Consider the following 113,134-nt stretch of genomic DNA (forward strand, 5'->3'; position numbering starts at 1 on the left):
AATGGTCGTCCCGCGCTCGCGGTGGGCCTGAATGACCTTTTCGGCAAGCGCGACGAGATCGGAGGGGAGAATATCGTCCATGAGTGTCCGTTTGACTGCTAAATGCGGGAGTAGTCCGACAGGTTCCTAAATCCGGCGCAAGAGAACCTGGGCCTGGGCCGCGATACCTTCACCGCGACCGGTGAACCCCAGCCGTTCGGTCGTGGTCGCCTTCACCGATATGGCCGCGATGTCAACCGCCAGCAGTTCGGCGATCCGTGCTCGCATGGCGTTACGATGGGGGCCGACCTTCGGCGCTTCGCAGATGATTGTAACGTCCGCATTGCCAAGGACGAAACCCGCCTCTCGCGCGAGTTTCGCTGCATGGGTGAGGAAGAGATGCGAGGGCGCGCCTTTCCATTGCGGGTCCGAAGGCGGGAAATGCTGGCCGATATCGCCCAGCGCCGCCGCGCCCAGGAGCGCGTCGGTCAGCGCGTGAAGCGCCACATCCGCATCGCTGTGCCCTGACAGCGATCTGGAGTGCGGAACATGGATGCCGCAAAGCCAGACGCCGTCACCGGGGACGAGCCGGTGGACATCGTAACCGCTACCGGTGCGGAACACCGGAATGCCGTGGATGGCCTCTGCCCGCTCGAAGTCGGCGGGGTGCGTCAGTTTTTCGAGCATCGCATCTCCTTCGACAATCGCGATGGTGCCGCCATTGGCGCGGACCATTTGGGCGTCGTCGGTGGCTTCTCGCCCGTCAGGCCATGTCCTGTGCGCCGAAACCAGCGCATCGAAGCGAAACGCCTGCGGTGTCTGGATCCGCCATAATCCCGCGCGCGGAACCGTGGGACCGAGCAGAGCGCCTTCGCCAGTCGCCAGCGTATCGACAACGGGCAACGCGGGAACGGCCCCGTCGTGGTTTGCAAGCGCAGAGAGCAGGCCGTCGATTACCCTCGCGGGACAGAACGGGCGTGCAGCGTCGTGGATCAGGACACGCTTCGCACCACCCTCGGACGCCAGCATCGCCAGCGCGTTGGCCACCGAATCGTGCCGTTCCAAGCCGCCATGCACGAAGCGGGGCCAGGCACAGCCTGCCGTGGCCTGCGCCAGCAGGCCTTCCTGCCCCTGAGCGATGACCACCAGCACATCGTCGATCGCGGGATGGCCGGTGAAGGCGGCGATGCAGTGGGCGACGAGGCTTTGGCCAGCGACTACCCTGAACTGCTTGGGAAGCCCGCCACCGGCCCGCTCGCCCTTTCCGGCTGCAACGATGACCGCAACGGTCCTGTCGGTGTTGCCGGGGTGAGGGCGGGCACTATCCATGGCGCGGCGCTTAGCCCGACGGGGCGGCATAATCCAGTGTCGCCAGCGGGTCTTGCCGCATGACACCGTTTCGATTAAACGCCTGCCTAAATTTTAGGCACATTCGCATATGCAACATCCCGTTCCGCCCAAACTCGATCCAATCGCGATCGGTCCGGTTTCCGTGACGACGCCAGTGATTCTGGCGCCGATGACCGGTGTCACCGATCGCCCGTTCCGGACGCTGGTGCGCAAGTTCGGTTCCGGCCTGAACGTGACCGAGATGATCGCCAGCCCCGCGATGATCCGCGAGACCCGCCAGTCGCTGCAGAAAGCGGACTGGGACCCGTGCGAGGAACCGGTGTCGCTGCAGCTTGCCGGATGCAGCCCGACAGAGATGGCCGAGGCCGCCAAGCTGAACGAGGACCGCGGCGCGGCGATCATCGACATCAACATGGGTTGCCCGGTGAAGAAGGTCGTCAATGGCGATGCGGGAAGCGCGTTGATGCGCGATCTGCCGCTGGCAGCCAGCCTGATCGAGGCAACGGTAAAGGCCGTGTCCGTGCCGGTTACGGTGAAGATGCGCATGGGCTGGGATCACGCCAGCCTCAACGCGCCCGAACTGGCGCGCATTGCCGAAGATCTCGGTGCGAAGATGATCACCGTCCACGGGCGGACTCGCAACCAGATGTACAAGGGCAGCGCCGACTGGGCCTTTGTCCGCAATGTGAAGGAAGCGGTCTCGCTGCCGGTCATCGTGAACGGAGACATCTGCAGCATCGCCGATTCGGCCAAGGCGCTGGACCAGAGCGGTGCCGACGGCGTGATGATCGGGCGCGGAGCCTATGGCAAGCCATGGCTGCTGGGGCAGGTCATGGACTGGCTGGAGGGGCGCGACGTGCGCCGCGATCCGACTCTGGCCGAACAGTTCGCGCTTATCGTCGAACACTACGATGCGATGCTGGAGCATTATGGCCGCTTCACCGGCGTGCGCATGGCGCGCAAGCACCTTGGCTGGTACACCAAGGGCCTGCCCGGATCGGCCGAATTCCGTAACAAGGTCAATTTCGTGGACGATGCCGATGCGGCGCTGGCCATGATCCGCGATTTCTATGCCCCCCTGCTGGATGGCGATCCAGAGCGGAGGGCTGCGTGAACCTCCTCAGGCCGTCGGGCGACACGCCCGATGCCGGCAAGCTTCTTGCCAGCCTGCCGCAAGCGATCGTCGTCCTGCGGCCGGGCCTGAAAATTGCAGAGGTCAATGCGGCCGCGGAACAGCTTCTGGGGCAGGGCGCCCGCCGGCTTGCGGGCAAATCGCTCGATTCCGTGATCGAGTTCGGCGATGGCCGGCTGATCGGGATGATGGCGGACAGCGAGGTCCAGATAACCGCGCGCGATATCGCGGCAAAGATCGGCAAGGCCGATGCGGCCCGCCTGAACGTCATGATTGCCCCCGTTATCGGCAACCCGGGCTGGCAGATCCTTACCCTGAACGTGCCGACCGAGCTCGATTCACTGGACGGGACGGGAGATGCGGAGCGCGAGAATTCGGTTTTGCGCGCACCCGAAATCCTTGCCCACGAAATCAAGAACCCGCTCGCCGGTATTCGCGGCGCGGCCCAGCTAATCGCGCGCAAGCTGCGGGCCAAGGACAGGCCGCTGGCCCAACTGATCGCCGACGAGGTCGACCGGATCGCCCACCTGATTGACCAGATGCAGTCGCTCAGCCGGCGAACCCGCGAACCGGCCGTCGCGCTCAACCTCCATGTCGCCGTGCGTCGCGCGCTTGCCGTGGTGGAGGCCAAGGGGCTGGGCGATGTCCGGCTGGTCGAGGAATTCGACCCGTCGCTGCCCGATGTGATGGCCAATAGCGAAGCGCTGATGCAGGTGCTGATCAACCTTCTCACCAATGCCGTGGAAGCCTGCGGAACCAGCGCAAGGCCGACCGTGAACGTCCGCACCCGTTTCGCCAGCGGCATCGCGCTGCGTACGCAGGCCGGACGCTCCCCGCTTCGCCTGCCGATCGAGATCACGGTTTCGGACAACGGGCCGGGCATCGATCCGGCAGTGCGCGACCACTTGTTCGAACCCTTCGTCACATCGAAAAAGGCGGGACAGGGGCTGGGCCTGGCGCTAGTGAGCAAGCTGCTGCGTGACATGGACGGGCGCATCAGCCACGACCGCGACGAGAATACCGGACGCACGAATTTTCGCATCCACCTGCCGGTTGCCGCCACGTTCAAGCGCACAGCAAACCATGTTGACGAGGCTGCAGCGTGAGTTCTCCCATCCTCCTTGTCGAAGACGACATTTCAATCGCCATCGTGATCACCACCGCCCTCGAAGACGAAGGTCTGGAGGTGGTCCGCTGCGACACGATTGCCGAACGCGACAGACTGATCGCGCGGCGCCCCTTTTCTCTGATGCTGACCGACGTATTGCTGAAAGACGGTGACGGCATAGAGACCATCGGCGCGGTGCGCAGTGCCTGTCCGGACATGCCGATCATCATCCTGTCCGCGCAAAATACGCTGGATACCGCGGTTCGCGCGACGGATGCCGGCGCATTCGAATACTTCCCGAAACCCTTCGATCTCGACGAACTGGTGCAGGCGGTAAAGCAGGCCATCGGCTCGTCCGGATCGCCGAAACTGCCTGATCCTGCGGACGAGGGCGTAGGACTGCCGCTGGTGGGGCGCTCGCCCGCGATGCAGGCGGTTTACCGGATGATCACGCGCGTGCTGCGCAACGACCTGACGGTGCTGATCCTTGGCGAATCAGGTACGGGCAAGGAGCTTGTTGCCGAAGCGATCCATCAGCTTGGCGGGCGCAGCACCGGTCCGTTCGTGGCTGTGAACACGGCCGCCATTCCGGCGGAACTGATCGAATCGGAACTGTTCGGTCATGAGAAGGGCGCATTCACCGGTGCGCTCAACCGGCATATCGGGAAATTCGAGCAGGCCCGCGGCGGCACGCTGTTCCTTGACGAAATCGGCGACATGCCGATGCATGCCCAGACGCGGCTGCTGCGGGCGCTGCAGTCCGGCACGATCCTGCGCGTCGGCGGGCGGGAGGAGATACCCGTCAACGCCCGCATCGTGGCCGCCACGAACAAGGATCTGCTACCCAAGATCGCTGACGGGTCCTTCCGCGAAGACCTTTATTACCGACTCAACGTCGTGCCGATCCAGCTTCCAGCCTTGCGGGAGCGGGGCGACGATATCGCCTCGCTAAGCCGCCATTTCCTCTCACAGGCTGCGCGCGAAGGTCTGCCGGCCCACGTGCTCAGCGATGGCGCGGCCGATCTGCTTTGCCGCCAGCCATGGCGGGGCAATGTCCGCGAACTCAAGAACTTCATCTACCGCATCGCCCTGCTGGCGCGGGAAGACGTGATCGACGAACAATCGGTCCGTGCCGCACTTGCCGAGGATTTCGTCGGATCCGTCGCGATTGGCGCGCAGGCGGAATATGTCGCGCCGCCCGGCAGCGAAAAGGGGGATGAACTGGCCGGCGCACTGGGCCGCTGGCTTACCGCCAATGCGCCCGAATCGGGGGAGATCTACGCCCGCGCGATCGCCGCTTTCGAACGCCCGCTGTTCTCTCACATGCTGGACGCGACCGGCGGCAACCAGCTTCGCGCCGCGCAGATGCTGGGGATCAATCGCAACACCCTGCGCAAACGATTGGTTGAACTGGAAATCGACCCCGACGCATTTTCCGCGCGGCACTGAGCGTCGGCCCGCTGAAGGAAGCGGTTGATCGGGCCTCACTCAGCACTTGCATTACGGCAACAGGGCTGTTGTAACTGCGCAACGATGTCTGGCGAAGCCCAAGAGAAGAGCATTCCGGCAGAGCGCCGGCCGATCTTCGGGTCGGAAGGGCTGGACTGGTCGCGCCTTTCGCGGCGGTTCGGGGTTCTCTGGTACCGTGCCAACGGATTTGTCGTACTGGAAATCGTGCTTGCCGCCGTGCTGTTGCTGGTGCTTTTCGGCGGCTGGCTCACGCTCGGTGCGGACAAGGATAGCGGGCAACTGCTGCCGCTGACGACCACGACATCGCTGCTGGTTGCAACGCTGGTTCCCGCAATGGGCCTGCTGATGCTGATGGGGCGGCGACTGGCGCTGAGGCGTGCGCGGAAGCTGACCGGAAGCACAGGTCGCCTGCATGTCCGCCTTGTATTCTTCTTTTCTTTGCTTGCTGCCGTCCCGACCCTGCTGGTCGTGGCTTTCGCCTCGTACCTGTTCCAGTCCGGCGTCGAATTCTGGTTTTCCGAACGTTCGCGCGGGCTGCTGGAAGATGCGAACCAGCTGGCGCGCGGCTATTACGAACAGAACCTGCGCGATATCGGCGATGAAACCGTCGCCATGGCCGGCGACGTGCGTTTCTATCTCAGCCAGGCGAACATCGCCTCACCCGAATTTGCCGAGGCCTATACCCGCCAGGTCATCATCCGCGAGCTGAACGAATCCGCGATTATCGAGCGTGGCGAGGACGGCATCGTGCGCACGGCGGCGATCGTCGATCCGGATCAGGAGGAAGGGCCGCACCGCATCGAACCGGGCGTGTTCGACAGGCTGGCCAGCGGCGAGACCGTGGTCGTGAGCGCAACGGCAAAGCGGATCGAGGCGGTGACTCCGCTCGAACCGGAACGCGGTATCTATCTCTACACGGCGCGCAAGTCCGACGAACAGGCCCAGAGCCAGTGGCAGCGTGCGCAAAGCGTGCTTGCGAATTACGACAGCCTGATCGGCAACGCCCGCAGCCTGCAATTACAGTTCAACATCGCCCTGTTGGGTGTGTCGCTGGCACTGGTCGCGCTTGCCGTTTGGTTCGCGTTGCGCTTTGCCGACCGGCAGGTCGAACCGCTGGCCGAATTGCTGGCGGCGGCACGCGATGTCGGTTCCGGCGATTTTTCAAAGCGGGTCGAAGGCCGCACCGGCAACGACGAGATCGGCCTGCTCAACCGCGCATTCAACCGGATGACCGAGCAGATCGCCGGGCAGACGCAGGCACTGATCGAGGCGAACGAACTGCTGGTCGAGCGTCGGGCCTTTACCGAAGCTGTGCTCGATTCGGCGACGTCAGGCATCATCTCCGTCGACGACGATGGCCGCATCCTGCTCATAAACGGTTCGGCGCAGGCGATGCTTTTTGAGGGCGGGGAAGGGCGCGCGATTGGTCGCCCGCTGGCTGAAATCGCCCCCGCGCTGGGTGAACAACTGAAAGACGGGCGCTCCAGCGGCATCGTCCAGCAGGCCCGCGGCGCGGATACCCGCACCCTGGCGGTGAAGATCGCGCGGACGCGGCACGGCAGCGTGCTCACGTTCGAGGATATCACCCGCCAATTGCTCGACCAGCGCAGGGCCGCATGGTCGGACGTTGCCCGCCGCATCGCGCACGAGATCAAGAACCCGCTGACGCCAATCCAGCTTGCGACGGAGCGTCTGGGCCGCCGTTATCGCCGGCAGATCGCAACCGATGGCGAACTGTTCGACGAACTGACCCAGACAATCATCAGGCAGGTCGGCGATCTGCGGAAAATGGTGGACGAATTTTCCAGCTTCGCGCGAATGCCCAAGCCCAGCTTCCGCGACGAGGATCTGTCAGACCTCGTCCGGCAAGCCATGTTCCTGCAGGAAGTCGGCAACGCGCAAATCGCCTATCGCTTCGATAGCGACGAGGGCAACACGACCATCGCCTGCGACCGTCACCAGGTCGGCCAGGCGATGACGAACGTGTTGAAGAACGCAGCCGAAGCGATCGAGACACGATCGGCCGAGGGCAACGACAATTACAAGGGCCGGATCTTCGTCCACATGTCGCCCGACCGCGATGGCGTGACTGTGACCGTCACGGACAACGGCATCGGTCTGCCGCGCGAAGGGCAGAGCATCGTCGAGCCCTATATGACCACGCGCGAGAAGGGCACCGGTCTTGGCCTTGCCATCGTCCAGAAGATACTTGGCGAACATGGCGGCAACATCGCGTTCGAGGCAGCGCCCGAAGGCGGTACGCGGGTCAGGATGCGTTTCTCGCGCGATCCGCTGGCCGAACTTTCGCCTGATGACGGGAAGGAAGCCGCAGAATGACCCATTCGCCACGCACCATGATAATTCCCGGAAAGTACTGATGGCACTCGATATCCTTATCGTCGACGACGAACGCGACATCCGCGAACTGGTTGCCGGGGTCCTGTCAGACGAAGGCTATGACTGCCGGACGGCGGGCGACAGCGTTTCGGCGCTGGCCGCGATCGACGAACGCCGCCCGAGCCTCGTGCTGCTTGACGTATGGCTGCATGGCTCGCCGATGGACGGGCTGGAGGTGCTGGAGGCGGTGAAGCAACGCGAGCCGGATCTTCCAGTCATCATATTCTCCGGCCACGGTAACATCGATACGGCGGTTGCCGCAGTCAGCCGCGGGGCGGTCGATTTCATCGAGAAGCCGTTCGAGTCCGAACGCCTGATCCACATGGTCGAACGCGCGACCGAGACCGAACGGCTACGCCGCGAAAACGCGCAGTTGCGTCAGGGCGGCGACGGATCGCTGGACGAATTCAACGGTTCGTCCAGCGCGATCAACGCCGTGCGTGCCACCCTTAAGCGGGTGGCCGGTACGGGAAGCCGCGTCCTCATCACCGGCCCCGCCGGAGCGGGCAAGGAAGTTGCAGCCCGCCTGCTTCACACGTGGAGCACGCGGTCCGACAAGCCCTTCGTAACCGTGAATTCGGCGCGGATCACGCCCGAACGGTTCGAGCAGGAACTGTTCGGCGAGGAACAGGACGGCAAGCTGATCCGCGCGGGCCTTTTGGAAATGGCCGATGGCGGAACGTTGTTTTTCGACGAAGTGGCCGACATGCCGGAATCGACACAGGCACGCATCCTGCGCGTTCTTACCGACCAGGCATTTGTGCGGGTGGGGGGCAACCGGCAGATTCGGGTCGACGTTCGCGTGGCATCCGCCACTTCGCGCGATCTGGAGCAGGAAATCACCGAACGGCGCTTTCGCGAGGACCTGTACTATCGCCTCAACGTCGTGCCGGTGGCGATCCCTTCGCTTGCGGAACGGCGCGGCGACATTCCGATGCTGGTCAATCACTTCTTCGCCCGCTTTGCAGCGGCGCAGGGCGTGACGCCGCCTTCGATCAGTGATGACGCGATGGCGGTTCTGCAAAGTTACGATTGGCCGGGGAACGTGCGCCAGCTACGTAACGTGATCGAACGGACGATGATCCTTGCCCCACGCGACCGCCTTGAACTGATCGAGGTCGATATGCTGCCCGGCGAAATCACGCAGGAGGAGAACGGGGAGGGGGCCGGTATCACCGCGATGATGGGCATTCCCCTGCGCGAGGCGCGCGAACAGTTCGAGCGTGAGTACCTGCGGATCCAGATACGCAGATTTTCGGGAAACATATCGCGCACGGCGAATTTCATCGGGATGGAACGGTCCGCCTTGCACCGCAAACTCAAGTCGCTGGGCATATCGGATCGCCGCGACGACGAATAAAATGCTGCACCTGCGATATTTTCGAGTTTTTATCCGGTGTGAGCAGTGATACCTTGCTTACGATTTTCGGCTGGAAGCGGTTGCGCGTTCGGCCAGATCGCGGACGGGAAAGAACCCGCCGCCAACAACAAGGAGGCCAAAATTGGCTGGTAAGACTCTCTCGATCCGCACCCCCGCTCCCTCTGAAAAGGCGGAGGTTGCACCTGAAAAACCGGTGGCAAAGACCACGGCTGCAAAGACCTCACCTGCAAAGTCCGCGGCGAAGGCTACGCCAACGCTCAAGGGCAAGAACCTGCAGGACCTGTTCCTCAATCATGTGCGCCGCAACAAGACCCCCGTCACGATGTTCCTTGTGAAGGGTGTGAAGCTGCAAGGCATCGTCACATGGTTCGACAATTTCTCGATCCTGCTGCGCCGTGACGGCCAGTCGCAGCTTGTTTACAAGCATGCGATCAGCACGATCATGCCGACGCAGCCGGTCGATGCCGACCAGTTCGAAATTGCCGAGGACGGCAAGGGCAAGCGCCAGTTGCAGGACGTGTTCCTGTCGTCCGTGCGCGATGCCGGCGTTCAGGTCACGATGTTCCTGATCAACGGTGTCATGCTTCAGGGCCGCATCGCCGCTTACGACCTGTTCTGCATGCTGCTGGAACGCGAAGGTTACGTCCAGCTCGCCTACAAGCACGCCGTTTCGACCGTACAGCCGGTCACGCATGTCGACCTGTCGGGCGACTGGGACGACGAAGACTAAGAACGAGAAGACACTCTGAACGACGACGTTACCGGAGAGGTCAGCCGCGGTGCCCGCGCCGTGGTTGTCATGCCAGACATCCGTTCTGCCCATCTGGCGGACCCGGAATCGCGTCTGGAGGAAGGCTGCGGCCTTGCTCTCGCCATCGGTATCGTCGTCGTCGACAATTTCATCATCCCCGTCCGTGAAGTGAAAGCCGGTACCTTGTTCGGTTCCGGTCAGATCGATCGCATCAAGACGGCGTGCGACATGGAAGAAGCGGACCTTGTCATCGTCGACGGGGCCTTGTCAGCGATCCAACAGCGCAATCTTGAGGAAAAGATCGGTCGCAAGGTGATCGACCGGACGGGACTGATCCTCGAAATCTTTGGCGAACGGGCGGCGACGGCCGAAGGGCGGCTACAGGTAGAGCTCGCCCACCTCGATTATCAGGCCGGGCGGCTCGTGCGCAGCTGGACGCACCTTGAGCGTCAGCGCGGCGGCTTCGGTTTCCTCGGCGGCCCCGGCGAAACGCAGATCGAGGCTGACCGCCGCATGATCCGCGACCGGATGGCGCGATTGCGTCGCGAACTTGAACAGGTGCGCCGCACGCGCGCCCTGCACAGAGCGCGACGGGGAAGGGCGCCCTGGCCCGTCATCGCGCTTGTCGGCTATACCAACGCCGGAAAGTCTACTCTTTTCAACCGCATGACCGGTGCCGACGTCATGGCGGAGGACTTGCTGTTCGCCACGCTCGATCCCACGATGCGGGCCATAGAACTGCCCGGCGTGGAAAAGGCGATCCTGTCCGATACCGTCGGTTTCATCTCGGACCTGCCGACCCAGCTTGTCGCCGCGTTTCGCGCCACGCTTGAGGAAGTGACCGGCGCCGATGTCATCGTGCACGTTCGCGATATCTCCAGCCCCATGGCCGACATGCAGAAAAGCGAGGTCGAGCAGGTTCTGACCGATCTCGACATCAATACGGGCGAGGAGGGCGGGCTGACCATCCCCGTGATCGAGGCGTGGAACAAATGGGACAATCTGGACCCCGCCCGTCAGGAAGAACTGCTCGAACAGTCCGCGCACGAAAGCCTTCCGGTGATCCCGATGTCCGCCTTGACCGGTTTCGGCACCGACGCGTTATTGCGTCAGGCTTCGGACATGCTGACTGCTTCCGCGCGGGTTCACACGTTCACCTTGCCCGCTACCGACGGCCAACGCATTGCGTGGCTGCATGCCCATGGCGAGGTGCTGAGAGAAGATCCGGGTGAAGACGGATCAGGGCTGCCGCAGCTTGAGATCGATGTCCGGCTGGACCCGCGCGAATATGGAAAATTTCTCAGTCTAACGGAAGGTTGATGGTCACTCTTCGGATTTCACTCGAGACCAGAGTGCATCTTGCGCATCAAGTTTCAACTGTGCGAAATCGTCTCCGTCACGCGCGGCCATTGCTTCCATAGCCGCAAAACGCCGTTCGAACTTGCGGTTTGCGGCACGTAGCGCCTCTTCCGGGGCAATGTCCTGTTTGCGCAGCCAGTTCACCATTGCGAAGAGCATATCGCCAGCTTCTTCCAGCTTGTGCCCTGGCTCGGTTGCTTCCTCGAACTCGTTGATCTCCTCTCGCAGCTTGTCGGCAGCGCCTCCAGAATCCGGCCAATCGAACCCGACACGTGCCGCGCGTTTCTGCAGCTTCTCGGCCCGTGTCAGGGCAGGCAGTGCCAGTGCGACTCCGGCCAATGCTCCCGATTGGGCCTTCGATTGGCGTTCTGCGGCCTTGATCGTTTCCCAATTCCTGCGGATCGAGACGGCTTCGTTGTCAGCCGTTTCACCGAAGATATGTGGATGGCGCCGCTCCATCTTGTCGGCGATGCCTTCTGCCACATCCGCGAACGTGAAATGACCGAGCTCTTCCGCCATGCGCGAGTGGAACACTACCTGAAGCAGGAGATCGCCCAGTTCATCGCGCAATTCTTCCATGTCGTCACGGGCGATAGCGTCGGCAACCTCGAACGCTTCCTCGAGCGTGTACGGCGCGATCGAGGCAAAGTCCTGCGCAAGATCCCATTCGCAACCGGTGTCCGGATCGCGCAAACGCGCCATTACACCAAGCAGTCGCGCAATCGGGCTATCGTTTTCCATGTCGGCCATTCCCAATGCGGTATTCATTGAATGGCAGGGGGGCAAGTGAAGCCCGCCACAAGCGCGAATTGTGCGATGCCCTGCGCCGCCCCGCAAACCTCATGATTAGATAATATATATTATGTTAAATTATAAAGTGCACTTCAACGCCTTCAAGCCAGTCCCAGCGCCTTGAAGCCCAGCGCCACCAAGGCAAATAACCCCACCCAGATCGCTATCATCCGCAGCGTCTTGCCGTGCGGAACATCATACGAGCGATAGTTCGCGATCATCAGCGCTAACCAACCGAGCATGCTGATCAGTGACACGATGCCGAGCGTCGTCACAGCGCGATCTCCATGCCGTCATATGCAGCTTCAACGCCTACGGGTGTTTCGTCGTTTAGCGCCTGATAATCCAAGCTCTTGTCCAGATGAGTCAGTACCGTGCGTCGCGCACCAGATCGTTCGGCGAGTTCAAGCGCCATGCCGAGATGCGCATGCGTCGGGTGCGGTTCGCGGCGCAGACAATCGACCACCAGAATGTCGACGCCATCCATCAGCGATACGAGCTCATCGGGAATTTCGCTGATGTCCGTCGCGTAACCGATTGAATGCGTGCCGTTATCAAAGCGAAAAGCGGTACTTTGCGCCGGTCCGTGTCGTACCTGGCACCATTCCACGCGCATGCCGGCAACGATGCGCAACCTGTCCAGAGTGTCGAGGTTTACGATAGTGGGATAGCCGTGCTGTCCTGCAAACACGTACCCGAACCTTTGCCGCAGACGCCTGACCGTCTCATTGGCGGCATAGCCCGGAATGGGGCCATCCCGCCCGTATCGCATCACGCGAAGGTCGTCGATACCATGACAGTGATCGGCGTGATCGTGCGTCCAGAACACCGCATCGATGCTGGCGATATCATTGGCAAGCAGCTGCTGCCGAAGGTCCGTGGAGGTATCCACGAGCACCCGCTGACCGTCATCGGCCTCGACAATGATGGAAACCCGCGTCCGCCGGTTCTTCGGATTGTCGGGGTCACATGCACCCCAGTCATTGCCTAGTCGCGGTACGCCGGTCGATGTGCCGGAGCCAAGGATCAGCAGTTTCACGCCGCCGCCTTGGTGAACAGGGTATGGAAGTTGTGGCCGGTCTGTTCGGCCAGCGTTTCGGGACTTACACCCCGCAGGTTAGCAACGAATGCGAGAGTGTCCGAAACGAAAGCAGGTTCGCATGTTTTCCCGCGATGCGGGATAGGTGCAAGGAATGGCGAGTCCGTTTCGACCAGCAGGCGATTTTCAGGAATGGCCTTAGCCGTGTCCTGCAAATCCTTGGCATTCTTGAATGTTACGATACCAGACAGTGATATCGAAAGGCCCAGTTCAAGGACGGCCTCTCCGAACGGCTGCGATGCGGTGAAACAATGGATCAGGGCGGGAAATGCGTCCTTGCCCGCCTCCTCGCGCAGGATTGCCAGCGTGTCATCCTCTGCATCGCGGGTGTGGATGATCAGAGGCAGCTGCGTTTCTCGACAGACATCGATGTGCATGCGAAACAGTGCCTGCTGCACCTGACGGTCGGAATGATCGTAATAGTAATCCAGCCCGGTTTCACCGATGCCGATCACGCGCGGGTGCTTGGTCGCCTTTAAAAGAGCTTCACGGCCAAGATCCGCGTGCTTGTCCGCTTCATGCGGATGAATGCCGACACTGGCCCAGACATCCGGTTCCCGTTCCGCGACGGCGACAACGGCATCCCACTCGGATTGACGGGTCGAGATGTTGAGGAAACCCCTCACCCCCCGTTCCCGCGCCCGGCGTAGCACTTCGTCCTGCTGCTCAACGAGCCCGGCGTAATTCAGATGGCAGTGGGAATCGACGAGCATCAGGCCGGCGTTTCCTCTGGCATTTCAAGGCGGGGGAAGACGCCGACCGGCTTGTCGACGCGGAAGCCGTCGGCGACGAGCGTATCGAACCAATCCGAACTGCCAAGCGCGCCGTATCCGCGAGCATCTGCTTCTATGCCCATCTGGTCCAGCAACCGGTCGATAGACCCCGGCACGACCGGACGCACTGCAATCGCCAGATCGTGAACGCAGCGGAACAAGGTCATGAGGACGGCAGCCATCCGGTCGGGATCGGTCTTGCGCAAGGCCCACGGCGCCATTTCGTCGACATACTGGTTGCAGGCGAAGACAGCGCGCATCCACGCTTCGAGCCCCTCGCTGAATGCAAGCCGTTCGAAGCGGTCCTGCAGTTCCGTGATTGCATCGGCGACACTGGTTTCCAGCGCGACATCGGCATCATCCTTGGATGCAACCGAAAGAACGCCATCCACGTTTTTGAAAATCATGGATAAAGTGCGCTGGGCCAGATTGCCGAAACTGTTCGCAAGTTCGGCATTGGCACGGGTCACGATTGCTTCGGGCGAATACGAGCCGTCCTGCCCGAAGGCAATTTCCCGCAGCAGGAAGTAACGGAGCGGATCGACACCGAACTTTTCGGCCAGTTCGACCGGATCGGTCACATTGCCCAGCGACTTCGATTCTTTCTGGCCGCGGTTGAGCAGGAAGCCGTGCCCGTACACCTGCCTGGGCAAGGGCAAGCCGGCACTCATCAGGAAGGCCGGCCAGTACACGGCGTGGAAACGAACGATATCCTTGCCGATCAGGTGAAGGTCGGCGGGCCAGAACTTTTCGAAGTCCGGCGTTTTTTCAGGATAGCCGAGGCCGGTGAGATAGTTCGTCAGGGCATCGACCCATACATACATGACATGTTCGTCCGCGCCCGGCACCTTCACGCCCCAGTCGAAGCTGGTGCGGGATACCGACAGGTCGCGCAGGCCGCCCTCGACAAAGCGCTGCACTTCGTTGCGGCGGCTTGCCGGTCGGATGAAATCGGGGTTGTCGCGATAAAGCGCCAGCAATGGTTCCTGATACTTCGACAAGCGGAAGAACCAGCTCTCCTCCACCGTCCATTCGACCGGCGTGCCTTGAGGCGAGAGCTTTTCGCCCCCTTCCCCGTCTGTGAGTTCGCTCTCGTCGTAATAGGCTTCATCGCGGATCGAGTACCAGCCCTCGTAACGGTCGAGGTAGAGGTCGCCGCTGGCCTCCATCGCCTGCCAGATCGCCTGGCTCGCGGCGTGATGGCGGTCTTCCGTGGTACGGATGAAATTATCGTAGCTGATATCAAGTATGTCGAACAAGATACGGAAATAACCGGACATTTCATCGCAAAGCTGGCGCGGTGTCACGCCCAGATCGCGCGCCTTTTGCGCCATCTTCAAGCCATGCTCGTCAGTGCCGGTCTGGAACCGCACCTCCCGCCCCTTCGCGCGCTGGAAACGTGCCATGACGTCCGCGGCAATGGTTTCGTAGGCATGGCCGATATGCGGCTTGCCATTGGGATAGTGGATCGCGGTGGTGATATAATAAGGGTCGGCCATCGGCCCGATGCTTTCGTCAATTCGCGGGAGGTTGCAAGGACTTTGACCCTTGCAGGCGCATTCGGCGGGCATTTGCCCGTCAGACGCTTCCCTTAGGTGCGGCAGCCGACGCCAGCAACCCGCCAATTTCGACAACGGCAAGGCCGGGATCGAAATTCGCATAAGGTATCTCCGCCCCGAAGCGGGTGAGCTTGGCGTGCACCTCGATCAGTCGGGCCTGTACCGGTCGGGAGGCAAGGCCCGCATTCTCCGCACAGATCGTGCGGGCCAGTTCCACGCTGGCCAGAAGACGCTCCCGATCAGGCCGTGCGCCGATCGCCGCGGCAAGTGCCCCGCGTCGGGAAAAATCGGCATCGCCGTTCTCTACGATCCCCAGCAGTTCCTTTCGGATCGTGGCAAGATCGTTGTCGATGAAACGCAAGGCTGCACCGGGCGAACCATGCGCCGCTTCCACCGCCGATTTACGCGCCTGCTCGCTAGCATCCGGCCGCAAGGCCCGCGTGACCGCCTCTACGTCCGCCATATCAAGGGGCCGGAACCGCAGGGTGCGGCATCGTGACCTGACGGTTGGCAACAGGCCGCCCGGTCGATGGGAAACAAGCAGGAAAATGCTGCCGACCGGCGGTTCCTCCAGGCTTTTGAGCAGTGCGTTGACTGCCGATTTTTCCAGATCGTCGGCGCTGTCGAACACGATCGCACGTTTGGAACCGAGCGTAGGGCGCGTGTTCAAGCGCCGCTGCATCGCGCGCACCTGGTCGACCGTGATGCTCCGCTTGGTAGCGAAGGGCTTGCCTTCCTCGCGCTTCTTCTCGTCATCGGAAGTTGCAGGCAGGCGTTCCAGCCACAGAATGTCCGGATGATGCTCAACCGGCGGTTGCGCGACGTCAGGCTCTGCCACCAGCTCAGCCGCTGCCGCCTTGGCAAATCCCGATTTTCCGAGCCCCGCAGGTCCGGTCAGCAACCATGCGTGGTGCATCCGCCCGCCTCCGATCGCGGCATGCCACTCACGCCAAGGCTCTTCGTGACCGAGCAGAACGCCCATACTCGCGCTCATGCTAAGGCCAGCAAGGGTTCGAGCGCGTGCATGACGCGGGCATGGACATCGCCTTCGCTGCCATCTCCCGAAATGCGCACGAAGCGGCGCGGCTCCTTGTCGGCCAGTTCGCGGAAGCGGTCGCGGACCATGGCGTGATAGTCTGCGCCCTTTGCCCCGATCCGGTCGGACGCACCGGCATCGCGAACAGCTGCCCGCTGCGCCGCAGTTCCGGGATCCAGCTCAAGGAGAAGAGTGCAATCCGGCAACAGGCCGTCACTACCGATGTCGTGCAGCGTCATGACCTGTTCGTCACCCAGCCCCCCTGCTCCGCCCTGATAGGCGCGACTCGAATCGAGGAAACGGTCACACAGCACCCACTTCCCATCGGCCAGTGCCGGACGGATCAGGTTTGCGACGTGATCGGCGCGGGCAGCCGCGAACAGCAGTGCCTCTGCCCGCGCATCCCAGTTGAGGTTGCTGTCCAGCAGTAGCGCCCGCAACGCCTCGGCTCCCGCCGTACCGCCCGGCTCTCGCGTAATCAGGTGCGGTATGCCGCGACGCTGCAGCGCATCTGCCAGGAGGCGGATCTGGGTGGACTTTCCGGCCCCCTCCCCGCCTTCGAACGTGATGAAACGCCCGCGTGTCACGTGACGATCGCCAGCAGCCCGTTGCGCAGCCGCTGCCACCAGTTGGCAGTGTCGACATCCTCTGCCGCGACAAGCGGGACGCTGCCCCGCGATCCGTCGGCCGTGGTGATTTCCAGCGTGGCGATCTTGTCACCCTTGCGCACCGGCGCGACGGCAGGACCGCGATAGCGTACGGAAACCCTGGCATCGGCTTGTTGGCCTTGCGGCACGGTGACGAACACCGGCCGTTCGGCATTCAGCATCACCGTCCGGTCCGCGCCGCCCTGCAAGGCAACCGAGGCAACGGCCTGCCCGGCACCATAAAGCCGGCGCGCGCTCCAGTCGTCGAAGCCCCAGTTGATGAAATCGCGGGCAATTGCCTTGCGCGCGCGGCCGCTTTCCGTGCCGCCGATCACCATCACGATCCGCCGTCCGTTACGCTCTGCCGATCCTACAAAGCCGTAGCCAGCCTCGTTCGTGAAGCCCGTTTTCAGGCCGTCTGCACCCTGAACCGCGCCAAGAATTGGGTTGCGGTTGTTCTGCGTGATGCCGTTGTAAGCGAAGCTGGGCTGGCTGAAATAGCGGCGATAGAGTCCGGGGTGGCGCGTGATGATCGCCTGGGCCAGCGTCGCAAGGTCCCTTGCGCTGGTGTAGGTTCGCCCCTCGTCCATCCAGCCGTTAGGCGTGTTCCAGTGGCTGTCGTGCATGCCAAGCTGCCGAGCCTTGGCATTCATCAGCGCGGTGAAGGCCGGAACGCTTCCTGCCGCTCCTTCGGCAAGGACGACGCAGCCGTCGTTGGCCGAGACCGTGTCGATGGCGTGGAGCAGGGTATCGACCGTGATCGCGGCGCCGCGCGGCACGAACATCGTCGAACCCTTGCCGCTCCACGCGCGGAAGGTTTCGTCCCTGACCGGAAGGCGCTGATCCAGCGACAGCGAGCCTTCCTCGATCATTTCGAACGCGGTGTAGAGCGTCATCAGCTTGGTAAGCGAAGCCGGCATGAAGCGCCGGTCCGCTTCACGGCTGTAAAGAACGCGGCCCGAACCGAGGTCGACCATCAACGCGATCGGCGCACCTTCCAGCGAAGGGGGCAAATCGGCACCATCCGATATCGCAACAGCCCCATCGCCCGATCCCCCGCCGCCCTGCGCACCGGTGGCGGGGGAGACGAGCAGCGCCGCGGCAGCCAGAGCCACGGCCGTTGTTCGGGCAAGTTGGCGGATCGCGGTCATATCGCCGGTAGGAACCTTCACTAAGCCGCCGGGGCGATGCCCGCCCGTCAGCGCCTGATTTCGTCTGCCAGAAGGCCTACCGAAAGCGCGTAGTAGTTGGAACAGTTGTAATCGAGAATCACCCGATAATTACCGGTCAGCAAATAGGCTGTCTTGCCCGGCCCGTCCGGTTCGAACAGCGATGCCATTGTATCGTCCGACACCAACCGCTGCGGGCGCACGCCAAGTGCCTTCCACTCGGCAATGGTTCGCCACTGGCTGTGGCGAGCGAACACCCGCGGACAACGGGGCGAAACAAGCTGCGTCTTCAGCGAATCCCGATCGAAACCGGCAGGAACGTATGCGGGAAGGCCCCAAGGCTCGCCCTTGCGCCATCCTGCCGACTGGAAATAGGCGGCGATCGAGGCCAGCGTGTCGGCGCGGCTGTTCCAGATATCGCGCGTGCCGTTGCCGTCACCGTCTTGCGCGACGCGGAGCCAGACGGATGGCAGGAACTGCGGGTTCCCGATGGCGCCGGCCCAGCTGCCGGTCAGCTGCGAGCGGCTTACCCCGCGATCCAGCATCTTCAGCGAAGCGACGAGTTCATCCTCGAACAGTTCGCGCCTGCGCCCTTCATAGGCAAGCGTGGCAAGCGAGCGGATAGTGTCGAAACCGCCCATGAAAGAGCCGTAGTTCGTTTCATGCCCCCAAATCGCGACAAGGATCTCGCCCGGCACGCCATACTTCGCCTCCACCGCGGGAATCAGCGATGCGCTGGATGCATAAGTACGCTGGCCACCGGCAATCCGTGCGGCATCGACATGTTCGCGCCGATAGGGTTCGAATGGCGGGGGTACAGAATTGGGATCGTACGCCTGCGGGCGATCAAGTGCGACCACCCGCTCGTTGATAGTAAGCCCCGAAAGCCCCGAAGCGATGGCACGTTCGGACACGCCCTCCGCCCTCGCCCTTGCGGCGACTTTCTGCAAATACGCTTCGAAGCCGGCTTGCGTAAATGGCTGTGCAATGGCGGGGGAGGAGAATGCAATGATGCCGACGGCAAGCGCAAGCATCTGAACAAAATGGCGGAATCGGTCAGAAAAGATCATGCGGCAAGCATGACACAGCATGTCGCCCGTGTGAATCCCGACTTGCGATGCATGCACCAGATTGCGTGACAAACCGAAACGAACGCGCTAGCGGCCTGCGGACGGACAGGTGGCCGAGTGGTTTAAGGCAGCGGTCTTGAAAACCGCCGTGCGGGCAACCGTACCGTGGGTTCGAATCCCACCCTGTCCGCCAATTGGCTCTTTCCAGCCGAACCTCCCAGCCCCAAAACAGCCACTAAAATAGAGAGAAATAGGGACTTTCCTGTTTCCAGCCGCCCCTTGCCGTTTCCCACTAACCGCGATACGGTGTGGTAAATTGTGTGGGAGCAATGGCAATGGGCAAGCTGACGGCGACAGCCGTGAAGGCGATGAGCGAGCCGGGGCGCTATGGTGATGGCGACGGGCTTTTCCTTTTGGTCGGCAAGCGCGGCGGCAAAAGCTGGATGGTGCGCGTCCAGAAAGCCGGGCGGCGGCGCGATATCGGTCTTGGCAGCGCGAGCAAGGTTTCACTGGCGTTGGCGCGGGAACGTGCCCGCCTGACACGCTCTCAAGTGGAAGCGGGAATCGATCCGGTGGCCGAGCGGCGCAAGGCGGCTGGCGTTCCCACGTTTCGCGAGGCGGCGGCGCTGGTCCATGCCGAGCACAAGGCAAGCTGGAAGAACGGCAAGCACAAGGATCAATGGCTATCGAGCCTAGAGGCCCATGCCTTCCCTGACATTGGCGACAGGTCGGTGGCCGAACTGGACGCGGCGGCGGTGCGCGATGTGCTTGCTGCCATCTGGTTGAAAAAACCTGAAACGGCGCGGCGTGTTCGCCAACGCATCCGCACAGTGATCGATTGGGCCGTGGCCAAGGGATACCGCGATGGGCCGTTGGCAATGGCGGTGATCGACAAGGCGCTCCCCAGGCAACGCGAGCGGGTGAAACATCACAAGGCCGTGCCCTACGCTGAAATGCCCGCCTTTATGGCAGCACTACGCGCGCGCGAGACAATTGGGCGGCTGGCGCTGGAAGCAGTTATCCTGACCGCTGCCCGTTCCGGCGAAGTGCGGCTGGCCGAATGGTCGGAAATTGATCTGGACGCGGCGACGTGGACTATTCCAGCCGAGCGCATGAAGGCGGGACGCGAACATGTTGTTCCACTATCCGATGCGGCGGTGCGGCTGTTCGAGCGCATGAAGGCATACAAGCGCGGTGGGTCCGATCTGGTCTTTCCGGGACAGGCCAAGGGTAAGCCCCTATCCGACATGACGCTAACCAAGGCGCTTCGCGACATGGGCCGGGATGAAACCGCGCACGGCTTTCGCAGCACGTTCCGCGACTGGGTGGCCGAGCAGACGAACTGGCCGGCAGAACTGGCCGAGGCCGCACTGGCGCACGTTATCAATGATAAAACGATTGCGGCCTATCAACGCGGCACGATGCTGGAAAAGCGTCGGCAAATGATGGCGGCTTGGGCTAGCGTTACTATCAGTGGTTGTGCTCGCAACGTGGTGGCTATGCGATGATGGATTGGGAAAATTGGCTTACTCCCCTCGCTGCCGTTGAGCTTTTAGAACCGCGTTATGGGAAGGATGCCAAAAGGGTAATCGTGACTCGTTGCGAACGCGGCCTTCTTGACGGGCTTGCGACGATATTGGTGAACACGTTTCATAATCGCACCGAAGCTCAATGGGACGGCGAATACGAGCGCTACTTCGAAGTGCCATGCGATGACACCCGTCATGAATTGAGAATCCTGCCCTCGACCTTCTGGTCGAAGGCAATGGCTGATGCTCCCGCTGAAGGTTGCGACGATCAGGATGGTTTCGGACGCACAGTTTATGCAGACTGGGAAATTGGCGACTTCGGGTTCAAGCAAGTCTACTGCCCTAGCGATGCACCCGAGCAATGGGACCGCTCTGAAGCTGCGGGTGTCCATTTCAATCGCAAACAAATCCAACTTGTCGCAGGTCCAGCAAGGACCGGCTTCCAGACCGCTCGCGAATTGCCGCCTTCACGAAATAAGTATGACTGGGAGGCCGCGATAGCCGCATTTGGAGGGGCGCAAAATAAACTAGACGTTGTGCCCGACCTATACGCGCATGGTGCTCAAGCTGAAATTGAACGATGGTTGAGCGCTTGGTTTGAAGCACGAGGTGAAAACCCTGCTGAACCGACGATCCGACCCAAAGCGGCGTTAATTTTGCGAGAATATCAAAAGGCTGATGGAGCAAATCTTCGGTGAGATTAGCCTCAATCAGCCTTATCATCCGACAGCCTGCGTATCCCTAGGTAACCTCTGCCTGCCCTGCACATCGCAGGTGCCGCCCCGGCGCTCCCGGTGGATCAGAGGCTGAGACTGATGAATGACTTTCCTGAAATGATGCCGATGGCCGAGTTTTGCTCGCGCTATCGGATTGGCCGCACCACGGCTTACCGCGAGGTGGCCGCTGGCCGCTTGAGAATCCGCAAGCTGGGTACCGCCACGCGCATCGCCCGCGCTGATGCCGAGGCATGGGCTGAAAGTCTCCCGTTGCGAGAAGGCGGTGCGCTATGAGTGCGGCGGAAACGGCGCTGGGCGCTGGAAGCGAAAACCCCCCGGTCGGTGGTGCGACCGAGGGGCAGTGCAATAGTGTGAGAGCCATTGCCCGTTCGCTATACGTCGCAAGCTACATGGACGGCAAGGCCGAACCTGTGGTGAGGCTTCCCCGTCGCGCCATCGACGGCGCTGTGGCAGTGCTCATCGCCGCGCTCGATTGGGCAGATGGTGATGATGACCGCGAACCGAACGGCGACGACGAACCAGACAGCGATGCCGAACCGGAGGATGGGCTGTGAGCGCGGTGGAAGGCCGTAGGCAGGCCGATAGCCTCGTTGTCGTGTTCGGTGCCCCTGATGGCCGCAAATGGCCGTACAAGGGCAAGCGCGGGCGTGTGGTCGATATGCTCGCGCAGAACGCTGCGGGAATCACCCAGCACGATACCTTGCCGTGGCATACGCGGCTGGGTGGCACGATCCACGCGCTGCGACAGGATGGGCTGGAAATCAGCACTGAACTGGAAGGCCCCTATCGCCACGCGCGGTATCGCCTGCACACTCCAGGCCGGATTGTGACGCGCAAGAGCGACCCAGCCGCCTGAACCGGACAGGGGCGGCGGATGGCCCGTCGCCCCGTCCCTCCCCGTTCCATTGAAACTTGGACGCGCTGGCGTTTCGCTCCCTGATAAAACAGGGAGAAAACAGGGACGTGCCCGTTTGGCACGCGGCTTGCTATATATGAGTTACGGGCTTGCTTTCCGACCATTACGAAAGGGCGGCGCGAACAACCGCGCTAATCGCGTATCGCACTATCTGACGCGGCGACAGGTCGAGGACATTATCGCGGCGGCTGATTATGCAGAAGCGATGGGCTGGGGATTCTCCCGGCACTGGTCGGTGCATCTGGAACGGGCGGGCATTCCGGACAGCATGGGCGCGCCGTTCGTGACGCGGTTGCTCGATAGGGCGCGGCGACACCTGAAACGGCGTGGGGTGGAACTGGTCGCAATCTGGGTGCGCGAGAACAGCCCGGAAAGCGGCTCGTACGTGCATATCCTGTTGCACCTGTCCAAGTCGGTGAACCTGCGGAACCTGACGCGCAAATGGATTGTGGCGGCTGGCGGCAGCTATCGCCGCAGGGTCAGCAAGATGCGGACAATTGGCGGGCGGCTGGGCGTGGAAGGGGCAGACCCGGCGCATTACTGGGCCAATGCCGATGCGGTGCTGTCCTATGTGCTAAAGGGATGCAGTGAAGAGACTGGTAAAACTTTGGGACTGCGGCTCATGGGGCGAGGTGGCGAGGTTGTCGGCAAGCGGGCGGGGTGCTCGCAGGTGATTGGACCGGATGCACGGCGAATGGCTGATTTTGCGCACGGCATCGAAGGTTGCTAATGACTGAAATGGGGTCGTTAGCTGAAATTCCGCTTTGCGAGCACGTATCGTAAGAGGCGGACACTGCTCGACTTGAGCGCCGGGGGGCGATCAAGACTTCTCGGGCCAGACCCAGTGGGACCGCAACCGATCAATAATTCCCGCATTCACAGTTCAAAAATGGGGGGGGTGGGCAAAGCTCTAGGCCCAAACTGGCTGGGAGCGGTGCCAGTCCTCCAAGATAACGCAAATACAGTTTCTCGCCCGCGCGAGAGTTTCAGCGCCGCCTTCGATAGGTTTCGGGCGCTATGCGGCTATCGACCGCCGATTCCGATTGGGCGTCCGAGGAAGGCTGCTCAGTTTTCGGCATCGCGGGCGTGAATATCTACCCGATCAATGGGAGGAGTCGATCCGCATCACGATTCAGTAACTTTGGGTTAACCTTATAATGGTGTTATGCAGCCTTAATTAATGCAGTGGGGGTTGCATGTTCTACAATCCGATTAAAAATCATCCCGAGGCTATTTTCGTCCAGCTTACGACAGGCTGCAACGCGAAGTGCACAAGTTGCCCGCATCCCTTCACCTACGGTAACGAAGGGCACCACAAGGCGGGCAATATGTCTCAGCAGACTTGGGACGAGTTCGTGCGGCAGGTGGCTGATGCGGGCTATCGCGGACAGGTGGGGCTTTATCTTCACCACGAACCACTTTTGGTGAAAAGCCTCGGGCGTAAGATCAAGGACATCAACGAGCGGACGAAAGCATATGTCGTCCTTTCAACCAACGGCGCATTGCTGACCGAAGATCGGCGCCAGGAGTTGATAGAGGCGAAGCCCCGTCAGGTTCATGTCAACATGAGTTCTGCCGACCCCGAGCAATACAGCGACATCATGAAGCTTGATTGGGAAGTGACCCGCATCAACACGCACGCCTTCATCAAGGAGGCTGGCAATGCGATCAATATCGAAATTAACTGCCCGGTGCTGCCTGGCGTGGATACGACTTTGCTCGAAAAGGAGTTCCCGACCGTCAAGGTGAACGCGGAATACTACGCGAACAGCCGTGGCGGGTTGCTGGACGACGTATCGGCAGAAGGCATGGGAAGCCGCTTCAAGATTGCCACGGCCTGCGACCAGCCTAGCCAGAATTTCAACGTGCTGTTCGACGGTTCGGTGATTGTCTGCTGCATGGACTGGGAGCATGAAAGCAAGTCGGATTTCCCGACTATTTTCGAGCAGGATATGTTCGCCACTTATGGCGGCGCGACGATGAAGGGCATCCGCCGAGAATTTAACGACGGCGACTATTCGCGTTACAAGATGTGCACCAACTGCGCGCAGGAAATGGGCTTTAATGTCGGGGTGCCGATAAGGCGAGCAGACCAATTGAAAAACGCCTGCCGAAAATTAGTGCGCTCGCTCTAGCACAGACCCCGCTTCGGCGGGGTTTTTCGCGTCAGTAGCGATTGAGCGGGCGACCGGGGACCGTGACGACGCAGAAGTTCGACGCCTACCGCGCCAGTGCCGGGCAATAGCTCATTCAAATCAGCTCAATCCCGGTATCCGCCTCAGCAGTCCTTGATGGATCGGCAAGTCGCCCATCCGCGTCACTGACTTTCCGGTCTCAACATTGAAGGGGCATCGCATCCGGCGCTTGCCTTCACCCGACTGGAGCGGTGTCCAGTAGCGGCATCCGCGAAAGTAGTAGTGCGTCACCTGGCTGTGCCGGGTGCGGGCGGGATCTAAGATTGGATTGCCGCCGTGGAGGAGGTTGGCAGACCAGATCAGGGCTTGCCCTTTCGCAAGGTGCGCCTCTGCGCGTTCCATGCCTTCGGTTCGGCGCTGAATTTCCGGCTCGTAATGGCTTCGGTAGAGGTCATAGCCTTTCACTCGCCAGCCAGACACGCCCAGTTCGTCCATCGTCACATGAGGCAGGCGGTGGGAGCCAGGATAATAGTGCAGGGGGCCGTTTTCGGCGTCGATATCTTCAAGCGCAACCCACACGCCCGCCATGAAGTCGGCGGGAAGGCTGCTGAAATGAATCGTGTCGGAGTGCGTATGCTGCTGGGTTCCCACGGGGAAATTCAGCGTCTGAAAAGCGAACGGTTCGCGCCCGTATAGCAAGTGCAACACGCGCGCGACCTCGGCATTGAGGGCAAGCCTTTTGACCGCTTCGACGCTGCGCCACGCATCCTGAACACGGCCATCGTCGTCAGGATAGGAGACACCCTCGATGATTTGATCGGGGAGGGAGTCGATATCGAGGTCCAGGACGAGATATCCGGTTTCCCTGAATTTAATTACCGCTGCCTTGTCGTCAGCATCGAGACCGGCAGTAAGGCCGTCAAGGTCGTCGCGAAGGTAGAAAGGTGTTTGTCCGCTCATAGTCGGACCTTCTGACCAGTCGGCCTAAACATCAAGTAAAAGGGTTCGCCATGCACAAGCTAATCATCCTCGCTTCTGCGGGGCTTGTGCGTCCGTAGCGGCAGCGTTCCTCACCGGCGCCGACGATGCACGGGCATTTCACGCAAACCTTCCGATAGTCGATTTGGCTGACGGCATCCGCGCCCGCTCCTATTCCTCTCCCTACATCCCTAAGCGGCGTTGACGCTGGGCCTGTGTGGTAGAAAATGTGGGAGCAATTTGAAACGTTTGATTTAAAATTGATATATTTCAAATATATTGGAGGTTTTATAGGCAGACACCCTGTCCGCCACCATTGCGCCTACCCCCTGCATAAGGCATCCTGTTTGTCAGGAACCGGCACCTTTGATTGGTAGAGCACACAGGCATGTCAAAACTTTCCATGCTGGCCGTCGGCACTCTCGTTATCGCCATTGGCGTGACAGGTCCCGGCCACGCTCAGGATGCAGCCGAGACTGCGGCCATTCTTTCGGGGAGCGGACAGACAGGCGGCGCCCAGCGTTCGCTTGGTTCCAACATCGCGCGCAGTATCAACTCCGCCAGCAACGCCATTGGCGCCCAGCAACAAGATCGGCAGCGATCGGTTCGTCGCGCGCAGGGCGGTTCGATCCGGGTTGGCGGGGCACTTCCTGCCGGCATCGATCCGCTGGCAGGAACGGACGCCACGACTTACGAACTGGCCAACGGTTCCGCCATCACCACCACCGGTCGGTTGAATACGGACGCAGGCACCGCTTGCACCCGCAATTGCAAGGACGCGCCCGGCCAGTAGCGAACAGGGTGCGGCGTAAGTCACGTCAGGCAAGAATCCCGCCCGCCACTCCTGCCCCAGGGGAGTGACGGACGGTGCGCATCAGCAGACGGAGCGCAGGTTTCCCTGTTCCAACACGATCTGCTGACGCGGTGCGATTCCGCGAATGGATGCCCGCAACGCCTGACGCGTGATGTCGTCCACGACGGTGGGGCGCAGCGGAGTGGAAAAACGCAGTCCGACTGCCTCTCCATGACGTGCCCAGCGCACTTCGGCGACGATGCTGTGTTCATCGCCGAATGTCAGTTCCACCTTGTCAGCACGGCGCAAGGCCAGACGCGGCGATTGCAAGCCGCAACCTTCGGACGAGAGATCGACAACAGTCGCGCGCTGCGGCAATCCCGGGCCGGTGCGGACCCGGCAGTTCGAATGGATCGTCTGGCGCTGTTCCTGGCGGCATTGCATGGCTTTTCCCTCCGTCGTCGAGACCTTCGACATGGCATTTGAAGCTAAGACACAAACTTCATCGCCTATCGGGACTGCGGTTACAAAGTTGGTAACCAAAACCTTTCCGCCCTGTCCCGCGATCGAACACCCTGGCCGGAAGAACGGGAACGCACGCAGCGACTGTCCGTTGAGCCTGCGACGGCAGGGAACTGAAATTTCGAGGAGATCTGCCGTGGAAGGCGTAAATCCGTTAGTGTGGGTGCTTGTCGCGGTATTCGCGATTGCAGCCCTTTTGGTATGGTATCTGGCCGCGCGGCGGCGCACGGCGAACCTGCGCAACAAGTTCGGCGACGAATACGATCGCACTGTCGATCACGTCGGCAACACCGGAAAGGCCGAAGCCGCGCTGGAAGAGCGCCAGCGCCGTGTGAACGCGCTGGAAATCCGTCCTCTTACCTCTCGCGAGCATGACGAGTATGCGCGCGAATGGCATGATGTGAAGGCCGTTTTCGTCGAGAGTCCGGCCGAAGCGGTTCTCCACGCAGATCGCCTCCTTGCGAAAATCATGAAGACCAAGGGCTTCCCGATGGCTGATTTTTCGCGTCGTTATGAAGATCTGACTGTCGATCACGGCGATGTCGCCCGCCATTACATGGCCGGACACGATATTGCGGATCGGCAGAACCGCGGCGAGGTATCGACCGAAGACCTGCGTCAGGCGATGATCCATTACGAAGCGCTGTTCGACGAGCTGGTTGCCGACGTCGCGCATCCCGATGCGGCGCCGGTTTCCACGCGCCAACCCGTCTCCACCCGACCGGCGGTATCGCGCCGCGCCGAAGAAGTTCATTGATGGCGCACGGCGGTCAGTAGCCGGTGTAACGCCCCGGCTTGTGATAGGCGATAAGGATGCCGCTGACCGCCGCCACGCTCAACACTGAATAGATCGCCTTGTCGGACGGAACGACGAGGATCGCCGCCACGATGATGGCGGCGTCGAGCACGAAGCTCATCCACCCGACGCTCCAGCCCTTTTTCCGCTGCAGCCAGATCGACAGGATGGTCACCCCGCCCACCCCCGCCTTGTGACGAAGCATCGCGAGAATCCCCGCGCCGCAACTTGTCCCGCCGGCGATGGCTGCAAATGCGGGGTGAACGCTGTCGATTTGCACAGAAAGGCGTGTCACGGCCACCCAGATCGAAACCATGGCCACCGCCGCAACCGACTTGAAAAAGAAACTCCGCCCCAACGCACTCCATGCCAGCAGGAAGAACGGCATGTTGAGAAGCCAGAAAGCGACATCGACGGTAATGGGCGAGATATAGGAAAGCAGCAGAGCAACCCCGCCCATGCCGGCTGTCACGATCCCGCCCGCCTTCATCAGCGTCAGGCCGATGGCCATCATTACCGAGCCCGTCGCGAGCCCGTAGATATCTTCGGCAAGGGAATGCGATCGGGGTTCGGGAAACGCTTCGGCGACTGCCGTGGATCTGGAACTGTTCGCCATGCGCGGCGCGCTACCCCAGCGTGCCCTCGCTTACAAGCTTGGCTCGCCTAGCTAAGCTGTTGCGTCAACTGGTGAAGAGGCTCGCTAAGGCCCTTGGTCGGTTCGGGTGCAGCCTCGTCTGCCTGCTGGTTCATCGACATGCCACGGTCGAGTTGCCGGGTTGCCCGCCCGGTAGCGATCGCCGGCATCGTTTCGAGATCCTGAATTTCGAATTCCATCGGACTGCTCCAAAGCCAAGTGCCTTGATTACAGTGATGAAAATCAGAAAGGGCTCGCCCGTTCCGAACCGTTGCGCCAGACGGTTGGCTGGACGCGCCCATCGGTACGCAGTCTTCGGTAGTGGCGGTCGGTTGGCTGAAAGATGATCGCGGAGCCGTGATGCGCGTCGCGCAGCCAGCGGCCCCACTCTCATCCGTGGTTCAAACGAAATCCTCGGTATCGATCGTGGCGCGCATGGTTTCGGGATAGCGATGGCCGGAAACGGTCGTCTGGTTGATCAGATCGCCTGCACGCTGCAACACGTCTGCGCCAACCTTCGTTTCCGTGGCAGCCAGGTTTTCGGTCATATGCGAAGGGTTCGTCGTGCCGGGAATGGCATGCACTTGGTCACCACGCGAAAGCAGCCATGTAAGCGCGAGCTGAGCCGGAGTGACCCCAGCCTCGCTTGCAAGCTTTTCGAACTGGCGGGCAAGGCCAGCGTTGTGCGGCCAATGCTGTTCAGTGAAGCGCGGCTGCGCCTTCCTGATGTCTTTGTCGCCCAGCACCAGCGGCATGCCGAGAGCACCGGCGAGTACGCCGCGCGCCACCGGAGAAAACGCGACGAGCGCGATGCCCAGTTCGCGTGTCGTTTCCAGCACGCCGAGTTCGACATTGCGCGTCCACAGCGAATATTCCGTCTGCACGGCCGCCATGGGGTGGATTGCATGGGCTTCACGAATGTGGGCACTGGCCCACTCGGAAACGCCATAAGCACCGATCTTGCCCGCCTCTATCGCGCGCGACAGCGCACCGACGCTGTCGGCAATCGGCACCTTCGGGTCGAACCGGTGCATGTAGAACAGGTCGATATGATCGGTCTTCAACCGCTTCAGACTGCTCTCTAGAGAGGCGGTCATCGCATCCGGGCTGCAATCGATCCCGCGACGAGGGCCGTCGACGATGATCCCCGTCTTCGATGCAAGCAGGAAATCGTCTCGGCGATCCATGATCGCCTCGCCCAGCAGTTCCTCGCTCAGGCCGAAGCCATAGATGTTCGCCGTGTCGAAATGGTCGTAGCCGGCATCCAGTGCCTGCCGGAATAGCCTGACGGCATCCTCGCGGGAGGGGGGATTCCCGTAGGCCCAGGCCACATTCATGCAGCCCAGGCCGATGGGATTTACTTCACGGCCCGCGAGAGTGCGTGTCATCAAGACCATCCATCCTGTTGTTCGAGACTGGCAGCGAGTTCGCCGATCACGCGGTAGCAGTCAAGCACACCGCCGACCGAGCTGTTCGGTTCGCGCCCTTCGCGGATCGCGGCGACGAATTCGCGGTCCTGCAGCTCGATGCCGTTCATGCTGACGTCGACTTGCGACACGTCGATCGGCTCTTCCTTGCCGGTGACAAGATCGTCATAGCGCGCGATATAAGTGCCGGTATCGCCGATGTAGCGGAAGAAAGTGCCGAGCGGTCCGTCGTTGTTGAAAGACAGCGCCAGCGTCAGGATCTGGCCGGCTTCGGTCTTCATCTGGATCGACATGTCCATCGCGATGCCCAGTTCGGAATGCTTGGGCCCCTGCAGGACATTGGCCTTCACGACTTTCGCGCCGGTCATATACTGGAAGATGTCGATGGTGTGGGCCGAATGGTGCCACAGCAGGTGATCGGTCCACGAACGCGGCTGCCCCTTGGCGTTCATGTTCTTGCGGCGGAAGAAGAACGTTTCCACGTCCATCGCCTGGATGTTGAGCTCGCCCGCCTCGATCCGCTTCTTCACCCATTGATGCGACGGGTTGAATCGGCGGGTGTGTCCGACCATGCAGACAAGCCCCGTTTCCTTCTGCTTGGCGGCAACCGCCTCGGCATCGGCCCAGCTGTCGGCCAGCGGGATTTCGACCTGCACATGCTTGCCCGCGTTCATGCAGGCGATGGCCTGCTGCGCATGCATCTGCGTCGGCGTGCACAGGATCACCGCGTCCACGTCGTCACGGGCAAGCGCGTCTTCCAGTTCGGTCGAGCTGTGCTTCGCGCCGTACTTTTCGGCGACGGCAGCCGCCTGTTCGCCCGTGCGGCTGATGATCGAGGTGATTTCCACCCCGTCGATGTTCTTGAGACCGTCGAGGTGCTTTTCACCGAAAGCACCGGCGCCGGCGAGTGCGATACGCATGGGTTCTTCTCCTGAAAATTCGTGTGGCGTGCTCAGGCGATCAGGGCCTGTGCCGCGGCATTGTTGCCTTCGAAGGTGGGACTGGGCGGCACGGTGCCGTCCACGGGTTCGAGAACGAGGTGGCCGAGCGCGGTGTTGCTGACCGGCACATGATAGTGGCGGTGCAGCGCCTTCGTGCTCTTGCCCAGCGCGCCGCGCATGATCAGCCACATCACCATCTCGATCCCCTCGCTTCCCGTTTCTCGAAGGTATTCGATGTGGGGAATGTGGCGTAGTTTCTGGCTGTCGCCGATCAACCCGTCGAGGAATGCGTTGTCCCATTTCTGGTTGATGAGGCCTGCACGTGGCCCCTGAAGCTGGTGGCTCATGCCGCCGGTGCCCCAGATCTGCACGTTGAGATCTTCGTCGAAACTGTTGACCGCACGGGCAATCGCCTCGCCCAGCGCCCAGCAGCGGTTGCCCGACGGCGGAGGATAAGTGACGACGTTCACCGCGATCGGAATGACTTTGACCGGCCATTTATCGACATGGCCATACATCATCGATAACGGCACGGTCAGGCCGTGGTCGACTTCCATCTCGTTGATGATGGTCATGTCGAATTCGTCGAGGATCAGGCTCTGCGCGATATGCCACGCAAGGTCCGCGTGCCCCTGCACCGGCGGAACCGGGCGCGGGCCATAGCCTTCGTCGCAAATGCCGTACTCGTCGGCACAGCCGATCGCGAAGGTCGGGATCACCTTCATGTCGAACGCAGAGGCATGGTCATTATAGACGAGTACGACGACGTCGGGCTTTTCCTGCATGATCCATTCGCGCGTCCAGTCGAAGCCGTCAAACGCGGGCTTGAAAATCGGCTCCTGATCTTTGCCATTGTCGAACGCGAAACCCAGCACGGGGATGTGGCTGCAAGCAATGCCGTGGGTGATGCGAGCCATTAGTTTTTGTCCTTTATCGATCGAACGCCTTCTGGCGAGCGGCCTCCGGCGAGCATCATGGCCTGGTATTCTTCCACGCTCATACCGGTCATCGTCGACACCGCTTGAAGGAACGACAGGCCGTCTGACGAAAAGACCTTTGCAAGGAAGTAGATATTGCCACCAAGGTCGAGCAGGCGGTTGTAATCCCGGTCCAGCACGGCCTGACGCTGTTCCTCGGTCATCGGCCATTCGGCAAGGTAGGCTGCCTCATCCCCGTGAAACCGATCGCGGTTCTGTGCCTTCATCAGGCTCATCGCGAACTGGTTGAGGTGATAGCCCTTGCGTGCCCGTTCGGCGGTATAGACCCGCGTGCCGGGAATGTCGTCGAACTCGGCAAGGTAGGAGTGGATGTCGGTAGAGCCGCTCATTTCGCTGCCTCCGCCTGATTTGCCTTGATCTTGCGCGAAATGATCTGACGAGCGCGAGTGCCACCCTCATCGATATTGTAAGCCATCAGCTTCATATGCGGATTGCTCTCAATCGCTTTCTGCTGCGCTTCGAGCACTTCCTTGTCTTGCAGGAAGACACCGCCCTGTTGCGTCTTGAAGCGCGCAGTGAAGCCATCGTCATCAATGTCGAAATTGCGCGCCATACCCCAGAAGTAATGGTGGGTATCTTCGGTTTCCGGCGTCATTACGTCGATCACGAAGCCGCGCACGCCTTGATCGTGTTTTTCGACCGTGGCCCCTGCGCCCAGCGGAGCGATGCCGACGTCGATGATCACCGCACTCGGCAGCAGGAATTCGCAGATCTGCCAGCGGTCGACTTTTCCGCCCTGTCGCATCGCGCCGGCCCAGAACGGCGGGGCATCGACACCCGGCATCCAGCGGGTGACGAATACCTTGTCGCCATCCACCCACGTTTCGATCGGCGCTTCCATCAACTCTGGCTGACCGATCGAACCGGTGTGAACGTAAGTCTCGTGCGTCAGGTCCATCAGGTTATCGATGGCCAAGCGATAGTCCGACGCGATGGGGTAATAACCGCCGTCGAAGCGCCAGCCATCGCTTGAGCACGGCCAGAGATCGGGGATCAGCGCCGGATCTGCCTTGTCCTTTTCGCCGATCCAGACCCAGACGAAGCGATGGCGTTCGTGCACCGCGAAAGTCTCTGCGCAAATTCGCGTGTTCACAGGATCGGTCTTGATCGGCATTTCCTCAGCCACGCCATCAGGACCAAGCTTCAGACCGTGATAGCGGCAGCGGATCGAATCCCCCTCACGCAGGCCCATCGAAAGCGGCAGCAACCGGTGCGGGCAGGCATCCCGCATAGCGACGACAGAGCGATCCATCTTTCGATAGAACATCATCGGTACGCCGCAAATCGTGCGTGCCAGCGGCTGGCTGTCCACTTCCGAATCCCATCCAGCTACATACCAGGCATTTTCGAGCCAAGTGGTCATTGTCCGCGCTCCTTCAGCTGCGCATCAAGGCGCGGGAACACCTTTCGCACGTTCCCTTCGAAGATCGCGTGGCGTTCCTCGTCGGTAATGTCGAGCGCGTCGACATAGCGCTTGGTGTCATCGAAATAGTGGCCGGTCTGCGGATCGATGCCGCGCACCGCGCCCACCATCTCGCTGCCGAACAGAATGTTCTTGTTGTCGATCACGTCGGCCAGCAGGTCGATGCCCGGCTGGTGATAGACGCAAGTGTCGAAGAACACGTTCTTCATGATGTATTCGTCGAGCGACGGCTTCTTCAGCATGTCGGCCAGCCCGCGATAACGCCCCCAGTGATAGGGCACCGCACCGCCGCCGTGCGGAATGATGAAGCGCAGGTTCGGAAAGCGGCTGAACAGGTCGCCCTGCATCAGCTGCATGAAAGCGACGGTGTCAGCCGCGAGGTAGAAGCCACCGGTTGCGTGCATCGCCGGATTGCAGCTGCCCGAAACGTGGATCATCGCCGGTACATCCAGCTCGCACATCGCTTCGTAGATGGGGAACCAGTACTCGTCGGTCAGCGGCGGATGTTCGAAGTGTCCGCCGCCCGGATCGGGGTTCAGGTTGCAGCCGATGAAGCCCATTTCCTCGACACAGCGGCGCAGTTCTTTCACGCTAGCGGCAAGGTCGGCCTTGGGGCTCTGCGGCAGCATGCAGACGCCGACGAAGGTTTCGGGAAACAGCTTCGTGACGCGGTAGATCAGGTTGTTGCAGTGCTGCGCCCATTCCTCGGAAACCTGCTGGTCGCCGACATGGTGGGCCATGGCCGATGCGCGCGGGCTGAAGATCGTCAGGTCCGCACCGCGCTCCTTGATCAGGCGCAGCTGGTTGTCCTCGATCGTCTGGCGGATCTCGTCATCAGAGATTTCGGGGTACGGCGGAGGCGTCTTCCCTTCCTTGAAAGCGGCTTTCTGCGCCTCGCGCCATTCGTCGTGCGCCTTGGGAAGGACAGTGTAGTGGCCGTGGCAGTCGATGATCATGGTCATCAGATCTCGTTCCTGAATTCGGGAGTTTCGGTAATTGCGGTGATTTTCGCGTCGTAGCCGGATGGCGGGGCGGAGATGCCGAGACGGCCCAGCCCTTCCTGCCACTGAACGGTTCCGTCAGTCATCATCGGGCTGATACCCAGATCGCGCAGCATGACGCTTGCCTCGTACATTTCGGCAGAGCGCCGCCCGCCGTGCACCATCATACGGTCGAGGTTGTAGTCGGCCCGTTCGGCCCAGGTCATCTTCCGCTCGCTGGCATCGAGTGAGGCAAGCACCTCTTCGGTAACGCCGGCGACGTGGGCGGCGATCATCATTTCGGCGGTCAATGCCTCGATGCCCTTCACCATGATCGAGCGGACGAGCTTGATCGAGGACGCACGCCCGATCTCCTCACCCACTACTCGGACATTGGTGAAACCGGCACCGGTCAACGCTTCGGCTGCCTCTGCCGCGGCAGGCCCGGACACGAGCAGCGGCACCGCAGTGCGCGCAGGCTCCACCGGAGCAAGCACGGCCACATCGACATAGCGACCCGCGCCGCCGTCTATCGCGGCAGCAGCCTTCCGCTTCGTTTCGGGGGCGACGGAATTGCAGTCGCAGAACAGGGCGTCCGTTTTCAGCAAAGGAGCCGCCGTTTGCGCAGCAGCAAGCGCGCTGTCCGCAGTTACGAGCGAAAGAACAAGGAAAGCGCCTTCGATAGCCTCGGCAGCGCTTGAAGCAGCATTGACGCCGATGGAATCCATCGCACCGCGCCGCGCATCGTCGATATCAAACGCACAGGCCTTCGCCCCCCACCCAGCGGCGCGAGCGAACGTGTATCCGGCTTCCCCGAAACCGATCAGGCAAATCCCGTTTCCCATGGCGCCGGAACGTGTCGCCCCATACGCTGCTTGGCCAATGAATAGCGCGACCAACCGATAATATTTTACGAATCGTAATCCGACGCAGCTTCCCTCAACAGTTGCATCAGCACCTCTTGCGGGCGGGTCGGTCGCCAATCGGTTCGGGTCGTGATGCCGATGGTGCGGCGCACCTCTACCGGCGGTTCGAACGTTTCCAGCAATCCGCCCTCCAGCTCGACCCGCAGCTGGTCCGCCGATGCCATGGTCAGCATGTCGGATTTCAACAGCAATTGCCGCACTGTCAGGATCGATCCGCACGTGATGTGCACGGCTGGCGGCTCGGTTCCGCCACGGCGCATCATGTCTTCCCAGAAATGCCGCAGCGGCGTGTCCCTGCCGGGCAGTGCCCAATGATAGCGGGCAAGATCGTCGGTGCTGGCACCGGCCACGAATGCCGGGTGGCGGGCACGACCGATGATCCGGGGCCGGTCCAGAAATACTGGTTCCTGCTGAAGATCCTCCGAATCCTCGCGCAGCGCGCCAAGCATCATGTCCACCACGCCGTCGCGCAACGGACCGGACAATTCGGCATGACTCCCTTCGAGCACGACTACCTCGACATCGGGAAACCGCGTGGCGAAGGCGAGCAACACTTCCGGCAGCCAACGTGCGCGCGACAGCGGCATGGCACCCACCGTCACGCGACCTGCCGCCTTGCCCTGCCAGCGCGCGACTTCGTCCAGCCCGTTGACGAGTTCGGCTCGCGCCAGGCTGAAGGCGCGGGCGCGGCGCGCCCCGCCAGCGGTCAGCGTCACGTGCCGCCCGCGCTTTTCCACCAGCCTTTGCCCCAACGCGACGGAAAGATCCGAAACCGCCCGATGCAGTGAAGCAGACGACAAACCCGTCGCCTGCGCCGCACCGGCGTAACTGCCTGCCTCCGCCAGTGCCAGAAAGGCACGGACCTGCGTCGCCGTAACACGGCGCGAGCCGATGAGGTCCAGCGCGACTTCCGCCCTCGGGACGAGCAATCGGGCTGGCTCCGTCGCTGTCATGCCGCCTGCCCCCCGCTCGAACAGCACGCAGCCGAGGGTCTGCTCAAGCCGGGCAATCGCCTGTGTCAAGGCGGGCTGCGTCAAGTTTACCTGACGGGCCGCACGGGTCACCGTGCCGGTTTGCGCCGTGGCGACAAGCGCGGCCATGTGCCGGATATTGGGAAAACTGGCATCCATGCCGGAACGATTAGCATTATCTTATGCCATGCGACAACTTCGCATTGGCAGGGGCGGCGGCTTGCGCCCATGCCGCGATGGCACACGAACGCAACTTAAGGAGAGCAGGCTGTGGGTGGCATTGTCGTCCAGAACATCGAACGCGCTGACAGTGAGGTGATCGACGGGCTCGCCAAGTGCGGCGTCGCAACCGTTCACGAAGCGCAGGGCCGCACGGGCCTTCTCGCCAGCTATATGCGCCCGATCTATAGCGGCGCGCGCATTGCCGGTTCCGCCGTCACGATCAGTTCCCCTCCGGGTGACAACTGGATGGTCCACGTCGCCATCGAACAGATTCAGGCAGGCGACATCCTGCTGCTCGCCCCCACCTCCCCTTGCGAAGACGGATATTTCGGCGACCTTCTGGCCACCAGTGCGCAGGCACGCGGTTGCCGTGGCCTGATCATCGACGCCGGTGTTCGCGACGTGCGCGACCTGACGGAAATGGACTTTCCGGTCTGGTCCAAGGCGGTCTTCGCGCAGGGCACGGTCAAGAACACGCTGGGCAGCGTGAATGTGCCTGTCGTCTGCGCCGGAGCCGCGGTGAACCCCGGCGACGTGATCGTGGCCGATGACGACGGCGTTGTCTGCGTACCGCGCGATAAAGCCGCCGAAGTTCTGAAGGCCGCACAGGCCCGCGAAGCGAACGAGGGCGAGAAGCGAGACAAGCTCGCCTCAGGCGTGCTCGGCCTCGACATGTACAAGATGCGCGAGCGTCTGGCCGAAATGGGGCTGAAGTACGTATAATGCCCCGCCCCTTCAGCAAAAGTGGGAACCGGTTTTGCGCCCGGAAGGGGCGGTAAGATGATGGTCTCAGCACCAGTCGTGTGGATGCGCGGGGGAACGTCGAAAGGCGGCTATTTCCTGGCCAAGGACCTGCCGACTGACGTCGCCGAGCGTGATGCCTTCCTGCTCGGCGTCATGGGTAGCCCCGATCCCCGCCAGATCGATGGCATGGGCGGCGCGGACCCGCTGACCAGCAAGGTCGCTGTCGTGAAGAAATCGGAACGGGACGGCATCGATGTCGACTACCTGTTCCTGCAGGTCTTCGTCGACAAGCCGCTGGTTTCGGACCAACAGAACTGCGGCAACATCCTTGCCGGCGTCGGCCCCTTCGCGATCGAGCGCGGGCTGCTCGCGGCCACCGGCGATGAAACCCGCGTCTCGATCTACATGGAAAACACGGGTCAGGTCGCGGTTGCCACGGTGGAGACCCCGGGCGGGGCCGTCAACTACAGGGGCGATGCCCGTATCGATGGCGTGCCGGGCAGCCATGCTCCGATCCCGATCGAATTCCGCGATACGGCCGGTTCGTCCTGCGGCGCGCTGCTCCCCACCGGCAATGCAGTAGATGTGATCGAAGGTGTTGCCTGCACCCTGATCGACAACGGCATGCCCTGCATCGTCTTCAAGGCAGAGGACGTTGGCGCAACCGGCTATGAGACGCGTGAAGAACTGGAAAGCGACGCGCTTGCGCCGGTCCGCGCCAAGATCGAGGCTATCCGGCTTGCCGCTGGCCCGATGATGAACCTTGGCGACGTTACAGATAAAAGCGTGCCGAAGATGACACTGGTCGCCCCGCCCAAAAACGGCGGCGCGGTCACCACCCGTGTGTTCATTCCGCACCGCGCCCACGCCTCCATCGGCGTTCTTGGCGCAGTGACCGCCGCCACCGCCTGTCTCGTCAAGGGTTCGCCCGCTGCAGAAGTGGCGAACATTCCCGAAGGCCCGCGCAAGACGCTGGCCATCGAACATCCCAGCGGCGAGATGAGCTGCGTCCTCGAAGTGAACGAGGATGGCGAAGTCGTCTCGAGCGCGCTTTTACGCACCGCGCGCAAGCTCATGGAAGGCACTGTTTATGTCTGATCGCATTCTCTCGTGGCACAGCTCGCCTTCGAAGCCTGCCTATACCCCGCCGCCGGGCGCGGTTGACGCACATTGCCACGTATTCGGCCCGATGGCGCAGTTCCCGTTCAGCGCAAAGGCCAAGTACCTGCCGCAGGACGCGGGGCCGGACATGCTGTTCGCGCTACGCGATCACCTCGGTTTTGCGCGCAACGTGATCGTGCAGGCCAGCTGCCACGGCACGGACAATGCCGCGACGCTGGATGCCATCGCGAAGTCGGGCGGAAAGGCGCGCGGCGTTGCCGTGGTCGATCCGGATATCAGCGATACGGAGCTTGCCGCCCTGCATGATGGCGGGATGCGGGGCATCCGTTTCAACTTCCTCAAACGCCTTGTCGACAACGCGCCCAAGGACAAGTTCCTCGAAGTTGCTGCGCGGTTGCCCGAAGGATGGCACGTGGTCATCTATTTCGAGGCCGACATCCTTGAGGAAATGCGCCCGTTCATCGCGGCCATTCCCGTGCCCGTGGTCATCGATCACATGGGCCGCCCCGACGTGACGCAAGGTCCCGACGGACCGGACATGAAAGCGTTCCGCGACCTTCTCGACAGCCGCAAGGACATCTGGTTCAAGGCCACATGCCCCGAACGCCTCGACGCGAAGAAGGAAGGCGGTATGGGCGATCCCTGGGACAATTTCGCCGCTGCCGTCGCACCGCTGGTGGCAGACTATCCCGATCGCGTGATCTGGGGGACCGACTGGCCGCACCCCAACATGCAGGACGAGATCGCCGACGATGGCCACATCGTCGACATGATCCCGCGCATCGCACCCAGCGCGGAGCTGCAGCAAAAGCTGCTCGTGACCAATCCGATGCGGCTCTACTGGCCGGAAGAAATCTGATCTTCGGGCACTCTCTCTTCAGCCCGAAGTGAAAGGGCCCCGCCTGCCGATGCAGACGGGGCCCTTTCTTTGGAGAGACCGTGATATTCAGGGTGTCCGGATCAGGCAGGTATAATCAGACAGGCAGGCCCACGTAGTTCTCGGCAATCGAGATCTGCGCCGCACGGCTGTTGGCGATGTAATCGAGCTCGGCGACCTGCATCGCACGTTCGAACGCGCCATCTTCAGGGAAGCGGTGCATCAGCTTGGTCAGCGACCAGCTGAACCGTTCCGACTTCCACACGCGGGCAAGCGCACGATCCGAATAACCGACGATGGCATTGTTGTCCTGCTTGCGAAAAAACGCGATCAGCGCATCGGCTGCGTAATATACGTCGCTTGCTGCAAGGTTCAGGCCCTTTGCGCCGGTCGGCGGAACGATGTGTGCGGAATCTCCGCAAAGCATCAGCCGCCCATGCCGCATCGGTGCAAAGATGTAGGAACGAAGCGGCGCGATCGACTTCTCGATGCTGGGGCCGCGCGTGATGTGCGCTGCTGCTTCGGGGCCAAGGCGGATCGCCAGTTCATCCCAGACCTGATCATCCGACCAGTTCTCTACCTTGTCGGTCAGCGGAACGTCGATGTAATAACGGCTGCGCGTTGCGCTGCGCATGCTGGCAAGCGCGAAGCCGCGTTCGTGGTTGGCATAGATCAGCTCGTGATTGCACGGCGGAACATCGGCCAGAATGCCAAGCCAGCCGAACGGATAGACCCGCTCGAAATGCTTGCCGACGGTATCGGGGATCGCCTTGCGCGAAGGGCCGTGGAAACCGTCGCAGCCGATGATCATGTCGGCGTCGATCCGGTGATCGCTGCCGTCTTTGCTATAGGTGACATAGGGGGCGTCACTCTCGATATCGTGAAGCGCGACATCGCCAGCCTCGTAGATGACGGCAAGATCGCGCTCATCGCAGGCTTCCATCAGGTCGCGGGTCAGTTCGGTCTGTCCGTAGACCATGACCTGCTCTCCAACCAGGTCTCCCATGTCGATGCGGATCAGACGGTCGCCATCAGCCAGGTTGAACCCGTCATGCGGCAGGCCTTCTTCCTTCATCCGTCCGTCAAGGCCGAGGCGGTTCATAAGGTCGACCGTGATCTTCTCAAGGACACCGGCGCGAATCCGACCCAGCACGTAATCGCCGGTCTTGCGTTCGAGCACGACGCATTCGATCCCTTCGGCACGGAGCAGATGGCCAAGCAAGAGCCCGGCGGGACCGGCTCCAATAATGCAGGCTTGCGTTTTCACGGCATTTCCTTCCCCGTTTTTTCCTGCTTCCAAAATGGCTAGATCACGAAACGAAGCACAGGGACGGATTGGAAAATCTATGGTACTATCCGGACATGAAACCGGATGTCGCCTCGATTCCCCGTTTTGCCCTTTATGGCGAAGATCTGGGCGAACATTTCGAGGAACTGGTGCATTGTGAAACGATCGCCAGTCGCAGTCGCAGGTACGATTGGGAAATCGCACCGCATCGCCACCCAGCGCTTTGCCAAATGCTCTTGCTGGGTAGCGGGAGCGTCGATCTGCTTTTGGCGGGGCATGGCTCGCAGCGGATCGGGCCAGTCCTCATCGTCGCCCCAGAGGGCGTAATCCACGGCTTCCACTTCAGCCGCGATGCGCAAGGGTATGTCGTTACGCTATCGGAAAAGTTCGTGCGCGAATTCGCCGATGACAACGTCCTTGCCGAATTGCTTTCGCACGCGGACGTTCTTTCCTTCGATGTGGAAACGGCATCGCGCCTGTCGGCGGTTGCGCAGCAGATCCTGTTTGCCGCTACCGGAGGCGCGCGACCGGAACTGCTGCGGCGCGCGCTTGCCGAAGCCTTCATTCGCATCGCAGCCGAAGTCAGCGGCGACGATGTCGGCACGCATTGCGACACACTCGTCCAGCAGTTCCAGAAACTGGTGCAACAGCATCTGCGGCGGCAGCGCAAACTGGGATTTTATGCGCAAGCGCTCAACTGCACGGAACGGACACTTTCGCGCCGCGTGCACGGTGCGCTGGGGGTTAGCCCCGGCCAGTACCTCAACGACAGGATCGCCGCCGAAGCTACACGGCTGCTTCGCTTTACCAACGCGAGCTGCAACGACGTGGCTGACGAACTTGGCTTTGTCGATCCGTCCTATTTCTCGCGGTTTTACACCAGAATGACGGGCCGCCGTCCCAGTGCGGTCAGGGGGAGCGAGGGCTGACTATCAAGCAGCGTCTCGAAATGGTTTCACCTCACCGTTCCGGAAGCAGAAGACTACCATCGCCGTAACTGTAGAAGCGGTATTGCATCGCGATGGCATGGGCATAAGCAGCCTGCATCCGTTCCAGCCCCATCAACGCGCTGACCAGCATGAACAGAGTCGATTTCGGCAGGTGGAAATTGGTCATCAACCCATCGATCGCGCGAAAGCGATAGCCGGGCGTGATGAAGATCGCGGTGTCGCCCTCGAACGGACGGATCACACCGTCTTCGCCTGTCGCGCTTTCCAGCAGGCGCAGGCTGGTAGTGCCGACGGAGATGATGCGGCCCCCTTCGGCCCGCACTGAATTCAGCCGGTCAGCCGTTGCGGCATCGATGCGGCCCCACTCGGCATGCATCGCGTGATTGTCGGTATCGTCGGCCTTTACCGGTAGAAACGTCCCTGCGCCGACATGTAACGTCAGCGTCTCTCGCTTGATGCCTGCCGCGTCCAGCGATGCGATAAGCGCCGGCGTGAAATGCAGCGCCGCTGTGGGGGCGGCCACGGCCCCGTCCTTTTCGGCGAACATCGTCTGGTAATCCTCGCGGTCCGCTTCGTCCGTGGCGCGTTTGCCTGCGATATAGGGCGGCAGCGGCATGCGTCCTGCCCGTTCCAGCAGGATTTCGACCGGCTCGTCACCCTCGAAAAACAGCGTGAAACTGCCGTCGGCATGGCGCTCCTGCGCTGTGGCGGTGACATCGGCGGGAAATTCGATCCGGTCCCCTTCGCGCAGTCGCTTGGCGTTGCGAATGAAGGCCTGCCAGCGGCGCAGATCGATCCGCTTGTGCAGCGTCGCGCCGATGCGGGCCTCCCCGCGCATACCCTCCAGCTGGGCCGGAATGACGCGGGTATCGTTGAAGACCAGCACGTCGCCCGCGCGCAGCGCCTGCGGAAGATCACGCATCGTGCGGTCCGCAAACGGCTTGTTCCCGTCCACGACAAGGAGCCGTGCCGCATCGCGCGGGCGCGCCGGGCGCAGCGCGATCCGTTCTGGCGGAAGTTCGAAATCGAAAAGGTCAACACGCATCGGCCAGCCGCCTAGCTGGCCCGATGCGCGTTGGGAAGGTGGTTACTGCGCCACTTCGCCGTCGGCCGCATCGCTGGCGACGTCGCCACTGATAGGCGCCGAAAGCATGTCGGCCGTGATCTTGCCCGTCATCGGCGTGGTAACGGGCGGGGCAAGGTGCTGGCTGCCCAGCGATGCCTGCAGGATGCGCGTCGGATTTACAGGCGGCTGACCGCGCTGGATCTGGTCGACATATTGCATGCCGGCAATGACGCGGCCGAAGTTGGTGTATTTCCGGTCCAGCTGCATGGTGGGATAAAACACGATGAAGAACTGGCTGTTGGCCGAATCGTCGTTCCCGCCTTCTCGTGCAGCGGAAACCGTGCCGCGCAGGTGCGGTACGCGGTTGAATTCGGCCGTGAGATCGGGAAGCTGCGATCCGCCCTGCCCCGTGCCGGTCGGGTCGCCGGTCTGCGCCATGAACCCTTCGATCACGCGGTGGAAGATCACCCCGTTGTAGAAACCCTGCCGCGTCAGCGTCTTGATCCGCTCGACATGATTGGGCGCCCAATCGGGCTTGAGCCGGATGGCAACACGACCACCGTTTGACAGGTCCAGGAACAGGACGTTGTCAGGATCGCTCTGCAGCGAGGTATCGATCACCCAATAGGTCGCGGGATCGATCGCCGGAGTGGTTGCGGTTGCCACGGCGTCCTCGCTCGTCGCAGCATCGTCCTGCGCATGAGCGGCACCGGCTGTGAGCGTTGCGAAGCCAAGCGCGATGCCGGCCACCAGTGACTTGGCCATTACGGCACGGGTCTTGAAACGCGAATTCATCTGTTGAAACAATCCCGAAAATTAGCTTGCCGGGCCGATTAGCCCGAAGAGCCTGACATGACAATGAATGGGATGGCGGTACATCACACGACGATCAGTAGTCGCCCTTGCGTCCCTGCGCCTCAACCCGTTCTATCACTTCGCTACACACCGACGGACTAACAAAGCGGGTAATGTCGCCGCCGAACTGGGCGATTTCCTTCACCAGCTTGGACGCGATCGGTTGTAGCGACACGTCCGCCATCAGGAACACGGTTTCGATGCCGGGATCGAGTTGCTGGTTCATGCCCGCCATCTGGTATTCGTATTCGAAGTCCGCCACCGCGCGCAGGCCGCGAACGATGACTTTTGCGTCCATCTTCTGCGCGAACTTGATCAGCAGTGCGTTGAAACCGACAACACGCACATTGTCGAGGCCGAGCTCGGCAACTTCCCGCTCCACCATCGCTATGCGTTCTTCGGGCGTGAACATCGGGTTTTTGGAAGGATTGGTGGTCACCCCGATAATCAGTTCGTCGACCAGCTTCGACCCGCGGCGAATGATGTCGCGATGCCCCAGCGTGATCGGATCGAACGTCCCCGGATAGATCCCGATATGCTTGCCCAATCCCTTGCCCCTTGATCTATTGTTGCCGAGCGAAACGCCGCGTTTCCTAGCGATCCCGCTCTACGATATATCGCGCGATGGCGCGCAGCACTTCGGCCTCGTCGCCGTGATTGGCAAGATGGCCAATCGCCTGATTTACCAGCATTTCCGCCTGTTCCCGTGCACGATCGGCACCAAGCAGCGAAACGAAAGTCGCCTTGCCTGCATCCGCGTCCTTGCGCAGCGCCTTGCCGGCCAGTGCCTCGTCACCTTCGTGATCCAGCAGGTCGTCCGCGATCTGGAAGGCCAGCCCGATGTCGCGGGCATAGCTTCTGAGATGCGTGCGACCCTCTGGCGGCACGCGGCCAAGTATCGCGCCCATTTCAACCGAAGCGCCAAGCAGCGCGCCGGTCTTCAACTGCTGCAGCCGTGTCACGGTGTGAAGATCGAAACCTTCCTCTCCCGACCCCGCCTGTTCGGCCATCATGTCCATCATCTGGCCGCCGGCCATACCGTCCATCCCGCTGGCGCGGGCCAACGTCGCTACCAGTTCCGCCCGCACGAACGGATCGGTCGATACTTGCGCGCTGACGAGGATGTCGAAAGCCAGGGCATGAAGCGCGTCTCCCGCAAGAACAGCGGTCGCTTCGTCGAATTCGAGGTGAACGGTGGGCCTTCCATGACGCAAGTCGTCATCATCCATGCAAGGCAGGTCGTCGTGGATCAGCGAATAGACGTGGATCGCCTCCACCGCGCAGCCGGCGCGCACGGCGGCATCGCGCTTCACGCCGAACATCTGCGCCACTGCCGTCAGCAGCAGAGGCCGCAGCCGCTTGCCACCGCCGATCGCGGCGTGTCGCATGGCGAGGAACAGCTGCTTGCGGGCATCTTCCGGCACCGGAAGAAGCAGGTCGAAATGCTTGTCGACATCCTCTCGCATCGCGGCAAGCGCGTTGGCGAGCACATCGGTAGATACGACCCCTTCGACTCCCATCGGTTCAGGCGCCTTCATCGAACGGGCGCGTACCTGTGGGAGAACCGTCCGGTCCAGCAACGATCTTTTCGATCCGTGCCTGCGCCGCATCGAGCCGCGCCTGACAGTGGGCGCGCAGCTTTTCACCGCGTTCATACAGCGTGATCGATTCGTCGAGCGCAACCTCGCCGCTTTCCAGCTTGCGAACCACGTCTTCCAGCGCCTTCAGCGCCTGTTCGTAGCTCATTTCGGCGATGTTATTTCCGGCTTCGTCCATGGCGGATAGCAATGGCCGCGCACTTCGGTGTGGTCAAGCACCCCGAAAGGGCTGGCACACAGACGCGGGGGTGGTTATGGGCGCGGATCATGAGCGAGATCACTCCTGACGTCGTCGAGGCGCACGGCCTCTCCCCCGAGGAATACGAGCGTGTGCTGCATGCGCTGGGTCGCGAGCCGAACCTTGTCGAACTGGGCATCTTCTCGGTCATGTGGTCCGAGCACTGTTCGTACAAGTCGTCGCGCTTCCACCTGAAGAAGCTGCCGACCGAGGCGCCGTGGGTGATCTGCGGTCCGGGCGAGAACGCGGGCGTCATCGACATCGGCGACGGTCAGGCCGCGATCTTCAAGATGGAGAGCCACAACCACCCGTCCTACATCGAACCCTATCAGGGTGCGGCGACGGGCGTTGGCGGCATCCTGCGCGATGTGTTCACCATGGGCGCGCGTCCTGTGGCGAACATGAACGCGCTGCGTTTCGGGCGCCCCGATCACCCGAAGATGAAGCACCTCGTGAAGGGCGTTGTCGAAGGCATCGGCGGGTACGGCAATTGCGTCGGCGTGCCGACCGTCGGTGGCGAGACGAACTTCCACAAGGCATACGACGGCAACATCCTCGTCAACGCGATGACCGTCGGTGTCGCGGACGCGAACAAGATCTTCTATTCCGCCGCGACGGGCGTGGGTAACCCCATCGTCTATGTCGGGTCGAAAACGGGCCGCGACGGCATTCACGGTGCCACGATGGCCAGCGCCGATTTCGGCGACGACATCGAGGAAAAGCGCCCGACCGTACAGGTCGGCGACCCCTTCGTCGAAAAGCTGCTGATCGAGGCGTGCCTTGAGCTGATGGCGACCGATGCCATCGTGGCGATCCAGGACATGGGCGCGGCGGGTCTCACCTCGTCCTCGGTCGAAATGGCGACCAACGGCAAGGCGGGCATCCGGCTCGACATGAACAAGGTGCCCTGCCGCGAAGAGGCGATGACGCCTTACGAGATGATGCTGAGCGAAAGCCAGGAGCGTATGCTCATGGTGCTGAAGCCCGGCAAGGAAGCCATGGCCGAGGCGATCTTCAAGAAGTGGGAGCTGGACTTCGCGGTCATCGGCGAAGTTACCGACACCCGCCACATGGTGCTGGAATTCGATGGCGAAGTCGTTTGCGACATTCCGCTCGGCCCGCTCGCTGCCGACGCGCCGGAATACGAGCGTCCCTACATCAGCCGCGAGGAGTACGCTGCGTGGAGTGGCGTGGCACCGCTGGGCGACGTGCCGGAAAGCAATGACGTTGCAGCAGACCTGTTGAAGCTCGTCGCGACGCCGGACCTCGCCTCGCGCAAGTGGATCTGGGAGCAGTACGATTCGCAGGTCGGCGCGGACACGCTGCAGAAATCGGGCGGCGATGCTGCGGTGGTGCGCGTGCATGGAACCAAGAAGGCGCTGGCGATCAGCACCGATTGCACCCCGCGCTACTGCTATGCCGATCCCTACGAAGGCGGCAAGCAGGCCATTGCCGAGGCCTATCGCAACATTTCTGCCGTTGGCGCAACGCCGCTGGCAGTCACCAACTGCCTCAACTTCGGCAACCCGCAGCGCCCGGAAATCATGGCCCAGTTCGTCGGCTGCCTTCAGGGCATGGGCGATGCCTGCCGCACGCTCGACTTCCCCATCGTGTCGGGCAACGTCAGCCTCTATAACGAGAGCAAGGCGACAGGCGGCGGTTCTGCCATCCTGCCTACGCCCGCCATCGGCGGCGTCGGTCTGATGCAGGACCACGAGGCGATGGCCACCATCCGCTTCAAGGCCTCGGGCGATCAGATCGTCGTCATCGGCGGTGAAAGCGGCCATCTTGGCCAGTCGCTCTACCTGCGCGAACTGCATGGCCGCGAGGAAGGCCCGCCCCCGCCGGTCGGTCTCGACCTTGCCAAGCGTGCAGGCGAGACGGTGCGAAAGCTGATCGCGGATGGCGCGGTGACTGCGGTGCATGACTGTTCCGACGGCGGCCTTGCCGTGGCACTGGCCGAAATGGCGATGGCCAGCGGTATGGGCTGCGCCGTAGCGATGCCGGAAGACCGCACCAGCGCAGCCGGCTTCTGGTTCGGCGAGGACCAGTCGCGCTATGTCGTGACTGCAACCGACGCCGAACCGATCCTCGAAGCCGCCGAAGCCGCTGGTCTGGCGGCGATCGCGCTGGGCGATGTCGAGGGTGACGCGCTCGTGTTCCGCTCCGTTGCCGGCGAAAGCCGCGTTTCGGTTGCCGATCTGAAAGCCGCCAACCTCTCTTTCTTCAAAGAGTGGATGGAAGCCTGAGAACTACCTTGCGTCCGTAAGCCCCAAACGTGGCTTACGGCGCGGGGTTGGCACCCACGGGTACCGTGCCACTCGGGGTGGTCACAGTGGTCTTGGTAGTCACTGTGCCTTGAGACAGGAATATCCCCGAAAGATGGGGCGCGGCCATCGAAGTGCCCTGCTTCACCGTCGTTCCGCCGCTAGTGTCGAGCGAAACGATGTTCTCGCCCGGCTCTGCATAGTCGACCGACGACCCATAGTTGGAGAACGAGGAGTACGTCCCGTTCTGTCCGATGGAACCGACAGTATAGATGTTCGCACCGTCGATATCGGCTGGCGGAGAATACCGGAACGAACCATCGAGGCTGGTGCCGTAGTTTCCGGCCGCGATCACGATACGTACCCCGCCGGGGTTCTTTGCAGGATCGGAAAACGCGAGTACGGAATCGTCCATGAGCGCCGACTGCGGATCGGCATTGACCGACAGGTTCAGGACATCGCCCTGACCGGCAACGCCAAGGACATAGTCGATGCCAGCCGCGACATCGATATCGCGTCCGTTCCCCTGTGAATCGAGTACCCGGACCGAAACGATCGTCGCTCCCGGCGCTACGCCGTAAATCCCGCGACTGTTACCTTTGATAGCCGCGATCGTGCCCGCGACATGCGTGCCGTGGCCGTTGAAGTCCTCGAACGAACCGGCCTGCTTTCCCCGCACTGTCGGCGCAAGGAAATAGCGGCTGCGGGTCTGGTCGTAATTGAGATCCCCCGTCTTGGTGCTGACCCCCGTATCGACGACCCACGCCGTTGCCCCCGTCGCTGTGCGAGACCTGACGTAGACGATGTCCCACGGTTCGGTCTCCGTCGTCGAACCACCACTGCTCGGCGGGCCACCCCGCTTTGTCGGCACCGCAACTGCTTTGCCGGTGGGCGGCAATGACACGGTTGTCGCCTGCGTACATGAAGTTACCCGGGGGTTTGACCGCACCATCGCCGACACCGCCTGGCTTGACGCATAGAGAGCAAAGCCGGGGCCGACATGCTTGTAGACGTACAGCACCCTGCCCCGCGCCTGCCCGGCGGCCCGGGCGGACATGGCATCGACAGAGACGGTGCCTGCCTGGAATTTGCAATACCACGTGTCGGGTATCTTCTCGCCAGCCGGACTGGCCGCTGCCGCCCCTGCCATGAACATCGCTGATGCCCCGACGATTGACGCGATCGATCTTGCCGAAATAATCATGGTGGATCTCCTGCTCGCTCGCCCCAACGGCGCGCCGGAAGCAGCAGTATCCCATAAGATCAGCAACCTTCCAAGGCTGCAGGGCGACATACGTTGATCAAATAGGCATTACAGGCAGTTAAGCAGCAGCCCGTGTACCTGCATTTCAAGGATTGCCCCTTTACTCCACCCATTCACCCCGCGGCACGCCCAGCAGTTTCAGCACGCTGGTCAGGTCCCCCCGATCGACGAAACCGTTAGCCGCCGCTTTCGCCTTCGGCTTGGCGTAATAGGCTACGCCGAAGTCCGCCGCCTCGATCATCGGGATATCGTTCGCGCCGTCGCCGGTCGCGAGGCTGAGCGCGCCGCTGCCCAGTCGCGCCATTTCCTCCTCCAAGGTTGCAAGCTTCGTGCCGCTGCCGACGATAGCTGCCGCCAGCTTGCCCGTCAGCCTGCCATCCGCGACGCCGAGCACGTTGCCGACGACGCGTTCGAAGCCCAGCATATCGGCCACCGGATCGGCGAATGAATGGAACCCGCCCGTTACCAGCACGGTACGGCAGCCACGGCTCTTAAGTGTCTCGACCAGTGTGCGCGCACCCGGCATCGGGCGGATACGTTCGTCAAGACAACGGTTTATGGCACTTTCTTCAAGTCCCGCCAGAAGTCCGACACGTTCGGTAAGCGCGCTGACAAAGTCCAGTTCGCCCTGCATCGCACGTTCGGTGATGTCGGCGATCTTTTCCTTCAGGCCCGCAAAATCGGCCAGTTCGTCGATGCATTCCTGTCCGATCATGGTCGAATCCATGTCGGAGACGAACAGCTGCGGCACGGCGATCTCGCCCTCGCTCATCAGCAGGTCGCAAGGGCTGAAACAGGTATCGAGGATCGCCCGCACGTCCGCCGGGTTCGCCCCCTCCCCGCTCTTTGCCGCGAAGTCGATTTCCAGCACGTCGCCGCAGAACTCCAGCATCTGCGCGCCGGCAAGCGCCCAGCCTTTTTCCGCCAACATGCCGCCCGCCCGTTCGAGCGCGGTTTCCATGCGTGTGGGGTCTGCTATCAGCCGGGCGATGAGCACGGACGAAATCTCCTTGAACGACGAACGGGGTCCTGGCGACGAAAAGCCTCGGGTCGCGCTCATTGCAGGGCCGACAGCAAGCGGCAAGAGCGATCTGGCGGTCGATCTGGCACTCGCTGCCGAAAAGTGCGGTTTGCCGGCAACCGTGATCAATGCGGACAGCGCGCAGGTCTATCGCGATCTGCGCGTGCTTTCGGCCCGGCCCGACGATGACGAGATGCGCGGCGTGCCCCATGTCCTGTTCGGAGCATGGGACGGAGCGGAGCCATGTTCCGCCGCCGATTGGGCCGCGCGCGCGAAACAGGAAATCGCGCAAGCCCATGGCGCGGGACGACTGCCGATCCTCGTTGGCGGGACGGGCCTTTACTTGCGCACCCTGATCGACGGCATTGCCCCCATCCCCGCCATCGATCCGCAGGTCCGCGAGGCTGTCCGCGCCATGCCGGTTGCGGCGGCGCATGCGGCTCTAACAGTAGAGGACCCCGCCTCTGCCAATCGTCTCAATCCAGCGGATACAACCCGCGTTGCCCGCGCGCTGGAAGTGGTGCGCAGCACGGGGCAACCGCTGGCCCACTGGCACGCGCACATGGAAGGCGGGATCGGCGGGGAGATTGATCTGGCCGCCGCCATCCTCATGCCGGAGCGGGAGGCATTGTACGACAAGTGCGACCGGCGCTTTGCCCTGATGCTGCAGTACGGCGCCGTCGACGAAGTGCGCGCGCTGCTTGCCCGCAATCTCGATCCCGACCTTCCGGTCATGCGCGCCATCGGCGTGCCCGAGATCGCCGGAATGCTCCTTGGCAAATACGATGCGGCAGAGGCCTGTTCGCGCGGATCGGCCGCGACTCGCCGCTATGCGAAACGGCAATACACGTGGTTTCGCCATCAGCCGCCGGTTGATTGGAACCGGTTCTACGCTGAAAATGTCTCAAATGGGGTCGTTGTTGAAATATTATTACGAAAACTAAGGTTGACATGATATTCCATGTCGCCTAGTCCGCCCTTCGAATTGGGTTGGGAGAGAGAGGCCCGGGTGCACGACACTCGGGCCCATTTTCTTGGCCCGTCAGCCAACAGAAACGGAGAACGACAGTGACCGAGCGCAGCGGCGCCGACATCTTGATGGACAGCCTGGCCGAACAGGGGGTCGAAGTGGTCTTCGGCTATCCCGGTGGTGCGGTACTGCCCATTTACGATGCCCTGTTTTCCGACAACCGCATCCGCCATGTCCTCGTCCGGCATGAAGCCGGTGCGGCCCATGCCGCCGAAGGTTACGCCCGTTCGACCGGCAAGCCCGGTGTCGTCCTCGTCACCAGTGGCCCCGGCGCGACGAATGCGGTTACCGGCATCGCCGATGCCTTCATGGATTCGATCCCGATGGTCGTCCTGACCGGTCAGGTCGCGACTGCGATGATCGGCACCGACGCGTTTCAGGAAGCCGACACCATCGGCATCACGCGGCACTGCACGAAGCACAACTATCTTGTGAAGGACCCGTCGGAACTGGCCGCGACCATTGCCGAGGCGTTCCAGATCGCGACCACCGGCCGCCCCGGCCCCGTCGTCATCGACATTCCCAAGGACGTTCAGGTCGCTAGCGCGCCTGTTCAGGCGATCGACAAGCCGAGCCGCTACACCCCGCCATCGACCGGCGCGGACGAGGCGATCGCCGAAGCCGTTCGCCTGATCGCGGCGGCCAAGGCGCCTGTCCTCTACAGCGGCGGCGGCGTCATCAATTCGGGGCCGGAAGCATCCGAACTGCTGCGCGAGCTGCAGGCGCTGACCGGTGCGCCCGTCACCAGCACGCTAATGGGCCTTGGCGCCTATCCCGCGCATGACAAGGCGTGGCTGGGTATGCTGGGCATGCATGGCACCTATGAAGCCAACATGACGATGAACCGGTCCGATCTGGTCGTCGCCATCGGCGCGCGCTTCGACGACCGCGTCACCGGCCGGGTCGAGGATTTCGCGCCCGACGCGAAGAAGATCCACATCGACATCGACCGTTCCTCGATCAACAAGACAGTCCGCGTCGATCTGCCGATCATCGGCGATTGCGCCACTGTGCTGCGCCAGATGATCGACGAGTGGAAGACGACCGGCGCAACTGCGCAGAACCTTTCGGAATGGTACCACCGGATCGACGGCTGGCGCGCGCGCAACTCGCTTGCCTATCCGCGGTCCGAGGAAGAGATCATGCCGCAGTTCGCGATCGAGCGGCTGTATGAACTCACCAAAGACCGCGATCCGATCATCACCACCGAAGTCGGCCAGCACCAGATGTGGGCGGCGCAGCACTTCCACTTCTTCGGCCCCAACAAGTGGCTGACGAGCGGCGGTTTGGGCACCATGGGCTACGGCCTGCCCGCGGCCATCGGTGCGCAGCTTGGCAATCCCGAAGCGCTGGTGATCGACATCGCGGGCGAAGCCTCGATCCAGATGAACATTCAGGAACTGGGCACGGCAAGCCAGTACCGCCTGCCGGTCAAGGTTTTCATCCTCAACAACGAATACATGGGCATGGTCCGCCAGTGGCAGGAACTGACCTATGAATCGCGCTATTCGAATTCGTACAGCGACGCGCTGCCCGATTTCGTGAAGCTGGCGGAAGCTTATGGCTGGAAGGGTATCCAGATCGACAATCTGGACGATCTGGACGCCGGCATTCAGGCGATGATCGAACATGACGGCCCCGTCATCGTCGATTGCCGCGTGGCGAAGCTTGCCAATTGCCTGCCGATGTTCCGTTCGGGCGCGGCCCACACCGACATGATCCTCTATGGCGACGACACGCAGCGCGAAGTCACGGCCGAAGCGAAGGCGTCCGTCTGATGCATATCCAGCACCGCGAGCAGGAACGACACGTTCTTGCCATCACCGTCGACAACGAAAGCGGCATTCTGGCCAAGATCGCCGGACTTTTCACCGCGCGCGGGTACAATATCGATTCGCTGACGGTTGCCGACATCTCGGAAAACCACAACGTCAGCCGGATCACCATCGTTACCCACGGTCCGCAGGAAGTGATCGACCAGATCCATGCGCAGCTGGAACGGCTGATCCCGGTTCACAAGGTTGCCGACCTCACCGAACTCGGCCCGCATGTGGAGCGCGAACTGGCTCTGGTGAAAGTGGCCGGAAAGGGCGACAACCGGGTAGAGGCGCTGCGCCTTGCCGACGTCTACCGCGCCAAGGTGGTCGATTCCACAACCGGGAGTTTCATTTTCGAGATCACCGGCACTCCGGAAAAGATCGACGCATTCGTCGCCCTGATGCGTGAACTCGGCCTTGTCGAAGTGGGCCGCACGGGCATCGTGGGCATGATGCGCGGTGTGAACGGGGCATAACCGGGTCCGAATTCGTTCCAAACGATACATTTGAAGCAACCATCCAACACAGCTATGCGCCGCTGCGTAATCCGGCGGCCAAGCCATATCAGCAGGCCAAGAGCCAAGGGGAACTGAAGTGAAAGTCTATTACGACGCCGACTGCGACCTGAACCTGGTCAAGGACAAGAAGATCGCCATCGTCGGCTATGGCTCGCAGGGCCATGCCCACGCACAGAACCTGCGCGACAGCGGCGTTGCCAATGTCGCCATCGCGCTTCGCGAAGGTTCGTCCACGCGCAAGAAGGCCGAAGGCGCAGGCTTCAAGGTCATGACCAACTCGGAAGCTGCCGAGTGGGCCGACATCATCATGATCCTCGCCCCTGACGAACATCAGGCGGCGATCTACAACGACGACATCGCCGGCCGCATGAAGCCGGGTTCGGCTCTTGCCTTCGCGCATGGCCTGAACGTCCACTTCGGCCTGATCGAAGCGCCGAAGGACATCGACGTGATCATGATCGCGCCGAAGGGTCCGGGCCACACCGTGCGCAGCGAATACCAGCGTGGCGGCGGCGTGCCCTGCCTGATCGCGGTTGAAAACGACGCCAGCGGCAATGCCCATGACGTCGCGCTTGCCTATGCCAGCGCCGTTGGCGGTGGCCGTTCGGGCATCATCGAAACCAACTTCCGCGAGGAATGCGAAACCGACCTGTTCGGTGAGCAGGCCGTGCTTTGCGGCGGCGCGACCGCGCTGGTGCAGGCCGGTTTCGAAACGCTGGTCGAAGCTGGCTACGCACCGGAAATGGCCTACTTCGAATGCCTCCACGAACTGAAGCTGATCGTTGACCTGATGTATGAAGGCGGCATCGCCAACATGCGCTACTCGATCTCGAACACCGCCGAATACGGCGACATCAAGACCGGCCCGCGCATCATCACGGCTGAAACGAAGAAGGAAATGAAGCGCGTTCTGGAAGACATCCAGTCGGGCCGCTTCGTGAAGGACTTCGTCCTCGACAACCGCGCCGGCCAGCCGGAACTGAAGGCTTCGCGCAAGGCGGCCCAGCGCCACCAGATCGAGGAAACCGGCGCCAAGCTTCGTGCGATGATGCCGTGGATCGGTGCGAATGCGCTGGTCGACAAGGAAAAGAACTGATCCCATCGCGCCACGGCGCGACGCGATAACGAAACGGGGCCCGCGCATCATGCACTTGATGCGTGGGCCTTTTTCGTTAGCTTCGCGCGCGATTCTATCTTCGGAGACCCGATCGATGCGCACCGCCACGAAAGCCCTGCTTGCCGCCGCCTGCCTTGCTGTCCCCGCCACAGCGCCAACGGCACAGGAAGCGCCGAAGATGCAACTGGGCCGCGCCGATGCCTCGCTTGTACAGGCGGGGTCCTACACCGCCGATGCCGCACACACTCTGGTAGGATGGCGTGTGAACCATCTGGGCTTCAACGACTATTTCGGTATTTTCGGCGATATTTCGGGCACGCTCGAACTCGATCCGGCTGACCTCGCCTCTGCAAAAGTCGATGTGACGATCCCCGTCGCGGCCGTGACGACCGCAAGCGCGGGGCTCACCGAACACCTGCTGCGCGCAGGCAAGGATGGCGGGAAACCCGATTTCTTCGGCCCCGCACCGGCCCCTGCCCGCTTCATCTCCACGATGGTCACGCCTACCGGTACGAACTCGGCGATGATCGTCGGTGACCTGACGCTCAATGGCGTGACGGCGCCTGTCGCCATCGCCGCGAAGTTTACCGGCGCGGGTCCTGCACCGATGAGCGGCAAGCAGACCGTCGGCTTCGAAGGTCGCGCCACGCTGAAGCGCAGCACCTTTGGCGTCAACATGGGCATTCCCATGGTAAGCGACGAAGTCGAACTGGACATCACGTCCGCCTTCGAACTGGCTTCGTGATGCGCCTCGCGCTCCCCGCGCTGCTGGCCCTTGCGGCCTGTTCGTCCGGGGAGCGTGCGGGCGACGCCCCGGCGGGCACGCCATCGCCGGCCGTGCCGGACTTTGCCGATGCCGAATGGGTGCCGCCTGCGCAGTGCCCGTCATGGGCCGATGCCGATCGGCCGGCGGGATCGAACTGTTATGGCATCATGCCCGAAAGCTGCGGTGCGGACCGTGCCTCGGCCTATGTCGGCCAGACGATGAGCGCGGCGATCGAGGAAGTGCTGGAAAAGTTGGCAGTCGCAAGGCTGCGCGTGATCGCGCCTGACACGGCCTATACCGAAGATCTCAATCCGGGCCGCCTCAACGTCTTTACCGACGCGAGCGGCACGATCACCGGCGTCGACTGCTTCTGACAAGAGCCGCGCGCAAGGCCCGAATCAGGTCTGGACATTGCCGCGCGCGTGGATCATAGCCGGTTTCGTAATGACTGTGATGCGCCTGCACCCCGGCCTTGGCCTGCTGCTTCGACTTACACGCCCCCGGGCGTGACCTTTGCGCTGCCTGCGGGCCGCGCGTGTCGGCCCGGGGGATAGAAAGCCGCACCACCTGAATCAGCAGACAAGAAGTATTCGTCATGACCCATGAACAGCCCCGACAGGGCATGTTGAACGATCCGTCGGTCAAGTACCGCCCCTTCCCCACGATCGACATCCCCGATCGCCAGTGGCCTTCGCGCACGATCACGAAGCCGCCGCGCTGGCTTTCCACCGACATGCGCGACGGTAACCAGTCGCTCATCGATCCGATGGACAGCGTGAAGAAGAACCGCTTCTTCGACCAGCTGGTGAAAGTGGGCCTGAAAGAGATCGAGGTCGGCTTCCCCGCAGCCGGCGCGACCGAATTCGATTTCATCCAGGGCCTCGTGCGTTCGGACCGCATACCGGACGACGTGCTGGTGCAGGTGCTGACGCAAAGCCGCGAAGACCTGATCGTGCGAAGCTTCGAAAGCCTCGAAGGCGCGAAGCAGGCGATCGTCCACGTCTATAACGCGGTCAGCCCCGCATGGCGCGACATCGTGTTCAAGATGAGCAAGGAGGAAGTGCGCGGCATTGCCGAGGCTGGCGCCAAGGTTATCCGCGACCAGGCCGCGAAGTACCCGGGCACCGACTGGCACTTCGAATATTCGCCGGAAACGTTCAGCACCGCCGAACTCGATTTCAGCATCGAATGCTGCGAAGCGGTGATGAACATCCTGCAGCCGACGCCCGAACGTCCGATCATCCTGAACCTGCCCGCCACGGTCGAATGCGCGACGCCCAATGTCTATGCCGACCAGATCGAGTATTTCTGCCGCAACCTGCCCAACCGCGAAAGCGCGGTGGTCAGCCTGCACACCCACAACGATCGCGGCACCGGCGTCGCGGCGGCGGAACTGGGCGTGATGGCGGGTGCCGACCGTGTCGAAGGCTGCCTGTTCGGCAATGGCGAGAGGACCGGCAACTGCTGCCTCGTCACCGTTGCGCTGAACATGTACACGCAAGGGGTCGATCCCGGCCTCGACTTCTCGGACATCGACGAGGTGATCGAGACGGTCGAATTCTGCAACCAGATCCCCGTGCACCAGCGCCACCCCTATGGCGGCGAACTGGTCTTCACGGCGTTCTCGGGCAGCCATCAGGACGCGATCAAGAAGGGGTTCGAGGCGCATGACGCGCAGAACGACCAGTTCTGGCGCGTACCCTACCTGCCGATCGACCCTGCGGATCTCGGCCGCAATTACGAGGCGGTGATCCGCGTCAATTCGCAGTCCGGCAAGGGCGGTTTCGCGTGGGTTCTGGAACAGGACCGTGGCCTGAAGCTGCCCAAGCGGATGCAGGCGCACTTCTCCAAAGCCGTACAGCGCATGGCGGACGAAACGGGCCGCGAACTGAACGCCGCGGACATCTGGGATGCGTTCCAGAGCGAATATCACGTGTCCCGCCCGCAGCATTTCCAGCTCGTCGATTACGAGGAGCAGCGCGCCAAGGATGGCACCCGCGTCTTCACCGGCACGGTGACGGAGGGCGGCACGGAACGCACCGTTTCAGGCCGGGGCAACGGGCTGATCTCGTCCGTCGTCGCCACGCTGGGCGAAGCGTTCGGCATGCAGCTCGAAGTGCTCGACTATTCGGAACATGCCCTGTCAAAGGGCAGCGACGCCAAGGCGGCCGCCTACGTCGAATGCATGACCGGAAATGGCGAGATCGTCTGGGGCGTCGGCATCAGCGCCGATGTCGCCACGGCCAGCGTACGCGCGATCCTAAGCGCGGCGAACGCGGCGCGGGCAGACTGACGATCGAAATTCGGCAGATCCCGGCGCGTTTCCGCACGCGCCGGGATCTGCCGCGCGCGTTACGCGCTGTCTGCAGTCGCGCCCCATAGCTGGTCTGCCATGGCATCCAGCGTTCCGTAGTTAACGCCAGCCCCGATCGGATCGCGACGGTTGAGAACCAGCCGCGATTGTCCGTCGCCACGCAGCCACCGGGCAAGCCCGCGCTGCACAATGCGGAGACGGAAGATCGCCATACCCGCTGCCCGCATCTCATTGCGGCTGCGTATGTGCGACCACTCCCTCTCGATTGCGCCGACCCTTTCGAATACCAGTTCGTTATAAACCTTGTGCGGCCCGCGATGCAGCGGAAGGCGCTCTTCGAACGCAGCTGCCTCGCTTCCGGGAAGAAGCGCGCCATTGGTGTTGAAGTCGTCGAACCACAGCCCCGCGGTACCAACCGACGAAAGCATGGCCGCAAGGCAGCGACGCGAAAAGAACTGGCGCGGCAAGAGGTGGTGTTTTTGCCATCCCTTACGAAAACCCGGCATACCGGGACGATTTACACCAGAAAAACGTCGAATTGCCGCTGCGCCGGCAATGTACGTCATATTGCTTGACCCCCTCCGATTCTCTTCGGGGGAAAGACTTAAGCAAATGGTGATCGAGAAAGGTAAATTTTCTTGCCGCTAGCGTCGGGATTCACTTCGAACAGGCCGAACCCGTCAATCTCCATCGTGTCCGGTTCGCGTATGCGGCCATGATTTGCCATATAGTCGATCATACGGATGGCTGCCCGGGCCCTGTCCGCATTCGCCATACCTGCAATCGGCGCAATCGCGATTTCCTGCCCGCAAATGGCATCCATGCCGCGGCTGACCAGAACGTCGCCATCCTCGACCATCAGCGAAGCCAGCCCCAGTGCGGGAAACGGCCCGCCGTCCAGCCATTCGCGGGCGACTTTCGCGAAATAATCGCAGTTCATGACACTCGACGCGGGCTGCCATCCGACCGCGATGCAATGGGCGGCACCGGTCAGGGCCAGCGTCGCTGCAGCAAGCCCACGCACCATTTCCAGCGGAGAAACATTGTCGTTCGCCGCGCCGCCGGGGGCCAGCAGGATCGCCTCCGTCCCCTCAAGCCCGTCGTTGCGGATATCGAAGAAATATTGCGGTGGGCCCGTTCGTGCGGAAGCACCGGGCGCTGCACCGGACAGGACCATCGCAAAACCATCGTATTCGAAAGAAAAAGCGCCCGCTTCGTCGATCTCTGTCAGCCCGCTAAAACTAGCGCCGCCCATCGCCTCAAGACGATCTGCAATAGCACCGGAGTCGGGCCGTCCGCCCGCAAACCACAGACTGAAAGTGAGTTCTTGCTGATCCCCGGGCCTTACCCCACTTCCGACAGTGCCGGACATGACCTCTATTTCCTGTGCCGTTTGCGCGACCTTTTGCAAACACCCGATCATCGGTACAGTCCCTATGGCAGTAACCATATCCATTATCGACATGAATGTCGTTAATTACATTGTTCGATCAATTTGCACTATCGCTCAAGACTGCAGTTACGCCGTCCTTGCGATCAAAATATGCCCATTGCCAACCCTTCGGCCAGCACCTGCCCCAAAGCGGCGCAGAGTTCGCACTGGTCTTCGGGAAGCGTCTTTTCCTTGAGAATTTCTGCCGGTGTCTGCGCGCCGAAGTTGACGATTACAGCGTCGGTCACCCGTTTCAGCCGCCAGCCCGTGGCGATCCTGTCGATCTGGCGCGTCGCCCCTTCCCCGTCAGAGCCGGCGGCGATGGCCGTGGCATAGGCCCGGCCCTCGATCCTGCCGAGCACGGGGTAATAGCACCGGTCGAAGAATTCCTTCATCGCTCCGCTCATCGAAGCGAGATTTTCGGGGCACACGAACAGATAGCCCCGCGCCGAAAGCATGTCTTCGGGCGTGACTTCGTCGCAATAAAGAAGGCGCGCCTCATCCCCTGCCCCGGCGCTGGCTGCAGCGGCCATCTGCCTCGCTCCTCCCGTTCGCGAATGCCAGACGATCAGCAGGGACGGCGTGTCTGTCATGGCGTTCATGCTAACCACACCCCGCCTGGGGGAAAAGGCGGGGAGCGGTGAGCCGAACGGGTTTTACCCCGCCGCATGCACCTGTAAGTTCGCAAGATGGCTTCAATTCCCGGACATAACGAACTCGAAGGTCACGCATGCGGCATCGCGGCATCGCTGTCCGGCAAGGCGTGGCGCTGGCGCGGCGGCAACATGGCGCTGGGCGGCGGATCGATGTCGGGCGGGGATCTGGTGACGCAACTGCTCACCGCGCGCGGCGTTGCGGCGGAGGATGTTGAACGGCACCGCAATCCGACCCTGCGATCATTCCTGCCCGATCCGTCGATCTTTCACGACATGGATCTGGCCGCAGAGCGGGTGGCACAGGCCGTATTGAGCCGGGAAGCGGTCACGATCTACGGCGATTACGACGTGGACGGGGCGACCAGCAGCGCGCTGCTGATCCGGCTTTTGCGCGAACTCGGGTCGAATCCGTCGCACTATATCCCCGATCGCCTGCTGGAAGGTTACGGCCCGTCGGGTGAGGCTCTCGTAAAGCTGGGGCAGGAAGGCAGCAGCCTGATCGTAACGGTCGATTGCGGGGCGATGGCGCACGAGGCGCTGGCGATGGCGCACGATGCCGGTATCGACGTGATCGTGGTCGATCATCACAAGTGCGCGGCGGAAAATCCCAAGGCTGCGGCGCTGGTCAATCCCAATCGCCTCGATTCGAGCGACGAGGCCGCGTCATACGGGCATCTGGCCGCGGTCGGCGTCGCCTTCCTTCTGGGGATCGCGATCGTTCGCACACTGCGCAGTCAGGGATATTTCGCAAACCGGCCCGAACCGGACCTGATGGGCCTGCTCGATCTGGTGGCCTTGGGCACCGTGGCCGATGTCGCGGCGCTTCACGGCCTCAACCGCGCTTTCGTCGCGCAAGGGCTGAAGGTGATGGCCCACCGGCGCAATGCCGGCATCAATGCCCTGATCGATGTCAGCCGGCTGAAACGCGCGCCGCAATGCAGCGATCTGGGCTTTGCCCTCGGCCCGCGAATCAACGCTGGCGGCAGGGTTGGCGAATCGACACTGGGCGTGCGCCTGCTGACGGGCGATGGCGGAGAAGAAGTGCGGGACATCGCAACCCGCCTCGACGCACTGAACGAGGAACGCCGCGCGATCGAGGCCGAAGTGCAGGAAGCGGCCGAAGCGCAAGTCGCGGGGCAGCACAACCGCGCGGTCCTCGTCCTGTCGGGTCGCGGATGGCATCCCGGCGTCATCGGCATCGTGGCCGGTCGCATCAAGGAGAAGACGGGCAAGCCGGCGATCGTCGTCGCGTTCGATGCCGATGGCGAAGGCAAGGGTTCGGGTCGCTCGGTATCGGGCGTGGACCTTGGCGCCGCGATCATCGCCGCACGGGAAGAAGGCCTGCTGGTCAAGGGCGGCGGCCATGCGATGGCGGCTGGCCTGACGATAGAGGAAGACCGGATCGACGCGTTCGCCGAATGGCTGGACACGCGGCTTGCCCGCGATGTCGAACGCGCGCGAACAGGGCTTGCCACGATCATCGACATATCGGTGGCGCCGCGCGGATTGCAGCCCGACCTTGTCACGCAACTGGAAGAGGCCGGACCCTACGGCGTCGGCTGGCCGGCACCGCGCGTTGCCGTCGGCCCGGTCCGTCTGGTCAAGGTCGACATCGCCGGCAATGGACATGTTCGCGTGATCGCCAGCGGCCAGGACGGTGCCCGGTTCAAGGCCATCGCCTTTCGCGCGGCGGACAGTGATATGGGGCAAACCTTGCTCCACGGATCGCAGGGGCGGAAGTTCTGGCTGGCCGGTCGTGCCAGGATCGATGACTGGGGTCAGGTTCCCGCAGCCGAACTGCACATCGAGGACGCGGCATTTGCGGACTGATTTATCCCGCACTTTGGAAGCCATGCATACTGTTTGCAACAAAAGCGCAATTCGCGCTTGACCGTCCGCGAAGCGCCCCGTAAGTGGCCGGCCTGCACCGACGTGGCCCCTTCGTCTAGCGGTTAGGACGCGGCCCTTTCACGGCTGAAACACGGGTTCGATTCCCGTAGGGGTCACCACGGTGCAGCATTATCCCGGCGACGCGCGGCGTCCGCCCCGGATCGATCGGCCCCTTCGTCTAGCGGTCAGGACGCGGCCCTCTCACGGCTGAAACACGGGTTCGATTCCCGTAGGGGTCACCAAGGAAATCAAGCACTTAGCAAGATTTCCGCCGGTTCCATGAAATAACGGTGAAATATTACGGCAGTGTACGGCGATTTACGCCGGTTTACGCCGCGCGGTTAGAACGGGCGCGAATCGTCATAGGGCACTGCGAAGTCCGCCGACGCTTTCGGGGGCATTGTCATTGCAAGCCTCTTGAAATTCGCGCGCCATGCCAATGAGCATATCGCAATGGCGCTTGTATTCCGGGTCGCGCCGGTAAGTGTATTCTGCGCGCTCGCAGGCACGAAAAACAGAACCGACATTGCGCCCCATAGCCTGCCCGATTTTCGGATAGCTGTAACCAGCAACGCGGGCCGCGAGGGCAACCGCCGATCTGGCGTGGAAAATCTGCGCCGTCCGGCGTGGGCCGGTGATTACGTCGGCGGGGATGCCAAACAATTGGGCTGCGTGGTCAACCAGCCTTGCAACGGGGATATGGTCCATGCCGTGATGCCTTAATTTTTGGAGTTGGTGTGCGTTAGCCGCGACCTCGCGCGGCAGCGTCCAATCGCCGCGCAAATGCGTTGGCGTTGTCATTATCAGCGACGCCACCGATGCGCGCCGAACTGGCCCGCCACGTCCGCCGCTTGCGATTATCCGGTGTCATGTCCGCAAGGTCATTTCGCACGGCTTCAAGCCGTTCGCGCAGCCTGTCGCATCCGGCCAATTCAAGTTCATCAATGGCGCGGCCCAAATGCCGCAGCGCCCTGCGCCTGTCGTCAATACGATTTTCAATTTCACAGTCGTCAATCATGATTCACCAATAAATGAGGGTGGCGGCTGCGGAGCCGGGTAATGGAAACGAACCCCAGCCCCGCAGCCTATTCAACCCGCAACCGCCACACCACAAGCGGTTAGCGCGGGTCGAAATATTAGCGTCTGGCGGTGGCTTTGAAGCCTGCACGCATCGCGCGCGTGGCAATTTGCCCCTTGCCGACTTTCAAGCCGGTTTCGGCTGCAATTCTGGCGCGTTCCGCGTCGATAGCCGCAACCAAATCAGCATCGAGATAGATCGTTAGCGCCTGTCGCGCGGGCTTTACCTGATCCTGCGTCACCATGCGCCAATCACCCTTGGTTTGTCGTCCCACTGAACACCGCCAATTCTGGCACTGCGCGGGGCTTGCTGGCTGTTGGTAATCCAGTTGGTGGCGGCAGCAGCTATGCGGAACTCAAGACGTTGAACGGCCTTCGAAAGCTGCTCGTCCGAAAGTTCCGGGAATATGCGCTCAAAGAACTTTCGCGCGCCGTCGTCGCCCCCCGAATAGAGCCAAGGGTTTATGCCCGGAAATGCCACTATGAAGCGCGGCTCGTCATAGTCCTTGCCAAAGCGAGGAGTGATATGGGCCGCGTCGATGGCGTCCAGCACCGTGACGGGCAGCAGGATGGGCGCGCGGGGGTCAATTGGCGGGGTGGGTTCGACCTCGACGAGCGTTTCATCCACCGGAGCGGCGGCAGGCGGCTCACGCCTGAACAGCGACAGGATGCGCCGCATATCAGGCTCCCACCGTCCAAAATGCGCCGGGCATCGGGAGCAATGCCTCCATGTTTGCCCAGCAAGTTAGGTTCAAGTCGCCGTTGATGTTCGCGCGCTCGGCGACCAGACTTATACGCTCGCTAATGGCAACGGCTGACCGGCTGAACGAACCAACTACTGTTCCGGCAATTGCAGGCGTCAACTCCGCCGGGATGCCGGACGCGCGCAATGCGCCATCCTGCCCGACCGATGCGCCATCGCTCGCCGTCCCGACCAGCGCGCGCAGTTCCGAGAATTTGAAACCCAACGCCGCAGCGGCCCCAAGGTTGAACGCAGCGGGAGTTGTGGCGGCAATCGCATCCAGTAGCACTTTGTCGGCGGCGCGGGCGATGCCAAGGCAGATACTCGCAAGGGCCACGTCCGAAAGATAGCCCGCCTCATAAGCCCGGCGATCCGCGCGGGTCAGCTTGACGCGGAATGCAAGGTTGGCCGTCTCGCCAATGTCGATAGGCGCGGTGAAAAACGGCAGGGCACTATCCGGGGCGTCGGCATCGTCGGCCACCGGGGCAAAAGGTGCAGCTTCAATAAGGTCGAAATGCATCGTCTGTCGGAGGAAAATCGTTTCCCCGTTGACCACGCGCCCGTCGTTCATTTCTGGAACGGGAATAATGCGCGCGCCCGCTCCGGCAACGCGGCTGGCTTCAAGCAGTGCCGCCGAAAGTTTCGAGTTCTTGCCCGCCTCACGTCCAATCGGGAAGTGAGTGGCGCGAAGTTTCGTGTTGCCAATATCGGGCAACTCAAGATCGCCAATGGCGACATGATCCACGAGGGCGGCGGGCTTCTGAATTGTGGCGCGCACGTTGTTATCGTGGTCAGTGACATGACTGTAGCCGATCTGTTGGGCTGCGCTGTCGAGAAACGTCGAGAACGTCGAACGCTCTGCGTTTGGTTTGCGTGCATTACGAGATTGAATAGTCATTGCTGCAAGGCTCTCTGCGATTTTCAGAATGTCGGGGAATGTCCCGCTGAACAACAGATGGCGTGCAAAGCGATTTAGATCAATAAAATTCATCTGGCTTTGCATAAGTATGACTATTTTCCTCTTTGTTGCCACCAACTATTAGTTGTTGGTGGCATCTATTCTCAAATATTCGACCGTTGAGTGCGTTTAAACGTACTGCTGAGCCACGGCAACGCCGCGCATCCCCCCGGTTCAAGGTACTTCCGGGGGCAATCTTAGGCGGGGACATTTGGCCCGCGTGAAATCAAATCTGCGTGCGTTTTCTAGGCACCCTTTCTGATTAGAGCGCCGCCAAAAATATTATCAAAAGCCATGAGAAATCGGCGCAAGCGCCAACCCGACGAAATAACGGGAATAAACCGGCGACCGTGGCCGCCGGTTTATTTTGGCTAAGCGGTGCGCCAGATGCGGAAGCCATCCGGCGTCTTGCGTTGCGAAAAGCGTTTACCAGCGCCGCACTTCGTCATGTAGAACCGCGAGAATGCCGATGACAGCCGGTTTTTGTTTGTCGCTTCAGTTGGAATGACGAAGCTGTCTCCAACTTCCATCTGCCGCAGTGCATTAGCAACCCCGGTCCTCACATTTCCCTTTTCGGGAAGCGGCACGCCCTTTTCGATCTCAAACATTCGGTATTTCCCTTAGTTACCGTAAACATAGGGCCTCCTAAGTGTTGTTAGATGCAGTCAATTAACGGCCACTCGGTTACAAAGCCCACGGGGCGAATTTCCGAGGGATGTGCATTTTGGAGATTTTTGCGAGCGGTAGGTTTAGGTGAATTAGTTGTGTGTGGGTGCATGCGCTGATTGGTTGGGTACACAAGGTAAGCACACACCCAGCTTAAATTATTGAATTTAAAACATTTGTGTAGGAGGTGGGTGTACAACCACCTTTTAAAAGACTTTTAGAGATTGAAAGGCCCCATAGGGAAAGCGGGGTAATTATAGGAAAGTCGCTCCACCCCTTACACCCGCCCACCCTAAAATGGCGATATTTCCGCTTATTTTCAGTACTTTGGTATTTTGTGGACCCTTGCGCGGGACTTACACCCCAGTTTCCGCAACTCCCGCTCAGCACCACCCGCCTCCCGTCTGGCGTGCGCCGTGCCCGGCTTATCAAACTAGCGATGCGTTAAAACGCTGCGCGATGGGCGGAAATTCGCCCCGTGGGCTTTGTAACCGTATGTGTTGGATAGGTGCACCATGTGCAGGGCATAAGTGGGATTTTCAGCCAATGGCTAACCAGCGTTTAAACGCAATCATTACGATTGGCGGCACTGTAACCGGCGGGCTGAAAAGCGCGCTGGGCAGTACGCAAACGAAGTTGCGAGCCATCGGCGGCACAATCCGCGATCTTGAGCGCGAGCAAAAGGGCTTGGGCCGGGCAATCCGCGACGCGGACGGAATGCCGATTTATCATTTGCAGCGCCGTTACGACGCCTTGACGGGCAGGATTGAGCGCGCCCGCCGCGAACAGGAAAAGTTCAAGCGGGCGATGGAAACCCGCAACGCCGGGCGTGGCATGATGGGCGAGGCGCTGGGCACCATTGCCACGGTCGGCGCGGTTGCGGCGACGGCGGGGCTGCCCATTGTCCACGCTGCCAGCTTTGAAAAAGCCATGCTTGGCGTCGCCAAACAGGTTGACGGCGCGCGGGATAGTTCCGGCAAGCTGACCCAAGTTTATCACGACATGCGCCGTGAAATTCAATTGCTGGGCCGCGAAGTTCCGATTTCCACGAACGAACTTGCGGGCATGGTCGAGCAGGGCGCGCGCATGGGCATTGCGCGCGACGGGCTGATTGATTTCACGCGCACAACGGCGAAGATGGCGACCGCGTTGGACCTGCCGCGCGAGGAACTTGCCGACAACATGGGCAAGATTGCGAACCTGTACGGCGTGCCCGTGCCGGAAATCGAAAAGCTGGGCGACGCAATCAACTATCTGGACGACAACGCGCTTTCCAAGGGTGGCGATATTGTCGATTTCCTGCGCCGCACGGGCGGCGCTGCCGGGCTGGTCAAGGTTTCGGCAACCGAAATGGCGGCGCTGGGTTCAACGCTGCTATCGCTGGGCGAGCGCAGCGAAACCGCGTCCACGGCGTCAAACGCATTCATTCAAAAGCTGGCGGCTGCCGACAAGGGCACGAAGAAATTTCGCGGCGCGCTGGATGAAATCGGGCTGTCCGCCGCTGCCGTGCAAAAGGGGATGCAGACGGACACGCAAGGCACGATCCTGCAAGTTATCGAAGCCGTGCGGAAACTGCCCAAGGAAAAGCAACTTGGCGTGCTGGTTGATCTGGTGGGCCTTGAGCATTCCGACAGCATTTCAAAGCTGGTTTCCGGCGTGGACGAATACCGCAAGCAAATTGACCTTGTGAACAGCGACAAGGCAGGCGGCAGCATGGGCCGCGAGTTCGCCGCGCAGCTTGAAACCACGTCGGCGCAATTCGAAATCCTGAAAAATCGCGCTTATGAAACGTCCGTCAATATCGGCGCGGTTTTGCTACCCACCGTCAACAAGGCAATGACAGTGATAGGCGGGATCGCCAGCGCAACGGCGGACTGGTCGCGCGAGCACCCCGTCCTTGCCAAGAACATCATGGCTGTCACCGGCGCAGTGGTCGGTGGCGTCGTGGCCCTCAATTCGCTCAAGTTTGCATTTGGAGCCGCGCAAGCTGCTGGCGCAACGCTTAAGCTGATGATGGCCACAAACCCGATTGGCCTTGCCGCCATTGCCATCGGCGCGGCGGCGTTGCTGATCTATCAGAATTGGGACGCAATCAGCGCGTTTTTCAGCAACCTTTGGGCTGGGATCAAAACCACGGCGGGCGAGGCGTGGACGTTCCTAAAGGACTTGTTTTTCAAGTTTCACCCGCTGGGCATCGTCATTACCAATTGGGAGCCGCTGACAAAGTATTTCGGCAACCTTTGGGGCGGGCTGAAATCGAGCGCCGCCGGGTTCATTGATTGGATCATGGATAAGCTGGCTGTCGTGGGCGATCTGGCGCGGGGCGTGCGCGGTTTCTTCGGCGGCGGCGACGACGCCAAGCCCGCCAAGGCTGGCGCGGGGCTTCCCGCACGCCGCACGCCGCCACCTGTGCCCGCAAGCGCATGGACGCGCGCCGGGGCTGGCAACGCGACCACGAACAACAACACTTTCCATATCAAGCAACAGCCGGGGCAGGACGGCAAGGCGTTGGCGCGGGAAGTGATGAAGGAAATGGACGCCCGCGACCGCAAGCGCCGGGGCGGGGCACTTTATGACAAGGCAGCCGGGTAAATGGTCGCCCGCCCGCTGCCCCTTGCTGATCGTAGGCCAAAGGAAGGCGATATTAACTCATTAGAGCTAATCAAGCGCCATGCGCTTCAAGAAGCCCTTTAAGGCCGTCCCGATCAATCCCGACCCGGCTTATCTTGAAAGGCGGCAAAGGCGACAGGCCCCAATCCCTGTCGGTCAAAAGCCAACAAGCCCGCCAAAAGTGAAGCCGATTCCGAGCGCCGCCCCCGCCCAACAAACTAGCCCTGTCACCGCTCGCAACACCAAGCAGATACAGCCAAGCCGCAAACCCAGTCGAATTACCCCACGCCGCCGCTTGGGCAACGACACAAAGAAAATCGTAATTCTGGCGGCACTCTTTGGCTCAGTCGCCGGGGTTGGCAGCGTGGCGCTTGAACCGGGCAGCCGCGCTAAGTTCCATGCACTCGCAGTTGAATGGCACCTCGTTAGAGCGCGCGAACCTCAAGCCGGTGATTACTGGTCTGAATGCAGCGAGGCAAAGGCAGCGGGCACCTATCCAATTGGGGCGACAGAGCCGGGCTATAGGTCTGAACTGGATCGCGATGGCGACGGTATAGCATGCGAACGCTACCAGGGAACCTGATCCAGTGCGCTAACTCAACGCAGGCACCAACGGCACGACAGCAGCCGCCGCCAGATCGTCCAGCCCGTCCGCAATCCAGCGCCCATAGTGCCTTTCGATCATGGCAATGGACGTGTCATGCAACGCCGCGACCAGCCGCAACGGCAACCCGGCCCGGATGCCGCGCACGATGCTGGAATGACGCAAAGCATAGGGCACAACGTCGGCGTCCAGCCCGACCGCTTCCCGAATGTCGGCCCACGGGCGCACAAGCTCGCTTGGCGTCGCCCATGCCATGCGCCCGGCGGCAACCCAGCGGATCGAACCGGCGGCTTGTTCCATGCGCTGCCGCGTCAACAGCGGTTCGCCCTTCCCGCGCCCCTTGATCGCGGGGGCGAGCGCCGCCAGCACGTCCGCCCCGATAGGCACGGGCGTTGCGTCCGGCTTGCGCCCCTTCCCCTTGCGGCTTGGCGGCACCATCAACCGCGAACGATCAACCTGCAAGTCGCGGACGGTCAACCGGGCAACCTGCGAAAAGCGCGCGCCGGTCGCCGCAAGCACTATGACCATTCGGAAAAAGTCGCCGCCCATGCCCCGCGCGTCGTCCACGTCACGCGCCGCCGCGATGATCGCGCCAACGGTGGCGTCCGGCAAAATCTGGTTGTCGCGCGCCACGGCTTCGCCATCGTCAACGCTCGCGCTGCCGCCGCCGGTCGCCACGCTCAAACCGACCTTGACGACGCCGGGCAGCGTTGCGGGCAGGCGCGCCCGGTTTTCCAGATATGCCGCGTTGAGCGCCGCCTTTAGATCGTTGATCGCCCGTTGCCGCGTCGCGCCCTTCAAACTGTCTGGCAATCCCTGCCGCCACGCGATTAGGTGCGCTTCCTCTAGTTCGTGCAACATGACCGCCGCCAGCGGCGAAGGTTCAACCGCTGCCCGCTGTCCGCGCGCTTCGCGGCCCGTCACATATCGTTCCATTTTGTGCGTCGCGTCCGAACGAACTGGACGGCCCTTGCGGGCGCTGTCGCGGGCATCGCGCCCGGCGCAGTACGCGGCAACCGCCGTCGCCACGGCGCGCGGCGCGCCATCTGCCGTTGCGCGTTCCTCGATCCGGGCCGCTTCCACGCGCTCGCGCGCCGCCCGGATGGCTGCGTTATAATCTAGCGTGCCTTCGCTTATCGCGTCGTCGGCGGTGCCTAGCTGGTCGCGGTGATAGCCGCCGCCCGAAACCCGCCAACGCACCAACCAAACGCCGCCCCGCTTGCCCTTCCGATAACCTAGATGCGTGTCCGCATCTATGCCGCGCCAGTGCAAGCCCTCGCCCAGCTTCGCGCGCGCGTTGCGGGTCGTTAGGGGCGCTTCCGTCAATGTCCGTGCCAAGTGCCGTTTCCTGAAACCGTGAAATAAGCGTGAAATATACCCCCGTTTACGCTGGTTTACGGCAGGACGCAAAAACGGCAGATTTCGGCCATTTACGCTTTACGCTGGTTTACGTCGGCTTGCGCAAAAGGGCGATTTTTAGCGCCCTCTCACGGCTGAAACACGGGTTCGATTCCCGTAGGGGTCACCAACCTCCCGATATGACAGGCACATGACTCTGGCGCACGGCGTTGATGCGTCTTATGCGATTGCCGTGGAGTGCCTTTTCGTGATTCCCTGCCCGATCCGTCCCGCGCAATCGCGACAGGGGAACCCGTGATGCAACGCTCCTTGCCATGGGGTGGATTGCTGCTGGGCCTCGCCGGCTCGCTGACGCTGCTTTTCGTCACCTGGGACTTCTGGCTCTCGCTTGCCATATTCGTGGTCTGGATCGGCTCGCTCCTGCTTTCGCGCCCCGCGCCCGAAATGGCTCCGGTGCGCGGCGATGGCATGACGATCACGCAGGATCGCATCCGCGAACTGATCGAACCACTCAGCCTGTCCTGCCTCGTCATGGAAAACCGCCGCATCACCGTTGCGAACAAGGCAGCGCGCGACGTGCTGGGCAACCATGTCGTGGGGCAGGATGCCCGCGTCGCCCTGCGCCACCCCGAAGCGGTTCGCCTGCTGGACAGGAACGAGGGCGGAGAGGCCGTAATCAAGGGACTGACCGGTCCGCGCAGTGTCTGGGCGATGGCGCTACGCCCCGTCGACAGTTCGAAGACGCTGATCGAACTGGTCAATCGCACCGCAGAGGCCGACATCAGCCGTGCGCATACCGATTTCGTTGCCAACGCCAGCCACGAACTGCGCACTCCCCTCGCCTCTATCATCGGTTACGTCGAAACGCTGATCGATGCCGATGTCGAGGAGCAGGTCCGCCCGATGAAGCAGGAAACGCGGCTGCGGTTCCTCGAAACGATCGCGCGCGAAGGGAAACGACTGCAGGCGCTGGTAGAGGATCTGATGAGCCTTTCGCGGATCGAGGCGGAAAAGCACGACCTGCCTGCCCTCGTCCTTGATCTCGGCACCAGTCTGGAGACTGTGATTTCCGGCATGCAGTCGCTTCACGGCAAGGACCGGATCGTGCTCGAACGCGCACAGATCCCGATGCCGGTGCGCGGTGACGAACAACAGTTGCACCAGCTGGCCCGCAACCTGATCGAGAATGCCCTGAAGTACGGCGCGCCCGACGAACCCGTGCGCGTGGCGATCCAGCGGAGCAACGGCCAGTTCGAATTCAGCGTCAGCGACAGCGGCGAAGGCATCGCGCCGGAACACCTGCCCCACCTCACCCGACGCTTCTATCGCACCGATCCGGGACGCAGCCGCGCGGTCGGCGGCACCGGCCTTGGCCTGGCCATCGTCAAGCATATCGTGGAGCGACATCGAGGTCGTCTGGAGATCGACAGCAAGCAGGGCATCGGCACGAAAGTCACGATTCGCCTGCCACGTCATGTCGAGGATTCGGTCCCGGCCTGAACCGGACAGTCCGTCCGCTCATAGTTTTTGTCGCCCGAAAACACGGCCTTCCGTGCTTAGGCTGCCGATTCCGCACGTCTGTAACAAAAACGTCATCTCATGGTCATACTGGCGTCGCTGTTTGGACACATAATAGTAACAAAGGGCGTACCCACATGAGGATTTCACAGTTTTCAGAAATTGGGGTTTCCGCAATCGCCGTGATCGCATCGGCCGGGCTGGCCAGCCCCGCGTTCGCGCAGGATGCCGATGCGGCGGCCGTGCAGGCAGAGCTTCAGCAGATGCGCGCGCAGATGCAGGCAATGGCGTCGCGTATCGACACGCTTGAGGCCCAGCTCGAAACCGCAAATGCGAAAGCTGACGCGGCAGCAGAAACCTCGTCGACCGCTCTCGCCACGGCAGAGGCCGCCAAGAGCGAGACGAAGATCAGCTGGAAAGGCGCTCCGGAAATCGAGACCAAGAGCGGCTGGTCGTTCAAGCCGCGCGGCCGCCTGCAGTACGATGCAGGCGTGATCTCCGCTCCCGACATGGAAAAGGATATCGACGACGGCTTCGGCAACGAAGCGCGCCGCGTCCGCCTTGGCGTCCAGGGCGATATGCCCGGCGGCTTCAGCTACAAGTTCGAGGCTGATTTCGCCAAAAGTGAAATCGAGATCGCCGACGCATTCATCGGTTACGAAGACGGCGGCCTGAAGCTTGCGATCGGCCACCAGAACAATTTCCAGTCGTTGGAAGAGCTGACCAGCAGCCTCAACATCTCGTTCATGGAGCGCGCCGCGTTCACTGACGCCTTCGGCTTCGAACGCCGCGTCGGTGCTTCCGCCGCTTACAAGGCCGGCGACCTGCTGGTACAGGGCGGCGTGTTCACCGCGAACATCCACGAAACGGGCGAGAACAAGCAGTGGGGCGCGGACGGCCGCGTGGTGTTTGCACCGAAGACCGGAAACACCCAGCTGCACTTCGGCGGATCGCTGCACTATACCGATCTCGACGGCGACGTTTCCTCGGTCAGCTACAGCCAGCGCCCGTTCGTGCACTTCACCAGCACGAAATTCATCAAGGCCAGCGTCGCTGGCGCATCCGAGGAAACCGGATATGGCCTTGAAGCGGCAGCAATCCGCGGCCCGCTCCACTTCTCCGGTGAAGCCCACTGGCAGAGCGTATCACGCCCCGGCCTTGCCGACCCGACATTCTTCGGTGCCTCTGCCGAAGTCGGTTACTTCCTCACGAGGGGTGACACGCGCGGCTACAAGAACGGGATCTTCGATCGTGTGAAGCCTGCCAATCCGGTGGACAAGGGCGGCATGGGTGCGCTGCAGGTGAACCTGCGCTACGACCGGCTTGATCTCAATGACGCGGGCATCGTCGGCGGCACGCAGGACGGTTACGCCCTGTCGCTGATCTGGATGCCCACCAATTACACCCGCTTCATGGTGAACTACGGCCGGATGGAATACTCCGACGCGGTCATCGCAACGGCTGGCGACGCGACCTCATACGGAGTCGATGCCTTCGGCGCGCGGGCGCAGATCGACTTCTGATCCGCAGAAAAGTTTCCACAGCAACTGTGGTTTTGAACATAAATCACTGAAATATTTAATTTGTTATATTTTTGACCGGGCGCTTTCTGGCTGTCATATGCTTGTCACGACAAAGCCATAGAGCGCCCGGCAGAAATCCACGCAAAAGGAACATTCCATGCGCTTTACCAAGACGATCGTCATTGCAGCATTGTCCAGCGCCGCCCTAGCCGCTTGCGGTGGCCAGCAGGCCGCTTCGCGCGACCAGATCAAGGCGGTCGGCTCCTCCACCGTCTATCCCTTTGCCAAGGCTGCGGCAGAAGAATTCGCCCGCGCCTATTCCGGCCAGTACAAGTCGCCGATCATCGAATCGACCGGCACCGGCGGCGGCATGAAGCTGTTCTGCGCCGGCGTCGGCACGCAGCACCCCGACATCGCCAATGCATCGCGCCGCATGAAGGCGAGCGAATACGAGACCTGCAAGGCCAACGGCGTCACTGAAATCGTCGAACTCGAAGTCGGCAAGGACGGTATCGCCATCGCCGAATCGAAGGAAGGCCCCACCTTCGGCCTGACCGTGAAGCAGGTGTACGAAGCGCTGGCCAAGGAACCCTATGGCAAGCCGAACACCGCCAAGAACTGGTCGGACATCGATCCCTCGCTGCCTAACGAGCCGATCCTCGTCTACGGCCCGCCGTCGACTTCGGGCACGCGCGACGCGCTGGCCGAACTGATCCTGACCGAAGGCTGCAAGACCGATGCGGCAACCAAGGCCCTGAAGGAAACCGACGAGGATCGTTACGAACAGATCTGCACCGAAGTTCGCACCGACGGTGCGTATGTCGAGCAGGGCGAGAACGATAACCTGATCGTCCAGAAGCTGGCTTCGAACCCGCAGGCGATCGGCGTTTTCGGCTATTCCTTCCTTGAAGAAAATGCCGACAAGCTGCGCGGTCTGGCCATCAATGGCGTCGAGCCGACTTACGACAACATCGCCAGCAATTCTTACCCCGGTGCGCGTCCGCTCTACATCTATATCAAGAAGCAGCACCTTGATGCCGTTCCGGGCCTGCGGGAGTACATCTCGACTTGGGTGGAAAATTGGGGCAAGGGCGGCCTGTTCACCAGCAAGGGCATGATCGCATCGACCGATGCGGTCCAGTCGGCCCAGTCGGACGTGGTCAAGAACATGACCGTGCTCGATGCCACGGTTCTGAAATAAGTCCGTTCTAGACGTCAGGGAATATGTCGCCAGCCATCTTCGTCCTCCTAGCTATCGGCCTCGGTCTGGTCGGATGGCTGGCAGCCCGTTCCCGAGCATGGGCCTTCGCCACGGCAAACGCCGCAAGTGGCGGGGGCCGTGTGCGTCTGCACTCCCTGCCTTCGTACCATGGCTGGTACGTCGCGCTGTGGGCCTTCATTCCGGCCATCGTCTTCGTGATGATCTGGAACGCGATCAGCCCGCACCTTGTCATGCAGGCGATCCTTGCCGATCCGGCGGCGGCACAGCTGCCCGAATTCGGCATCACGCGTGACACTGTCCTGGCCGAGGCGCTTGCCGTGGCCAGCGGCAATGCCAACGGCGTGTTCAACCCGCTCGCGACACCTCTGGTGGAACCGGCAACCGCCGCGATGCAGCGTTATGCGATCATCGGCGTGATCGTCACGATCCTGATCGGGTTTACCGGCGGCATCCTCGCTTTCCTGCGGCTGAAGCCGGACTTCACCGCACGCACCCGTGTTGAGCGGGCAGTGATGATGATCCTGCTGCTCGCCTCGCTCGTCGCGATCCTGACGACGTTCGGCATTCTCGCTTCGCTCGTGTTCGAAACGATTCGCTTCTTCGGGATGGTCAACCCGATCGACTTCCTGTTCGGCACCCACTGGTCCCCCGATCCGATGCGCGATCCGGCATACGCGGACGGGGCCGATTACGGCGCGTTGCCGCTGTTCTGGGGCACGATCTACATCGGTGCGATCATCGCCATGATCGTCGCCATCCCGCTCGGATTGATGAGCGCGATCTATCTGACGCAGTATGCCAATTCGACTTTCCGCAAGTGGATGAAACCGCTGCTGGAGATTCTCGCCGGCGTACCCACCGTCGTCTACGGCTACTTCGCCGCGCTGACGGTCGCGCCGTTCATCCGCGACGTCGCCAAGTCTGCGGGCATCGCCAGCGCCAGCAGCGAAAGCGCGATTGCCGCTGGCCTCGTGATGGGCGTGATGATCATTCCGTTTGTGTCCTCCATGGCGGACGACTCCATTGCGGCCGTTCCCTCGGCGATGCGTGACGGCAGCCTTGCGATGGGCGCGACAAAGTCCGAAACGATCCGCCGCGTTCTCGTCCCCGCCGCCCTTCCCGGCATCGTTGCCGGCGTCATGCTGGCGATCAGCCGCGCGATCGGCGAAACGATGATCGTGGTGATGGCCGCCGGTGCCGCCGCGAACCTCACTGCAAACCCGTTCGAAAGCATGACCACGGTCACGTACCAGATCGTTGCGATGCTGACGGGCGAAGGCAGCTTCGACCATCCGGCCACGCTGTCGGCGTTTGCGCTCGGCATGGTCCTGTTCATCGTCACCCTTGCGCTCAACTTCATCGCCCTGCGCGTCGTGAAGCGCTACCGCGAAGCTTACGAGTAAGCCTGTCATGAGCACTGCTGACATCACCGGCCCGAATGCCGGCCACGGGGGCGCAGACCACGATCTGCACCGCAAGGAACGGGCCGCCCGCATCGCGGCGCGGCTGGAAAAGCGCTACGCCTCCGAACGCCGGTTCAAGTATCTGGCGATGGGCTCGGTTATTTTCTCCGCGCTGGTCCTCGCCTTTCTGCTTTTCACGATGACCGCGAACGGCATCGCCGGTTTCACGCGCGCCGAACTGAAAGTGCCGATCGATTTCGCCGGCGCGGGCCTTACCATCACCGAAGAACGCCTGTCGCAACCTGGCGCCGAAGGCGCGCTTGGGGCAGCCGGACTGCCCGATGTGTTGCAGTTCGCCGCAACGGAAGCCTATGGCCCGGAAGTCGCCGAACAGCTTGGCGCAAGCGCATGGCGCGACCTTGCCCGCCAGCTGGTGTCCGATCCGGCGATGATTACGCAGAATACTACCGTTTCGGTGCCGGTCAGTGACGATCTGGCCTCTGCCTATCGCGGTGAAGGCGATCCTGCCCTTCGCGCCGTGGCAGCCGATCTCGACAGCAAGGGCGTGCTGGGACGCGCGTTCGACTGGGGCTTCCTGCAACGCGCCGACGCGACCGACCCGCAAGAGGCGGGCATCTGGGGTGCGCTGAAGGGTTCGCTGCTGACGATGATGGTCACGCTCGTGCTGGCCTTTCCGATCGGGGTGCTGGCCGCAGTCTACCTTGAGGAATATGCACCGAAGAACAAGTGGACCGACATTATCGAGGTTTCGATCAACAACCTCGCCGCGGTTCCGTCGATCATCTTCGGCCTGCTCGGCCTTGCCGTCTTCCTCGCGATTTTCCCGAACTACCGCTCTGCCCCGCTGATTGGCGGCATGACGTTGGCGCTGATGACGATGCCGGTCATCGTCATTTCGGGGCGCAACGCGATCAAGTCGGTTCCGCCCTCGATCCGCGATGGCGCACTGGCGATCGGGGCCTCGCCGGTGCAGGTCGTGTTCCACCATATTCTGCCGCTTGCCCTGCCCGGTATCCTTACCGGCACGATCATCGGCATGGCCCGCGCGCTTGGCGAAACGGCTCCGCTGCTGATGATCGGCATGCGCGCATTCGTTGCAACCCCGCCTGACGGCCTTACCTCCCCGTCAAGCGTTCTTCCCGTGCAGATCTTCCTGTGGTCGGACGAGATCGACCGCGGCTTCGTCGAGCGTACCAGTGCGGCGATTATCGTGCTTTTGCTGTTCCTGCTGGTCATGAACGGTTTGGCCATCTATCTGCGAAACAGGTTCGAAAGGCGCTGGTAAAGGATGAAAATGAATAATCCGGACCTGACTAGTGTGGCACAGGCGTCCTTCACGGACTCCGGCCCCGCGAAGATCAGCGCCAACAAGGTGTCGGTCTACTATGGTGAGAAGAAGGCGATCGACGAAGTTTCGATCGACATTCACACCAAGTACGTGACCGCCTTCATCGGCCCGTCGGGCTGCGGCAAATCGACGTTCCTGCGCACGCTGAACCGCATGAACGACACGATTCCCAGCGCGCGTGTCGATGGTGAAATCCTGCTCGATGGCGATGACATCTACCGCTCGAAGATGGACGTGGTGCAACTGCGCGCACGCGTGGGCATGGTGTTCCAGAAACCGAACCCGTTTCCGAAGTCGATCTACGAGAACATCGCATACGGCCCCAAAATTCACGGCATCGCCGAATCGAAGGGCGATCTCGACGGTATCGTGGAGCAATCGCTGCGCCGCGCCGGTCTTTGGGAAGAAGTGAAGGATCGCCTGTCCGATTCGGGCACGGCACTTTCGGGCGGTCAGCAGCAGCGCCTCTGCATCGCGCGCGCTATCGCGGTCGACCCCGAAGTGATCCTCATGGATGAGCCGTGTTCGGCCCTCGATCCTATCGCCACCGCGCGAATCGAGGAACTGATCGACGAGCTTCGCGGGCGCTATGCCATCGTGATCGTGACCCATTCCATGCAGCAGGCGGCCCGCGTTTCGCAAAGAACCGCGTTTTTCCACCTCGGAAACCTTGTCGAGTATGGTCGCACAGGTGACATATTCACAAATCCGCGCGAAGAACGGACGAAGGATTACATCACCGGCCGCTATGGCTGAGGAAGGCACGGCAAGGCAAAATGGAACATACCGTAAAGGCCTTCGAAGAGGATATTACCCGTCTGCGCGGCCTGATCGCGGAGATGGGTGGCCTGGCAGAACTCTCTGTTCAGGAAGCGCTGGAAGCTATCGTCAATGGCGATGACAACCTCGCCGAGAAAGTCATCGCCCGCGACAAGGAAATCGACGCGCTGGAAATGGAAGTAGACAGGCTTGCCGTCCGCATCATCGCCCTGCGCGCGCCGATGGCGGACGACTTGCGCGAAGTCATCGCAGCACTGAAGATTGCCGGCGTCGTCGAACGCATCGGCGACTATGCGAAGAACATCGCCAAGCGGATCGGCAAGATCGAAGGGCGCCGCAAGTTCGAACCGCTCGCGCTGATCCCGGCAATGGGCGAAGTCGCGGCCGAGATGGTCCATGACGTGCTCACGGCCTATGCTGCCCGCGACCCTCAGCTTGCGCGCGAGGTGATCGCCCGCGATGCGGTTGTCGACGCATTCTATGACAGCATCTTCCGCAATCTGGTCACCCACATGGTGGAGAATCCGGCCACGATCGGATCGGCCGCGCAGCTGCTGTTCGTTGCCCGCAACGTCGAACGCGTGGGCGACCATGCGACCAACGTTGCCGAAATGGTGCATTTTGCTGCCACCGGAACCTATCCGCCGGATCGCGAGGAGTTGAATCCCTGATCGACAGGCCCGTGCCGGAACGGACCGGTCGCGATCTTGTCATACGGTGGTAACAATAAACGTGTGAAGGCAGGTTCAGGTCGGAAATTTCGAAAGGCCATCACTTGCCATCCCCTCGCCTGCTCCTCGTTGAAGACGACACCTCGCTGGCAGAACTGCTGCAGTACCGCTTCGAGGCCGAAGGTTACGACGTCGTCGCCACGCCCGATGGTGATGAAGCGCTGCTTCTTGCCAACGAACAGGCGCCCGATCTCGTCATCCTCGACTGGATGGTCGAAGGCACGAGCGGGATCGAGATCTGCCGCCGCCTGCGCCGCGACAAGGAAACGGCCCACGTTCCCATCGTGATGCTGACGGCGCGCGGGAACGAGGACGACCGCATTCGCGGCCTCGAAACCGGTGCCGACGATTATGTCACCAAGCCGTTTTCCCCGCGCGAGCTTATCGCGCGCGTCGGCGCGGTCCTGCGCCGTGTCCGCCCCGCGCTTGCCGGAGAGATGCTGGAAGTCGGCGACATCAAGCTGGATGCCACCAGCCACCGCGTGACCCGCCGTGGCCAGTCGCTTCAGCTCGGTCCAACCGAATTCCGCCTCCTCAAGTTCTTCATGGAGCACCCAGGCCGCGTTTTCAGTCGAGGCCAATTGCTGGACGCGGTCTGGGGCACCGGCAGCGATATCGAACTGCGCACCGTCGATGTTCACATCCGTCGCCTGCGCAAGGGTATCACGCTGGACGGCAGCAAGGATCCGGTCCGCACGGTGCGATCGGCCGGTTACGCTTTCGAGTCGGTGTAACCGCCCGGCCGCTCAGCGACAGTAACCGCCGAACCCTCGTTCAGCCTGATCGAGGTGGAAATGGTCAGCGTGAAGCGCGTTGTAGTCGGGCGATAGCGTGGTTGCGAACACGTCGCACGCCCCGTCCCGCACTTCGCGCAGGAATGTGCCCCGCGCGCCTTCGTCTGCCCAGTCATCCAGCAACCGAACCTGTCGACCGTCGGACAGGACGAAACCGGCGATGTCGATGGCATTGCCGGTTGCATGCTCGCTCCACCGCCCGCTCTCTGCACCGTTCACCCGGCGGCAATTCGCGGTGCCCATCTGCTCGATCTTAACGACGCGGCTGCCCAGTAACCGTTCGGCTGCCGGTTGCACCCGATGTTCCAGCCACCACGCCAAGCCTGCGTGCACCGCACATGTCGCAACAGCGTTGCGCGGCTGGAACGCCAGCCCGCTTGGCTCGTCGCTCTCCGGCAAAACGCGGTCGGCCCTCAGGCACGCGCCCTCGCCCATAGGTTCCAGAGCCTCGAACGCAATGTCCGACCGGGATAGAACGTCGCGGCAATCCGGTCCGCCGGCGCGCAATCCTGCAAGCTTGGTCGCGGTCGCCCAACCTTCGGCTCGAGAAATCAGAAGGGGCGCACGCGGATCGTGTTGCGGGTGCCGTGCCAGCCAGTCGAGGCCGAAAAGCACTATTCCGCCCGCTACGAACAGGGCGAATAAAAGATAATCGATCCGGAAGGGACGCTTGGGCAGGCTCGCGAAGCGGGGCATTGAAAGCTTAACGCACAGGCCGGCGCAAGTTCCCGAATTTCAAAGGCCCGCAGAGACGGACATTTCCGCCAACCGCTTTGCGACTGCGGAAAGATCGTTCCGGAAGAACGCCTCCTGCTGCACCCGTGCCTCACCATCCAGCCGGAGGAGATAGGAAGGATGCACCGTCACCCAAAGCTCGCTGCCATCGCCGAGCGGAAGCGCCTGTCCGCGCGCCTTGGCCACCGATACCGTGCGCCCCAGCATCGCCCGCGCCGCACTGGCACCCATGGCGAGCACGAGCTTTGGCTGCACGATCTTGCGCTCGCTCTCCACCCACCAGCGACAAGTGTCGATTTCCCTTGCGGTCGGGGTTTCGTGCAGCCTGCGCTTGCCGCGTTGCGCATATTTGAAATGCTTGACCGCGTTGGTGACATAGGCGGCACTGCGGTCGATCCCGGCTTCGACAAGGCAGTTATCAAGCAAATGCCCGGCGGGGCCGACAAAGGGGCGGCCTTGCAAATCCTCCTGGTCGCCCGGCTGCTCTCCCACGATCATCAGCCCCGAAAAGCCGCCGGCGGCATCGCGTGGCCCCTCGCCCATAACGGCCGTGTTGTGCATTTCCCCAATGGGGCAGCGGGCGCAGGCATGGATCGCTTGGCCGATCGCCTCCAGCGTATCGGGCCGTTCGCCCATGTCGAGCGCGCCCTTTTTTACCATCGCAGCCTCGCGCGCCTGCGCGCCGGCGATCAAGTCGGGAATAAGCTGCGCCTCCGGCATGTTCTTCCAGTACTTGCGCGGCATTTCTTTCAGCATCGCGCCAACCTTCAAGCGGGCCGGATTGAAGATCGAGGCATAGTAGCTGCGCCACAATTCCTCCGCCGGATCACCGCCGGGCGCATCGGCGCGGGTCGCAGGCGGGCCTTCACGCAAGATCTCACCGTCCCAGTGGAGGCTGCCGCGCGGGGTGAGGATAGACCAACGCATGTTGGCGAAACGACGGGTGAAGAATCCCGAATTATGGCGCAGGATATGATGGTATGGTTCGAACCACGCGACATAATGCTCGGCCCCGCTCTCTTCCTCGACCATGCGGAAGCGGAGGAAGGCGCGCATCTTGTGTATGTCGCGGCGAACGGCGCGGGCCATGTCTGCCATCGCGCGTATGTCCGGATCGGCCATATCCTCGATCAGGCGCGGTTTTGTCTGCAGGCGCCAGAGAACACGATATAGCAAGGAAAACCGCGTTATATCAGAGTTCAACAGGACAATCCTCGCAATGTCCATGAACCGCTTCGACACGCGGGGCTGCGGCACCTCCCCGTCAGGCGCCGGCAATCGGCAGTCACCGAGAGAGAACAGGTCGCCCGCGCTGCCGCCCGGTTCGGTCCACGCGACACGATCGGATGGAACATCCGCCATCAGCAGCAGCCGCGCATGGCCGCGCCACTCCTCGAAATCGTCGGAAGTGGCCATCGGCACGACGTAATAGTCGCTATCCTGAACGTGCCGGAGAGCAGTCATGCCACGAACAGTTCCAGCTGCTCGACCTTCGGGGCGATCAGCGCCTTGAGATCGGCCCGATCGGTTAGCAGCACCGGTCGCCAGTCGGCAGTCACGATGAACGGCTGAACCTTCTTCACCGACACGGTCAGCTTCGCCACATCGTCCAGCCGCAACCGCCGGTGCCGCCGCGCCATCAGGATCTGCCCCACCGCCCGCGTTCCCAATCCCGGCACGCGCAGCAGTGCTTCCCTGGCAGCGCGGTTCACGTCGACGGGGAAGCTTTCACGAAATTTCAGCGCCCAGGCGAGCTTGGGATCGATGTCGAGCGGCAGCATCCCGTCCGCACCCGCCGCTTGCGCCACTTCGTGCGGAGCGAAACCGTAGAAGCGCATCAGCCAGTCGGACTGGTAGAGGCGGTGTTCACGGATCAGCGGCGGACGCTTCAGCGGCAGGACCGCGCTGGCATCGGGAATGGGGCTGAACGCGCTGTAATAGACACGCCGCAACCGGTGACGGGAATAGAGCGAGCTTGCCCGCGTCACGATATCGACATCGCTGGCGGCATCGGCGCCGACGATCATCTGCGTCGATTGACCGGCAGGCGCAAATTTCGGCGCGTGGCGGAAACGCTTCTTCGCATCCTTCGCTTCGGCAATCGCCGACTTCATTCCCGACATCGCACCATCGATCTGTCCGGCGTTCTTGTCGGGCGCGAGACGGGTCAGACCGGCATCGGTCGGCAGTTCGACGTTGATCGAGACGCGGTCGGCATAGAGCCCGGCGCGGTGCACGATCTCCGGATCGGCCTCCGGAATGGTCTTGAGGTGGATATACCCGCGAAAATCATGCTCCTCGCGCAGGATGCGCGCCGTTTCGACCAGCATCTCCATCGTGTGATCGGAACTGCGGATAATGCCCGAGGACAGGAACAGTCCCTCGACATAATTGCGCTTGTAGAAGGACAGCGTGAGGTCCGCCACTTCCTGCGGCGTAAACCGCGCGCGTTCCACGTTCGAGCTCTTGCGGTTCACGCAGTAGTGGCAGTCGAACACGCAATGGTTGGTGAGCAACAGTTTTAGCAGCGAGATGCACCGCCCGTCGGGAGCGTAGGCGTGGCAAATGCCCATTCCCTCTGTCGACCCGATCCCCCTGCCCCCACGGCTGTCCCGCTTGCTCGTGCCGGACGAGGCGCACGAGGCGTCGTACTTCGCAGCGTCCGCGAGAATCCTGAGCCGGTCGAGAATGGGTTTCTGCACCATTCGTTCTATTTATGTTCCAAACGCCCGAATAGCAACAAGCTCTTCAAAACAACCGGTTAGACAGGATCTGCCGTGATGAAGACAGACGCCGTGCCCCCGGGCCGTTCCGGCTCGCCCCAGAACTACAGACCGCGAGTTGACCGTCGCTGTACCAGGCTGCAACACAACTTCGAGACCCGCAGAAATCTGCGCTTTTTTCTGGATTTCGGGAAAGGTTAACTGTACTTGTTAACCAAGCCTCGCGAATCGAAGTTCGCATGCCGACGCTCTCTGACGAACAGCAGCCGCAATAACGGGCACTCTTAAACGAGACGGGTTTACGCCATACACGGACGGCCTCCGTGTGGGGGCGGCGAGGTTTATCCCCGTCGCCCCTTTTCGTTTCCATCGGCCGGATCCCCCGGCTCTTCAGCATCTGTCAGCATCTGTCAGCAGCTTGTCTCGCGACAAGAGGCATGTGGCGCAATTGCGGAACCTGTTCGTTGTCAGCCTGTTGGTTTGGTAAACGAAAGGAATTCCGTATGAATTATGACAAGCACCCCGATCCGGCAAAGCTGAAGCACGAATTCTGGGAAGAGATGAGCGATTCGCCGTTCGTCATGCTGCAGCTTGACGCAGACCCCGACAGCGCGGCCCCGATGACCGCCCAGCTCGACAAATCGGCCGATAGCGCGATCTGGTTCTTCACATCCCGCGACAACCGCTTTGCCGCAAAGGGACCGGCGACGGCTACATTCTCCGCCAAGGACCACGACCTGTTCGCACGGTTCCACGGTGTGCTGAGCGAAGAGACCAGCCGCGAACGACTGGACAAGCAGTGGTCACGTCAGGTCGAAGCGTGGTTTCCCGGCGGCAAGGATGATCCAAAGCTGCTGATGCTGCGTATGGACCTTGGCGACGCCAGCATCTGGAGCGCGGAACTTGGCGCGCTGACCACCGCGAAAATGCTGGTCGGCAAGGATGTGACGCAGGACGTTCAGGACAAGCAGGTCGAAACCACGCTCTGAACAAGCAGAGTTTGCGTTTGAACAACTGGCAGGGGCCGTCCCGTAACAGGGCGGCCCCAGTCTATTTCAGGCAAACAGGCCGTAGATCAGGATCAAGACCAGCGCCAGCGGGCTGAGGTAACGGATCAGCAAGCGCCAGAACCGGTGGAGCCAACCGGAAAGGCCGTTTTCGGCGTCGACCAGCCGGTCGCTGGCCACCCAGCCGACAAGGACGCAGACAAGGATCGCCCCGATCGGGATCATGAGCTTGGTAGTCAGCGTGTCGAGGATGTCGAACATGCCCATACCGGTGAAGATCGGGATGAAATCCAGCGGATGGAATTCGGCAAGGGCGTTGAAGGACAGCCCGGCAAATACCCCAAGCGCGCCGATCAGGGCGATCATGGAAAGCGCCGCCTTTGGGCGGGAGACGTGGAACTTCTCCATCGCCCATGCGGTCGGCACTTCGAACAGGGCGACCGAACTGGTCAGTGCCGCCACCGTCACCATCAGGAAAAACAGCAGGCCCACCAGCGAACCGCCCGGAATGGACTGGAACGCGACCGGAATGGCCTGGAACATGAGGCCCGGCCCTGCCCCTGCGGCAATGCCAGCGGCGAACACGATCGGGAAGATGCACAGCCCCGCCAGCAGCGCCACGCCCGTATCGGCAGCGGCGATGACGCCCGACGTGCCGGCAAGGTTGACGTCGCGCCCGACGTAGGAACCGTAGGTCATCATCCCCGCCATGCCGAGCGAGAGCGAAAAGAACGCCTGCCCCAGCGCGGCAAGGACAACGGTTCCGTCTATTTTCTCAGGCTCGAAAGTGAAAAGATAGGCCACTGCATCGCCGAAAGCCCCGCTGAACATGCCGTAGACGGTGATCGCGATCAGCAGGAAGAAGAACACCGGCATCAGGTAGACCGCCATCAATTCGATCCCCTTCGACACCCCCCGATAGGTGAAGAAGGCCGTGACGACCACGAACAGCAGTTGCAGCCCGACGACCAGCGAGGGGCTTTCCAGTAAGCTGGGGAACAGGGCGCTTACCGCATCGACGTCCATCCCCTGTAACGCGCCGCCGGTCACGCCGCTCGACACCGAATCCACCGCGAACACGCCGACGTAGTAGAGCACCCAGCCACCGACCACGCAGTAGAAGCCGGCAACGATCGTCGCGGTCAGGATGCCGACGCCCGCCACCCCTTCCCACAACGGTGATGCGCCGGAATCGACGGCCAGCTTGCGCGCGCTGAGCGTGGGTGAATCCTGACCGTATCGCCCGATCAGCGTTTCTGCGAGCAGGACCGGCAGGCAGATCAGGATGACACAGGCGATGTAGACGAGAACGAAAGCCCCACCTCCGTTCTCCCCTGCCTCTGTCGGGAAGCGCCACAGGTTGCCAAGGCCGACTGCCGATCCGATCGCCGCCAATACGAACGCGGTTTTGGAAGACCACCCCTCACGACCGTTGACTGCGCCTGCTGCTACCATAATGCCTGTCTTCCCCGAACGCGGTTGCTTCGTATCATTCGAAACCGATTGGCGTTATCTGCAACGAATTGTGCGCTGCGTCGACCCGCAGTTTGCGACTTGGCACAGCTTCGCTAAAAGCACGCCTATGTCCACGACTTTCCAGCTCGATACCGCGACCAGCCGCGCAAATCCCACACCAGCGCCGATGAAACGGCTGACCGTGCCGAAAATCATGCAGCGCAAGGCGGACGGCAAGACCACCGAACCGCTAGTCATGCTGACCGCCTATACCGCGCGGCAGGCCCAGCTGCTCGATCCGCACTGCGACATGCTGCTGGTCGGGGATTCGCTGGGGCAGGTTATCTATGGCCTGCCATCCACCCTGCCGGTCACACTGGACATGATGATCGCGCATGGCGCTGCGGTCGTGCGCGGGTCCTATCACTCGCTGGTCGTCGTCGACATGCCGTTCGGATCGTACGAGGCAAGCCCGCAGCAGGCTTTCGCCAGTGCAAGCCGCATCATGGCCGAAACCGGCGCGGCCGCCGTGAAGCTGGAAGGCGGGCAGGCAATGGCGGAAACCATATCGTTCCTGTCGCAGCGAGGCATTCCCGTGATGGCCCATGTCGGCCTGACCCCGCAGGCGGTGAACGCGCTGGGCGGATACATGGCCCGCGGACGCAGCCAGCAGGAGCACGAGAAGATCGTGGCCGACGGCAAGGCGGTTGAGAGCGCCGGCGCATTCGCCGTCGTTGTCGAAGGCGTGGTCGAAGACATCGCAATCGCGCTTACCGGCGCGATCGAAATCCCGACGATTGGCATCGGCGCTTCGGCCCGGTGCGACGGGCAAGTGCTGGTGACAGAGGACATGCTGGGCATGTTCGAACGCGTGCCGCGCTTCGTGAAGAAGTATAACGATATCGCCTCGGTCATTTCGGAAACCGCTGCCGCATATGCCGATGAAGTACGCTCGCGCAGCTTCCCGGGCGAGGCGCAGGTCTATCCCGCCCGCAAGGACTGAACCAAACCGCCTCTCGCTCGTTTGGAGAGCGATTTTCCCATTCCTTCCGCAGGAAGTTGCAAGACCTTGAAGACGCTCCTCGCCCACTATCGCGGCTCGTTTATCTTTACTTTCATCTGCCTTGCTCTCGCGGTCTGGCTCGGCTGGTCGCAGGGCAACGGCATCGCCGGCGTGTTCAACGTCCTGTGGATCGTCATCGTCCTGTCGATTCTGGAGGTATCGCTCAGCTTCGATAACGCGGTGGTGAACGCCACCGTGTTGAAGGACATGCCGCCGAAATGGCAGCAGCGCTTCCTGACCTGGGGTATCGCGATTGCGGTGTTCGGCATGCGCATCGTGTTTCCGCTGGCGATTGTTGGCATCGCGGCAAGCCTGAACCCGGTGGAAGCACTCAACCTCTCTCTGAACGATCCGAAGCGTTACGAGGAGATCGTGTCGTCGGCCCATACCGGCATCGCCGGTTTCGGCGGGGCATTCCTCACGATGGTCGGCCTCAACTTCTTCTTTGACGGAGAGAAGGACATTCACTGGATCCGCTCGGTCGAAAAATTCCTGACCAAGGTTTCCAATATCAAGGCGGCGGAAATCGCCCTGCTGGTTCTGGGCCTGTACGGCATTTCGCTGATGCTGCCGGATGACGAAGCGCTGACGTTCGTTACGGCGGGGATGCTGGGTATCGTGACCTATATCGCGGTGGAAGCGGTGGGCACCCTGCTCGACATGGCCGACAACAAGGCGGCAGAGGGCGCGGCGCGATCGGGTCTTGGCGGCTTTCTCTACCTCGAAGTGCTTGACGCCAGCTTCTCGTTCGACGGGGTCATCGGTGCCTTCGCGCTTACCAACAACATGCTGATCATCGCGCTGGGCCTGTCTATCGGTGCGATGTTCGTGCGTTCGATGACGATCCACCTCGTCCGCGCGGGCACGCTGGCCCAGTATCGCTATCTTGAACACGGGGCATTTTGGGCGATCATCGTGCTGGGCGTGATCATGCTGCTGACGGCGAAGTTCCACATTCCGGAGGTTTTCACCGGCCTGATAGGCGCGACCCTGATCATCATCTCGCTGTGGTGGTCGGTCCGCTATTCGAAACGTCACCCTGAAGAGGCCAACGCGTCAATCGACTGATTTCAGGCGGACAGGTCGTACTGTTTCATCAGGTCGTATAGCGTGGGCCTGCTGATGCCCAGCATACGCGCCGTCGAACTGATGTTGCCGTCGCTGCGAGCCAGCGCATGGCGGATCACGCGGCGGTCCGCCTGCTCGCGCGCGGCTTTCAGGTTCAGCGCATTGGCCAGTTCCTCGTCTGGTTCGGCAAGGTCCAGATCCTCTGCGCCCACCAGCTTGCCGTCGGCCATAATGACCGCGCGTTTCACGCGGTTCTCCAGCTCGCGCACGTTGCCCGGCCAATGCCATGCATCGATCGCCGCCAGCGCATCGGCGGAAAAGCCAGTTACCTTGGGGTTCATCTCGCCGGCGAACTTGTGGAGGAAGTGGCGCGCCAGCAACGGGGCATCGCCGGGCCGTTCGGCCAGTGTCGGGATGGAGACCACGATTTCGGCCAACCGGTAATAGAGGTCTTCGCGGAACGTCCCTTCGGCGATCATCGCCGACAGGTCGCGATGGGTGGCACAAACGATCCGGGTGTCGACGGCAATGGCCTTGCGCCCGCCAATCCGTTCCAGCGTCCGTTCCTGCAAAAAGCGTAGCAGCTTGGCCTGAAGCGCCAGCGGAATGTCGCCCAGCTCGTCAAGAAACAGGGTGCCGCCCTGAGCCAGTTCGATCTTGCCTTCCCGCGTTGTCGTCGCGCCGGTGAATGAGCCCTTTTCGTGACCGAACAGCTCCGATTCCAGAAGGTGTTCGGGAATGGCCGCGCAGTTGATGGCAACGAATGCCCCGCCGCGCCGCGGGCTGGCATCGTGAAGCCCCCGCGCCAGCAGTTCCTTGCCCGTCCCGCTCGCACCGTTCAGCATCACCGAAACATCCGCCGGCGCAACACGCTCGATCGTGCGCGCCACGCGCACCATTTCGGGCGCGGAAGTGATGAGGGTGCCAAGAACGCGGCTTTCCTCACCGGTCTTCGCAGCCAGAGTGCGGTTTTCCCGCTCGACAGCGCGCAGCGCCAGCGCGCGGCGCACGATCAAGGCCAGTTCCTCGATCTTCACCGGCTTGGCGTAGAAATCGTATGCGCCGCGTTCGATGGCCTGCAGCACGCTTTCGTGCGCGCCATGGCCGCTGGCGATGATCACCTTGGTATCGGGCTTCAGCTCCATGATCGCGTCGAGCACGGCAAACCCCTCGCTCGTCCCGTCGGGATCTGGCGGAAGGCCAAGGTCCAGCGTCACGACATCCGGCTCTTCGGATCGCAAGGCGGCAATTGCGGCATCGCGGTCGCCAACGCAGGTCACGTCGAAATCGTCCCACGCCCACTTCAACTGGGTCTGCAGGCCGGGATCATCCTCTATCACCAGCAGCTTCGGCAATGCCTCGCCAGTTTGCCCGTTCCTGCCCGTCTTGCCTGCCATTACGCCACTTTCCTGTCGTCGCGCGGCCCTTCACGGCCGCCCTCTTCCGCCATGCGCGGAAGCCAGATCACGAAACGCGAGCCGATGCCGACACGCGATTCCACTTCCAGTCGCCCGCCCATCGCGCGCACCAGTTCACGCGCCTCGAACGCGCCGATGCCGAACCCGTCGGCCTTGGTCGAAACGAACGGCTTGAACAGGGTGGAACGGATGAATTCGGGCGACATGCCGCAGCCCTTGTCGGATATCTCGATACCCGCTTGCCGGTCGGTGCCGGGAAAGCTGACTTCCACCCCCCGCCCCGGTTCGCTTGCCTCTATCGCGTTGCGCACAAGATGGCGGAGCACCTGGTCCAGCGCTTCGGGATCACCGGCCAGCCGCGATCCGCCGCCCGGCCCCACGTGCACCAGCCCGCCCTCGATCTCCACCGCAAGAGCGGTTCGCACAACGTCGACCGGCGACAGGCCCTGCACCGTTCCGACACCGGATCCGCCATAATTCGACAGGCGCCCGATCAGCGTTTCCAGCCTGTCGGTCGCGTTGCGCAGCGTGACCAGCATGTCGGCACGGAACGCCGGTTTCTCGATATGCCGTTCCGCATTGGACACGACGAGACCCAGCTGGCTGGCAAGGTTCTTGATGTCGTGCATGACGAACGCCATGCGCCGGTTGAATTCATCGAAACGCGCCGCTTCCAGCAACGCCTTTTGCGCCTGGTTTTCGGAAAGGTGCGCGGCAAGCTGCTGCCCCACGATGCGCAGCAGGTCGAAATCTTCCCAGTCGAGGTGGCGGGCATAAGCGGGCCGCGCCAGCACGACGACACCGGCCAACCGGCCATCGACCTGCAGCGGCACCATTGCCCACGCACCGGGCGTGGCCAGCAGCCATTCGGGGATCAGATGCCGTTCCAGCCCGCCGCTTCCCGCTGAACGTACGGCATCGAGCGCGATGACCGCACCGTCGCGTTCGAACAAGGTGAGCGATACGGCGGGCAGCGCGGTGGACGGCACCTCCAGCGATGCCCAGTTCCAGCGTGCCGACAGCGCCATATGACCACCCTCGTCAGGGGTCAGCAACAGTCCTGCGGGGCTATCGACGATGTCTGCCAGTGACTGCACTGCCCGTTGTTCCAGTGGAACGCTGTCATGCCGGTTGCCCGCAATCGTGCGGCTGAGGCGCAGCCACTCCTCCCGATAGTCATAGCGGTGGCGGAACAGGTTGCGCACCACCACTTCCCGCAGCCAGGCGCGGAAGCTGCCCGATGCGAGGAAGGCCCCGACGAAAACGGCCAGCACGACACCGGAAAAGCGGGTCAGGGTGCCCATCGCGAAATCGCTGCGCGACAGGGCGGTATCGATCGTGAACAGGGCGAACAGGTAAAGCGCGATGACGAGCAGCGACAGGCTCTGGAAGGCAACGGTGCGGGACGGGGAAAAACGCCGGATCGCACGCTGTCTACCGTCCATCCACATCAGCGCGGCAACGCCGGTCCATGCCGCAGCCCGCCCGATCATCATGGCATCGGGCATCGTGCCGGCCAGATAGACCATGGCGTTGGCGTTCAGTTCAAAACCCCATGCCAGCACCAATGCGCCCGACATCCAGCCGATCCGCGCGCGCTGCTGCGCCCCTGCACCGACGTAGAGGTTGTGGATCAGCACGAGCATGCCGATCGCGAACAGCAGGTGGAAAATGCCAGAAACCCGCGCGATCAATTCGAATGCGCCGGGCATCGTGAACATGTCCGACAGCATCACCAGCGGCACTTGCAACACCTCGACCAGCGCCAGTGATGCCAGCATCGGGCGCACCGGTTTCAGGCTGGCATGCCGCCCGTCGGCTGCGAACAGGGCGCGGATCAGCGCCAGCCATGTCAGGTTACGCAGCGCGGCGACAAGCCAGAGAACACGCGGATCGATCACGCCCGGAGAGGTTGCAAGCAAGTGTACCGCCGCAGTGCCGAGCGCGGCGATGACCAGTGCGCGTATCCGGTCCGCCCTGCCCCGTCGCCACAACAGGAACGCCGACAACAGGCAGGCCATCGCGCTCACTGCAATCGCGCCAGAACCAATCAGCGACCAGATCGATTGCGACGGCACGCCTACCCACTCCGCCTGGTCGTGTGTCGACGATCCGGTATGGGGGATGAGAGCGTGTTAGCCATGGCCGCCAGATTAGCGTCCGCATGGTAAACGCCGCGTAAAGAAGCGGCGCCGGGAACCCGTTATGGGCACCCGGCGCCGGATATCTTTTCGCCGATAGCTCCCGGACCGAACCCGGGAATTCGCGGCTCTTACTCCGAAATGCGCTCAGCCGCCGTGTCGGCAGCGTTGCCGACGCTTTCGGCAGCGTTGCCGACACTATTGGCAGCTTCGGCGATCGCGTTGTCTTTCGCTACTTCCGACGAGTTGTTCTGCATAAGCACGAACGCACCCACCACCAGCGCCAGCACGACGACAATGGCGATCAGCCAGCCGGACCCGCCGCCTGAACGTTCGGGCCGTTCGTGGATGATTTCGGTATGCGTATGCGTATCGCCCGTTGGGGTACGCGTTTCGACGATGCGTTCCTCGACCATGGACAAGTCTCCTGTGTTACGTTTGGCTTGCAAACGATCGGAGCCGCGTTGCGGTTCCGGCAGGAGACTGTCCCGGTCCGGCCGTTCAGCCGTCCAGCAGGTTGTCGAGCGTCTTGCGGAAAGCGCTGTTGGTGGCGCTATCCTGCTTGCTTACGATCGCAAGCCAATCGGCGATATCGCCCATCGAGCTTGCAGCCGAATTGCGGGATTCAAGCGAGTTTTTCGCGTTATTCATGGTTACCAGTCCCCATGTCTTCCTGGCGCACAGACACACTTCCCTGACACTAATGTCAATACGCACGGCATCGCGAAGATTCGCGAACGGCCAATTGTTGCAATGTCGTCACAGGCCTTTGGTTCCCGCATTGCGATTCATGCATTCGTCACCAAATGTGCGAACAATGATTGCGCAATTTCAGACTGGCCTCAGAAAGTTTACATACACTTCTGACGAGCATCAGCGCGAGTTGGCCGCTGCCGGAATGATGGAGACCGACCGATTCGCGCTGATTAACGTTGTATTCGTCAGCTTGGATACCCCCGATTCGCTCCACGCCATCGGCGATCTCCGGAATAAGGGATGCATGGTGCTGGCACTGGCGACGATTGCACAGAAGCGCCAGCGAATGGCGGCGCTCGCTGCGGGTGCGCATGAATTCCTGACGACAGGCCCGATCGACCCGGCTCAGCTTTCAGCCCGGCTCACACTTCTGGCGACGGGTTCCGCACTCCCGGCAGGTATCGCGATGGATGCCGGTCAGGGTTCGCTGCTTCTGGCCGGAGCGAGCCACCAACTGAGCGAAAGGGATTACCGGCTAATCGCGATGCTTGTTGAGGCGCGTGGCGGCGTCGTATCCCATGATGCCTTGCTGGAACGCGTGTGGGACGGGCGGTATACGGACCGGCAGCACTTGCGGGTGGCGATACGCCGGCTGCGCAAGAGGATCGAGCCTGAGCCGGACCTGCCGCGCTATCTCCTTAGCGAACCGGCCATCGGCTACAGGTTCGGCAATGGCGGCGACAGGCGAATGCCCCCTGCCGCGTGAACTACATGTAGAAGAACACGAGCATCAGCGACAATGTCGTCGCCATCAGCACCACGAGCGGAACACCCGTCCGCAGGTAATCGCCGAACTTGTAACGCCCTTCTTCCATGATCAGCATGTTTGTCTGATACGCGATCGGGGTGGCGTAACACAGATTGCAGCCGAACAGCACGGCCAGCACCAGCGGTTCGACCGGCAATCCGAGCGTCTCCGCGATCTTGAACGCAATCGGTGTGCCGACCGTGGCTGCGGCCGTGTTCGATGCAAAGTTCGTCAGCACAGTCACGAACAACATCACCGCGGCAACAATCATCGGATCGGGCAGGAACTGCAGCCCTGCCGACAGCAGCGTCCCCAGCCATTCGGCCGCCCCGCTTTCAAGGATCAGTTTGCCGATCGCAATACTGGCCGCGACCAGCACGATGACATTGGCCGAAAGCGCGCGCCCGACACGGTCGAACTTCACGCAACCGGTCGCGAACATCAGGATCGCGCCGACCAGCGCCGAAATGGCGATCGGCCAAAGCCCGACGCTGGCGGTGAACACCGAACCGAACATGATCGCGGCGGACAACAGCGCTTTGGACCGCCTCGGAACCTCTGTCACGCCTTCGAGCAGGAGGAGCCGGTCGCTCTCTGCAAATTCCTCGATCTCGGTCAGCGCACCCATCACGAGGAGAACGTCGCCGGCGCGCAATTCCAGTTCGGAATATTCGTGACGGCCCCTGTCCGGCCCGCGGGTCTGCTGGTGGATGCCCAGAACGGCGACCCCGAACTGCCCGGCAACGCCGGACGAGGGGATGGTCAGCCCGACGAGGCGCGATTCGGCGGTAACCGCCATTTCGACGACCACGACATCGCTCGCCTGGCTCTTGGCGGCGGCATTGATCCGCTCAACCACCCAGGCTGGTGCGACGCGCGCCTTCAGCACCCGCAGGGCATCTTCCAGCGCCTTGTGCGTCCCGCTGACCGGCAGGCGTGAATTGGACGTGATCTGGCGATCCAGCGAACCTTCGAACGTGAACCCTTCGGGCAGGCGTTCCAGCAAGTCGCGCGGGGTCTGTCCGATGAGGTCGCTGTCGTCGTCCACCCGCAGCGTAGCCGCGAATGTGCGGCGATTGCGCGTGAACGCCTGCCCGTTGTCGGGCAACAGGCGCGGCATGACCAGCCACAGGTAGGGCAAGGCGACAAGCGCGGCCACGGCAACGATCGGCGTGAACGTGAACACGCGCATCGGCTCCATGCCCAGATCCGCCGCGATGGACACGACCAGCAGGTTCGTCGACGTGCCGATAGTTGTCGCCATCCCGCCGATCAGCACGGCGGCATTGAGCGGGATCAGCGTTTTCGATGCCGCCATCGCGCCCTTCTCGGCCAGTCCCACGAACACCGGCAGCAGGAGGACGAGCACCGGTGTGTCGTTCACCATCATCGACAGCCCCATCGCGAGCAGCAGGGAAACCAGCATGCCGAGATGAGTATTGAGCTTCCACACCTCCGCAAGGAGACGCGTGGCAGGATCGAGCGCGCCGGTGACGACAAGGCCCCGGCCCATGATCATCAATGCACAGATGGTAATCAGCGCCGGATGGCCGAAGCCGGAAAAGGCAAGCGCGAGCCCGTCCGTCTGGTGCTGCCCCTCCAGCGGGAAGAAGAACAGGCCCAGCGCAATAAGGACAATCGTGACGAGACTGACGATCTCCGTCGCGATCTTGCCACGGGCGAAAGCCACGAACATCGCGACCGTCAGCACCATTGCCGCGAAAGCGTGAAGGGGAGGAATGCCCGGCATCAGCACGTCGATTACCAGCCCCTGCCCCCGCGCGCCAAGCGGCTTGTGCGCAGCCGGGCTGATCGGCTCTGTATCATCGACATACGGATGGTGCCCCTGGCCCGACTCGAACGGGCACGTCTTGCGACAAACGATTTTGAGTCGTTCGCGTCTACCATTCCGCCACAGGGGCAAAACCAAACCGGCACTGCGTTGACCGGAACAAGTCCGGTCGCCAGCAGGACGCCGCTCTTAGCGGGGCGTGCCGTCGGCTTCAAGCTGCCTTCAACGCGCCGACAAGAAGCTTGTGCAGGCGAGAGTGCAATGCATCGTTTCCGGCAAGGATCGTCTGGTCGCAAACCTGCAAAGAACGCCCGCGCCAATCGGACACGAAACCGCCGGCCTCTCTTACCAGCAGGCAGCCGGCCGCGGTATCCCACGGCTTGAGCCCGGATTCCCAGAAACCTTCGTACCGGCCGGCGGCAACCCATGCGAGATCGAGGGAGGCCGCGCCGTAGCGACGGATACCTGCCACGCGGGGCGCGATTTCGCCCGCGATCTTCGCCCATTCGGCGAAATTGCCGGCGCCCTGGAACGGGATGCCGGTCGCGATCAGCGATTCGGACAAGTCGCGCCGCGCCGAAACGCGCAGGCGCGCATCCTGCAGCCATGCACCGCGGCTCTTTTCCGCCCAAAACGTCTCGTCGGTTACCGGCTGATAGACGACGGCGTGTGTCACTTCACCCCAGCCCGATCCGTCGAGCTTGGGTTCCTGCACCGCGATCGAAATCGCGAAGTGCGGCAACCCGTGGAGGAAGTTCGAAGTGCCATCCAGCGGATCGATGATGAAGCGCGGCTTGCCTTCCTCGCCCTCGATCTCGCCCGATTCTTCCAGCAGAAAGCCCCAGCCCGGACGCGCAACGCGCAATTCGTCCCACAAGGTGCGTTCTGCCGCGCGGTCGGCTTTCGACACGAAGTCGGAAGGCCCCTTGCGGCTCGCCTGCAGGTGCTCGACTTCGCCGAAGTCGCGGCGCAGGCGATGCCCCGCCTTGCGCGCGGCGCGTTCGATAACGCGGATCAGTCCGGTAATTGCCATGTCAGTCGCGCCTTACGAGGCCTTGCCGACGTAAGTACGCTCATAAACATCGACGACGATGCGCGTGCCGCTTTCGATATGCGGCGGCACCATCACGCGCACGCCGTTTTCCAGCACTGCGGGCTTGTAGCTGGACGAAGCGGTCTGCCCCTTCACCACGGCATCGGCCTCGACGATGTTCGCCTCGACCTGTTCGGGCAGCTGCACGGAGATCGGCTTTTCTTCCCACAGTTCGAGCAGGACCTGCATCCCGTCTTCAAGGAAGGCGGCAGCATCGCCGAGCAGGTCGGCGGGAAGCTGGATCTGGTCGTAAGTCTCGGTATCCATGAAGACCAGCATGTCGCCCTCTGCATAGAGGTACTGGAAGTCCTTGGTGTCGAGGCGCACACGCTCGATCGTGTCGGCGCTGCGGAAGCGCACGTTGGTCTTGCGGCCATCCTGCAGGTTCTTCATCTCGACCTGCATGTAGGCACCGCCCTTGCCGGGCTGCGTGTGCTGGATCTTGGCAACTTTCCAGATGCCGCCTTCGTATTCGAGAATGTTGCCGGGGCGAATGTCGACGCCGCTGATCTTCATGATGTTTCAGCCTGTGAAAGAACGTGGATCCTGTCGGAAAGCGCCGCCCTTAGCCGCTGGCGCGCCGCGCGGCAAGCGAGCGCTTGAACGCGGCTGTCAAAAGCGGCGTGCGCGAATGCGTTGCGGGCGCCATGGCCCTCGCCTAGTGTCACGCCATCGATCAACAGCAAGAGCGATGACCGGCATCATGAACGACAATGGCGATCTGAAGGACCTTATTCGCACGATCCCCGATCACCCCAAGCCCGGCATCATGTTCCGCGACATCACGACCCTGATGCTGGAGGGCGAAGCATTCGCCGCGACGATCGACCGGATGGCTGCCTTGCTGGAAGGGGACAAGCCGGACCTGATCGCGGGGATCGAGGCGCGCGGCTTCGTCTTCGCGTCCGCCCTTGCCTACAAGCTGGGTTGCGGCGTGCTGATCCTGCGCAAACGCGGCAAGTTGCCCGGCTCCACGATCTCCATCGAATATGCGCTGGAATACGGCACCGACATGCTGGAAATGCATGACGATGCTTGCGGTCCCGGTGCGAAAGTCGTGATTGTCGACGACCTGATCGCGACCGGCGGCACGGCGATTGCCGCAGTCGAGCTGCTGCGCGGGCGCGGGGCGCGGATCGATCAGGCGCTGTTCGTGATCGACCTGCCCGAACTGGGCGGATCCGACCGGCTTTCCGAAAACGAGGTTTCCCCCCACGCCCTGTTCCATTTCGACGGAGAATAGATCCTTTTCCGGCAGAGGGTTCGCATCCGGAACCGAAGCGGTCTGGCAAAAGGCGGGAGAAATCCGGCCATTCAGGCGTTGTTCGGATAACCTCTGCTTGCGGTGCGCAATAAAATTTCCTACCGCAGAAGGATGCAAATGAAACTAGTTCGACACGCTTTGCTGGTCCTCATGCTTGGCCTCGGCCTGTCTGCATGCGGTGATCGCGAGCGCGCAACCGACACTGCGGCACGCGAAGGCGTCCTGCTTTGGGGCAACGGGACAGAGCCCAAGGGTCTGGATCCGCACCTCGTGACCGGCGTGCCCGAAAATCACATCATCTCCTCCCTGATCGAGGGTTTGATCGCCTACCACCCTGACAACGACATGATCCCCGCACCGGGCATGGCCGAAAGCTGGGAGCATGACGGACAGTATACGGTCTGGACCTTCCACTTGCGCGACGCGAAGTGGACCAATGGCGATCCGGTGGTCGCTGGTGACTTCGTTTACAGCTGGCACCGCGCGCTCATCCCCGAACTGGGCAACCAGTATGCCGAGATTTTCTACGTCATGAAGGGCGCGCAGGCATTCAACGAAGGAAAAACAAAGGATTTTAGCACTGTCGGCGTGAAGGCGCTGGACGACAAGACGCTGCAGGTCACGCTGAACGGGCCGGCTCCCTACTTCCCCAACATGCTCAAGCACTATTCGTGGTTTCCGGTAAATCCGCGCGCAGTGGAAGAACATGGCGGTATGGCCGACCGGCAAAGCGGCTGGTCGACACTGGAAAACTATGTCGGCAACGGTCCCTTCCGGCTGAAAAAGTGGGTCACCAACCAGGAGATCGAGGTCGAGCGCAGTCCCACGTATTGGGATGCCAAGACAGTGAAGTTGAACGGCATCCGGTTCTTCCCGATCGAGAATGCCGGCACCGAGGAAGTCATGTTCCGCGGCGGACGCCTGCACCTCACCAACAACGTGCTCAACGACAAGGTGCCGGTGTTCAAGAAGAAGATGCCGGACGAGTTGAAGATCGAGCCCTACCTCGGCAACTACTATTACAAGATCAACGTCGAACGTAAGCCGTTCAACGACCCCCGCGTCCGCAAGGCGCTGGCGCTTGCGATCGATCGCAAGCTGCTGGTGGAGAAGGTCACCAAGGGTGGCCAGTTGCCCGGAACCGGCTTCGTTCCGGCCGGCGTTCCGGGCTACCCTCCGTCCGACCGTGCCGATTTTCATCCCGAAGAAGCCCGCAAGCTGCTCGCCGAAGCAGGTTACCCGAACGGCAAGGGCTTTCCCAAGACCGAAATTCTGGTCAACACGCTGGAAACCCACCGCCAGATCGCCGAGGCGCTGCAGGCGATGTGGAAGGAGCACCTGAACGTCGACATCGGCATCTACAATCAGGAGTGGAAGGTCTACCTCAACAACGTGACCAACGGCGATTACGACATGGCTCGCGCTGGCTGGATCGGCGACTATGTCGACCCGTCGGCCTTCCTCAACATCATGACGACGGGCAACGGCAACAACGACACGAACTGGGGCGATCCGCGTTACGACGCGCTGATCCGCGATGCCCAGCGCGCACCGGACGAAAAGACCCGTTTCGCCATGCTTCGCGAAGCCGAGCAGATCATGATGGACGCCATGCCGGTCATCCCGATCTACTTCTACACCCGCGTCTACCTGAAGGACCCGCGGCTCAAGGGCTGGCACCCCAAGCTGCTCGACAACCATCCGCAGAAGTACCTGTATTTCGAGGAACAGGGCCAACCGGCCCCGGCCGAATGATGGCGCCCCTCCCCCATCTTCCAAGCAGGACGAGAACGATCCGATGCTGAAATTTATCGGCAAACGCTTCCTTCAGGGCATCCTCGTCCTGCTGGGCATCTACGCCGTCACCTTCTTCCTCGTGGCGGCGACGCCGGGCAGCCCGTTCAGTTCCGAACGCGCCATCTCGCCCGAAATCCTTGCCCAGATCGAGGCGTTCTACGGCTATGACAAGCCGGCATCGGAGCGTTTCATCACCTCGCTCGGTAATATCCTGCACGGGGATTTCGGCCCCAGCGCGGTCTATGCCAACCGCACGGTGACGGAGATTATCGCGGAGAGCTTTCCGGTATCGCTGAAGCTCGGTTCGATCTCGCTTGGCGTGGCTCTGCTGCTGGGCATTCCGGCCGGCGTGCTAGCCGCGGTGAAGAAGAACACGTGGCTCGATTATGTGCCCATGTCGGCGGCAATGGCGGGCATCTGCCTGCCCACGTTCGTGATGGGCCCGCTGCTGGCGCTGGTCTTCGGCCTGATCTTTGCCGTGCTTCCGGTCGCGGGGTGGTTCGGGCCGGAATTCGTGATCCTGCCTGCCGCTACTCTCGGCCTCTACTACGCCGCCTATTTCGCGCGGCTTACGCGGGGCGGGATGCTGGAAATGCTCAATCAGGACTGGGTCCGCACCGCACGGGCCAAGGGCGTGCCGGAACGCACGATCGTATGGAAACACTGCCTGAAGGGCGGGCTGATCCCTGCGATCACGTTCCTCGGCCCTGCCCTTGCGGGTATCATTTCCGGCTCTTTCGTCGTCGAAACGATTTTCCAGGTTCCCGGCCTTGGCCAATGGTTCGTGAAGGGCGCGCTGAACCGCGACGATTTCCTGATCCTGGGCCTAACCGTCCTTTTTGCGGCGCTGATCGTGTTGATGAACCTCCTTGTCGACATTGCTCAGGTCGCCCTCAATCCCCGCCTGAAGTATGATTGAGGGGCTCAAGTATGACTGATCATTCCGAAACCGCGGTTCTCGCCAGCGAGCCGGCCCCGCCCCCCGCACACAGCGCCTCCGAGATTGCCGAGGAGGAACTGGTTCAGGGCTCCTCGCTGTGGAAGGATGCATGGTCGCGACTAAAGAAGAACAAGCTGGCCGTGGCCAGTCTGGTCATCTTCCTGCTGATCGTCGTCGCCTGCGTCGTCGGGCCCTGGATCGTGCCTTACGACGGGCAGGAACAGGACCTGTTCCTTGGCGCCACGGCCCCTTCGGCAGAGCACTGGTTCGGCACCGATACGCTGGGCCGCGACTTGTTGGTGCGTACACTTGAGGGCGGTCGCATTTCGCTGATGGTCGGCCTTGTCGCCACGGTCGTGTCTCTTGCCATCGGCGTGATCTACGGCGCGACTGCGGGCTATCTTGGCGGCAAGGTGGATTCGACGATGATGCGCTTCGTCGATCTACTCTATGCCCTGCCCTTCACGATCTTCGTAATCCTCCTGATGGTCGCTTTCGGGCGCTCGATGTGGCTGATGTTCGTCGCCATCGGTTGCGTCGAATGGTTGTCCATGGCGCGTATCGTGCGCGCCGGTGTCATGGGCCTGAAGAAGCAGGAATTCGTCGAGGCAGCGGTTTCGCTGGGTTACAGCCATCAGCGCATCATCCTGCGCCACCTCATCCCCAACGTGCTCGGCCCCGTGATCGTCATCGCGACGCTGACCGTGCCTGCCGTCATGTTGCTGGAGGCGTTCCTGTCGTTCCTCGGCCTTGGCGTGCAGCCGCCGAATGCCTCGTGGGGCGTGCTTATCAACGAGGGGCAGCAGAACATGGAAATCTTCCCGTGGCTGCTGATGTTCCCCGCCTTCTTCTTCGCCCTCACCCTGTTCTGCCTGAACTTTCTGGGTGACGGCCTGCGCGACGCGCTCGACCCCAAGAGCGCGAAGGACTGAGCCCTATGCCGCTACTCGAAGTCAAAGACCTGAAAACCTCGTTCTACACCCGCGACGGCGTGGTGCGGGCGGTGGACGGCGTGTCCTTCTCGCTCGACAAGGGCGAGACGCTGGGCATCGTCGGCGAATCCGGTTCGGGCAAGTCGGTCACCTGCTACTCGCTGATGCGGCTGATTCCGGAACCTCCGGGCCGGATCGACGGCGGCACCGCGATGTTCGATGGCCGTGACCTGTTGACGATGGGGCAGAGGGAACTGCGCAAGATCCGCGGAAAGCGGATCAGCATGATCTTTCAGGACCCGATGACGTCACTCAACCCGTACCTGCGCATCAGTACGCAGCTGACAGAAGCGCTGCGGCTGCATTACGACATCGACAAGAAGGCCGCGGTGAACAAGGCGATTGCCGCGCTGGAAGAAGTTGGCATCCCCGAAGCCGCGAAGCGCGTCCACAACTACCCGCACGAGTTTTCCGGCGGCATGCGCCAGCGCGTGATGATCGCCATGGCCCTGATCACCGAACCCGATCTGCTGATCGCCGACGAGCCGACCACCGCGCTAGACGTGACGGTGCAGGCACAGATCATGGATATTATCAAGAAACGGCAGGAAGACCTTGGAACTGCTGTGATTTTGATCACGCACGATCTTGGTGTCGTGGCCGGCACCTGCGACAAGGTGAACGTGATGTACGGCGGCCGCATGATGGAAAGCGGCACTGCGGAGCAGGTGTTCTACAACGCGCAGCACCCCTACACCCGGTCCCTGCAGAAAACGATCCCGTCGCTGCAGACCAAAGGCGAGCAGCTCTATACCATCCCCGGATTGCCGCCAGACGTGTCGAAGCCGATCCACGGCTGCGCCTTCTATCCCCGCTGCCCCTATCCCAAGACGGGCTTGCCCGAAGGCAATCGCCCCGATCTCGTCGAGTTGAACGACGGCCACTGCTATGCCGATTGCCGCTTCTGCGACAGCTCTGCCCCGATCGAGAGTGTGCTGAGCACCGACGTGCCCGAAGAAACCGAAGCTGCGGGAGCGGCGGAATGAGCGACCAAAACGAAGCCGTCCATCACGAAGCGGATGTCCCCGTCGACCCCCGCCGGGATTTCCTCGTGCTTGACGACGTGCACACCCATTTCGACCTCGGCACCAGTTTCCTGACCCGCGAAAGCAAGGGCGTGGTAAAGGCGGTCGACGGCGTCACGCTGACGGTAAAGGAAGGCGAGATCCTCGGCCTTGTTGGCGAATCCGGCTGCGGCAAGTCGACGCTTTCGCGCACGATCATGCAGCTGATCCGGCCAACATCGGGCCGTATCTTCCTCGAAGGCAAGGAACTGTCCGCACTGTCGGACAAGGACATCCGGCACGAACGCATCAACTTCCAGATGATTTTCCAGGACCCCTATGCGTCGCTAAACCCGCGCATGACGGTGCTGGACACGTTGGCAGAGGCGATCCGCACCCGCCATCCCAATGTCAAAGGCGCGGGAATGCGCGAACGCGTGGCGGACCTGCTGCGCACGGTCGGCATGAACCCCAACCAGATGAAGCGCTATCCGCACGAGTTTTCGGGCGGCCAGCGCCAGCGCGTCGCCATCGCCCGCGCACTTGCGCCCGAACCCAAGCTGATCATTGCGGACGAGCCGGTTTCCGCGCTCGACGTGTCGATCCAGTCGCAGATCCTGAACCTTCTGAAGCGCCTGACGCGGGAGATGGGGCTGACGATGATCTTCATCAGTCACGACTTGTCCGTCGTCCGCTACATCGCGGATCGCATTGCGGTCATGTACCTTGGCCGCATCCTCGAACTGGGAGAGGCGAGCGAAGTCGTGGACCATCCGCTCCACATCTATACCCGCGCCTTGATGAGCGCGATCCCCGCGCCCGATCCTCGCACCGAACGCACACGCAGCCGCATCGTGCTCCAGGGTGATCCGCCCTCGCCGCTCAATCCGCCGCAGGGCTGCAATTTCTGGCCGCGCAGTCCGGTAACGCATGACGAGCGGATGAAGCATGAGGAGCCGGTGCTGACCGAACTTCGCCCCGGCCATTTCGCGGCCAATTGCCCGTTCTGCCTCAACGGGGCGTGAAACACAGCTGTTCCGTTGCGGAATTGCCATTTCGGGGCTGAGCAGGCATCTGTGCCCGCGAGTCCCGCGCTTGCGGGCATTTGCACCAGATTCTGAGAGGGACCAGACCTGATGTCCGAAACGCTTTCCGAAACCGTATCGCTGACCGTCGAAAACGGGATTGCCATCGTCGCTATCGACAATCCGCCGGTGAACGCATTGGGCCTCTCGGTCCGGCAGGGTCTGGATGCTGCGGCTGACCGGATCGGCAGCGATGCGGGCATCAAGGCAGGTGTCATTACTGCCAAGGGCCGGACTTTCCCCGCCGGTGCGGATATCGCGGAATTCGATATCGGCATGCGCGAACCGTGGCTGCCGGGCGTGGTGGACAAGCTGGAGGCGCTGGACAAGCCGGTCGTCGCCGCCATCTTCGGCACGGCGCTTGGTGGCGGTCTGGAAGTTGCGCTGGGTTGCCATTACCGCGTCGCTGCCGCCTCGGCAAAGCTGGGCCTTCCCGAAGTGAAGCTCGGCCTGCTGCCCGGTGCCGGTGGCACGCAGCGCCTGCCGCGCGTCGTCGGGGCGGAAGCCGCGTTGCAGATGATGGTGACCGGAAAGCCGGTGAAGGCGGCGCTGGCCGAAAAGATGGGCCTCGTCGACAAGGTCGTCGCAGACGATGCGCTGCTGGCCGAAGCGGTTGCCCTAGCCCGTGCAGCTGCGGCGGAAGGTGGCCCCCTGCCGCGCGCCTCGCAGAAATCGGACATGACCGCGAAGGACAAGGCGGACGCCGACCTGTTCGACCGTTTCAAGGCAGAGCATGGCCGCCTGTTCCGCGGCGTTATCGCGCCGGACGAGATTCTCGATTGCGTCAAGGCGGCGGTCAACCTGCCGTTCGCCGAAGGGATGGCTGTCGAGAGCGCGAACTTCAACAAGCTCTTCGTATCCGACCAGTCAAAGGCGCTACGCCACGTCTTCTTCGCGATGCGCGAAACTGCCAAGGTGCCGGATATCGCCAGGGACACGCCGCTTATCGACGTGAAGTCGGTTGGCGTCATCGGCGCGGGCACAATGGGCGGCGGCATCGCCATGAACTTTGCCAACATCGGCATTCCTGTGACGATCGTAGAGGTGAAGCAGGAAGCGCTCGATCGCGGCCTTGGCGTCATCCGCAAGAACTATGAAGCGACCGCCCGCAAGGGCCGGCTCAGCGAAGAGGACGTCGAGACCCGGATGGGCCTGCTCACCGGCTCGCTCGACATGGAAGATCTCGCCGATGTCGACCTCGTGATCGAAGCGGTGTTCGAAAGCATGGAGGTCAAGGAAAAGGTCTTCAGCCGGCTGGAAACGATATGCAAGCCGGGCGCGATCCTTGCGTCCAACACCAGCTTCCTCGACATCGACCATATCGCGACGTTCACCTCGCGGCCCGAGATGGTGCTGGGCTTGCACTTCTTCAGCCCCGCGAACGTCATGCCGCTGCTGGAAGTGGTGCGCGGCGAAAAGAGCAGCGACAGCGTGATCGCCACCGGCATGAAGCTGGCCGGCAAGATCGGCAAGACGCCGGTGCTGGCCCGCGTCTGCGACGGCTTCATCGCCAACCGCCTGATGTTCCCCTACATCGTCGCCAGTCAGGAAATGCTGCTGGGCGGCACTTCGATGAAGGCTGTCGACGCGACCATGAACCAGTACGGCTTTGCGATGGGTCCGATCTCGATGATCGACCTCGTCGGGCTGGACATCATCAAGCTGCCCAGCCGCAACATCATGGCAGAGCTCGTCGCGAAAGACCGGTTGGGCCAGAAAAAGAACGGCGGCTTCTACGATTATGACGAGAAGCGCCGCGGCACGCCCTCTCCCGTGGCGCAGGACATCATAACCGACATCGCGCGCGAACGCGGTATTGAACAGCGGGAGCTTTCACCCGAAGAGATCATCGCGGGCCTGCTCTATCCCGTCGTCAATGAAGGGGCGAAAATCCTTGAGGAAGGCATCGCCCTTCGCGCAGGCGACATCGATGTGGCGGCGATCCTCGGCTACAACTGGCCTGCCTATCAGGGCGGACCGATGTGCTGGGCCGACATCCACGGACTGCCGAAGATCGTCGCGGGGCTGAAGGCCATGGGGCTCAAGCCTGCCGCGCTGCTGGAAAAGCTGGCAGCAGAGGGCAAGTCCTTCACCTGATCCGGAAAACGGGGCGCGGCCTTCGGGCTACGCCCCGTTTTCAGGCATATGCCTGTGCAAAGGCAGCCGCCGCGCCGAACAGGCCGGGCTGCGGATGGGTGATCAGGCGCACCGGAATCGCTTCCATCAGTGCGCGAAAGCGGCCCTTGTAGACGAAGCGTTCGGAAAATCCGGAAGCCGCGATCTGGTCTTTCAGGCGCAGACCAAGCCCGCCCGCGATGACGACAGAGTTCGCCCCGTGCGCCAGCGCCAGATCGCCTGCTGCCGCGCCAAGGATCATGCAGAACCGTTCCATCGCCATCACGGCAACGGGATCGGTGCCGGTCAGGGCCGAAAGCCACAATTCGCGATCGTCTCCCGATGGCATGGGCAGCCCCTCAATCCGCGCAAACGCCTCTGCGAGGTAGAGTATGGCCGGACCGGAGCACATCCGTTCCACGGACACGCGCGGCAGGGAATCGCGCACGTGGGCAAGGATTTGCTCTTCCACGCGATCTTCGGGCGCGAAACCGATATGCCCGCCCTCTGTCGGCTGGACGCGATAGGAACCGTCCTCCCGCCGGACCAGCGCCGCAACGCCAAGGCCGGTGCCCGGACCGGTGATCGTGGTAGTGCCGTGGGCAGGAACAACGTCTGGGCCGGAAAGATGGACGAAATGTTCGTCCCCGGCGGCAGCCACGGCATGGCCCACGGCCTCGAAATCGTTGATCAGGACGTGCTGGTCGACGCCCAGTTCGCCGGCGATCTCGCGCGGCCGGATGACCCAGTGGGAATTGGTGAACCGGATTTCATCCGCCGTGACCGGCCCGGCAACCGCGATGGCCGCCGCGCGCGGCAATCCTTCGGAATGGGCGTCGGCAAACCGTTCCCATGCAGCGGCAAGCCCTGCAACGCTGCCGGTTGCAAATGTCGTCGGTTCGCCAACCGACACGACCTTCCCGCCAGCCACTTCCGCCATCGCGAAACGGGCGTTCGTGCCGCCGACGTCGATAGTGACGATCTTTTTGTTGCTGCTTTCAGACATGGCGTCTGGCTATCCGTCCCCGATCCGTTTCACAAGCTGTACCCGCAGTCAGCGCGGCAGCAGGTACGCGCCCTGCGGCACCGGATCGTCGAACCGCTTTACCGTGTCGCGCAACGCCTCCGCCACCAGATGGTTCACCAATTCGGGAAACAGCAGCGGCTCTTCCGCCGCTTCCCACAGGAAGAAGCCGTAGGAACCGGGAATGGCATTGATCTCGTTGAACCATATCTCGCCGGTGGCCTTGTTCGACATGAAATCGATGCGCGGTGCGCCGCGATGGCCCAGTGTCATGAACGCGCGGCGGGCATAGTCGTGGATCGTCGCCCTGAACTCTGCCGGAAGGTCGGGATTGATGTCGCGGGTCAGCGAAAGCATGCCCTCGCTCGGCAGGAAAGCCCCCTTCGTGCCGCCGCCTGATGATAGGTATTTTTCCTTGAAATCAAGCAGTTCCGCGCCAGACTTCGGACGCTCTATGGCCGAAAACTTGACCTCCTGGCGCTCCTCGTCCCAGCGCATCGCGATATTGTACTCGACGAGATTCTGCACTTGCGGCTCGATGATGGCGAGGTTGTCCTGCGCCAGCACATAGGCGACGAGTGCCGGAAGATCCGCCGCCGTCTTGGCAAGACCGACACCGATGGAGGAACCGAGGTTCGCGGGCTTCACGATGGTGGGAAAACCGAACTTGGCCTCCACTTCCGCGATCAGCGCCTTGGCATCGGCCAGCTTCGCGCGGTTGGCCGTCACGTGGTCCAGCACGTTCACGCCCGCCAGCCGCACCAGCGCCTTCGTCGCGTCCTTGCGCATGGCCATCGCGCTCGATCCGGCAGCAAAACCGGTGACCGGAATGCCGAGCAGTTCGAAATGCCCCTGTAGCCGCCCGTCTTCTCCGAACGGACCGTGGAAGACCGGCAGAACGCAATCGATCGGCGTTTCGATCAGGCTCTTGCGCTCACGCATCACCGGCCCGCGTTCGGACCACGAGAAGATCACTTCCGGCGCGCCGGAAGGTTTGGGCCGGAAGCGACGGATGTCGCGCAGGAAGGGCGCGGAGAAGAACCGGTTCTCGAAATCCGTGTAGACGGGAATCACCTCGATCCCGCGCACGTCGGCGGCGTCCATCAGCTGGTGAGCCGACACGACAGCGACGTCGTGTTCCTGGCTCGCCCCGCCAAACAGCACTGCAACCCGTTTCTTTACGGCCATTACGCCACTTTCCCCAGCTTGCTTGTCGCACCCTGTGCGCGACTCGCAGGTGTCAACTTGTGCGCCATCGCGGGCGCTGTAAGAAGGGGGCCATGCAGGCTCCCAACTACATTCGGATCGGCACGCCGGGCGCCCCCAAGGTGGTATTCGCCCACGGTTGGGGCCGTTCGCACCGCGATTTCATTCCCGTTGCCGAGGCACTTGCCCCGTCGATCGATGCCTACCTGTTCGATCTTCCCGGCCACGGCAAGTCGGAACGGCCGGATGAGGCATGGGGAACGGTGGAATACGCCGAATACATGGCGCGCTACATCACGGTGGACATGGCGCTGGGCAGCTGCGTCTGGGTCGGCCACAGTTTCGGCGGGCGTGTCGGATTGCGGCTTGGCGTGCAATCGCCGGGGATGCTCGACCACCTTGTCATCGTTGCCGGCGCCGGCGTTCCGCGCACCGTTACGACGCGCGAACGCTGGAAGCGCAAGTGGAACGGACGCAAGTTCCAGAAACTGAAGGCTGCGGCAAAGACCGAGGATGACCTGATCGCGCTGGAAAAGCGGTTCGGCAGTCCCGACTATGTGATGAGCCGGGAAACAGGCATGCGCGATATCTTCGTAAAGACGATTTCGGAGGACCAGTCGCCGGATCTTCACCGCATCCCGACCCCAACGACGTGCATCTACGGCAGCGCCGATACGGAAACGCCGCCTGAGATCGGAAAGAAGATCGCGAGCCTCGTGCCAAACGGCACTTATATCGAGTGCCCGCATTACGACCACATCTCGATCCTCGACCGTGGCCGCCACCAGATCGCGCTGGCGATAAAGGAAGCGGTGACAGCATGAGCAGCTTCGTCATCGCCGTCTTCGCCTCTATCATCGCGGTTACGGCCGCGGTCGGCTGGCTTGCGTGGAACCGGCTCCACACCCTGCTCACCTATTTCCAGCAGGAGGAATACAACGGGCGGCGCTTCCTCGGCGCAGTGAAGCGCGTTCGGCTCTACGATGTGCGGGCCAGTCTGGTGCTCCTCGCCGTGATCCCCCTCACCGCAGCGGTCGAGTACCTTTCGCTCGGCAGGTGGTGGATCGTCGCGATCTTCTTCGCCGCCGCAGCCGTGATCGCATGGATCGGCTGGAAGGAACGCGGCTACCGCTACAAGAAGCCGCTCGCCATGACGGAGCGGGCGCGCAGGATCCGCAACGTGGCGGCGATCCTTGCCGTGCCGCTGGTCCTGCTGGCGCTGTTCGGTGCCGTGCTGGCCATCGTCGGGCTGCAACTGCTGCCGTTCACCCTCGTTATCGCCAATGCCCTGCTGAAGCCGGGGCAGGAACGGATCAACGAAGGTTATATCGAAGAGGCCCGCACGAAGCTGGCGCGCATGAATCCGGTGCGCATCGGCATTACCGGCAGCTTCGGCAAGACGACGACAAAGCACATCTTCGCCGAAGTGCTCGCCGTGTCCGGTCCGGTCTTCTATTCACGCGGTTCGATCAACACCGTGCTCGGCCTCACCCGCCATATCCGGGAGCGGTTGCAGTGGAGCCACCGCTATTTCATCGCGGAAATGGGTGCATACGGCATCGGCTCGATCAAGCGGTTGTGCGATTTCGTGATCCCCGATTACGGCATCGTCACGGCCATCGGCGATGCGCATACCGAACGGTTCGGTTCGGTCGAGAATATCGCGAAAGCCAAGTCCGAACTGGTCGAGGAAGTGTGCGCGAACGGCGGTACGGCCATCGTGTCGACGCAGGTTCTGGCCTACCGCCCCTTCGTTGACCTGCGCGCGGCGAACCCCGGCCATGTCGTCAGCGTCGGGCCGGAGGAAGATGCAGACATCCGCATCGTTTCGGCCAGCCTCGAACAGGCGGACTGGAAGATCGTGCTGGAAGACCGGCGCGACGGGCAGAATGGCGCGCGGCTCGAATACGAACTGCCGCTGCTGGGCGAACACAACGTGACCAATTCGGCGCTGGCCGTGGCGGCGGCGTGGATCATCGATCCGGCCATCGCGACGCGCATTCCGCTGGTGACACCCGATGTCGAACAGGTTCCGCACCGCTTGCAGAAACGCGAAAGCCCCGGTCAGCCGCTGGTGCTGGACGATGCCTACAACGCGAACGAGGCAGGCTTCAGGAACGCCGTTGCCGTGGCGGCGGAACTGGCAAGGCAGCGCGGCGGGCGCGCGATCCTCGTCACCCCCGGCATCGCCGAATTGGGCATCGAGCATGACCGCGTCCACGCCAAGCTAGGCGAATATACTGCGGGGCTGGCCGATGTGGTCTACGCGGTAAACCCGTCGCGGATCGGCGCATTCACCGGGGCGCTGGCGTCAGGTGGCAAGCCCGCCATCGAAGTCGCCAGCTTTGCCGATGCACGCAAGGCGCTGGATAGCGAGGCCAAGCCGGAGGATGTCGTGCTTTACGAGAACGACTTGCCGGATTTGCTCGAAGAGCGGCGGTTGCTTTGATGGCCGCTATGGGGTGGGAATCAGACGCTAGAAGTTTTCTTCAACAAAACCGAATACCGTAAAGCAGGCGAAGCGTAGCCCGTATCCAAAGATCGCCATGAGAGGTGCAGCCCAGAGCACTTGCGGGTCCGAACTCCAGCCGAGGTTGAACAACCAATCAAGCAGCGCATGGAGCCAAAAAAGCAATAGGCTGAGCATAATCAACATGAAGACGGCATTCACGGCAAGCCGTTGCGCGGAAATGAATTTTTTCGTGCTCATCGCAAATAGATGTCAGTTCGTGAGAACGTCCGCAATCGGGTCGTTACCGGCCATCCGCCATCGTCATCCCCGCGAAGGCGGGAATCCACAGAGCGCCGCCGCGAACGGTAAAGCTGGATCCCCGCCTTCGCGGGGATGACGCTTGGCTCAAATCCCCGCCCACCACTGGTACCCCGCGCGGTCTTCCCAGAAGCCGCCCTTGCCGCCCGCGATATCGCGGTAGTCAGCAATGGCCTCTATGCCGGTCACGTATTTCGCATGCTTGTAACCCAGCTGCCGCTCCACCCGAAGCCGCAGCGGCGCGCCATGCCGTTCGGGCAGTGGCTGGCCGTTCATGCGCCATGCCATGATCGTCTGCGGGTGCAGCGCCTCGATCATGTCCACGCTCTCGTAATAGGGTGTGTCGCCATAACGGTCGGCGCAGCGGAACAGGACGTAGCGGGCCTTGTCACTGACGCCCGCCAGCTTCAGCAGGTGGGAGAGCGGCGTGCCGGTCCACTGGCCGATCGCGCTCCACCCCTCGACACAGTCGTGCCGGGTGATCTGGGTGCGCGCGGGCATGTGCTGCAAGTCCGCGATTGAGAGCGACAGCGGCCTTGCCACCATGCCGCCCACCGCCAGCCGCCAGCCAGAGAACCCCTGCGCCAGGTGGCGACGGTATTCGGGCGTATCCACGGTGCGCGATCCGTTGGCTCGGAAATCGGGGCTGCGCTCCGCCGCCGAATATTCGCGGGCCAGCGCGTCGCGGCTCGTCACCAGTCGCTGCGCATCGCGGGTGAACAAGTCCAGCGACTGCGCGAAACCGTCGACCGGTCCGGTTTCGAGGATTTTCTGGCACCCGCCCAGAGTCAGCCCCGCGCCCAGCCCCGCGATCAACTTGCGGCGTCCGATCATCATGGCGTCTTCTCCGGCGGCCCGTTTTCGGATGGCAGGCGGAACCGCCCTGTAATCATCGAGCGGATCTCGTTCACCGGCCCTGCCAGCACGACCATTGCGAGGTGGACGAGAATGAACAGCACCAGCGCAAACGCGGCAAGGAAATGGATCGAGCGCGCCGATTGCCGCCCGCCGAACAGGTCGAGCAGCCATGGCCACGCCGCATCCATCGTCGGGCTCATCGTCAGGCCCGTCAGCACGATCAGGGGCAGCAGCACGACCAGTACCGAGAGATAGGCCAGCTTTTGCAGCACGTTGTACCGCGCCGCCGCCTCACCCTTCGGCAGGCGCAGGCGGGCATGATTCTTCACGTCCTGCCAGATATGCCGGGGTTCAAGCTCCGCTCGTCGCGGCACTACGTCGTGCCACAAGTGCCGGTTGAGCAATGACCAGACGAGGTATAGCGCCCCCGCGATCCCCAGCACCCAAGCGCCAAGGAAGTGCCACTTGCGCCCCGCGGCAAGGCTGTAGTTCGAAGGTAGCGTCGCCCAATGCGGAAAGGCGCGGGTCTGCGTGCGCCCGTCCTTCTGCCAAGAACCGAGCACGCCGGTCGTCGCGATTTCGAAATCGCCGATGCGCAGGAAACCTTGTTTGTCGTTAGTAGCGCCGATGCGAAGCCAGGGGGTGTCGGGATTCGCCCCGTACTGCCCCCAGTACAGGTGCGGGTGGGCATTGAAGATGGTCAACCCGCTCATCAAACAGGTGAAGACCGCCGCCACGTTCAGCCAGTGCCACGCCCGCGTCGAGAGGCGATGGCGCCTGACGACACGGGGCTGAGGGGCGGGATTATCCGACGTTGATTTCAAGCCTGTAATCGGCCGTCTCCTCGCGCCGGGCGGCGCTGCGCATCATGTAGACCCGGACGCGGTAGTCTCCCGACTTTGCGGCCGCGCCCTCGAACATGTTTTCGCCCATGGACCCGTTGAAGATCGCCACATCCGTCTCACCGGGTTCGATCAGGTTGAAATAGGTGGCCGTGTGCGGCGTCGCCATGGAAATGTTCAGCGGCTGGCCCTGTTTAGCCCGGAAGACATAGTCGATCGATTCGTAGCCGGTGATCGATCCCTCGACCGTGGTCGAATTGCTGCCATCCTCGAACCCGACATGTTCGATTGGAATGTCAGCGACTTGCTGGGCCGGCACGTAATCCGGATCGGCGGCCGGTTCGGCCACTTCCATCGCCGCGTCGTCGGTCGCGGTAACCTTAGCCGGCTCCTCCGCCTCGGAAGTGCATCCGCATAGTGCCGCAAGTGCGATTATCGCGATTCCATGGCTAATTTTCGAACGTTGCATGGCTTCCCCCTTGTGCCAGGCTGGCGGCGGCCGGAATGGCCAGCCTCCAGCTTATAAAATGCCGCACGACGAGTGCGCTAGCAACCGTCAAAAGGGTCGGTTCATTGCGCATTTTTGACGCACATTTCGCATTTTTGGAAGAACACCGGGTGGCAATTCTTTAACGAGCGCGCCTGTATTCAGCCGGAGATGACGACAAGACAGGCCTATCGATCACGGGTGAAGATTCCCGCCAGTTACCGCACCGATGACGGTAGCGAATACGAGACGTCAGTCGTCGACATTTCGGAACACGGCTGCCGCCTGCGCGATGGAATCGCAACTGTCCGTCCCGGTGCCGGGCTAAGCATTTCTATCGGTACAATGGCACCCATTTCAGCGGAAGTGCGCTGGCTGTACCGCTCGTTCTGCGGCGTCGCCTTTACCCGCCCTTTGCACAGCGCGCTGGTCGAACACCTCCAGCATGCCCATGCCCGCGGCGCGCTGCCAAGCGATGAAATACCCGCACGCTGAGCCTACCCGGCGTCGGAGCGTCCGCCTTCATCCACAGGGTTGAATACCGTCGCCCGCGTCTGCGGCGGCGGTTCGCCCTCCGTACGCAGGATCACGAACGCGCGGGCAGCCACCGGCGAGAGGTCCGGTTCGTCACCGGATATCCCCGCCTTCATCCGGGGGTCCCAGAACTGCTGGATGTGATCGGCCGTCGCCATGGCTGCCGCTTCATGGTCAAGCGCGGAGAAATTCCGCGCGATCTGGTTCGCCATGTAGATCAAACGGGCATGCGTATTACTCATTCTGCAGGCTCGTGACTGATGCGGCGGGACCGTTCGGACAGATCGGCATAGTCTTCCTGCCAGTCGGTCGGCCCGTTCGAAGGCGCGACCTGCACTGCCGTCACCTTGTATTCCGGGCAGTTCGTCGCCCAGTCGGAATAGTCTGTAGTGACGACGTTGGCCTGCGTTTCGGGGTGGTGGAACGTGGTGTAGACGACGCCCGGAGCGACACGCTCGGTCACTTTGACACGAAGCGTCGTCTCCCCCTTGCGGCTGGCCAGGCGCGCCCAGTCACCGTCTTTCAGGCCGCGGTTTTCGGCATCGACAGGATGCATTTCCAACAGGTCTTCCGGATGCCATGCGGTATTGGCGGTGCGCCGTGTCTGCGCGCCGACGTTGTAGTGGGACAGGATGCGCCCCGTCGTCAGCAGCAGCGGGAAGCGAGGGCCGGTCTTCTCGTCCGTCGGCACGTATTCGGTGACAACGAAGTGGCCCTTCCCCCGCACGAAGCCGTCGATATGCATCACCGGCGCGCCATCGGGATTTGCCTCGTTCACAGGCCACTGCAGCGAGCCTACCGCGCACAGCCGTTCCCACGTGACGCCGGCGAAAGTCGGAGTCAGGCGCGCGATTTCGGCCAGTATCTCGCTCGGATGGCCGTAATCCCAGCCCAGCCCCATGGCATTCGCCAGAAGCTGCGTGACTTGCCAGTCCTCATACCCGTTTGCCGGGTCCATCACGCGGCGCACCGGCTGGATGCGGCGCTCGGCATTGGTGAATGTGCCGTCCTTCTCCAGAAAAGTGCTGCCGGGCAGGAAGACATGCGCGTAGTTCGCAGTCTCGTTCAGGAACAGGTCGTGGACGATGACGCAGTCCATCGCCTCCAGCCCCGCCGCGACGTGCTTGGTGTCAGGGTCTGACTGAAGAATATCCTCACCCTGAATGTAAATGGCGCGGAACGTGCCGTCACACGCGGCATCGAGCATGTTGTTGATGCGCAGACCCGGCTCGGCATCCAGCGTAACGCCCCAGTCTTGTTCGAACAGGGCACGCGTTTCGGCGTCCGAGATATGGCGATAGCCCGACAGTTCGTGCGGGAACGATCCCATATCGCAGGCGCCCTGCACGTTGTTCTGCCCGCGCAAAGGATTCACGCCGACACCGGGACGACCAATGTTGCCGGTCGCCATGGCAAGGTTCGCGATGGCCATGACGGTGCTGGACCCTTGCGAATGCTCCGTCACGCCAAGGCCGTAGTAGATCGCACCGTTTCCGCCGGTCGCGAACAGCCGCGCCGCCGCGCGCAGTTCTTCCGCCGGAACGCGGGTTACGGGCTCCAACCGCTCGGGGCTGTGGCTTTCGTCGGAAACGAAGCGGGCCCAGTCTTCGAACGCGTCGACTTCACAACGCTCCTGAACGAACTTGGCGTCGACCAGCCCCTCGGTCACGATCACGTGCGCCATCGCGGTCAGCACCGCGACGTTGGTGCCCGGCTGCAGCGGCAAGTGATGCGCAGCCTCGATATGGGGGGAGCGGACGAGATCGATCCGGCGCGGGTCGATCACGATCAACTTCGCGCCCTGCCGCAGCCTGCGCTTCATGCGGCTGGCGAAGACGGGGTGTGCATCGGTAGGGTTCGCGCCGATGACAAGGATGACGTCGCTATGCTCGACGCTGTCGAAATCCTGCGTGCCCGCGCTGGTGCCAAACGTGGTCTTGAGGCCATATCCCGTCGGCGAATGGCAGACGCGAGCGCACGTATCGACGTTGTTCGATCCGAACCCGCCGCGCACCAGCTTCTGGACAAGGA

112 protein-coding genes and 5 tRNA genes (2 of these 117 only partly in view) are annotated in these 113,134 nt (G+C 62.1%); 57 read left to right on the top strand and 60 right to left on the bottom strand.

Going from position 1 to position 113,134, the window contains the following annotated elements:
- Together A7A77_RS09420 and A7A77_RS09425 are read right to left on the bottom strand one after the other, a co-directional pair.
- Window positions 1–81 carry the beginning of a CinA family protein gene (locus tag A7A77_RS09420; protein ID WP_066556760.1) on the bottom strand. 441 nt of this gene lie to the left of the window's left edge, so the window shows 81 of its 522 coding nt (coding positions 1–81); it begins with the start codon at window positions 79–81; its stop codon lies beyond the left edge, outside the window.
- 45 nt (window positions 82–126) lie between these two features.
- Window positions 127–1,308 carry a bifunctional 2-C-methyl-D-erythritol 4-phosphate cytidylyltransferase/2-C-methyl-D-erythritol 2,4-cyclodiphosphate synthase gene (locus A7A77_RS09425; RefSeq protein ID WP_066556763.1) on the bottom strand — a complete coding sequence of 394 codons (1,182 nt, stop codon included), beginning with the start codon at window positions 1,306–1,308 and terminating at the stop codon, window positions 127–129.
- A gap of 109 nt (window positions 1,309–1,417) precedes the next feature.
- On the opposite strand from A7A77_RS09425, the gene dusB reads away from it, so the two are divergent.
- The 7 genes from dusB to hflX all read left to right on the top strand — a co-directional run bounded on the left by dusB (window position 1,418) and on the right by hflX (window position 10,888).
- On the top strand, window positions 1,418–2,443 hold the full coding sequence (gene dusB, locus A7A77_RS09430) for a tRNA dihydrouridine synthase DusB (protein WP_066556765.1): 1,026 nt from the start codon (window positions 1,418–1,420) through the stop codon (window positions 2,441–2,443).
- Window positions 2,440–3,567: a two-component system sensor histidine kinase NtrB gene (locus A7A77_RS09435; RefSeq protein ID WP_066556767.1), complete on the top strand. Its 1,128-nt coding sequence runs from the start codon at window positions 2,440–2,442 to the stop codon at window positions 3,565–3,567. The genes dusB and A7A77_RS09435 overlap by 4 nt, the downstream gene beginning before the upstream one ends.
- The gene (locus A7A77_RS09440) at window positions 3,564–5,018 is read left to right on the top strand and encodes a sigma 54-interacting transcriptional regulator (RefSeq protein ID WP_066556770.1); all 1,455 of its coding nucleotides are present in this window, start codon (window positions 3,564–3,566) and stop codon (window positions 5,016–5,018) included. The genes A7A77_RS09435 and A7A77_RS09440 overlap by 4 nt, the downstream gene beginning before the upstream one ends.
- A gap of 84 nt (window positions 5,019–5,102) precedes the next feature.
- Window positions 5,103–7,376, top strand: a complete 2,274-nt coding sequence (locus A7A77_RS09445) for a sensor histidine kinase (RefSeq protein ID WP_082836025.1) — start codon at window positions 5,103–5,105, stop codon at window positions 7,374–7,376.
- Between the two features lie 40 nt (window positions 7,377–7,416).
- Entirely contained in the window at window positions 7,417–8,796 is a 1,380-nt protein-coding gene (gene ntrX / locus A7A77_RS09450) for a nitrogen assimilation response regulator NtrX (RefSeq protein ID WP_066556773.1), read from the top strand.
- A gap of 142 nt (window positions 8,797–8,938) precedes the next feature.
- Window positions 8,939–9,547, top strand: coding sequence for an RNA chaperone Hfq (gene hfq / locus A7A77_RS09455; RefSeq protein WP_082836026.1), 609 nt, complete (start codon window positions 8,939–8,941; stop codon window positions 9,545–9,547).
- A 69-nt stretch (window positions 9,548–9,616) separates the two neighbouring features.
- Window positions 9,617–10,888 (top strand): GTPase HflX, encoded by a 1,272-nt coding sequence (gene hflX / locus A7A77_RS09460; RefSeq protein ID WP_082836027.1) that lies wholly within the window; start codon window positions 9,617–9,619, stop codon window positions 10,886–10,888.
- 3 nt (window positions 10,889–10,891) lie between these two features.
- Here hflX and mazG read toward each other — a convergent pair whose 3' ends face one another.
- The 9 genes from mazG to A7A77_RS09500 form a co-directional block, all read right to left on the bottom strand.
- Window positions 10,892–11,668, bottom strand: coding sequence for a nucleoside triphosphate pyrophosphohydrolase (gene mazG / locus A7A77_RS09465; protein WP_425388558.1), 777 nt, complete (start codon window positions 11,666–11,668; stop codon window positions 10,892–10,894).
- A 152-nt stretch (window positions 11,669–11,820) separates the two neighbouring features.
- Window positions 11,821–11,994 (bottom strand): hypothetical protein, encoded by a 174-nt coding sequence (locus tag A7A77_RS17825; protein WP_156500498.1) that lies wholly within the window; start codon window positions 11,992–11,994, stop codon window positions 11,821–11,823.
- A complete protein-coding gene (locus tag A7A77_RS09470; protein WP_066556782.1) occupies window positions 11,991–12,758 on the bottom strand; it encodes an MBL fold metallo-hydrolase in 768 nt (255 codons plus the stop codon). The genes A7A77_RS17825 and A7A77_RS09470 overlap by 4 nt, the downstream gene beginning before the upstream one ends.
- Window positions 12,755–13,531 (bottom strand): TatD family hydrolase, encoded by a 777-nt coding sequence (locus A7A77_RS09475; protein WP_066556785.1) that lies wholly within the window; start codon window positions 13,529–13,531, stop codon window positions 12,755–12,757. The genes A7A77_RS09470 and A7A77_RS09475 overlap by 4 nt, the downstream gene beginning before the upstream one ends.
- Window positions 13,531–15,090, bottom strand: a complete 1,560-nt coding sequence (gene metG, locus A7A77_RS09480; protein ID WP_066556787.1) for a methionine--tRNA ligase — start codon at window positions 15,088–15,090, stop codon at window positions 13,531–13,533. The genes A7A77_RS09475 and metG overlap by 1 nt, the downstream gene beginning before the upstream one ends.
- 79 nt (window positions 15,091–15,169) lie before the next feature.
- Window positions 15,170–16,144 (bottom strand): AAA family ATPase, encoded by a 975-nt coding sequence (locus A7A77_RS09485; RefSeq protein ID WP_066556790.1) that lies wholly within the window; start codon window positions 16,142–16,144, stop codon window positions 15,170–15,172.
- Entirely contained in the window at window positions 16,141–16,773 is a 633-nt protein-coding gene (gene tmk, locus A7A77_RS09490; RefSeq protein ID WP_066556795.1) for a dTMP kinase, read from the bottom strand. The genes A7A77_RS09485 and tmk overlap by 4 nt, the downstream gene beginning before the upstream one ends.
- A complete protein-coding gene (locus A7A77_RS09495; protein ID WP_082836028.1) occupies window positions 16,770–17,984 on the bottom strand; it encodes a D-alanyl-D-alanine carboxypeptidase family protein in 1,215 nt (404 codons plus the stop codon). Before A7A77_RS09495 ends, tmk begins: the two co-directional genes overlap by 4 nt.
- A 47-nt stretch (window positions 17,985–18,031) precedes the next feature.
- Window positions 18,032–19,072 carry a lytic murein transglycosylase gene (locus tag A7A77_RS09500; RefSeq protein ID WP_082836029.1) on the bottom strand — a complete coding sequence of 347 codons (1,041 nt, stop codon included), beginning with the start codon at window positions 19,070–19,072 and terminating at the stop codon, window positions 18,032–18,034.
- A gap of 103 nt (window positions 19,073–19,175) precedes the next feature.
- Between A7A77_RS09500 and A7A77_RS09505 the strand changes: the two genes are divergently transcribed.
- From A7A77_RS09505 to A7A77_RS09535, 8 genes are all read left to right on the top strand, one after another.
- A tRNA-Ser gene (locus A7A77_RS09505) sits at window positions 19,176–19,265 on the top strand.
- Between the two features lie 142 nt (window positions 19,266–19,407).
- A complete protein-coding gene (locus A7A77_RS09510; protein WP_066556798.1) occupies window positions 19,408–20,580 on the top strand; it encodes a tyrosine-type recombinase/integrase in 1,173 nt (390 codons plus the stop codon).
- On the top strand, window positions 20,577–21,299 hold the full coding sequence (locus A7A77_RS17830; RefSeq protein ID WP_156500499.1) for a hypothetical protein: 723 nt from the start codon (window positions 20,577–20,579) through the stop codon (window positions 21,297–21,299). The genes A7A77_RS09510 and A7A77_RS17830 overlap by 4 nt, the downstream gene beginning before the upstream one ends.
- Before the next feature lie 117 nt (window positions 21,300–21,416).
- Window positions 21,417–21,611 carry a helix-turn-helix domain-containing protein gene (locus tag A7A77_RS17835; protein ID WP_216635567.1) on the top strand — a complete coding sequence of 65 codons (195 nt, stop codon included), beginning with the start codon at window positions 21,417–21,419 and terminating at the stop codon, window positions 21,609–21,611.
- Window positions 21,608–21,892 carry a hypothetical protein gene (locus A7A77_RS09520; protein WP_066556804.1) on the top strand — a complete coding sequence of 95 codons (285 nt, stop codon included), beginning with the start codon at window positions 21,608–21,610 and terminating at the stop codon, window positions 21,890–21,892. The genes A7A77_RS17835 and A7A77_RS09520 overlap by 4 nt, the downstream gene beginning before the upstream one ends.
- A complete protein-coding gene (locus A7A77_RS09525) occupies window positions 21,889–22,194 on the top strand; it encodes a hypothetical protein (protein WP_066556806.1) in 306 nt (101 codons plus the stop codon). Before A7A77_RS09520 ends, A7A77_RS09525 begins: the two co-directional genes overlap by 4 nt.
- A gap of 49 nt (window positions 22,195–22,243) precedes the next feature.
- A complete protein-coding gene (locus A7A77_RS09530; RefSeq protein ID WP_156500500.1) occupies window positions 22,244–22,984 on the top strand; it encodes a hypothetical protein in 741 nt (246 codons plus the stop codon).
- A 466-nt stretch (window positions 22,985–23,450) separates the two neighbouring features.
- Complete coding sequence (locus A7A77_RS09535) at window positions 23,451–24,389, top strand: radical SAM/SPASM domain-containing protein (RefSeq protein ID WP_066556818.1); 939 nt, start codon at window positions 23,451–23,453, stop codon at window positions 24,387–24,389.
- Window positions 24,390–24,509: 120 nt separating this feature from the next.
- Here A7A77_RS09535 and A7A77_RS09540 read toward each other — a convergent pair whose 3' ends face one another.
- Window positions 24,510–25,349, bottom strand: coding sequence for a phytanoyl-CoA dioxygenase family protein (locus tag A7A77_RS09540; RefSeq protein WP_066556820.1), 840 nt, complete (start codon window positions 25,347–25,349; stop codon window positions 24,510–24,512).
- A 406-nt stretch (window positions 25,350–25,755) separates the two neighbouring features.
- Here A7A77_RS09540 and A7A77_RS09545 point away from each other — a divergent pair, with 406 nt between their 5' ends.
- The gene (locus tag A7A77_RS09545) at window positions 25,756–26,160 is read left to right on the top strand and encodes a hypothetical protein (protein ID WP_156500501.1); all 405 of its coding nucleotides are present in this window, start codon (window positions 25,756–25,758) and stop codon (window positions 26,158–26,160) included.
- Between the two features lie 81 nt (window positions 26,161–26,241).
- On the opposite strand, the gene A7A77_RS09550 is transcribed toward A7A77_RS09545, so the two are convergent.
- The gene (locus A7A77_RS09550) at window positions 26,242–26,604 is read right to left on the bottom strand and encodes a PilZ domain-containing protein (protein WP_172799879.1); all 363 of its coding nucleotides are present in this window, start codon (window positions 26,602–26,604) and stop codon (window positions 26,242–26,244) included.
- Between the two features lie 214 nt (window positions 26,605–26,818).
- Here A7A77_RS09550 and A7A77_RS09555 point away from each other — a divergent pair, with 214 nt between their 5' ends.
- On the top strand, window positions 26,819–27,439 hold the full coding sequence (locus tag A7A77_RS09555; RefSeq protein WP_216635568.1) for a hypothetical protein: 621 nt from the start codon (window positions 26,819–26,821) through the stop codon (window positions 27,437–27,439).
- Window positions 27,440–27,452: 13 nt separating this feature from the next.
- Here A7A77_RS09555 and A7A77_RS09560 read toward each other — a convergent pair whose 3' ends face one another.
- From A7A77_RS09560 to A7A77_RS09600, 10 genes are all read right to left on the bottom strand, one after another.
- A complete protein-coding gene (locus tag A7A77_RS09560; protein WP_066556833.1) occupies window positions 27,453–28,094 on the bottom strand; it encodes a YitT family protein in 642 nt (213 codons plus the stop codon).
- A gap of 47 nt (window positions 28,095–28,141) precedes the next feature.
- Window positions 28,142–28,312 carry a hypothetical protein gene (locus A7A77_RS17840; protein ID WP_156500502.1) on the bottom strand — a complete coding sequence of 57 codons (171 nt, stop codon included), beginning with the start codon at window positions 28,310–28,312 and terminating at the stop codon, window positions 28,142–28,144.
- A 201-nt stretch (window positions 28,313–28,513) separates the two neighbouring features.
- The gene (locus tag A7A77_RS09565) at window positions 28,514–29,509 is read right to left on the bottom strand and encodes an aldo/keto reductase (RefSeq protein ID WP_066556834.1); all 996 of its coding nucleotides are present in this window, start codon (window positions 29,507–29,509) and stop codon (window positions 28,514–28,516) included.
- Window positions 29,500–30,459, bottom strand: a complete 960-nt coding sequence (locus A7A77_RS09570; RefSeq protein ID WP_066556835.1) for a Gfo/Idh/MocA family oxidoreductase — start codon at window positions 30,457–30,459, stop codon at window positions 29,500–29,502. The genes A7A77_RS09565 and A7A77_RS09570 overlap by 10 nt, the downstream gene beginning before the upstream one ends.
- Before the next feature lie 32 nt (window positions 30,460–30,491).
- Window positions 30,492–31,397: a class III extradiol dioxygenase subunit beta gene (locus A7A77_RS09575; RefSeq protein WP_066556841.1), complete on the bottom strand. Its 906-nt coding sequence runs from the start codon at window positions 31,395–31,397 to the stop codon at window positions 30,492–30,494.
- Complete coding sequence (gene ligA / locus A7A77_RS09580; RefSeq protein WP_066556845.1) at window positions 31,397–31,807, bottom strand: protocatechuate 4,5-dioxygenase subunit alpha; 411 nt, start codon at window positions 31,805–31,807, stop codon at window positions 31,397–31,399. Before ligA ends, A7A77_RS09575 begins: the two co-directional genes overlap by 1 nt.
- Window positions 31,804–32,841, bottom strand: coding sequence for an aromatic ring-hydroxylating oxygenase subunit alpha (locus A7A77_RS09585; protein ID WP_066556848.1), 1,038 nt, complete (start codon window positions 32,839–32,841; stop codon window positions 31,804–31,806). Before A7A77_RS09585 ends, ligA begins: the two co-directional genes overlap by 4 nt.
- A complete protein-coding gene (locus tag A7A77_RS09590) occupies window positions 32,838–33,863 on the bottom strand; it encodes an amidohydrolase family protein (protein ID WP_066556852.1) in 1,026 nt (341 codons plus the stop codon). Before A7A77_RS09590 ends, A7A77_RS09585 begins: the two co-directional genes overlap by 4 nt.
- Window positions 33,863–34,726 (bottom strand): DUF1932 domain-containing protein, encoded by an 864-nt coding sequence (locus A7A77_RS09595; RefSeq protein ID WP_066556855.1) that lies wholly within the window; start codon window positions 34,724–34,726, stop codon window positions 33,863–33,865. The genes A7A77_RS09590 and A7A77_RS09595 overlap by 1 nt, the downstream gene beginning before the upstream one ends.
- A gap of 65 nt (window positions 34,727–34,791) precedes the next feature.
- Entirely contained in the window at window positions 34,792–35,937 is a 1,146-nt protein-coding gene (locus tag A7A77_RS09600; protein WP_066556856.1) for a LysR family transcriptional regulator, read from the bottom strand.
- Window positions 35,938–36,048: 111 nt separating this feature from the next.
- Here A7A77_RS09600 and ligK point away from each other — a divergent pair, with 111 nt between their 5' ends.
- The 3 genes from ligK to A7A77_RS09615 are packed head-to-tail and all read left to right on the top strand — an operon-like array spanning window position 36,049 to window position 38,725.
- Entirely contained in the window at window positions 36,049–36,723 is a 675-nt protein-coding gene (gene ligK / locus A7A77_RS09605; protein ID WP_066556857.1) for a 4-carboxy-4-hydroxy-2-oxoadipate aldolase/oxaloacetate decarboxylase, read from the top strand.
- 57 nt (window positions 36,724–36,780) lie between these two features.
- Entirely contained in the window at window positions 36,781–37,842 is a 1,062-nt protein-coding gene (locus A7A77_RS09610) for a 4-oxalomesaconate tautomerase (RefSeq protein WP_066556859.1), read from the top strand.
- A complete protein-coding gene (locus A7A77_RS09615) occupies window positions 37,835–38,725 on the top strand; it encodes an amidohydrolase family protein (protein ID WP_066556861.1) in 891 nt (296 codons plus the stop codon). Before A7A77_RS09610 ends, A7A77_RS09615 begins: the two co-directional genes overlap by 8 nt.
- Before the next feature lie 115 nt (window positions 38,726–38,840).
- On the opposite strand, the gene pobA is transcribed toward A7A77_RS09615, so the two are convergent.
- The gene (pobA, locus tag A7A77_RS09620; RefSeq protein ID WP_066557125.1) at window positions 38,841–40,010 is read right to left on the bottom strand and encodes a 4-hydroxybenzoate 3-monooxygenase; all 1,170 of its coding nucleotides are present in this window, start codon (window positions 40,008–40,010) and stop codon (window positions 38,841–38,843) included.
- A gap of 68 nt (window positions 40,011–40,078) precedes the next feature.
- On the opposite strand from pobA, the gene A7A77_RS09625 reads away from it, so the two are divergent.
- Window positions 40,079–40,960 (top strand): helix-turn-helix domain-containing protein, encoded by an 882-nt coding sequence (locus A7A77_RS09625; protein ID WP_216635569.1) that lies wholly within the window; start codon window positions 40,079–40,081, stop codon window positions 40,958–40,960.
- A gap of 31 nt (window positions 40,961–40,991) precedes the next feature.
- Here A7A77_RS09625 and queA read toward each other — a convergent pair whose 3' ends face one another.
- The 5 genes from queA to A7A77_RS09650 form a co-directional block, all read right to left on the bottom strand.
- Entirely contained in the window at window positions 40,992–42,026 is a 1,035-nt protein-coding gene (queA, locus tag A7A77_RS09630; protein ID WP_066556864.1) for a tRNA preQ1(34) S-adenosylmethionine ribosyltransferase-isomerase QueA, read from the bottom strand.
- Between the two features lie 42 nt (window positions 42,027–42,068).
- Window positions 42,069–42,812, bottom strand: a complete 744-nt coding sequence (locus tag A7A77_RS09635) for a peptidylprolyl isomerase (RefSeq protein WP_066557128.1) — start codon at window positions 42,810–42,812, stop codon at window positions 42,069–42,071.
- Between the two features lie 124 nt (window positions 42,813–42,936).
- On the bottom strand, window positions 42,937–43,449 hold the full coding sequence (coaD, locus tag A7A77_RS09640; RefSeq protein WP_066556866.1) for a pantetheine-phosphate adenylyltransferase: 513 nt from the start codon (window positions 43,447–43,449) through the stop codon (window positions 42,937–42,939).
- Between the two features lie 46 nt (window positions 43,450–43,495).
- Complete coding sequence (locus A7A77_RS09645; protein WP_066557136.1) at window positions 43,496–44,422, bottom strand: polyprenyl synthetase family protein; 927 nt, start codon at window positions 44,420–44,422, stop codon at window positions 43,496–43,498.
- A gap of 4 nt (window positions 44,423–44,426) precedes the next feature.
- On the bottom strand, window positions 44,427–44,678 hold the full coding sequence (locus tag A7A77_RS09650) for an exodeoxyribonuclease VII small subunit (protein WP_066556869.1): 252 nt from the start codon (window positions 44,676–44,678) through the stop codon (window positions 44,427–44,429).
- 89 nt (window positions 44,679–44,767) lie between these two features.
- On the opposite strand from A7A77_RS09650, the gene purL reads away from it, so the two are divergent.
- Window positions 44,768–46,987 carry a phosphoribosylformylglycinamidine synthase subunit PurL gene (gene purL / locus A7A77_RS09655; protein ID WP_066557139.1) on the top strand — a complete coding sequence of 740 codons (2,220 nt, stop codon included), beginning with the start codon at window positions 44,768–44,770 and terminating at the stop codon, window positions 46,985–46,987.
- A gap of 34 nt (window positions 46,988–47,021) precedes the next feature.
- Here the strand turns inward: purL and A7A77_RS09660 are convergent, their stop codons facing one another.
- Together A7A77_RS09660 and serB are read right to left on the bottom strand one after the other, a co-directional pair.
- Window positions 47,022–48,209 carry a S8 family peptidase gene (locus tag A7A77_RS09660; protein ID WP_216635570.1) on the bottom strand — a complete coding sequence of 396 codons (1,188 nt, stop codon included), beginning with the start codon at window positions 48,207–48,209 and terminating at the stop codon, window positions 47,022–47,024.
- Between the two features lie 160 nt (window positions 48,210–48,369).
- A complete protein-coding gene (serB, locus tag A7A77_RS09670; protein ID WP_066556878.1) occupies window positions 48,370–49,266 on the bottom strand; it encodes a phosphoserine phosphatase SerB in 897 nt (298 codons plus the stop codon).
- Between serB and miaA the strand changes: the two genes are divergently transcribed.
- The 7 genes from miaA (at window position 49,259) to leuA (ending at window position 56,831) form a co-directional block, all read left to right on the top strand.
- Window positions 49,259–50,245 (top strand): tRNA (adenosine(37)-N6)-dimethylallyltransferase MiaA, encoded by a 987-nt coding sequence (gene miaA, locus A7A77_RS09675; protein WP_066556880.1) that lies wholly within the window; start codon window positions 49,259–49,261, stop codon window positions 50,243–50,245. The genes serB and miaA overlap by 8 nt on opposite strands.
- 143 nt (window positions 50,246–50,388) lie before the next feature.
- Complete coding sequence (gene ilvB, locus A7A77_RS09680; protein WP_066557141.1) at window positions 50,389–52,098, top strand: biosynthetic-type acetolactate synthase large subunit; 1,710 nt, start codon at window positions 50,389–50,391, stop codon at window positions 52,096–52,098.
- The gene (gene ilvN, locus A7A77_RS09685) at window positions 52,098–52,613 is read left to right on the top strand and encodes an acetolactate synthase small subunit (protein ID WP_066556884.1); all 516 of its coding nucleotides are present in this window, start codon (window positions 52,098–52,100) and stop codon (window positions 52,611–52,613) included. The genes ilvB and ilvN overlap by 1 nt, the downstream gene beginning before the upstream one ends.
- Window positions 52,614–52,731: 118 nt before the next feature.
- Window positions 52,732–53,751: a ketol-acid reductoisomerase gene (ilvC, locus tag A7A77_RS09690; RefSeq protein ID WP_066556887.1), complete on the top strand. Its 1,020-nt coding sequence runs from the start codon at window positions 52,732–52,734 to the stop codon at window positions 53,749–53,751.
- Window positions 53,752–53,866: 115 nt separating this feature from the next.
- The gene (locus tag A7A77_RS09695; protein WP_066556892.1) at window positions 53,867–54,517 is read left to right on the top strand and encodes a YceI family protein; all 651 of its coding nucleotides are present in this window, start codon (window positions 53,867–53,869) and stop codon (window positions 54,515–54,517) included.
- On the top strand, window positions 54,517–54,912 hold the full coding sequence (locus A7A77_RS09700) for an I78 family peptidase inhibitor (RefSeq protein WP_066556894.1): 396 nt from the start codon (window positions 54,517–54,519) through the stop codon (window positions 54,910–54,912). The genes A7A77_RS09695 and A7A77_RS09700 overlap by 1 nt, the downstream gene beginning before the upstream one ends.
- Before the next feature lie 221 nt (window positions 54,913–55,133).
- Window positions 55,134–56,831 (top strand): 2-isopropylmalate synthase, encoded by a 1,698-nt coding sequence (gene leuA / locus A7A77_RS09705; RefSeq protein ID WP_245638443.1) that lies wholly within the window; start codon window positions 55,134–55,136, stop codon window positions 56,829–56,831.
- A gap of 59 nt (window positions 56,832–56,890) precedes the next feature.
- Here leuA and A7A77_RS09710 read toward each other — a convergent pair whose 3' ends face one another.
- From A7A77_RS09710 to A7A77_RS09720, 3 genes are all read right to left on the bottom strand, one after another.
- Complete coding sequence (locus tag A7A77_RS09710; RefSeq protein ID WP_066556898.1) at window positions 56,891–57,358, bottom strand: AHH domain-containing protein; 468 nt, start codon at window positions 57,356–57,358, stop codon at window positions 56,891–56,893.
- Window positions 57,359–57,456: 98 nt separating this feature from the next.
- The gene (locus A7A77_RS09715; protein WP_066556902.1) at window positions 57,457–58,107 is read right to left on the bottom strand and encodes a hypothetical protein; all 651 of its coding nucleotides are present in this window, start codon (window positions 58,105–58,107) and stop codon (window positions 57,457–57,459) included.
- 281 nt (window positions 58,108–58,388) lie between these two features.
- On the bottom strand, window positions 58,389–58,877 hold the full coding sequence (locus A7A77_RS09720) for a flavodoxin family protein (protein WP_066557144.1): 489 nt from the start codon (window positions 58,875–58,877) through the stop codon (window positions 58,389–58,391).
- 96 nt (window positions 58,878–58,973) lie between these two features.
- Between A7A77_RS09720 and recJ the strand changes: the two genes are divergently transcribed.
- From recJ to A7A77_RS09735, 3 genes are all read left to right on the top strand, one after another.
- The gene (gene recJ, locus A7A77_RS09725) at window positions 58,974–60,770 is read left to right on the top strand and encodes a single-stranded-DNA-specific exonuclease RecJ (protein WP_425388560.1); all 1,797 of its coding nucleotides are present in this window, start codon (window positions 58,974–58,976) and stop codon (window positions 60,768–60,770) included.
- A gap of 104 nt (window positions 60,771–60,874) precedes the next feature.
- Window positions 60,875–60,949: transfer RNA gene (locus tag A7A77_RS09730), tRNA-Glu, on the top strand.
- A gap of 48 nt (window positions 60,950–60,997) precedes the next feature.
- Window positions 60,998–61,072, top strand: a tRNA-Glu gene (locus A7A77_RS09735).
- Window positions 61,073–61,190: 118 nt separating this feature from the next.
- Here A7A77_RS09735 and A7A77_RS09740 read toward each other — a convergent pair.
- The 5 genes from A7A77_RS09740 to A7A77_RS09765 form a co-directional block, all read right to left on the bottom strand.
- A complete protein-coding gene (locus A7A77_RS09740) occupies window positions 61,191–61,538 on the bottom strand; it encodes a helix-turn-helix domain-containing protein (protein WP_066556905.1) in 348 nt (115 codons plus the stop codon).
- A 428-nt stretch (window positions 61,539–61,966) separates the two neighbouring features.
- Window positions 61,967–62,152: a hypothetical protein gene (locus tag A7A77_RS09750; protein WP_066556910.1), complete on the bottom strand. Its 186-nt coding sequence runs from the start codon at window positions 62,150–62,152 to the stop codon at window positions 61,967–61,969.
- The gene (locus A7A77_RS09755; protein WP_066556912.1) at window positions 62,146–62,586 is read right to left on the bottom strand and encodes a hypothetical protein; all 441 of its coding nucleotides are present in this window, start codon (window positions 62,584–62,586) and stop codon (window positions 62,146–62,148) included. The genes A7A77_RS09750 and A7A77_RS09755 overlap by 7 nt, the downstream gene beginning before the upstream one ends.
- A 1-nt stretch (window position 62,587) precedes the next feature.
- Window positions 62,588–63,640, bottom strand: a complete 1,053-nt coding sequence (locus A7A77_RS09760; protein ID WP_082836035.1) for a hypothetical protein — start codon at window positions 63,638–63,640, stop codon at window positions 62,588–62,590.
- 338 nt (window positions 63,641–63,978) lie between these two features.
- The gene (locus A7A77_RS09765) at window positions 63,979–64,215 is read right to left on the bottom strand and encodes a hypothetical protein (protein ID WP_066556914.1); all 237 of its coding nucleotides are present in this window, start codon (window positions 64,213–64,215) and stop codon (window positions 63,979–63,981) included.
- A 604-nt stretch (window positions 64,216–64,819) separates the two neighbouring features.
- Here A7A77_RS09765 and A7A77_RS09770 point away from each other — a divergent pair.
- Both A7A77_RS09770 and A7A77_RS18535 read left to right on the top strand, forming a co-directional pair.
- Window positions 64,820–66,865, top strand: coding sequence for a phage tail tape measure protein (locus A7A77_RS09770; RefSeq protein ID WP_066556917.1), 2,046 nt, complete (start codon window positions 64,820–64,822; stop codon window positions 66,863–66,865).
- Window positions 66,866–66,944: 79 nt separating this feature from the next.
- Complete coding sequence (locus tag A7A77_RS18535; protein WP_082836037.1) at window positions 66,945–67,466, top strand: excalibur calcium-binding domain-containing protein; 522 nt, start codon at window positions 66,945–66,947, stop codon at window positions 67,464–67,466.
- A 9-nt stretch (window positions 67,467–67,475) separates the two neighbouring features.
- Here the strand turns inward: A7A77_RS18535 and A7A77_RS09775 are convergent, their stop codons facing one another.
- Window positions 67,476–68,825 (bottom strand): tyrosine-type recombinase/integrase, encoded by a 1,350-nt coding sequence (locus A7A77_RS09775; protein ID WP_066556922.1) that lies wholly within the window; start codon window positions 68,823–68,825, stop codon window positions 67,476–67,478.
- A gap of 116 nt (window positions 68,826–68,941) precedes the next feature.
- Here A7A77_RS09775 and A7A77_RS17845 point away from each other — a divergent pair.
- The 9 genes from A7A77_RS17845 to phoB all read left to right on the top strand — a co-directional run bounded on the left by A7A77_RS17845 (window position 68,942) and on the right by phoB (window position 78,126).
- Window positions 68,942–69,015: transfer RNA gene (locus tag A7A77_RS17845), tRNA-Glu, on the top strand.
- A gap of 128 nt (window positions 69,016–69,143) precedes the next feature.
- The gene (locus tag A7A77_RS09780; protein WP_066557152.1) at window positions 69,144–70,346 is read left to right on the top strand and encodes a sensor histidine kinase; all 1,203 of its coding nucleotides are present in this window, start codon (window positions 69,144–69,146) and stop codon (window positions 70,344–70,346) included.
- Between the two features lie 155 nt (window positions 70,347–70,501).
- Entirely contained in the window at window positions 70,502–71,887 is a 1,386-nt protein-coding gene (locus A7A77_RS09785; protein WP_066556925.1) for an OprO/OprP family phosphate-selective porin, read from the top strand.
- Window positions 71,888–72,044: 157 nt separating this feature from the next.
- Complete coding sequence (locus A7A77_RS09790; protein WP_066556933.1) at window positions 72,045–73,088, top strand: substrate-binding domain-containing protein; 1,044 nt, start codon at window positions 72,045–72,047, stop codon at window positions 73,086–73,088.
- Window positions 73,089–73,111: 23 nt separating this feature from the next.
- A complete protein-coding gene (gene pstC / locus A7A77_RS09795) occupies window positions 73,112–74,512 on the top strand; it encodes a phosphate ABC transporter permease subunit PstC (RefSeq protein ID WP_066556936.1) in 1,401 nt (466 codons plus the stop codon).
- 7 nt (window positions 74,513–74,519) lie between these two features.
- Window positions 74,520–75,818, top strand: coding sequence for a phosphate ABC transporter permease PstA (pstA, locus tag A7A77_RS09800; protein WP_082836038.1), 1,299 nt, complete (start codon window positions 74,520–74,522; stop codon window positions 75,816–75,818).
- A 9-nt stretch (window positions 75,819–75,827) separates the two neighbouring features.
- Window positions 75,828–76,637 (top strand): phosphate ABC transporter ATP-binding protein PstB, encoded by an 810-nt coding sequence (gene pstB / locus A7A77_RS09805; RefSeq protein WP_066557158.1) that lies wholly within the window; start codon window positions 75,828–75,830, stop codon window positions 76,635–76,637.
- A gap of 20 nt (window positions 76,638–76,657) precedes the next feature.
- Window positions 76,658–77,332: a phosphate signaling complex protein PhoU gene (gene phoU, locus A7A77_RS09810; RefSeq protein ID WP_066556939.1), complete on the top strand. Its 675-nt coding sequence runs from the start codon at window positions 76,658–76,660 to the stop codon at window positions 77,330–77,332.
- A 104-nt stretch (window positions 77,333–77,436) separates the two neighbouring features.
- Window positions 77,437–78,126, top strand: coding sequence for a phosphate regulon transcriptional regulator PhoB (gene phoB, locus A7A77_RS09815; protein WP_066556950.1), 690 nt, complete (start codon window positions 77,437–77,439; stop codon window positions 78,124–78,126).
- A gap of 12 nt (window positions 78,127–78,138) precedes the next feature.
- Here phoB and A7A77_RS09820 read toward each other — a convergent pair whose 3' ends face one another.
- Genes A7A77_RS09820 through A7A77_RS09830 form a run of 3 tightly spaced genes read right to left on the bottom strand, consistent with a single transcriptional unit; the run spans window position 78,139 to window position 81,626 of the window.
- Window positions 78,139–78,882 carry an extensin-like domain-containing protein gene (locus tag A7A77_RS09820; protein WP_066556952.1) on the bottom strand — a complete coding sequence of 248 codons (744 nt, stop codon included), beginning with the start codon at window positions 78,880–78,882 and terminating at the stop codon, window positions 78,139–78,141.
- A 39-nt stretch (window positions 78,883–78,921) separates the two neighbouring features.
- A complete protein-coding gene (locus A7A77_RS09825) occupies window positions 78,922–80,385 on the bottom strand; it encodes a UdgX family uracil-DNA binding protein (protein WP_066556955.1) in 1,464 nt (487 codons plus the stop codon).
- Entirely contained in the window at window positions 80,382–81,626 is a 1,245-nt protein-coding gene (locus tag A7A77_RS09830; RefSeq protein ID WP_066556962.1) for a putative DNA modification/repair radical SAM protein, read from the bottom strand. The genes A7A77_RS09825 and A7A77_RS09830 overlap by 4 nt, the downstream gene beginning before the upstream one ends.
- Before the next feature lie 521 nt (window positions 81,627–82,147).
- Here A7A77_RS09830 and A7A77_RS09835 point away from each other — a divergent pair.
- The gene (locus tag A7A77_RS09835) at window positions 82,148–82,633 is read left to right on the top strand and encodes a pyridoxamine 5'-phosphate oxidase family protein (RefSeq protein WP_066556975.1); all 486 of its coding nucleotides are present in this window, start codon (window positions 82,148–82,150) and stop codon (window positions 82,631–82,633) included.
- Between the two features lie 66 nt (window positions 82,634–82,699).
- On the opposite strand, the gene A7A77_RS09840 is transcribed toward A7A77_RS09835, so the two are convergent.
- A complete protein-coding gene (locus tag A7A77_RS09840) occupies window positions 82,700–84,106 on the bottom strand; it encodes a sodium-dependent transporter (RefSeq protein WP_066556978.1) in 1,407 nt (468 codons plus the stop codon).
- Between the two features lie 127 nt (window positions 84,107–84,233).
- On the opposite strand from A7A77_RS09840, the gene panB reads away from it, so the two are divergent.
- Together panB and A7A77_RS09850 are read left to right on the top strand one after the other, a co-directional pair.
- Window positions 84,234–85,109, top strand: coding sequence for a 3-methyl-2-oxobutanoate hydroxymethyltransferase (gene panB, locus A7A77_RS09845; RefSeq protein ID WP_066557160.1), 876 nt, complete (start codon window positions 84,234–84,236; stop codon window positions 85,107–85,109).
- Between the two features lie 66 nt (window positions 85,110–85,175).
- On the top strand, window positions 85,176–86,237 hold the full coding sequence (locus tag A7A77_RS09850) for a DUF475 domain-containing protein (RefSeq protein ID WP_066556985.1): 1,062 nt from the start codon (window positions 85,176–85,178) through the stop codon (window positions 86,235–86,237).
- A 2-nt stretch (window positions 86,238–86,239) separates the two neighbouring features.
- On the opposite strand, the gene prsR is transcribed toward A7A77_RS09850, so the two are convergent.
- The 4 genes from prsR to A7A77_RS17850 all read right to left on the bottom strand — a co-directional run bounded on the left by prsR (window position 86,240) and on the right by A7A77_RS17850 (window position 90,447).
- Window positions 86,240–87,634, bottom strand: a complete 1,395-nt coding sequence (gene prsR, locus A7A77_RS09855) for a PEP-CTERM-box response regulator transcription factor (protein ID WP_066556987.1) — start codon at window positions 87,632–87,634, stop codon at window positions 86,240–86,242.
- Complete coding sequence (gene prsK, locus A7A77_RS09860) at window positions 87,634–89,733, bottom strand: XrtA/PEP-CTERM system histidine kinase PrsK (RefSeq protein WP_156500505.1); 2,100 nt, start codon at window positions 89,731–89,733, stop codon at window positions 87,634–87,636. The genes prsR and prsK overlap by 1 nt, the downstream gene beginning before the upstream one ends.
- 194 nt (window positions 89,734–89,927) lie before the next feature.
- Complete coding sequence (locus A7A77_RS09865) at window positions 89,928–90,212, bottom strand: hypothetical protein (RefSeq protein WP_066556991.1); 285 nt, start codon at window positions 90,210–90,212, stop codon at window positions 89,928–89,930.
- An 85-nt stretch (window positions 90,213–90,297) separates the two neighbouring features.
- A complete protein-coding gene (locus tag A7A77_RS17850) occupies window positions 90,298–90,447 on the bottom strand; it encodes a hypothetical protein (RefSeq protein WP_156500506.1) in 150 nt (49 codons plus the stop codon).
- A gap of 349 nt (window positions 90,448–90,796) precedes the next feature.
- On the opposite strand from A7A77_RS17850, the gene A7A77_RS09870 reads away from it, so the two are divergent.
- The gene (locus A7A77_RS09870) at window positions 90,797–91,258 is read left to right on the top strand and encodes a winged helix-turn-helix domain-containing protein (protein ID WP_216635571.1); all 462 of its coding nucleotides are present in this window, start codon (window positions 90,797–90,799) and stop codon (window positions 91,256–91,258) included.
- A 1-nt stretch (window position 91,259) separates the two neighbouring features.
- On the opposite strand, the gene A7A77_RS09875 is transcribed toward A7A77_RS09870, so the two are convergent.
- The 4 genes from A7A77_RS09875 to efp all read right to left on the bottom strand — a co-directional run bounded on the left by A7A77_RS09875 (window position 91,260) and on the right by efp (window position 94,701).
- Window positions 91,260–93,050, bottom strand: coding sequence for an SLC13 family permease (locus A7A77_RS09875; protein WP_066557163.1), 1,791 nt, complete (start codon window positions 93,048–93,050; stop codon window positions 91,260–91,262).
- Window positions 93,051–93,138: 88 nt separating this feature from the next.
- Window positions 93,139–93,222: transfer RNA gene (locus A7A77_RS09880), tRNA-Leu, on the bottom strand.
- An 81-nt stretch (window positions 93,223–93,303) separates the two neighbouring features.
- Window positions 93,304–94,125, bottom strand: a complete 822-nt coding sequence (locus A7A77_RS09885) for an inositol monophosphatase family protein (protein WP_066556997.1) — start codon at window positions 94,123–94,125, stop codon at window positions 93,304–93,306.
- A 12-nt stretch (window positions 94,126–94,137) separates the two neighbouring features.
- On the bottom strand, window positions 94,138–94,701 hold the full coding sequence (efp, locus tag A7A77_RS09890; protein WP_066557000.1) for an elongation factor P: 564 nt from the start codon (window positions 94,699–94,701) through the stop codon (window positions 94,138–94,140).
- A gap of 175 nt (window positions 94,702–94,876) precedes the next feature.
- Here efp and A7A77_RS09895 point away from each other — a divergent pair, with 175 nt between their 5' ends.
- From A7A77_RS09895 to A7A77_RS09925, 7 genes are all read left to right on the top strand, one after another.
- Entirely contained in the window at window positions 94,877–95,428 is a 552-nt protein-coding gene (locus A7A77_RS09895) for an adenine phosphoribosyltransferase (protein ID WP_425388561.1), read from the top strand.
- Between the two features lie 138 nt (window positions 95,429–95,566).
- Window positions 95,567–97,204, top strand: coding sequence for a peptide ABC transporter substrate-binding protein (locus A7A77_RS09900; RefSeq protein WP_066557004.1), 1,638 nt, complete (start codon window positions 95,567–95,569; stop codon window positions 97,202–97,204).
- A 43-nt stretch (window positions 97,205–97,247) separates the two neighbouring features.
- Window positions 97,248–98,165, top strand: a complete 918-nt coding sequence (locus A7A77_RS09905; RefSeq protein ID WP_066557007.1) for an ABC transporter permease — start codon at window positions 97,248–97,250, stop codon at window positions 98,163–98,165.
- A gap of 11 nt (window positions 98,166–98,176) precedes the next feature.
- On the top strand, window positions 98,177–99,118 hold the full coding sequence (locus A7A77_RS09910) for an ABC transporter permease (protein WP_082836040.1): 942 nt from the start codon (window positions 98,177–98,179) through the stop codon (window positions 99,116–99,118).
- Between the two features lie 5 nt (window positions 99,119–99,123).
- On the top strand, window positions 99,124–100,164 hold the full coding sequence (locus A7A77_RS09915; RefSeq protein ID WP_066557010.1) for an ABC transporter ATP-binding protein: 1,041 nt from the start codon (window positions 99,124–99,126) through the stop codon (window positions 100,162–100,164).
- Window positions 100,161–101,207 carry an ABC transporter ATP-binding protein gene (locus A7A77_RS09920; protein ID WP_082836041.1) on the top strand — a complete coding sequence of 349 codons (1,047 nt, stop codon included), beginning with the start codon at window positions 100,161–100,163 and terminating at the stop codon, window positions 101,205–101,207. The genes A7A77_RS09915 and A7A77_RS09920 overlap by 4 nt, the downstream gene beginning before the upstream one ends.
- Before the next feature lie 111 nt (window positions 101,208–101,318).
- Window positions 101,319–103,364: a 3-hydroxyacyl-CoA dehydrogenase NAD-binding domain-containing protein gene (locus A7A77_RS09925; RefSeq protein ID WP_066557012.1), complete on the top strand. Its 2,046-nt coding sequence runs from the start codon at window positions 101,319–101,321 to the stop codon at window positions 103,362–103,364.
- 40 nt (window positions 103,365–103,404) lie between these two features.
- On the opposite strand, the gene glk is transcribed toward A7A77_RS09925, so the two are convergent.
- Entirely contained in the window at window positions 103,405–104,388 is a 984-nt protein-coding gene (gene glk, locus A7A77_RS09930; RefSeq protein ID WP_066557016.1) for a glucokinase, read from the bottom strand.
- A 48-nt stretch (window positions 104,389–104,436) separates the two neighbouring features.
- Window positions 104,437–105,594, bottom strand: a complete 1,158-nt coding sequence (locus A7A77_RS09935) for a D-alanine--D-alanine ligase (RefSeq protein ID WP_066557018.1) — start codon at window positions 105,592–105,594, stop codon at window positions 104,437–104,439.
- Window positions 105,595–105,686: 92 nt separating this feature from the next.
- On the opposite strand from A7A77_RS09935, the gene A7A77_RS09940 reads away from it, so the two are divergent.
- Together A7A77_RS09940 and A7A77_RS09945 are read left to right on the top strand one after the other, a co-directional pair.
- Window positions 105,687–106,436 (top strand): alpha/beta fold hydrolase, encoded by a 750-nt coding sequence (locus A7A77_RS09940; protein WP_066557020.1) that lies wholly within the window; start codon window positions 105,687–105,689, stop codon window positions 106,434–106,436.
- Complete coding sequence (locus tag A7A77_RS09945) at window positions 106,433–108,061, top strand: Mur ligase family protein (protein WP_066557022.1); 1,629 nt, start codon at window positions 106,433–106,435, stop codon at window positions 108,059–108,061. Before A7A77_RS09940 ends, A7A77_RS09945 begins: the two co-directional genes overlap by 4 nt.
- Window positions 108,062–108,088: 27 nt before the next feature.
- On the opposite strand, the gene A7A77_RS09950 is transcribed toward A7A77_RS09945, so the two are convergent.
- From A7A77_RS09950 to A7A77_RS09965, 4 genes are all read right to left on the bottom strand, one after another.
- Entirely contained in the window at window positions 108,089–108,322 is a 234-nt protein-coding gene (locus A7A77_RS09950; RefSeq protein ID WP_066557024.1) for a hypothetical protein, read from the bottom strand.
- Window positions 108,323–108,469: 147 nt separating this feature from the next.
- Window positions 108,470–109,219 (bottom strand): molybdopterin-dependent oxidoreductase, encoded by a 750-nt coding sequence (locus tag A7A77_RS09955; RefSeq protein WP_066557026.1) that lies wholly within the window; start codon window positions 109,217–109,219, stop codon window positions 108,470–108,472.
- Window positions 109,216–110,064 (bottom strand): cytochrome b/b6 domain-containing protein, encoded by an 849-nt coding sequence (locus A7A77_RS09960; RefSeq protein ID WP_066557029.1) that lies wholly within the window; start codon window positions 110,062–110,064, stop codon window positions 109,216–109,218. Before A7A77_RS09960 ends, A7A77_RS09955 begins: the two co-directional genes overlap by 4 nt.
- Window positions 110,045–110,551: a hypothetical protein gene (locus A7A77_RS09965; protein ID WP_082836042.1), complete on the bottom strand. Its 507-nt coding sequence runs from the start codon at window positions 110,549–110,551 to the stop codon at window positions 110,045–110,047. Before A7A77_RS09965 ends, A7A77_RS09960 begins: the two co-directional genes overlap by 20 nt.
- 189 nt (window positions 110,552–110,740) lie before the next feature.
- On the opposite strand from A7A77_RS09965, the gene A7A77_RS09970 reads away from it, so the two are divergent.
- Window positions 110,741–111,064: a PilZ domain-containing protein gene (locus A7A77_RS09970; protein ID WP_066557032.1), complete on the top strand. Its 324-nt coding sequence runs from the start codon at window positions 110,741–110,743 to the stop codon at window positions 111,062–111,064.
- Between the two features lie 2 nt (window positions 111,065–111,066).
- Here A7A77_RS09970 and A7A77_RS09975 read toward each other — a convergent pair whose 3' ends face one another.
- Complete coding sequence (locus A7A77_RS09975; protein WP_172799881.1) at window positions 111,067–111,345, bottom strand: formate dehydrogenase subunit delta; 279 nt, start codon at window positions 111,343–111,345, stop codon at window positions 111,067–111,069.
- A protein-coding gene (gene fdhF / locus A7A77_RS09980) for a formate dehydrogenase subunit alpha (RefSeq protein ID WP_066557036.1) crosses the window boundary here: on the bottom strand, window positions 111,342–113,134 show its 3' portion. It continues 1,051 nt past the right edge of the window; the window shows 1,793 of its 2,844 coding nt (coding positions 1,052–2,844); its start codon lies beyond the right edge, outside the window — the gene reads right to left on this strand; it ends in the stop codon at window positions 111,342–111,344. The genes A7A77_RS09975 and fdhF overlap by 4 nt, the downstream gene beginning before the upstream one ends.

It is taken from the genome of Croceicoccus bisphenolivorans, from assembly GCF_001634625.1.
Lineage (GTDB): Bacteria > Pseudomonadota > Alphaproteobacteria > Sphingomonadales > Sphingomonadaceae > Croceicoccus > Croceicoccus bisphenolivorans.

Coding starts and splice junctions, on each gene's coding strand:
- hflX (WP_082836027.1), top strand. CDS start 9,617: ATGCCAGACATCCGTTCTGCCCATCTGGCGGACCCGGAATCGCGTCTG.
- A7A77_RS09425 (WP_066556763.1), bottom strand. CDS start 1,308: ATGGATAGTGCCCGCCCTCACCCCGGCAACACCGACAGGACCGTTGCG.
- leuA (WP_245638443.1), top strand. CDS start 55,134: ATGACCCATGAACAGCCCCGACAGGGCATGTTGAACGATCCGTCGGTC.
- A7A77_RS09635 (WP_066557128.1), bottom strand. CDS start 42,812: ATGGCCAAGTCACTGGTGGCCGGCATCGCGCTTGGCTTCGCAACGCTC.
- A7A77_RS09720 (WP_066557144.1), bottom strand. CDS start 58,877: ATGACAGACACGCCGTCCCTGCTGATCGTCTGGCATTCGCGAACGGGA.
- A7A77_RS09895 (WP_425388561.1), top strand. CDS start 94,877: ATGACCGGCATCATGAACGACAATGGCGATCTGAAGGACCTTATTCGC.
- efp (WP_066557000.1), bottom strand. CDS start 94,701: ATGAAGATCAGCGGCGTCGACATTCGCCCCGGCAACATTCTCGAATAC.
- A7A77_RS09570 (WP_066556835.1), bottom strand. CDS start 30,459: ATGCGTATCGCACTCGCCGGCGCCGGTGCTTTCGGTGAAAAGCACCTC.
- A7A77_RS09520 (WP_066556804.1), top strand. CDS start 21,608: ATGAGTGCGGCGGAAACGGCGCTGGGCGCTGGAAGCGAAAACCCCCCG.
- A7A77_RS09920 (WP_082836041.1), top strand. CDS start 100,161: ATGAGCGACCAAAACGAAGCCGTCCATCACGAAGCGGATGTCCCCGTC.
- miaA (WP_066556880.1), top strand. CDS start 49,259: ATGAGCACGGACGAAATCTCCTTGAACGACGAACGGGGTCCTGGCGAC.
- A7A77_RS09575 (WP_066556841.1), bottom strand. CDS start 31,397: ATGGCTCGCATCACCCACGGCATTGCTTGCAGCCACATCCCCGTGCTG.
- pstB (WP_066557158.1), top strand. CDS start 75,828: ATGAATAATCCGGACCTGACTAGTGTGGCACAGGCGTCCTTCACGGAC.
- A7A77_RS09760 (WP_082836035.1), bottom strand. CDS start 63,640: ATGAATTTTATTGATCTAAATCGCTTTGCACGCCATCTGTTGTTCAGC.
- A7A77_RS09955 (WP_066557026.1), bottom strand. CDS start 109,219: ATGATGATCGGACGCCGCAAGTTGATCGCGGGGCTGGGCGCGGGGCTG.
- A7A77_RS09755 (WP_066556912.1), bottom strand. CDS start 62,586: ATGCGGCGCATCCTGTCGCTGTTCAGGCGTGAGCCGCCTGCCGCCGCT.
- A7A77_RS09945 (WP_066557022.1), top strand. CDS start 106,433: ATGAGCAGCTTCGTCATCGCCGTCTTCGCCTCTATCATCGCGGTTACG.
- A7A77_RS09785 (WP_066556925.1), top strand. CDS start 70,502: ATGAGGATTTCACAGTTTTCAGAAATTGGGGTTTCCGCAATCGCCGTG.
- A7A77_RS09835 (WP_066556975.1), top strand. CDS start 82,148: ATGAATTATGACAAGCACCCCGATCCGGCAAAGCTGAAGCACGAATTC.
- A7A77_RS09970 (WP_066557032.1), top strand. CDS start 110,741: ATGACGACAAGACAGGCCTATCGATCACGGGTGAAGATTCCCGCCAGT.
- A7A77_RS09550 (WP_172799879.1), bottom strand. CDS start 26,604: ATGCAATGCCGCCAGGAACAGCGCCAGACGATCCATTCGAACTGCCGG.
- A7A77_RS09925 (WP_066557012.1), top strand. CDS start 101,319: ATGTCCGAAACGCTTTCCGAAACCGTATCGCTGACCGTCGAAAACGGG.
- A7A77_RS17830 (WP_156500499.1), top strand. CDS start 20,577: ATGATGGATTGGGAAAATTGGCTTACTCCCCTCGCTGCCGTTGAGCTT.
- A7A77_RS09650 (WP_066556869.1), bottom strand. CDS start 44,678: ATGGACGAAGCCGGAAATAACATCGCCGAAATGAGCTACGAACAGGCG.
- ligA (WP_066556845.1), bottom strand. CDS start 31,807: ATGAGCGGCTCTACCGACATCCACTCCTACCTTGCCGAGTTCGACGAC.
- pstA (WP_082836038.1), top strand. CDS start 74,520: ATGAGCACTGCTGACATCACCGGCCCGAATGCCGGCCACGGGGGCGCA.
- A7A77_RS09495 (WP_082836028.1), bottom strand. CDS start 17,984: ATGACCGCGATCCGCCAACTTGCCCGAACAACGGCCGTGGCTCTGGCT.
- A7A77_RS17840 (WP_156500502.1), bottom strand. CDS start 28,312: ATGGAATTCGAAATTCAGGATCTCGAAACGATGCCGGCGATCGCTACC.
- A7A77_RS09710 (WP_066556898.1), bottom strand. CDS start 57,358: ATGCCGGGTTTTCGTAAGGGATGGCAAAAACACCACCTCTTGCCGCGC.
- A7A77_RS09615 (WP_066556861.1), top strand. CDS start 37,835: ATGTCTGATCGCATTCTCTCGTGGCACAGCTCGCCTTCGAAGCCTGCC.
- prsR (WP_066556987.1), bottom strand. CDS start 87,634: ATGGCAGGCAAGACGGGCAGGAACGGGCAAACTGGCGAGGCATTGCCG.
- A7A77_RS09950 (WP_066557024.1), bottom strand. CDS start 108,322: ATGAGCACGAAAAAATTCATTTCCGCGCAACGGCTTGCCGTGAATGCC.
- panB (WP_066557160.1), top strand. CDS start 84,234: ATGTCCACGACTTTCCAGCTCGATACCGCGACCAGCCGCGCAAATCCC.
- A7A77_RS09585 (WP_066556848.1), bottom strand. CDS start 32,841: ATGACCACTTGGCTCGAAAATGCCTGGTATGTAGCTGGATGGGATTCG.
- ilvB (WP_066557141.1), top strand. CDS start 50,389: ATGGACAGCCTGGCCGAACAGGGGGTCGAAGTGGTCTTCGGCTATCCC.
- A7A77_RS09600 (WP_066556856.1), bottom strand. CDS start 35,937: ATGGATGCCAGTTTTCCCAATATCCGGCACATGGCCGCGCTTGTCGCC.
- A7A77_RS09445 (WP_082836025.1), top strand. CDS start 5,103: ATGTCTGGCGAAGCCCAAGAGAAGAGCATTCCGGCAGAGCGCCGGCCG.
- A7A77_RS09870 (WP_216635571.1), top strand. CDS start 90,797: ATGGTGCTGGCACTGGCGACGATTGCACAGAAGCGCCAGCGAATGGCG.
- A7A77_RS09475 (WP_066556785.1), bottom strand. CDS start 13,531: ATGCTCGTCGATTCCCACTGCCATCTGAATTACGCCGGGCTCGTTGAG.
- A7A77_RS09715 (WP_066556902.1), bottom strand. CDS start 58,107: ATGGGCGGCGCTAGTTTTAGCGGGCTGACAGAGATCGACGAAGCGGGC.
- A7A77_RS09695 (WP_066556892.1), top strand. CDS start 53,867: ATGCGCACCGCCACGAAAGCCCTGCTTGCCGCCGCCTGCCTTGCTGTC.
- A7A77_RS09840 (WP_066556978.1), bottom strand. CDS start 84,106: ATGGTAGCAGCAGGCGCAGTCAACGGTCGTGAGGGGTGGTCTTCCAAA.
- A7A77_RS09500 (WP_082836029.1), bottom strand. CDS start 19,072: ATGATCTTTTCTGACCGATTCCGCCATTTTGTTCAGATGCTTGCGCTT.
- A7A77_RS09790 (WP_066556933.1), top strand. CDS start 72,045: ATGCGCTTTACCAAGACGATCGTCATTGCAGCATTGTCCAGCGCCGCC.
- A7A77_RS09915 (WP_066557010.1), top strand. CDS start 99,124: ATGCCGCTACTCGAAGTCAAAGACCTGAAAACCTCGTTCTACACCCGC.
- A7A77_RS09510 (WP_066556798.1), top strand. CDS start 19,408: ATGGGCAAGCTGACGGCGACAGCCGTGAAGGCGATGAGCGAGCCGGGG.
- phoU (WP_066556939.1), top strand. CDS start 76,658: ATGGAACATACCGTAAAGGCCTTCGAAGAGGATATTACCCGTCTGCGC.
- A7A77_RS17835 (WP_216635567.1), top strand. CDS start 21,417: ATGAATGACTTTCCTGAAATGATGCCGATGGCCGAGTTTTGCTCGCGC.
- A7A77_RS09740 (WP_066556905.1), bottom strand. CDS start 61,538: ATGGACCATATCCCCGTTGCAAGGCTGGTTGACCACGCAGCCCAATTG.
- mazG (WP_425388558.1), bottom strand. CDS start 11,668: ATGGAAAACGATAGCCCGATTGCGCGACTGCTTGGTGTAATGGCGCGT.
- A7A77_RS09610 (WP_066556859.1), top strand. CDS start 36,781: ATGATGGTCTCAGCACCAGTCGTGTGGATGCGCGGGGGAACGTCGAAA.
- queA (WP_066556864.1), bottom strand. CDS start 42,026: ATGCGTGTTGACCTTTTCGATTTCGAACTTCCGCCAGAACGGATCGCG.
- A7A77_RS09560 (WP_066556833.1), bottom strand. CDS start 28,094: ATGGCGAACAGTTCCAGATCCACGGCAGTCGCCGAAGCGTTTCCCGAA.
- ilvN (WP_066556884.1), top strand. CDS start 52,098: ATGCATATCCAGCACCGCGAGCAGGAACGACACGTTCTTGCCATCACC.
- A7A77_RS09935 (WP_066557018.1), bottom strand. CDS start 105,594: ATGGCCGTAAAGAAACGGGTTGCAGTGCTGTTTGGCGGGGCGAGCCAG.
- A7A77_RS17850 (WP_156500506.1), bottom strand. CDS start 90,447: ATGAATAACGCGAAAAACTCGCTTGAATCCCGCAATTCGGCTGCAAGC.
- A7A77_RS09965 (WP_082836042.1), bottom strand. CDS start 110,551: ATGCAACGTTCGAAAATTAGCCATGGAATCGCGATAATCGCACTTGCG.
- A7A77_RS09865 (WP_066556991.1), bottom strand. CDS start 90,212: ATGGTCGAGGAACGCATCGTCGAAACGCGTACCCCAACGGGCGATACG.
- A7A77_RS09645 (WP_066557136.1), bottom strand. CDS start 44,422: ATGGGAGTCGAAGGGGTCGTATCTACCGATGTGCTCGCCAACGCGCTT.
- A7A77_RS09590 (WP_066556852.1), bottom strand. CDS start 33,863: ATGACCATGATCATCGACTGCCACGGCCACTACACTGTCCTTCCCAAG.
- A7A77_RS09595 (WP_066556855.1), bottom strand. CDS start 34,726: ATGGGAAACGGGATTTGCCTGATCGGTTTCGGGGAAGCCGGATACACG.
- A7A77_RS09545 (WP_156500501.1), top strand. CDS start 25,756: ATGTCAAAACTTTCCATGCTGGCCGTCGGCACTCTCGTTATCGCCATT.
- A7A77_RS09540 (WP_066556820.1), bottom strand. CDS start 25,349: ATGAGCGGACAAACACCTTTCTACCTTCGCGACGACCTTGACGGCCTT.
- A7A77_RS09875 (WP_066557163.1), bottom strand. CDS start 93,050: ATGCCGGGCATTCCTCCCCTTCACGCTTTCGCGGCAATGGTGCTGACG.
- dusB (WP_066556765.1), top strand. CDS start 1,418: ATGCAACATCCCGTTCCGCCCAAACTCGATCCAATCGCGATCGGTCCG.
- A7A77_RS09825 (WP_066556955.1), bottom strand. CDS start 80,385: ATGACTGCTCTCCGGCACGTTCAGGATAGCGACTATTACGTCGTGCCG.
- A7A77_RS09565 (WP_066556834.1), bottom strand. CDS start 29,509: ATGGTCTTGATGACACGCACTCTCGCGGGCCGTGAAGTAAATCCCATC.
- A7A77_RS09910 (WP_082836040.1), top strand. CDS start 98,177: ATGACTGATCATTCCGAAACCGCGGTTCTCGCCAGCGAGCCGGCCCCG.
- A7A77_RS09770 (WP_066556917.1), top strand. CDS start 64,820: ATGGCTAACCAGCGTTTAAACGCAATCATTACGATTGGCGGCACTGTA.
- A7A77_RS09885 (WP_066556997.1), bottom strand. CDS start 94,125: ATGGCAATTACCGGACTGATCCGCGTTATCGAACGCGCCGCGCGCAAG.
- A7A77_RS09700 (WP_066556894.1), top strand. CDS start 54,517: ATGCGCCTCGCGCTCCCCGCGCTGCTGGCCCTTGCGGCCTGTTCGTCC.
- A7A77_RS09900 (WP_066557004.1), top strand. CDS start 95,567: ATGAAACTAGTTCGACACGCTTTGCTGGTCCTCATGCTTGGCCTCGGC.
- A7A77_RS09830 (WP_066556962.1), bottom strand. CDS start 81,626: ATGGTGCAGAAACCCATTCTCGACCGGCTCAGGATTCTCGCGGACGCT.
- A7A77_RS09750 (WP_066556910.1), bottom strand. CDS start 62,152: ATGGTGACGCAGGATCAGGTAAAGCCCGCGCGACAGGCGCTAACGATC.
- purL (WP_066557139.1), top strand. CDS start 44,768: ATGAGCGAGATCACTCCTGACGTCGTCGAGGCGCACGGCCTCTCCCCC.
- A7A77_RS09765 (WP_066556914.1), bottom strand. CDS start 64,215: ATGTTTGAGATCGAAAAGGGCGTGCCGCTTCCCGAAAAGGGAAATGTG.
- A7A77_RS09975 (WP_172799881.1), bottom strand. CDS start 111,345: ATGAGTAATACGCATGCCCGTTTGATCTACATGGCGAACCAGATCGCG.
- A7A77_RS09535 (WP_066556818.1), top strand. CDS start 23,451: ATGTTCTACAATCCGATTAAAAATCATCCCGAGGCTATTTTCGTCCAG.
- A7A77_RS09485 (WP_066556790.1), bottom strand. CDS start 16,144: ATGAGCGCGAGTATGGGCGTTCTGCTCGGTCACGAAGAGCCTTGGCGT.
- A7A77_RS09820 (WP_066556952.1), bottom strand. CDS start 78,882: ATGCCCCGCTTCGCGAGCCTGCCCAAGCGTCCCTTCCGGATCGATTAT.
- A7A77_RS09780 (WP_066557152.1), top strand. CDS start 69,144: ATGCAACGCTCCTTGCCATGGGGTGGATTGCTGCTGGGCCTCGCCGGC.
- pstC (WP_066556936.1), top strand. CDS start 73,112: ATGTCGCCAGCCATCTTCGTCCTCCTAGCTATCGGCCTCGGTCTGGTC.
- A7A77_RS09940 (WP_066557020.1), top strand. CDS start 105,687: ATGCAGGCTCCCAACTACATTCGGATCGGCACGCCGGGCGCCCCCAAG.
- ntrX (WP_066556773.1), top strand. CDS start 7,417: ATGGCACTCGATATCCTTATCGTCGACGACGAACGCGACATCCGCGAA.
- glk (WP_066557016.1), bottom strand. CDS start 104,388: ATGTCTGAAAGCAGCAACAAAAAGATCGTCACTATCGACGTCGGCGGC.
- recJ (WP_425388560.1), top strand. CDS start 58,974: ATGGCTTCAATTCCCGGACATAACGAACTCGAAGGTCACGCATGCGGC.
- A7A77_RS09905 (WP_066557007.1), top strand. CDS start 97,248: ATGCTGAAATTTATCGGCAAACGCTTCCTTCAGGGCATCCTCGTCCTG.
- metG (WP_066556787.1), bottom strand. CDS start 15,090: ATGGCCGACCCTTATTATATCACCACCGCGATCCACTATCCCAATGGC.
- A7A77_RS18535 (WP_082836037.1), top strand. CDS start 66,945: ATGCGCTTCAAGAAGCCCTTTAAGGCCGTCCCGATCAATCCCGACCCG.
- A7A77_RS09660 (WP_216635570.1), bottom strand. CDS start 48,209: ATGATTATTTCGGCAAGATCGATCGCGTCAATCGTCGGGGCATCAGCG.